Annotated in this window: 101 protein-coding genes and 2 pseudogenes (1 of these 103 cut by a window edge); 41 read left to right on the top strand and 62 right to left on the bottom strand. The window is 64.4% G+C overall.

Going from position 1 to position 113,533, the window contains the following annotated elements:
* From HNP49_RS12205 to HNP49_RS12195, 3 genes are all read left to right on the top strand, one after another.
* Positions 1–461, top strand: partial view of an oxaloacetate decarboxylase gene (locus tag HNP49_RS12205; protein WP_184683605.1) — the 3' portion only. 403 nt of this gene lie to the left of the window's left edge; the window shows 461 of its 864 coding nt (coding positions 404–864); its start codon lies off the left edge, out of view; its stop codon occupies positions 459–461.
* Between the two features lie 43 nt (positions 462–504).
* Complete coding sequence (locus tag HNP49_RS12200; protein ID WP_184683603.1) at positions 505–771, top strand: DksA/TraR family C4-type zinc finger protein; 267 nt, start codon at positions 505–507, stop codon at positions 769–771.
* Between the two features lie 102 nt (positions 772–873).
* The gene (locus HNP49_RS12195; RefSeq protein ID WP_184683601.1) at positions 874–1,734 is read left to right on the top strand and encodes a DMT family transporter; all 861 of its coding nucleotides are present in this window, start codon (positions 874–876) and stop codon (positions 1,732–1,734) included.
* Positions 1,735–1,777: 43 nt separating this feature from the next.
* Here HNP49_RS12195 and ureC read toward each other — a convergent pair whose 3' ends face one another.
* From ureC to urtA, 10 genes are all read right to left on the bottom strand, one after another.
* Entirely contained in the window at positions 1,778–3,478 is a 1,701-nt protein-coding gene (ureC, locus tag HNP49_RS12190; RefSeq protein ID WP_184683599.1) for an urease subunit alpha, read from the bottom strand.
* Entirely contained in the window at positions 3,478–3,783 is a 306-nt protein-coding gene (locus tag HNP49_RS12185) for an urease subunit beta (protein WP_095940207.1), read from the bottom strand. The genes ureC and HNP49_RS12185 overlap by 1 nt, the downstream gene beginning before the upstream one ends.
* 5 nt (positions 3,784–3,788) lie before the next feature.
* Positions 3,789–4,283: a GNAT family N-acetyltransferase gene (locus HNP49_RS12180; RefSeq protein WP_409372546.1), complete on the bottom strand. Its 495-nt coding sequence runs from the start codon at positions 4,281–4,283 to the stop codon at positions 3,789–3,791.
* Between the two features lie 2 nt (positions 4,284–4,285).
* On the bottom strand, positions 4,286–4,588 hold the full coding sequence (gene ureA / locus HNP49_RS12175) for an urease subunit gamma (protein WP_095940205.1): 303 nt from the start codon (positions 4,586–4,588) through the stop codon (positions 4,286–4,288).
* On the bottom strand, positions 4,588–5,439 hold the full coding sequence (locus HNP49_RS12170; RefSeq protein WP_184683597.1) for an urease accessory protein UreD: 852 nt from the start codon (positions 5,437–5,439) through the stop codon (positions 4,588–4,590). The genes ureA and HNP49_RS12170 overlap by 1 nt, the downstream gene beginning before the upstream one ends.
* Positions 5,440–5,452: 13 nt before the next feature.
* Positions 5,453–6,151, bottom strand: coding sequence for an urea ABC transporter ATP-binding subunit UrtE (urtE, locus tag HNP49_RS12165; RefSeq protein ID WP_184683595.1), 699 nt, complete (start codon positions 6,149–6,151; stop codon positions 5,453–5,455).
* A 3-nt stretch (positions 6,152–6,154) separates the two neighbouring features.
* Complete coding sequence (gene urtD, locus HNP49_RS12160) at positions 6,155–7,003, bottom strand: urea ABC transporter ATP-binding protein UrtD (protein WP_184683593.1); 849 nt, start codon at positions 7,001–7,003, stop codon at positions 6,155–6,157.
* On the bottom strand, positions 7,000–8,079 hold the full coding sequence (gene urtC, locus HNP49_RS12155; RefSeq protein ID WP_095940201.1) for an urea ABC transporter permease subunit UrtC: 1,080 nt from the start codon (positions 8,077–8,079) through the stop codon (positions 7,000–7,002). The genes urtD and urtC overlap by 4 nt, the downstream gene beginning before the upstream one ends.
* Positions 8,079–9,623 (bottom strand): urea ABC transporter permease subunit UrtB, encoded by a 1,545-nt coding sequence (urtB, locus tag HNP49_RS12150; RefSeq protein WP_409372549.1) that lies wholly within the window; start codon positions 9,621–9,623, stop codon positions 8,079–8,081. The genes urtC and urtB overlap by 1 nt, the downstream gene beginning before the upstream one ends.
* Positions 9,624–9,818: 195 nt before the next feature.
* Positions 9,819–11,087 (bottom strand): urea ABC transporter substrate-binding protein, encoded by a 1,269-nt coding sequence (gene urtA / locus HNP49_RS12145; RefSeq protein ID WP_184683589.1) that lies wholly within the window; start codon positions 11,085–11,087, stop codon positions 9,819–9,821.
* Between the two features lie 290 nt (positions 11,088–11,377).
* Here urtA and HNP49_RS12140 point away from each other — a divergent pair, with 290 nt between their 5' ends.
* From HNP49_RS12140 to HNP49_RS12130, 3 genes are all read left to right on the top strand, one after another.
* A complete protein-coding gene (locus tag HNP49_RS12140; protein WP_184683587.1) occupies positions 11,378–12,457 on the top strand; it encodes a ferredoxin reductase in 1,080 nt (359 codons plus the stop codon).
* Positions 12,458–12,470: 13 nt separating this feature from the next.
* Positions 12,471–13,541 (top strand): fatty acid desaturase, encoded by a 1,071-nt coding sequence (locus HNP49_RS12135; protein ID WP_184683585.1) that lies wholly within the window; start codon positions 12,471–12,473, stop codon positions 13,539–13,541.
* Between the two features lie 131 nt (positions 13,542–13,672).
* On the top strand, positions 13,673–16,567 hold the full coding sequence (locus tag HNP49_RS12130; protein WP_184683583.1) for a hybrid sensor histidine kinase/response regulator: 2,895 nt from the start codon (positions 13,673–13,675) through the stop codon (positions 16,565–16,567).
* A 6-nt stretch (positions 16,568–16,573) separates the two neighbouring features.
* On the opposite strand, the gene HNP49_RS12125 is transcribed toward HNP49_RS12130, so the two are convergent.
* On the bottom strand, positions 16,574–17,338 hold the full coding sequence (locus tag HNP49_RS12125; RefSeq protein ID WP_184683580.1) for a glutathione S-transferase family protein: 765 nt from the start codon (positions 17,336–17,338) through the stop codon (positions 16,574–16,576).
* Positions 17,339–17,446: 108 nt separating this feature from the next.
* Here HNP49_RS12125 and HNP49_RS12120 point away from each other — a divergent pair, with 108 nt between their 5' ends.
* Both HNP49_RS12120 and HNP49_RS12115 read left to right on the top strand, forming a co-directional pair.
* Entirely contained in the window at positions 17,447–18,445 is a 999-nt protein-coding gene (locus HNP49_RS12120; protein WP_184683578.1) for a GlxA family transcriptional regulator, read from the top strand.
* Between the two features lie 18 nt (positions 18,446–18,463).
* Complete coding sequence (locus tag HNP49_RS12115) at positions 18,464–19,411, top strand: alpha/beta fold hydrolase (protein ID WP_184683577.1); 948 nt, start codon at positions 18,464–18,466, stop codon at positions 19,409–19,411.
* Positions 19,412–19,478: 67 nt separating this feature from the next.
* On the opposite strand, the gene HNP49_RS12110 is transcribed toward HNP49_RS12115, so the two are convergent.
* From HNP49_RS12110 to HNP49_RS12020, 19 genes and pseudogenes are all read right to left on the bottom strand, one after another.
* Complete coding sequence (locus HNP49_RS12110) at positions 19,479–19,814, bottom strand: hypothetical protein (protein ID WP_184683575.1); 336 nt, start codon at positions 19,812–19,814, stop codon at positions 19,479–19,481.
* 106 nt (positions 19,815–19,920) lie between these two features.
* Positions 19,921–20,130: a hypothetical protein gene (locus HNP49_RS12105; protein WP_260407157.1), complete on the bottom strand. Its 210-nt coding sequence runs from the start codon at positions 20,128–20,130 to the stop codon at positions 19,921–19,923.
* 67 nt (positions 20,131–20,197) lie between these two features.
* The gene (locus tag HNP49_RS12100) at positions 20,198–21,463 is read right to left on the bottom strand and encodes an Hsp70 family protein (RefSeq protein ID WP_184683573.1); all 1,266 of its coding nucleotides are present in this window, start codon (positions 21,461–21,463) and stop codon (positions 20,198–20,200) included.
* Positions 21,464–21,553: 90 nt separating this feature from the next.
* Complete coding sequence (locus HNP49_RS12095; protein WP_184683572.1) at positions 21,554–22,105, bottom strand: putative natural product biosynthesis protein; 552 nt, start codon at positions 22,103–22,105, stop codon at positions 21,554–21,556.
* Between the two features lie 114 nt (positions 22,106–22,219).
* A complete protein-coding gene (locus HNP49_RS12090; RefSeq protein ID WP_184683570.1) occupies positions 22,220–22,627 on the bottom strand; it encodes a DUF2946 family protein in 408 nt (135 codons plus the stop codon).
* 93 nt (positions 22,628–22,720) lie between these two features.
* Positions 22,721–23,317, bottom strand: a complete 597-nt coding sequence (locus HNP49_RS12085; protein ID WP_184683568.1) for a MarC family protein — start codon at positions 23,315–23,317, stop codon at positions 22,721–22,723.
* Between the two features lie 43 nt (positions 23,318–23,360).
* Entirely contained in the window at positions 23,361–26,150 is a 2,790-nt protein-coding gene (locus tag HNP49_RS12080; RefSeq protein ID WP_184683566.1) for a hybrid sensor histidine kinase/response regulator, read from the bottom strand.
* Between the two features lie 114 nt (positions 26,151–26,264).
* The gene (gene purD, locus HNP49_RS12075; protein WP_184683565.1) at positions 26,265–27,554 is read right to left on the bottom strand and encodes a phosphoribosylamine--glycine ligase; all 1,290 of its coding nucleotides are present in this window, start codon (positions 27,552–27,554) and stop codon (positions 26,265–26,267) included.
* A gap of 219 nt (positions 27,555–27,773) precedes the next feature.
* Entirely contained in the window at positions 27,774–29,381 is a 1,608-nt protein-coding gene (purH, locus tag HNP49_RS12070) for a bifunctional phosphoribosylaminoimidazolecarboxamide formyltransferase/IMP cyclohydrolase (protein ID WP_184683563.1), read from the bottom strand.
* Positions 29,382–29,459: 78 nt separating this feature from the next.
* A complete protein-coding gene (gene fis, locus HNP49_RS12065; RefSeq protein WP_095940185.1) occupies positions 29,460–29,780 on the bottom strand; it encodes a DNA-binding transcriptional regulator Fis in 321 nt (106 codons plus the stop codon).
* Complete coding sequence (dusB, locus tag HNP49_RS12060; RefSeq protein ID WP_184683561.1) at positions 29,777–30,775, bottom strand: tRNA dihydrouridine synthase DusB; 999 nt, start codon at positions 30,773–30,775, stop codon at positions 29,777–29,779. The genes fis and dusB overlap by 4 nt, the downstream gene beginning before the upstream one ends.
* 177 nt (positions 30,776–30,952) lie before the next feature.
* Positions 30,953–32,374 carry a DUF3426 domain-containing protein gene (locus tag HNP49_RS12055; protein ID WP_184683560.1) on the bottom strand — a complete coding sequence of 474 codons (1,422 nt, stop codon included), beginning with the start codon at positions 32,372–32,374 and terminating at the stop codon, positions 30,953–30,955.
* A 45-nt stretch (positions 32,375–32,419) separates the two neighbouring features.
* A complete protein-coding gene (gene prmA, locus HNP49_RS12050) occupies positions 32,420–33,298 on the bottom strand; it encodes a 50S ribosomal protein L11 methyltransferase (RefSeq protein ID WP_184683559.1) in 879 nt (292 codons plus the stop codon).
* Between the two features lie 126 nt (positions 33,299–33,424).
* The gene (gene accC / locus HNP49_RS12045; protein WP_184683558.1) at positions 33,425–34,774 is read right to left on the bottom strand and encodes an acetyl-CoA carboxylase biotin carboxylase subunit; all 1,350 of its coding nucleotides are present in this window, start codon (positions 34,772–34,774) and stop codon (positions 33,425–33,427) included.
* A 16-nt stretch (positions 34,775–34,790) separates the two neighbouring features.
* Positions 34,791–35,252 (bottom strand): acetyl-CoA carboxylase biotin carboxyl carrier protein, encoded by a 462-nt coding sequence (gene accB, locus HNP49_RS12040; RefSeq protein WP_184683557.1) that lies wholly within the window; start codon positions 35,250–35,252, stop codon positions 34,791–34,793.
* 20 nt (positions 35,253–35,272) lie between these two features.
* Positions 35,273–35,716, bottom strand: coding sequence for a type II 3-dehydroquinate dehydratase (gene aroQ, locus HNP49_RS12035; RefSeq protein ID WP_184683556.1), 444 nt, complete (start codon positions 35,714–35,716; stop codon positions 35,273–35,275).
* Positions 35,717–35,861: 145 nt separating this feature from the next.
* A complete protein-coding gene (gene dsbD, locus HNP49_RS12030; protein ID WP_184683555.1) occupies positions 35,862–37,664 on the bottom strand; it encodes a protein-disulfide reductase DsbD in 1,803 nt (600 codons plus the stop codon).
* Between the two features lie 96 nt (positions 37,665–37,760).
* Positions 37,761–38,276 (bottom strand): annotated as a pseudogene (locus HNP49_RS18995) (methyl-accepting chemotaxis protein); the annotation flags it as partial.
* A 1,498-nt stretch (positions 38,277–39,774) separates the two neighbouring features.
* Complete coding sequence (locus tag HNP49_RS12020; protein WP_184683553.1) at positions 39,775–41,406, bottom strand: PleD family two-component system response regulator; 1,632 nt, start codon at positions 41,404–41,406, stop codon at positions 39,775–39,777.
* Positions 41,407–41,630: 224 nt separating this feature from the next.
* On the opposite strand from HNP49_RS12020, the gene HNP49_RS12015 reads away from it, so the two are divergent.
* Together HNP49_RS12015 and HNP49_RS12010 are read left to right on the top strand one after the other, a co-directional pair.
* Entirely contained in the window at positions 41,631–42,701 is a 1,071-nt protein-coding gene (locus HNP49_RS12015) for a DUF2333 family protein (protein ID WP_184683551.1), read from the top strand.
* Positions 42,701–43,246 (top strand): NUDIX hydrolase, encoded by a 546-nt coding sequence (locus HNP49_RS12010; RefSeq protein ID WP_184683550.1) that lies wholly within the window; start codon positions 42,701–42,703, stop codon positions 43,244–43,246. The genes HNP49_RS12015 and HNP49_RS12010 overlap by 1 nt, the downstream gene beginning before the upstream one ends.
* Positions 43,247–43,261: 15 nt before the next feature.
* On the opposite strand, the gene HNP49_RS12005 is transcribed toward HNP49_RS12010, so the two are convergent.
* Positions 43,262–43,867 carry a GNAT family N-acetyltransferase gene (locus HNP49_RS12005; protein WP_184683548.1) on the bottom strand — a complete coding sequence of 202 codons (606 nt, stop codon included), beginning with the start codon at positions 43,865–43,867 and terminating at the stop codon, positions 43,262–43,264.
* Between the two features lie 68 nt (positions 43,868–43,935).
* Complete coding sequence (locus HNP49_RS12000; protein ID WP_184683547.1) at positions 43,936–45,177, bottom strand: TIGR03862 family flavoprotein; 1,242 nt, start codon at positions 45,175–45,177, stop codon at positions 43,936–43,938.
* 131 nt (positions 45,178–45,308) lie between these two features.
* Here HNP49_RS12000 and HNP49_RS11995 point away from each other — a divergent pair, with 131 nt between their 5' ends.
* Positions 45,309–46,496 carry a diguanylate cyclase gene (locus HNP49_RS11995; protein WP_184683545.1) on the top strand — a complete coding sequence of 396 codons (1,188 nt, stop codon included), beginning with the start codon at positions 45,309–45,311 and terminating at the stop codon, positions 46,494–46,496.
* A 7-nt stretch (positions 46,497–46,503) separates the two neighbouring features.
* On the opposite strand, the gene HNP49_RS11990 is transcribed toward HNP49_RS11995, so the two are convergent.
* Complete coding sequence (locus HNP49_RS11990; protein ID WP_184683544.1) at positions 46,504–47,418, bottom strand: histone deacetylase; 915 nt, start codon at positions 47,416–47,418, stop codon at positions 46,504–46,506.
* A 60-nt stretch (positions 47,419–47,478) separates the two neighbouring features.
* Between HNP49_RS11990 and HNP49_RS11985 the strand changes: the two genes are divergently transcribed.
* Genes HNP49_RS11985 through HNP49_RS11970 form a run of 4 tightly spaced genes read left to right on the top strand, consistent with a single transcriptional unit; the run spans position 47,479 to position 51,120 of the window.
* Entirely contained in the window at positions 47,479–48,039 is a 561-nt protein-coding gene (locus HNP49_RS11985; protein ID WP_409372545.1) for a GNAT family N-acetyltransferase, read from the top strand.
* Positions 48,032–49,633: a nitroreductase family protein gene (locus HNP49_RS11980; protein ID WP_184683540.1), complete on the top strand. Its 1,602-nt coding sequence runs from the start codon at positions 48,032–48,034 to the stop codon at positions 49,631–49,633. Before HNP49_RS11985 ends, HNP49_RS11980 begins: the two co-directional genes overlap by 8 nt.
* A 24-nt stretch (positions 49,634–49,657) precedes the next feature.
* Complete coding sequence (tesB, locus tag HNP49_RS11975) at positions 49,658–50,527, top strand: acyl-CoA thioesterase II (protein ID WP_184683538.1); 870 nt, start codon at positions 49,658–49,660, stop codon at positions 50,525–50,527.
* A complete protein-coding gene (locus HNP49_RS11970; protein WP_184683536.1) occupies positions 50,524–51,120 on the top strand; it encodes an HAD family hydrolase in 597 nt (198 codons plus the stop codon). Before tesB ends, HNP49_RS11970 begins: the two co-directional genes overlap by 4 nt.
* On the opposite strand, the gene HNP49_RS11965 is transcribed toward HNP49_RS11970, so the two are convergent.
* From HNP49_RS11965 to HNP49_RS11955, 3 genes are all read right to left on the bottom strand, one after another.
* Positions 51,121–51,981 carry a neutral zinc metallopeptidase gene (locus HNP49_RS11965; RefSeq protein WP_184683534.1) on the bottom strand — a complete coding sequence of 287 codons (861 nt, stop codon included), beginning with the start codon at positions 51,979–51,981 and terminating at the stop codon, positions 51,121–51,123. It lies immediately after the preceding gene.
* Between the two features lie 72 nt (positions 51,982–52,053).
* The gene (locus HNP49_RS11960; protein ID WP_184683532.1) at positions 52,054–52,479 is read right to left on the bottom strand and encodes a DUF411 domain-containing protein; all 426 of its coding nucleotides are present in this window, start codon (positions 52,477–52,479) and stop codon (positions 52,054–52,056) included.
* A gap of 82 nt (positions 52,480–52,561) precedes the next feature.
* Positions 52,562–53,419 carry a PhzF family phenazine biosynthesis protein gene (locus tag HNP49_RS11955; RefSeq protein ID WP_184683530.1) on the bottom strand — a complete coding sequence of 286 codons (858 nt, stop codon included), beginning with the start codon at positions 53,417–53,419 and terminating at the stop codon, positions 52,562–52,564.
* Between the two features lie 105 nt (positions 53,420–53,524).
* Here HNP49_RS11955 and HNP49_RS11950 point away from each other — a divergent pair, with 105 nt between their 5' ends.
* Positions 53,525–53,920: a DUF4345 family protein gene (locus tag HNP49_RS11950; protein ID WP_184683528.1), complete on the top strand. Its 396-nt coding sequence runs from the start codon at positions 53,525–53,527 to the stop codon at positions 53,918–53,920.
* Between the two features lie 17 nt (positions 53,921–53,937).
* Here HNP49_RS11950 and HNP49_RS11945 read toward each other — a convergent pair whose 3' ends face one another.
* Both HNP49_RS11945 and HNP49_RS11940 read right to left on the bottom strand, forming a co-directional pair.
* On the bottom strand, positions 53,938–54,438 hold the full coding sequence (locus tag HNP49_RS11945) for a DUF4136 domain-containing protein (RefSeq protein WP_221445216.1): 501 nt from the start codon (positions 54,436–54,438) through the stop codon (positions 53,938–53,940).
* A 403-nt stretch (positions 54,439–54,841) separates the two neighbouring features.
* Positions 54,842–56,197 carry a 3-oxoacyl-ACP reductase gene (locus HNP49_RS11940; protein WP_184683526.1) on the bottom strand — a complete coding sequence of 452 codons (1,356 nt, stop codon included), beginning with the start codon at positions 56,195–56,197 and terminating at the stop codon, positions 54,842–54,844.
* A 170-nt stretch (positions 56,198–56,367) separates the two neighbouring features.
* Here HNP49_RS11940 and HNP49_RS11935 point away from each other — a divergent pair, with 170 nt between their 5' ends.
* The gene (locus HNP49_RS11935; RefSeq protein WP_184683524.1) at positions 56,368–57,645 is read left to right on the top strand and encodes an acetyl-CoA C-acetyltransferase; all 1,278 of its coding nucleotides are present in this window, start codon (positions 56,368–56,370) and stop codon (positions 57,643–57,645) included.
* A gap of 122 nt (positions 57,646–57,767) precedes the next feature.
* Here the strand turns inward: HNP49_RS11935 and HNP49_RS11930 are convergent, their stop codons facing one another.
* Positions 57,768–58,802 carry an AraC family transcriptional regulator gene (locus tag HNP49_RS11930; RefSeq protein ID WP_184683523.1) on the bottom strand — a complete coding sequence of 345 codons (1,035 nt, stop codon included), beginning with the start codon at positions 58,800–58,802 and terminating at the stop codon, positions 57,768–57,770.
* Positions 58,803–58,809: 7 nt separating this feature from the next.
* Positions 58,810–59,724 (bottom strand): GGDEF domain-containing protein, encoded by a 915-nt coding sequence (locus tag HNP49_RS11925; RefSeq protein ID WP_184683522.1) that lies wholly within the window; start codon positions 59,722–59,724, stop codon positions 58,810–58,812.
* 343 nt (positions 59,725–60,067) lie between these two features.
* Between HNP49_RS11925 and HNP49_RS11920 the strand changes: the two genes are divergently transcribed.
* The 7 genes from HNP49_RS11920 (at position 60,068) to HNP49_RS11890 (ending at position 69,852) form a co-directional block, all read left to right on the top strand.
* Positions 60,068–62,614, top strand: a complete 2,547-nt coding sequence (locus HNP49_RS11920; RefSeq protein ID WP_184683521.1) for a TonB-dependent receptor — start codon at positions 60,068–60,070, stop codon at positions 62,612–62,614.
* 124 nt (positions 62,615–62,738) lie between these two features.
* Entirely contained in the window at positions 62,739–64,676 is a 1,938-nt protein-coding gene (locus HNP49_RS11915; protein WP_184683520.1) for a phytase, read from the top strand.
* A gap of 110 nt (positions 64,677–64,786) precedes the next feature.
* Entirely contained in the window at positions 64,787–65,494 is a 708-nt protein-coding gene (gene tolQ, locus HNP49_RS11910; RefSeq protein ID WP_184683519.1) for a protein TolQ, read from the top strand.
* A gap of 10 nt (positions 65,495–65,504) precedes the next feature.
* Complete coding sequence (tolR, locus tag HNP49_RS11905; protein ID WP_184683518.1) at positions 65,505–65,948, top strand: protein TolR; 444 nt, start codon at positions 65,505–65,507, stop codon at positions 65,946–65,948.
* Complete coding sequence (locus tag HNP49_RS11900) at positions 65,945–66,736, top strand: energy transducer TonB (RefSeq protein ID WP_184683517.1); 792 nt, start codon at positions 65,945–65,947, stop codon at positions 66,734–66,736. Before tolR ends, HNP49_RS11900 begins: the two co-directional genes overlap by 4 nt.
* A 144-nt stretch (positions 66,737–66,880) precedes the next feature.
* Positions 66,881–68,836, top strand: coding sequence for a PhoX family phosphatase (locus tag HNP49_RS11895; RefSeq protein WP_184683516.1), 1,956 nt, complete (start codon positions 66,881–66,883; stop codon positions 68,834–68,836).
* Positions 68,837–69,039: 203 nt separating this feature from the next.
* Positions 69,040–69,852, top strand: coding sequence for an ABC transporter substrate-binding protein (locus tag HNP49_RS11890; protein WP_184683514.1), 813 nt, complete (start codon positions 69,040–69,042; stop codon positions 69,850–69,852).
* 12 nt (positions 69,853–69,864) lie between these two features.
* On the opposite strand, the gene HNP49_RS11885 is transcribed toward HNP49_RS11890, so the two are convergent.
* The 5 genes from HNP49_RS11885 to HNP49_RS11865 all read right to left on the bottom strand — a co-directional run bounded on the left by HNP49_RS11885 (position 69,865) and on the right by HNP49_RS11865 (position 74,243).
* Positions 69,865–71,241, bottom strand: a complete 1,377-nt coding sequence (locus tag HNP49_RS11885) for an L-serine ammonia-lyase (RefSeq protein WP_184683512.1) — start codon at positions 71,239–71,241, stop codon at positions 69,865–69,867.
* Between the two features lie 63 nt (positions 71,242–71,304).
* Positions 71,305–71,736, bottom strand: coding sequence for a PaaI family thioesterase (locus HNP49_RS11880; protein ID WP_184683510.1), 432 nt, complete (start codon positions 71,734–71,736; stop codon positions 71,305–71,307).
* A gap of 35 nt (positions 71,737–71,771) precedes the next feature.
* Positions 71,772–72,656: an alpha/beta fold hydrolase gene (locus HNP49_RS11875; protein WP_184683509.1), complete on the bottom strand. Its 885-nt coding sequence runs from the start codon at positions 72,654–72,656 to the stop codon at positions 71,772–71,774.
* On the bottom strand, positions 72,646–73,245 hold the full coding sequence (locus tag HNP49_RS11870) for a TetR/AcrR family transcriptional regulator (protein WP_184683508.1): 600 nt from the start codon (positions 73,243–73,245) through the stop codon (positions 72,646–72,648). Before HNP49_RS11870 ends, HNP49_RS11875 begins: the two co-directional genes overlap by 11 nt.
* 104 nt (positions 73,246–73,349) lie before the next feature.
* Entirely contained in the window at positions 73,350–74,243 is an 894-nt protein-coding gene (locus HNP49_RS11865) for a LysR family transcriptional regulator (protein ID WP_184683506.1), read from the bottom strand.
* Positions 74,244–74,384: 141 nt separating this feature from the next.
* Here HNP49_RS11865 and HNP49_RS11860 point away from each other — a divergent pair, with 141 nt between their 5' ends.
* Together HNP49_RS11860 and speB are read left to right on the top strand one after the other, a co-directional pair.
* The gene (locus HNP49_RS11860) at positions 74,385–75,458 is read left to right on the top strand and encodes a polyamine ABC transporter substrate-binding protein (RefSeq protein WP_184683505.1); all 1,074 of its coding nucleotides are present in this window, start codon (positions 74,385–74,387) and stop codon (positions 75,456–75,458) included.
* A gap of 58 nt (positions 75,459–75,516) precedes the next feature.
* A complete protein-coding gene (speB, locus tag HNP49_RS11855) occupies positions 75,517–76,470 on the top strand; it encodes an agmatinase (protein WP_184683503.1) in 954 nt (317 codons plus the stop codon).
* A gap of 150 nt (positions 76,471–76,620) precedes the next feature.
* Here the strand turns inward: speB and HNP49_RS11850 are convergent, their stop codons facing one another.
* The 3 genes from HNP49_RS11850 to HNP49_RS11840 all read right to left on the bottom strand — a co-directional run bounded on the left by HNP49_RS11850 (position 76,621) and on the right by HNP49_RS11840 (position 78,606).
* Positions 76,621–77,550 (bottom strand): methylated-DNA--[protein]-cysteine S-methyltransferase, encoded by a 930-nt coding sequence (locus HNP49_RS11850; RefSeq protein WP_184683502.1) that lies wholly within the window; start codon positions 77,548–77,550, stop codon positions 76,621–76,623.
* 72 nt (positions 77,551–77,622) lie between these two features.
* Entirely contained in the window at positions 77,623–77,919 is a 297-nt protein-coding gene (locus HNP49_RS11845) for a DUF2218 domain-containing protein (RefSeq protein ID WP_184683500.1), read from the bottom strand.
* 45 nt (positions 77,920–77,964) lie between these two features.
* Positions 77,965–78,606 (bottom strand): NAD(P)-dependent oxidoreductase, encoded by a 642-nt coding sequence (locus HNP49_RS11840; protein ID WP_184683499.1) that lies wholly within the window; start codon positions 78,604–78,606, stop codon positions 77,965–77,967.
* Between the two features lie 102 nt (positions 78,607–78,708).
* On the opposite strand from HNP49_RS11840, the gene HNP49_RS11835 reads away from it, so the two are divergent.
* Both HNP49_RS11835 and HNP49_RS11830 read left to right on the top strand, forming a co-directional pair.
* A complete protein-coding gene (locus HNP49_RS11835) occupies positions 78,709–79,596 on the top strand; it encodes a LysR family transcriptional regulator (protein ID WP_184683497.1) in 888 nt (295 codons plus the stop codon).
* Positions 79,597–79,674: 78 nt separating this feature from the next.
* Positions 79,675–80,565, top strand: a complete 891-nt coding sequence (locus HNP49_RS11830; RefSeq protein ID WP_184683496.1) for a PA4780 family RIO1-like protein kinase — start codon at positions 79,675–79,677, stop codon at positions 80,563–80,565.
* A 7-nt stretch (positions 80,566–80,572) separates the two neighbouring features.
* Here the strand turns inward: HNP49_RS11830 and HNP49_RS11825 are convergent, their stop codons facing one another.
* From HNP49_RS11825 to HNP49_RS11805, 5 genes are all read right to left on the bottom strand, one after another.
* On the bottom strand, positions 80,573–81,337 hold the full coding sequence (locus HNP49_RS11825; protein WP_184683494.1) for a YoaK family protein: 765 nt from the start codon (positions 81,335–81,337) through the stop codon (positions 80,573–80,575).
* The gene (locus tag HNP49_RS11820) at positions 81,337–81,567 is read right to left on the bottom strand and encodes a hypothetical protein (protein ID WP_184683492.1); all 231 of its coding nucleotides are present in this window, start codon (positions 81,565–81,567) and stop codon (positions 81,337–81,339) included. The genes HNP49_RS11825 and HNP49_RS11820 overlap by 1 nt, the downstream gene beginning before the upstream one ends.
* Positions 81,568–81,636: 69 nt before the next feature.
* Entirely contained in the window at positions 81,637–82,038 is a 402-nt protein-coding gene (cueR, locus tag HNP49_RS11815; protein ID WP_184683491.1) for a Cu(I)-responsive transcriptional regulator, read from the bottom strand.
* A complete protein-coding gene (locus HNP49_RS11810) occupies positions 82,035–84,449 on the bottom strand; it encodes a heavy metal translocating P-type ATPase (protein WP_184683489.1) in 2,415 nt (804 codons plus the stop codon). The genes cueR and HNP49_RS11810 overlap by 4 nt, the downstream gene beginning before the upstream one ends.
* A gap of 135 nt (positions 84,450–84,584) precedes the next feature.
* Positions 84,585–84,965, bottom strand: a complete 381-nt coding sequence (locus HNP49_RS11805) for a hypothetical protein (protein ID WP_260407156.1) — start codon at positions 84,963–84,965, stop codon at positions 84,585–84,587.
* Between the two features lie 115 nt (positions 84,966–85,080).
* Between HNP49_RS11805 and HNP49_RS11800 the strand changes: the two genes are divergently transcribed.
* The 4 genes from HNP49_RS11800 to HNP49_RS11785 all read left to right on the top strand — a co-directional run bounded on the left by HNP49_RS11800 (position 85,081) and on the right by HNP49_RS11785 (position 90,950).
* Positions 85,081–85,281 (top strand): heavy-metal-associated domain-containing protein, encoded by a 201-nt coding sequence (locus tag HNP49_RS11800; protein WP_184683488.1) that lies wholly within the window; start codon positions 85,081–85,083, stop codon positions 85,279–85,281.
* 114 nt (positions 85,282–85,395) lie between these two features.
* Entirely contained in the window at positions 85,396–86,544 is a 1,149-nt protein-coding gene (locus HNP49_RS11795) for an efflux RND transporter periplasmic adaptor subunit (RefSeq protein WP_184683487.1), read from the top strand.
* 12 nt (positions 86,545–86,556) lie between these two features.
* Positions 86,557–89,700 carry an efflux RND transporter permease subunit gene (locus tag HNP49_RS11790; protein WP_311772110.1) on the top strand — a complete coding sequence of 1,048 codons (3,144 nt, stop codon included), beginning with the start codon at positions 86,557–86,559 and terminating at the stop codon, positions 89,698–89,700.
* A gap of 65 nt (positions 89,701–89,765) precedes the next feature.
* Positions 89,766–90,950, top strand: a complete 1,185-nt coding sequence (locus tag HNP49_RS11785) for a multidrug effflux MFS transporter (protein ID WP_184683486.1) — start codon at positions 89,766–89,768, stop codon at positions 90,948–90,950.
* On the opposite strand, the gene HNP49_RS11780 is transcribed toward HNP49_RS11785, so the two are convergent.
* The 9 genes from HNP49_RS11780 to HNP49_RS11740 form a co-directional block, all read right to left on the bottom strand.
* Positions 90,951–91,136, bottom strand: a complete 186-nt coding sequence (locus HNP49_RS11780) for a hypothetical protein (RefSeq protein ID WP_184683484.1) — start codon at positions 91,134–91,136, stop codon at positions 90,951–90,953.
* 66 nt (positions 91,137–91,202) lie between these two features.
* Complete coding sequence (locus HNP49_RS11775; RefSeq protein ID WP_184683482.1) at positions 91,203–93,818, bottom strand: PAS domain S-box protein; 2,616 nt, start codon at positions 93,816–93,818, stop codon at positions 91,203–91,205.
* 52 nt (positions 93,819–93,870) lie between these two features.
* A complete protein-coding gene (locus tag HNP49_RS11770; RefSeq protein ID WP_184683480.1) occupies positions 93,871–95,370 on the bottom strand; it encodes a TAXI family TRAP transporter solute-binding subunit in 1,500 nt (499 codons plus the stop codon).
* A 2-nt stretch (positions 95,371–95,372) separates the two neighbouring features.
* Positions 95,373–96,566, bottom strand: a complete 1,194-nt coding sequence (gene gltS / locus HNP49_RS11765; RefSeq protein ID WP_184683478.1) for a sodium/glutamate symporter — start codon at positions 96,564–96,566, stop codon at positions 95,373–95,375.
* A 51-nt stretch (positions 96,567–96,617) separates the two neighbouring features.
* Positions 96,618–97,631, bottom strand: a complete 1,014-nt coding sequence (locus HNP49_RS11760) for a zinc-binding alcohol dehydrogenase family protein (protein ID WP_184683476.1) — start codon at positions 97,629–97,631, stop codon at positions 96,618–96,620.
* A 68-nt stretch (positions 97,632–97,699) separates the two neighbouring features.
* Positions 97,700–98,287 carry a YigZ family protein gene (locus HNP49_RS11755; RefSeq protein WP_184683474.1) on the bottom strand — a complete coding sequence of 196 codons (588 nt, stop codon included), beginning with the start codon at positions 98,285–98,287 and terminating at the stop codon, positions 97,700–97,702.
* Complete coding sequence (locus HNP49_RS11750) at positions 98,284–98,943, bottom strand: TetR/AcrR family transcriptional regulator (protein ID WP_184683472.1); 660 nt, start codon at positions 98,941–98,943, stop codon at positions 98,284–98,286. The genes HNP49_RS11755 and HNP49_RS11750 overlap by 4 nt, the downstream gene beginning before the upstream one ends.
* Positions 98,944–99,175: 232 nt before the next feature.
* Positions 99,176–100,378 (bottom strand): alkane 1-monooxygenase, encoded by a 1,203-nt coding sequence (locus HNP49_RS11745; protein WP_184683471.1) that lies wholly within the window; start codon positions 100,376–100,378, stop codon positions 99,176–99,178.
* Between the two features lie 46 nt (positions 100,379–100,424).
* Positions 100,425–101,459: a 2Fe-2S iron-sulfur cluster binding domain-containing protein gene (locus tag HNP49_RS11740; RefSeq protein ID WP_184683469.1), complete on the bottom strand. Its 1,035-nt coding sequence runs from the start codon at positions 101,457–101,459 to the stop codon at positions 100,425–100,427.
* Between the two features lie 107 nt (positions 101,460–101,566).
* On the opposite strand from HNP49_RS11740, the gene HNP49_RS11735 reads away from it, so the two are divergent.
* The 9 genes and pseudogenes from HNP49_RS11735 to HNP49_RS11695 all read left to right on the top strand — a co-directional run bounded on the left by HNP49_RS11735 (position 101,567) and on the right by HNP49_RS11695 (position 113,111).
* Positions 101,567–102,622: an AraC family transcriptional regulator gene (locus tag HNP49_RS11735; RefSeq protein WP_260407155.1), complete on the top strand. Its 1,056-nt coding sequence runs from the start codon at positions 101,567–101,569 to the stop codon at positions 102,620–102,622.
* Positions 102,623–103,373: 751 nt separating this feature from the next.
* Positions 103,374–105,026 (top strand): DUF6531 domain-containing protein, encoded by a 1,653-nt coding sequence (locus HNP49_RS11730; RefSeq protein WP_184683467.1) that lies wholly within the window; start codon positions 103,374–103,376, stop codon positions 105,024–105,026.
* 17 nt (positions 105,027–105,043) lie between these two features.
* On the top strand, positions 105,044–107,803 hold the full coding sequence (locus tag HNP49_RS11725) for an RHS repeat-associated core domain-containing protein (RefSeq protein WP_184683466.1): 2,760 nt from the start codon (positions 105,044–105,046) through the stop codon (positions 107,801–107,803).
* Positions 107,784–108,224: a hypothetical protein gene (locus HNP49_RS11720; protein ID WP_184683464.1), complete on the top strand. Its 441-nt coding sequence runs from the start codon at positions 107,784–107,786 to the stop codon at positions 108,222–108,224. Before HNP49_RS11725 ends, HNP49_RS11720 begins: the two co-directional genes overlap by 20 nt.
* 319 nt (positions 108,225–108,543) lie before the next feature.
* Positions 108,544–109,032: a hypothetical protein gene (locus tag HNP49_RS11715; protein WP_184683462.1), complete on the top strand. Its 489-nt coding sequence runs from the start codon at positions 108,544–108,546 to the stop codon at positions 109,030–109,032.
* Positions 109,033–109,138: 106 nt separating this feature from the next.
* A complete protein-coding gene (locus HNP49_RS11710; RefSeq protein WP_260407179.1) occupies positions 109,139–109,981 on the top strand; it encodes a tyrosine-type recombinase/integrase in 843 nt (280 codons plus the stop codon).
* A gap of 264 nt (positions 109,982–110,245) precedes the next feature.
* Positions 110,246–111,778, top strand: a complete 1,533-nt coding sequence (locus HNP49_RS11705; protein WP_184683458.1) for a Fic family protein — start codon at positions 110,246–110,248, stop codon at positions 111,776–111,778.
* 59 nt (positions 111,779–111,837) lie between these two features.
* A pseudogene (locus HNP49_RS11700) lies at positions 111,838–112,425 on the top strand (RHS repeat-associated core domain-containing protein); the annotation flags it as partial.
* Positions 112,422–113,111 (top strand): hypothetical protein, encoded by a 690-nt coding sequence (locus tag HNP49_RS11695; RefSeq protein WP_184683456.1) that lies wholly within the window; start codon positions 112,422–112,424, stop codon positions 113,109–113,111. The pseudogene HNP49_RS11700 and the gene HNP49_RS11695, both read left to right, overlap by 4 nt.
* Positions 113,112–113,533 lie beyond the last annotated feature (422 nt).

Raw genomic sequence — 113,533 nt, 5'->3', positions numbered from 1 at the left:
TCAACGAGGGTGTCGGCAAGCTCCGCGCGGCGCTGGAGGCCCGGGTCGATACGGCGCTGGCCATCATCGCCCGTACCCATGCCGGCGTGCTCAGCGTGGAGGAGGTGATCGAGCGCACCGTCGCCTATCAGGAAGCCGGTGCCGATGGCATCTGTCTGGTCGGGGTGCGCGACTTTGCCCATCTGGAACAGATCTCCAGCCATCTGCAGGTACCGCTGATGCTGGTCAGCTATGGCAACCCGGCGCTGCGCGACGATGCCCGTCTGGCCGGTCTCGGCGTGCGCATCGTGGTTGACGGTCATGCGGCCTACTTTGCCGCGATCAAGGCCACCTACGACTGTCTGCGCGAGCAGCGTGGCGTGGCGACCTGCGACCTGAATGCCACCGAGTTGACGCACAGGTACACCCAGCCGGAGGATTACATCGTCTGGGCGCGTGACTACATGAACGTGCAGGAATAGGGCGAGCGCTCAACACCGCTTGCCCGCAGCGGAGGACAGCAGCATGGCCGGAGGCTGGAGCACTGACGGCGCCGTACAGGAGCAGATCGACGACAGCATTGAGGACGCCATTGCCCGGGTGCGCAGCCAGCTGCCGCAGGGCGACAGCCTTCTTGAGTGCGAAGAGTGTGCGCAGCCGATCCCCGAGGCGCGGCGCCAGGCGCTGCCTGGTGTGCGGTTGTGCGTGACCTGCCAGCGCGAGCACGACAAGCAGCAGGCGCAGTTTGCCGGCTACAACCGGCGCGGCAGCAAGGACAGTCAGCTGCGCTGAGAGGCCTTGGCCTTTGGTCGTAACCTGACCGATTGGACTGGATCGTCTGGTAGCAAATCATTAGCATGCTTAGCCTGCTAATTATGTGTCGGATAATCTTCTGTGCCGCATCGTCCCCATCCCGGACTGGGCATCGCCCTGATCCTCGCATCCGGCCTGCTCCTCTCCAGCCAGGATGCGCTGTCGAAGACCCTGACGGCGGTGTACCCGGTGCTCCTGGTGATGTGGCTGCGCTACCTGTCGCAGAACCTGCTGATGCTGGCGCTGTTTGCCCCGCGCATGGGCTGGAACCTGGTGCGCACCCAGCGTCCCTGGCTGCAGTTGGCGCGCGGTCTCAGTCTGGTGGCCATTACTCTGCTGTTCTACAGCGCGCTGCGTTATATCCCGTTGGGTGAAGCAACGGCGGTGATCTTCCTGGCGCCGTTGGTGGTCATCGTGCTGTCGGCCACCGTGCTCAAGGAGCACATCAGCCGAGGCCTGTGGCTGTCGGTGGGCTGTGGCCTGCTGGGTGTGCTGCTGATCGTGCGGCCGGGCGGGGCGCTGTTCACGCCGGCCATTCTGCTGCCGCTGGGGGCGGCCTTCTGTTTCGGCCTGTACCAGCTGCTGACCCGCAGGCTCAATGGCACCGACCATCCGGCCACCAGCAACTTTCTCTCGGCGCTGGTCGGCACCCTCTGCATGAGCGTGCTGTTGCCCTGGACCTGGCAGACACCGCCATTGACCGACGCGCTGCTGATGGCGCTGCTGGGCGCCACCGCGATGTCCGGGCACATGCTGCTGACCCACGCCTACCGCTTCGGCAGCGCCGCCAGCCTGGCGCCCTTCACCTACATGCAGATCGTGATTGCCACCCTGCTGGGCATGCTCTTCTTCGACCATGTGCCGGACGTCTGGTCGATGCTCGGCATGGCGGTGATCATCCTCAGCGGTGCGGCGCTGGCCTGGGGCCAGCGCGCCCGGTAGGTTGGGCTGAGCCGCATAGCGGCGAAGCCCAACGACTGCGGCGTCAGAACAGAAAGTACCGCTGCGCCAGCGGCAGTACTTCGGCCGGCTCGCACCAGAGCAGCTGGCCGTCGGCCCTGACCTGGTAGTTCTGCGGGTCGACTTCGATGCTGGGCAGGTAGTCGTTGTGGATCAGGTCGGCCTTGGTCACCGAGCGGCAGCCTTTGACCACGCCGATCTGCTTCTGCAGACCGAGTTGTTCTGGCACTCCTGCGTCGAACGCCGCCTGGCTGATGAAGGTCAGGCTGGTGGCGTGCAGCATGCCGGCATAGCTGCCGAACATGGGGCGGTAGTGCACCGGTTGCGGGGTCGGGATCGAGGCGTTGGCGTCGCCCATCAGACTGGCGGCAATCGCCCCGCCCTTGAGAATCAGCGTCGGTTTCACGCCGAAGAAGGCCGGGCGCCAGAGCACCAGATCGGCGAACTTGCCCACTTCGATGGAGCCGACTTCGTGGCTGATGCCGTGGGTGATGGCCGGGTTGATGGTGTATTTGGCGATGTAGCGTTTGACGCGGAAGTTGTCGTTGCCGGGGGTATCTTCGGGCAGCGGGCCGCGTTGCTGCTTCATCTTGTCGGCGGTCTGCCAGGTGCGGGTGATCACCTCGCCGACGCGGCCCATGGCCTGGCTGTCGGAGCTGATCATGCTGAACGCGCCGAGGTCATGCAGTATGTCTTCCGCCGCAATCGTTTCGCGGCGGATGCGGCTCTCGGCGAAGGCCACGTCCTCGGCAATGCTCGGGTCGAGGTGGTGGCAGACCATCAGCATGTCCAGGTGTTCGTCGATGGTGTTGCGGGTGAACGGCCGGGTCGGGTTGGTCGAGCTGGGCAGCACGTTGGGGAAGCCACAGGCCTTGATGATGTCCGGCGCATGGCCGCCGCCGGCGCCTTCGGTGTGGTAGGTGTGGATGGTGCGGCCCTTGAACGCGCCGAGGGTTGTCTCGACGAAACCAGACTCGTTGAGGGTGTCGGTGTGGATCGCTACCTGGATATCGTACTGGTCGGCCACGCTCAGGCAGTTGTCGATGGCCGCCGGGGTGGTGCCCCAGTCTTCATGCAGCTTCAGGCCAATGGCACCGGCCCTGACCTGCTCAATCAGTGGCTCGGGCAGTGAGACGTTGCCCTTGCCGGTAAAACCGATGTTCATCGGGAAGGCATCGGCCGCCTTGAGCATCATCGCCATGTGCCACGGCCCCGGGGTCACGGTGGTGGCGTAGGTGCCGGTGGCCGGGCCGGTGCCGCCACCGATCATGGTGGTGGTGCCGCTCATCAGGGCTTCTTCGATCTGCTGCGGGCAGATGAAGTGGATATGGGTGTCGACGCCGCCGGCGGTGAGGATCATGCCTTCACCGGCGATGACTTCGGTGGCGCCGCCCACGGCGATGGTCACGTTCGGCTGGATATCCGGGTTGCCGGCCTTGCCGATGGCGGCGATGCGCCCGCCCTTGAGGCCGACGTCGGCCTTGACGATGCCCCAGTGGTCGATGATCAGCGCGTTGGTGATCACCGTGTCGACTACATCTTTAGCGCAGAGCTGGCTCTGGCCCATGCCGTCGCGGATGACCTTGCCGCCGCCGAACTTCACTTCATCGCCGTAGGTGGTGAAATCCTTTTCCACCTCGATCCACAGGTTGGTGTCGGCCAGGCGCACCTTGTCGCCGACGGTGGGGCCGAACATGTCGGCATAGGCTTGGCGGGAAATCTTCATCACAGCGCTCCCATGATGCGGCCGGCAAAACCGTAGACGCGGCGGTCACCCGCCAGCTCGACCAGCTCGACCTCACGCGACTGGCCCGGCTCGAAGCGCACGGCGGTGCCGGCGGCGATATTCAGGCGCATGCCGCGTGTGGGTTCACGGTCAAAGGTCAGGGCGTCGTTGGTTTCGAAGAAGTGGAAGTGCGAGCCGACCTGGATCGGCCGGTCGCCGCTGTTGGCGACGGTCACGCGCAGGGTGCGGCGCCCGGCGTTGAGTTCGATCTCGCCGTCCTGGATCAGGTATTCACCGGGGATCATGGGCGTTACTCCAGAATCAGTTGCATGAAAGTGAGGTCCAGCCAGCGGCCGAACTTGCGGCCGACCTGGGGCATCTGCCCGGTCACGACAAAGCCGCTGCGCTGGTGCAGGGCGATGGAGGCCAGGTTGCCGCTTTCGATAGCGGCGACCATCACGTGCAGGCCCTGGGTCTTGGCGCGGGTGATCAGCGCCTGCAGCAGGCGGGTGCCCAGCCCCTGTCCGTGGCAGTTCGGGCGTACATAGACCGAGTGTTCGACGGTGTGGCGAAAGCCTTCGATGGCCCGCCAGGGGCCGTAGCTGGCGTAGCCGACGACCTCGCCCGCGTCATTGCGGGCGACCAGCACCGGGAAGCCGGCGCACTGGCGCTCGCTCAGCCAGGCCTGGCGGTTGGCCAGATCGACCCGGGTTTCATTCCAGATGGCGGTGGTGTGCTCGACCGCATCGTTGTAGATGGCCAGGATGCCGGGCAGGTCGGCGCTGGTGGCGTCTTGAATGGTCATGGTCAGGCAATCGGCTGGTGCACGGTGACCAGCTTGGTGCCATCCGGGAAGGTGGCTTCAATCTGGATTTCCGGAATCATTTCCGGCACGCCTTCCATCACCTGCTCACGGCTCAGCAGGGTGGTGCCGAAGTGCATCAGCTCGGCCACGGTCTGGCCATCGCGGGCGCCTTCGAGCAGGGCCGCGCTGATGTAGGCCATGGCCTCCGGGTAGTTCAGCTTCAGCCCACGGGCCAGGCGCCGCTCGGCGACCAGACCGGCAGTGAAGATCAGCAGTTTGTCCTTCTCTCTTGGCGACAGGTCCATCAGGTACTCCAGATTCGTGGGGGCACGGCGTCGCGCCCGAGTAGTGCGGGGCGCAGCAGGCGCCAGCGTTCGATCAGCCAGGCGCGCGCCTGCAGGGCCTCGCCGGCCAGGCAGCGGGCGACGATCAGGCCCGGCAGTTGAGTCAGGTCGCCGCGCAGCATCTGGCCCACGGGGCAGGGCAGCTCGCGGCAGCGTTCCAGCAGTTCGGCGGAGAGTTCGCCGGTCATCAGCAGGGTGGCAAACACCGGGTGTCCGGCCAGGCCAATGGGCGAGTCGAGCAGGCCGTCGCCACCGACCACGCGCTGGCGCTCATGCCAGAGCAGGCGGCCGTCGCGGCGGATATCCAGATGGGACTGGAAGTAACCCGTGTCAAAGCGTTCGTCCGCCGCCGGACGGCCCAGTGCGACCATGTCCCAGTAGCACAGCCGGGCATCGCCTTCGAGGTCGATGCGCGTGGTCAGTTCGGCCTGCGCGCCGGCATAGACGATGGTTTCCTGTGGCAGCCATTCCAGCGTCGCGCCGGGCCCCACGCGCAGGTTGACCTGCTGGCTCGCGGCGCTGCGCGCGCGGTACCACTTGGCGGCACCAGGGCTGGTCAGTTGCGCCCAGGCGCTTTCGTCCACGCGGGCATCGATCTGCAGGCGATCGCCGCCGGCAATGCCGGCGGGCGGGTGGACGATGATGTGCTGGCACACCTCGGGGCCTTCGGCATACAGGTGTTTCTGCACGCGAAGCGGGCCTTTATGGCGGCGCAGCACCGGGCGGGTGGTATCCCCCTGGCGCGCGTAGCCGAGGTCCAGCTCGGCGTGCCAGCTGGGGGTGAACAGGACGGGAGGAAGGGCGGCGTTCATGGGCTGTCTTGTATCAGATTGCCACCAGCCCACGCACGCCATCGGCTTCCATGGTGTCGCCGCGGCCCTGCTGGATGATCTCGCCGCGGCTCATCACCAGGTACTGGTCGGCCAGCTCGGCGGCGAAATCGTAGAACTGCTCGACCAGCAGGATGGCCATATCCCCGCGCTCGGCGAGTTTTCTGATGACCACGCCGATCTCCTTGATCACCGAGGGCTGGATGCCTTCGGTGGGCTCATCGAGGATCAGCAGGCGCGGCTGGCTGGCCAGCGCGCGGCCGATAGCCAGCTGCTGCTGTTGTCCGCCGGAGAGGTCGCCGCCGCGGCGCTGCTTCATCTCGCGCAGCACGGGGAACAGCTCGTAGATGAACTCGGGGACAGTCTTGGCTTCGCTGGCGCCAAAACGGGACAGGCCCATCAGCAGATTCTCTTCCACGGTCAGACGCGGGAAAATTTCCCGGCCCTGGGGCACATAGGCAACTCCGGCGTGCACCCGCTGGTGTGGCTTGAAGCCGTTGATGCGCTGGCCTTCCCACTCGACCTTGCCGTCCTTGGCCGGAATCAGCCCCATCAGGCATTTGAGCAGGGTGGTCTTGCCCACGCCGTTGCGACCGAGCAGGCAGGTGACTTCGCCGACCTTGGCCTCGAAGGAGAGGCCGCGCAGGATATGGCTGCCGCCGTAGTATTGGTGCAGTTGTTCGACTTTCAGCATGCTTCAGCGCCCCAGATAGACTTCGATCACCCGCTCGTTGCTTTGCACCTGCTCCAGCGAGCCTTCGGCCAGCACGCTGCCCTGATGCAGCACGGTGACGTGGTCGGCGATGGTGCCGACAAAGCCCATGTCGTGCTCCACCACCATCAGCGAGTGCTTGCGTGCCAGCGACTTGAACAGCTCGGCGGTGAACTCGGTTTCGGCGTCGGTCATGCCCGCTACCGGTTCGTCGAGCAGCAGCAATTGCGGTTCCTGCACCAGCAGCATGCCGATTTCCAGAAACTGCTTCTGGCCGTGGGAGAGCAGGCCGGCCGGGCGATGGCGCGAGCCGTCCAGGCGAATGGTGTGCAGCACTTCATCGATGCGGTCCTTCTGCGCACCGGAGAGTCTGGCGCGCAGGCTGGCCCACACCGACTTGTCGGTTTTCAGTGCCAGCTCCAGGTTCTCGAACACCGACAGGGCTTCGAACACCGTGGGTTTCTGGAACTTGCGGCCGATGCCGGCCTGGGCGATTTCGACTTCGCTCAGGCGCGTCAGGTCGAGGGTTTCACCGAAGAAGGCGCTGCCACTGGTGGGGCGGGTCTTGCCGGTGATCACGTCCATCATGGTGGTCTTGCCGGCACCGTTGGGGCCGATGATGCAGCGCAGCTCGCCGACCCCGATGTAGAGGGTCAGGTTGGTCAGCGCCTTGAAACCGTCGAAGCTGACGTTGATGTCTTCCAGGGTCAGGATGGTGCCGTGGCGCACATCCAGGCCCTTGCCGGCGGAGCTGCCAAGGCCGACTGCCTCACGGCTGCCGCCCGGGTCGCGGTTGGGGTCGAGCAGGGCTTCCGGGATGGGGGCGGCTCTCATTGCTCTTTCTCCTTGCGCAGAAGTCCGATGACGCCTTTGGGCAGGTACAGGGTGACGACAATAAAAAGTGCGCCGAGGGCGAACAGCCAGTATTCCGGGAAGGCCACGGTGAACCAGCTCTTCATGCCGTTGACCAGCCCGGCACCCAGCAGCGGGCCGATCAGGGTGCCGCGACCGCCCAAGGCGACCCACACGGCGGCCTCGATGGAGTTGGTCGGTGACATTTCGCTGGGGTTGATGATGCCCACCTGCGGCACGTACAGCGCGCCGGCCAGGCCGCACAGCACTGCACTCAGGACCCAGATGAACAGCTTGTAGCCGCGCGGGTCGTAGCCGCAGAACATCAGGCGGTTTTCCGCATCGCGCAGGGCCGTCAGTACCCGGCCGAACTTGCTGCGCGCCAGGCGGAAGCCCAGGTACAGGCTGCCGGTGAGCAGGGCCACGGTGCACAGGAAGAGCACGGCGCGGGTGCCCTGGGCGGTGATGTCGAAGCCCAGAATCGTGCGGAAATTGGTGAAGCCGTTATTGCCGCCAAAGCCGGTTTCGTTGCGGAAGAACAGCAGCATGCCGGCGAAGGTCAGGGCCTGGGTGATGATCGAGAAGTACACACCCTTGATCCGCGAGCGGAAGGCGAAATAGCCGAACACCAGCGCCAGCAGCCCGGGTACCAGCACCACCAGGCACATGGCCCAGAGGAAACTGCTGGTTCCGTACCAGTACCAGGGCAGCTCATTCCAGGCGAGGAAGCTCATGAAGGCCGGTAGCCCGTCTCCCGCGCTCTGGCGCATCAGGTACATGCCCATGGCGTAACCGCCGAGGGCAAAGAACAGGCCGTGGCCGAGGGACAGCAGGCCGGCATAGCCCCATACCAGATCGAGCGCGAGGGCGACGATGGCGTAGCAGAGGATCTTGCCCACCAGAGTCAGGGTGTACGCCGACACATGCAGGGCACTGTCGGCAGGTAGCAGGTGCAGCAGTGGCAGGGCCAGCAGGATGGCAAGCACCAGCCCGCCAACGGCCAGGCTGAGGCGTGGGCCGGCTTTCTGGGCCAGGGTAATGGTCATGGGCTGGTTCATCAGTCGATCACCCGTCCTTTCAATGCGAACAGCCCCTGCGGACGCTTCTGGATGAACAGAATGATCAGCGCAAGGATGAGGATCTTGCCGAGTACGGCACCGATCTGCGGCTCCAGCAGCTTGTTGGCAATCCCCAGACCGAAGGCGGCCAGCACGCTGCCGGCCAGTTGGCCGACACCGCCGAGCACCACCACCAGGAACGAGTCGATGATGTAGCTCTGGCCGAGATCCGGGCCGACGTTGCCGATCTGCGACAGGGCTACGCCGCCGAGACCGGCGATACCGGAGCCGAGGCCGAAGGCGAGCATGTCCACGCGGCCGGTAGGCACGCCGCAGCAGGCAGCCATATTGCGGTTTTGCGTAACTGCCCTGACGTTCAGGCCCAGGCGGGTCTTGTTCAGCAGTAGCCAGGTCAGGGCGACGACAAACAGGGCAAAGCCGATGATGATGATGCGGCTGTAAGGCAGCACCAGATTCGGCAGGACCTGCAGGCCACCGGACAGCCATTCCGGGTTGGCGACTTCGACGTTCTGTGCGCCGAAGATCACCCGCACCAGCTGGATCAGGATCAGGCTGATACCCCAGGTGGCCAGCAGGGTTTCCAGCGGGCGGCCGTAGAGGTGGCGGATCACCGTGCGTTCCAGCGCCATGCCGATGGCGGCGGTGACGAAGAAGGCCACCGGCAGGGCGGCCAGCGGATAAAGCGCGAGGTATTCTGGGGCGAGGCGCTGGAAGCCCAGCTGCACCATATAGGTGGTGTAGGCGCCCAGCATCAGCATCTCGCCGTGGGCCATGTTGATCACGCCCAGGAGGCCGAAGGTGATGGCCAGACCGAGGGCGGCCAGCAGGAGGATGCTGCCCAGGCTCAGACCACTGAAGGCCTGGCCCAGCAGTTCGCCAACCAGCAGACGGCGCTTGACCTGGGCCAGGCTGGTTTCGGCGGCGGTACGCACGCCGGCGTCGGTTTCGCTGTCGCCGTCGAGCAGGGCCTCCAGGCGGGTGCGGGCCAGGGGTTCGCCGGTCTCGCCCAGCAGGCGGACGGCCTGCAGGCGCACGGCCGGGTCGGGATCGACCAGTTGCAGGTTGGCCAGGGCCAGCGCCAGGGCATCGCGCACGGCGGCATCCTGTTCGCTGGCAACGCGGGCATTGAGTAGCTCAAGTTGCGCCGGCTTGGCGCTCTTCTGCAGTTGCTGGGCTGCGGCCAGACGTACGCTGGCTTCGCTGGCGAGCAACTGGTGGCTGGCCTGGGCGGTCTGCAGCAGGCCGCGCAGGCGGTTGTTCAGGCGCAGCTTCTTCGGCGGGCTGGCCGGTTCGGCCTCGCCCTCGGCGGCGCTGAAATTGCCGGCTTCTTCGATAAAGGCGGTCTTGCTGCTGTCCGCGGCGACCCGGCCCTGTTGCAGGGCATCGAGCAGCGGCTGACGGGCCGGATCGGGTTGCGCGGCCCAGCTTTCCAGCAGCTTGGCCTGCTTGGCGGGATTGGCGGCAACGAAGTCATTGGCATCACCGGCCTGGCTGGCCAGCGGCCACAGCAGGGCCAGGGCCATGAGTATTCTGGGAAGGGAGGCGGGCATCACGGAGTCCTTCTGTGTGAGCCGACAAAACACCCGGTCCGGCGTTCGTGGTCACCGGACCGGGTCAGTGTGCCCGGCATGAAACCGGGCGGTACGCGTGTTACCCCTGTTCGGGGCTGCCGGTTCGGGCCCTCTCGGGCGCCGGCACGGCAGACCGCTTGCAGGTTGTTAGTTGGACTTCACGGCGTAGTCCGGCTTCTTGTCGTTGCCGGGAATGAAGGGGCTCCACGGCTGGGCGCGCAGCGGGCCTTCGGTCTGCCAGACGATGGAGAACTGACCGTCGTCCTGAACTTCGCCGATCATCACCGGCTTGTGCAGGTGGTGGTTGGTCTTGTCCATGGTCAGGGTGTAGCCGCTGGGCGCGGCAAAGGTCTGGCCGGCGAGGGCGTCACGTACCTTGTCGACGTCGGTGGTACCGGCCTTGGTGACGGCCTGCGCCCACATGTTGATGCCGACGTAGGTGGCCTCCATCGGGTCGTTGGTCACCGCAGTCTGGTAGTTCGGCAGGTTCTTGGCCTTGGCGTAGGCCTTCCACTTGGTGACGAACTCGGTGTTGACCGGGTTTTCCACCGACTGGAAGTAGTTCCAGGCGGCCAGTTGGCCAACCAGCGGCTTGGTGTCGATGCCGCGCAGTTCTTCTTCACCCACGGAGAAGGCCACCACCGGGATATCGGTGGCTTCCAGGCCCTGGCTGCCCAGCTCCTTGTAGAACGGTACGTTGGAGTCGCCGTTGACGGTGGAGATCACAGCCGTCTTGCCGCCGGCCGAGAACTTTTTGATGTTGGCGACGATGGTCTGGTAATCGCTGTGGCCGAACGGGGTGTAGACCTCTTCGATGTCCTTGTCGGCGACGCCTTTGCTGTGCAGGAAAGCACGCAGGATCTTGTTGGTGGTGCGCGGGTAGACGTAGTCGGTGCCCAGCAGGAAGAAGCGCTTGGCGCTGCCACCGTCTTCGCTCATCAGGTATTCCACCGCCGGAATGGCCTGCTGGTTAGGCGCCGCGCCGGTGTAGAAGACGTTGGGCGACATCTCTTCGCCTTCGTACTGCACCGGGTAGAACAGCAGGCCGTTCAGCTCTTCGAAGACCGGCAGCACGGATTTGCGCGAGACCGAAGTCCAGCAGCCAAACACCACGTCCACCTTGTCCTGGGTCAGCAGCTGGCGGCTCTTCTCGGCGAACAGCGGCCAGTTGGAAGCCGGATCGACCACCACCGGTTCGAGCTTCTTGCCCAGCAGACCGCCCTTGGCATTGATCTCGTCGATGGTCATCAGCGCCATGTCTTTCAGCGAAGTCTCGGAAATGGCCATGGTGCCGGACAGCGAATGCAGGATGCCGACCTTGATGGTCTCGGCGGCCTGCGCGGTATAGGGAAACAGGCCGGTCAGCAGCAGAGCACTGGCGGCGAGGGTAGATTGCAGAAAGGGACGGCGTTTCATGTAGAGCCTCCTTGGCTGTCCATGCGCGATTGTGGGAAGGACCAACAGGGTCGTCAGCTCTTTCGCAGCAATCGTGCCAAGGCGGTAATTCCATCAATAACAACAGGTTGCGCATTTTGTTCGCGGGCGTGACGGATTTTTTGCACCGCGGCAGGGCTGCATTTCGCGGCCGAACCCCGTCTGCACCAAAGCGACGCACGGGCGACCTTTCGTCTGGCTCAGTGAACATATGTTGACTGAGTAAGGTTGCTCGGGCAATTTAGTGAACAAATGTTCACTGAGAGGCGATCATGCCGCTGATTCCCCTGCGCCTGACGATTCCCCTGCGCCCCTGGCTGGCCCCACTGCGCTGGCTGACGGCACACCACTGGCTGCGTGCGGCCGATGTCGATGCCTGCCTGCGCTTCCTGCAGCCGGCCTGGGCGCTCACGCGCATTCATGCACGGGTCGAGGCGCGGCGCTGGGTCGCCGAGGACATGCTGGCCATCCGTCTGCGCCCCAATTGCAACTGGCCCGGTGCGCAGGCCGGGCAGCATGTGCAGCTGTTCATCGAGCGTGATGGCGTGCGCCTGTCGCGCAGCTACAGCCTCACGGCCCAGGCCGATGGCTGTATCGAGATCGCCGTGCGCCGCCAGCCCGAAGGGCGGGTGTCGGCCTGGCTGTGCGAACACCTGAGCATCGGTGATTGTGTCGAGCTGGGGGCGCCCTATGGCGAACTGCGCTGGCCGCAGGAAGGCGCCGTGCTGCTGGCGGCGGCGGGCAGCGGCATCACGCCCTTGCTCGGGCTGCTGCGCGATGCGCTGGGTCGGGGATTCAGCGCGCCAGTGCGGCTTTTGCATTTCGTTCGCGAGCAGGGCCAGCGTGCCTTTGTCGAGGAACTCCAGCAGTTGCAGGCGCGCTACCCCAATCTGGCCGTCGAGTGGGCGGTCACGGCGGGGGCTGCTGGCCAGCGCCTGAATGCAGAGCAATTGCACGCGTGGCGCGAGGCCCATGTGCTGAGCTGCGGCCCGGCCGGCTTTGTCGAGCAGCTGCGCGAGCTGGTCGACGGCCAGGCGGCCAGCCTGCAGGTGGAAAGCTTCACCCCGCCGCAGTGGCGTGCCGAGGGCGAGCGCCGGCCGGTACGCCTGCAGTTTTTCCGCAGCCAGCGCGAAGCCGTCGGCGATAACCAGGTCAGCCTGCTGGAGCAGGCCGAGGCGGCCGGGCTGAAACCCGAGCATGGCTGTCGCCAGGGCATCTGCACCCAGTGCACCTGTCAGTTGCTGGAAGGGGCGGTGCGCGATCTGCGCAGTGGCGAGATCAGCCACGAGCCGGGCCAGTCCATTCGAATCTGTGTCAGCGCGCCGCTCGGCGACGTGCGCGTCGATCTGTAAGGAGAGTTGCAGCATGCGTGAAGACCGCGAACTGAGCCGCGAGGAGATCGACGCCTTCGGCGCCGAACTGGATGCCCTGCGCGAGCGCACCCTGGCTGATCTGGGCGAGGCCGATGCCCGTTATATCCGCCGGGTGCGGGCTGTGGTGCGGGCCTGTTGCTGGAGTGGTCGCCTGCTTCTGCTGGCCGGCTGGTTCCCACCGACCTGGCTGCTGGGCACGCTGCTGCTGGGGCTGGGCAAGATCATCGAGAACATGGAGCTGGGGCATAACGTGATGCACGGCCAGTACGACTGGATGAACGATCCGGAACTGGCTGGGCGCACGTATGAGTGGGATATCGCCGGCCCCTCGGATTTCTGGCGGCACACCCACAACCATATTCATCACACCTACACCAACGTGCTGGGCATGGATGACGACATCGGCTACGGCGTGGTGCGCCTGTTCCCCGAGCAGCGCTGGAAGCCGTTCTATCGCTGGCAGCCGCTGTGGGTGACGCTGCAGGCGCTGCTGTTCCAGTACGCCGTGGCCATCCAGCACCTGCGTCTGGACAAGGTATTCAAGGGCCGCATCAGTCGCGAGGAGGTGCGCCCGCTGCTGCGCCAGTTCAATGCCAAGGTGGGCCGTCAGTGGGTCAAGGACTACCTGGTGTTTCCTCTGCTGGCCCTGGCGCTGGGCTGCAATGCCCTGGCCGTACTGACCGGCAATATCGTGGCCAATCTGATCCGCAACCTGTGGACCTTCACCGTGATCTTCTGCGGCCACTTCACCGAGAAGGCGGCCGTTTTCGCGCCCAGCACGCTGGAGCATGAAACCCGCGGCCACTGGTACCTGCGTCAGCTCAAGGGTTCGAGCAACCTGCAGGGCAGTCGCCTGCTGCACTTCATGACCGGCAACCTCAGCCACCAGATCGAGCATCACCTCTACCCTGATGTTCCGGCGCGTCGCTATGCGGCCATGGCCCGTGAGGTGCGAGAAATTGCCGCGCGCTATGGGCAGACCTACAACACCGGAACCATGAGCGGGCAGTTCGCCACCGTGTTGCAGCGTATCTGGCGCTATCGCCTGCCCCAGGCTGTCTAGCGTTAAGGCGCTGACGCCAGGCCGACCAATGGCGCCCATGCCCCCCTGTTGTGCGTGTCTATAGTTAAGCCAGTAGCGGGCAGAGCAGGGGACTGTGCATGGCTGAGCATCTGAGAGGCTGGATGCGGTGCTTGCCGTTGCTGCTCAGCCTGCTGTTCGGTGCCTGGCAAGCGGGGCATGCCGTCGAGCTGGATATCGCCACCGAGCCCAGTGTGGCGCAGGCCGGCCACTGGCTGGAGTATCTGGTCGATGTCGACGGGCAGATGACGGCCGAGCAGGTGGCCCGCAGCAGCGCCAGAAACTGGCAGCCGGCGCCCGGCGCCAGTCCCAACTTCGGCTTCACCACCCGGGTCTACTGGTTCCGTCTGCAGTTGGTAAATAGCAGCGCCCAGGCGCAGACACGCCTGATGGGCATCGAGTACCCGGTGCTGGACCGGATCGACCTGTATCTGCAGGAAGATCGCGCGCTGCGTCATCTCGGTCAGTTGGGTGACAGCCTGGCCGCGTCGCAGCGCGCCCTGCGCCATCCCTGGCTGGTGCACGAGCTGGAGCTGCCGGCGCAGAGCCGGCAGACCCTGTATTTCCGGGTGCAGACCACTGGCGCCATGCAGTTCCCCTTGGGCGTGTGGACGCCGCAGAACTTCATCCGCGCCGAGCAGGAGTTCCTCCTTGGGCAGGGGCTGTATATCGGCGTGGTGCTGGTCATGCTGCTGTACAACCTGTGCATCTACACCCTGGTGCGCGACCAGAGCTATCTGGTCTATGTCCTGTCGATGCTCTGCTATGGCCTGCTGCAGGCCACCCTGCACGGTTTCACGCCGCTGTACCTGTGGCCGCAATGGCCGCAGCTGAACAATGCCATTCCGTTGCTGATCTTCCTGTTTACCGCCACCGATGCCTGGTTCGGCGTGCTGTTCATGCGCCTGGCGCAGGAGGCACCACGCTACGCTCGCTGGCTGGGCGGCTATGCCGTGCTGATGGCGGTGTGCGGTCTGCTCAGCCTGTGGCTGCCGTATAACCAGGCGGTCAGCGCCAGCACGCTGCTGGTGATCCCCGGCGTGGTGCTGGCGGTGTATGTCGGCATTCGCATGCTGCTGCGCGGGCAGAAGTCGGCGCGTTATTTCGTCGTGGCCTGGATGGCCTTTCTCACGGCCTCGATGGTGCTGGCGCTGAACAAGATGGGCATCCTGCCCTACAGCATGGCCATCGAGTACGCGCCGCAGATTGCCCATGTGCTGATCTGCGTGCTGCTCTCCTTCGCTCTGGCCGACCGCATCAACAGCGAGCGGCGGGCACGCTTCAGTGCCCAGGCCAAGCTGCTCGATGCCGAGCGTCAGGCGCGGGTTGAGCACGAGCGCATCACCACCCTGCAGTTGCGTGCCCAGGCCGAGGAGCTGGCGGCCAAGCGCAAGGCCATCGAAGCCAAGGCCGAGAGCCGCGCCAAGAGCGAGTTCCTCGCCACCATGAGCCACGAGATCCGCACGCCGATGAACGGGGTGCTGGGCATGACCGAGCTGCTGCGTGACACCGAGCTGGGGCCGCAGCAGCGCCAGTATGTCGAGGTGATCGAGCGCTCCGGGCGCACCCTGCTCAATATCATCAACGACATCCTCGACTACTCGAAGATCGAGGCCGGCAAGCTGACCCTGGAAGCGCTGGACTTCGACCTCGACGAACTGTGCCTGGAATGCGCCTCGATGTTCACCAACATGGCCGAGCGCAAGGGGCTGGAGCTGATCTGCTCGGTGGAGCCGGGCACACCGACGCTGATCAAGAGCGATCCGACGCGCCTGCGGCAGATTCTTCTCAACCTCCTGGGCAATGCCTTCAAGTTCACCAACGAAGGGCACATCAGCCTGCGCGTGCGCCGCTGCCAGGAAACGTCACTGGCGCCCGGCGAGCATTGCCTGCTGTTCGAAGTCAGCGATACCGGCGTGGGTATTTCCGCCGAGGGTCAGGCGCAGTTGTTCCAGGCCTTCAGTCAGGCCGAGCAGGGCACCACGCGCAAGTACGGTGGCACTGGCCTGGGCCTGTCGATCTGCAAGCGCCTGGCCGAACTGATGGGTGGCAGCGTGGGGGTGGAGAGTGAGCCCGGCAAGGGCGCGCGTTTCTGGTTCCGAATCGTCTGCCGCGATGCCGATGCCGCCTTCATCAGCAGCCAGGTGCTGCCGTTCTACGACCTCAAGGGCGTGCGCGTGCTGTTGGTCGATGATTCGCCGGAGTTTCTGCAGATGCTGCTGGAGCAGGTGCAGGCCTGGGGCATGCAGGCGCAGACCGCCTTCTATGGCGAGCGTGCCCTGCAGATGCTGCGCGAGGCGGCGGCCCAGGGCGAGCCGTATCGCATCGCCTGCCTGGACTACAACATGCCGGGCCTCAGCGGGCTGGAGGTGGCGGCCGCGATCAAGGCCGATCCGGCCCTGCGCGAGGTGCGCTGCCTGTTGCTCAGTGCGGCCCGCTGCATTCCGCCGCGCGAGCAGCTGGAGGCGGTCGGTATTGGTCTCGCGGTGCAAAAGCCGGCCTCGGCGGCGGTGCTCAAGGGCGCCTTCCGTCAGCTGCTCTCCGGCCTGGATGAGCCGGCGCAGCGCAGCGCGGCGGTCGCCACCAGCGCCAGTGGCAGCGAGGTGCGTGTGCTGGTGGCCGAGGACAACCCGGTCAATCAGATGGTGGTGCGCGGCCTGCTGGGCAAGCTCGGCATCGCCTGCGAGCTGGTCGGCAATGGCCGCGAGGCGGTCAACCGGGTGATGCAGGCCGGCGGCCAGTTCGCCCTGGTGCTGATGGACTGCGAGATGCCGGAGATGGATGGCTACCAGGCTACCCAGGCTATCCGTGAGCTGGAGCAGGCGCAGCAGCGCCCGGCGCTGCCGGTGCTGGCGCTGACTGCCCATGCCCTGCAGGAACATGTCGAACGTTGCCGCCAGGCCGGCATGAACGGCCACTTGGCCAAGCCCCTGAGCCTGGAAAGCCTGCGCGAGGCGCTGCAGCCCTACCTGCCGGCCGGCCCGAGCAACGCGCAGAACCGGGCGTAGCGCGGCTTAATCAGTCAGCCCTGTGTACCGCTGCTGGCGGTACAGCTCGCGCACCCAGGCCATGCCCGGACGTGCCTGCCAGGGTGCGAGGGTGGCGGCCATGCCGGCCTGGTAGGCCGCGTCGCCATACACCGGGTGTTCGGCCGGGCAGGCGATTGGTGCCAGCAAGGACGCGGCGGTGATATCGGCCAGGCTCAATTGGTCGCCGACCAGATAGCGGCGGCCATCGGCCAGCTGCGCCTCCAGCCAGTCCAGTTGCGCACCGATGCGCTCGCCGGCGCGGGTGGCACTGGCCGCGTTGATGTTCAGCTTCTGACGAAAGCCCAGGCAGATCAGCGGGTAGGCTAGGCGGATGAACAAGGCCTGCAGCGGGTTGGCGTGGGCCGTCCACAACTGGCGGATATGCGCGTCGGCCACGCCGAAGCTGCCGGCATACAGCAGGCGGGCGACATCCTTGCCGATGCTGTCGAAGCGCTGCTCGATCTGGCGAATGTCCTCGCGCTGCGCCTCCGGCAGAATGCTCAGCGTGCCCTGGCGGGTCTCCAGCCAGTCGACGATGCGCGGGCTGTCCTGCACGGCAACGCTACCCTGCTGCACTATCGGCAGGGTGGTCTGGCCGCGCCGGCCCAGGCGCAGGGCGGTGGGCATGTGGAACACCGGGGTCAGGCAGCGCTCCTGATAAGGCAGCTGGCAGGCATCCAGGGTCCAGCGGATCTTCTCGCTGTAGTGAGACATGGCGAAGGTGTAGAGGGTGAGCGGGGCGCTGGTCATGGCCGTTTCCAGTGAGCAATGGGGGCGGTGGCACATTGTCGACGTCTGTGTGCGTGGCTAGAATCGCCCGGAATGCCATCTTTGCAGCTGATCTGGACAAGCAAGCCCATGCCCAAGCCTGTGCCCCATCGCGTCGCCGTCCTGCTCTGTCCGCAGCACAGCCTGGCCAGTCTCGGGCTGGTGCTGGATGTCTTTCGCATGGCCAATCATCTGCCCGGCGCGCCGTATTTCGAGCTGCTGCGCGTCAGCGAAACCGGCCAGGCGGTGGCGCATGAGGATGGCCTGCTCAGCGTGGACGGTGGCCCCGAATGCCTGGCACAGATGGACCTGGTGGTGATTCCCTCACTGTGGATGGCCGGGCCGGCTGCTGTGGCGGGGAGTCCGCGGCTCATTCAGGCGCTGCGCGAGCTGCCGGAGCGGGTGCTGGTGGCCAGCCTGTGCAGCGGGGTGTATCTGCTGGCCGCCAGTGGCCGGCTGGATCAGCGACCAGCCACGACTCACTGGATGCTGGCCGACGGCCTGCAGGCCCGCTACCCGAGGGTGCAGGTGCAGGCGGCGTGCAACCTGACGCAGTCGGGCAACCTGATCTGCTCCGGCGGTTCGCTGGCGGGGGTGGATGCCTGCCTGCAGGCGGTCGAGCGTCTGTGCGGTCGGGAGATTGCCGAAGGCCTGGCGCGCCTGCTGGTCACCGACCTGCGCCACGGGCCGCAATCGGCCTACATGCCGTCACCGGGCTGGCGGCGGCATGCCGATGGCGAGATTCAGGCGACTCAGGCTTATCTGGCCGAGCACTTTGCCGAGACACTGAGTCTGGAGGCGCTGGCGGCGCAGATTCATGTCAGTGTGCGCACCCTGCAGCGGCGTTTTCTCGCGGCCTGCGGAATGACCCCGATGCAGTACCAGCAGGCGCTGCGCATCGAGCGCAGCAAGGATCTGCTGGAAAACAGTCGCCTGCCGGTGGAGGCAATCGCCGAGCAGGTGGGCTATCAGGACCGGGTGGCCTTCGGACGCCTGTTCAAGCGCCTGACCGGCCTGACCCCGGCGGCTTACCGGCAGCGCCAGGGCTGGCGGCATCAGCCCGGTACTGATCGCGACAGCACGGCATAAAACAACAAGGAGAACAGAATGCGGCGGGTCATACGGGTACTGCTGGGAGTGTTGCTGGTGCTGGGCCTCAGCGTGGCGGGGTTCATCGGGCTGAACTGGGCGCCGGATCGACCGGTCGAGGAACTCAAGGCGCGCTGGGCGCCGGCGCCGTCACAGTTCATCGAGCTGATGGGCATGCAGGTGCACCTGCGCGACGAGGGCCCGCGCGATGATGCCGAGCCGCTGCTGTTGCTGCATGGCACCTCGGCCAGCCTGCATACCTGGGAAGGTTGGGTGACCGACCTCAAGCGCACGCGACGGGTGATCAGCGTCGACCTGCCGGGTTTCGGTCTGACCGGGCCGTTCCCCGATGGTGATTACCGCATCGCCCACTACACGGCGTTTCTTGATGCGCTGCTCGACCGCTTGCAAGTGCCGCCGGTGGTGGTGGCCGGCAACAGTTTCGGCGGGCAACTGGCCTGGGAGCTTGCCGTGGCCAGGCCTGCGCGCGTCAGCCGGCTGATTCTGGTGGATGCCGCCGGCTATCCACGGCAGTCTAGCTCGGTGCCGATCGGCTTTCGTCTGGCTCAGGTGCCCGCACTGGCGCCGTTGATGGCCAGGTTGCTGCCGCGCCGGATGATCGAAAGCAGTGTGCGGAACGTCTACGGCGATCCGACACGGGTCACCGACGAGCTGGTCGAGCGCTATTACCAGCTGACCCTCCGGGCCGGTAATCGTCAGGCCTTGGTAGCGCGTTTCCAGCAGGCGCCGGCGGGGGCCAGTCAGGAGCTGATCCGTCAGGTGCGGCAGCCGACGCTGATTCTCTGGGGTGGGCGCGATGGCCTGATTGCGCCGGCCAATGCCGAGCGCTTCAAGGCCGATATCGCGGGCAGCCGCCTGGTCATCTTCGAACAGCTGGGGCATGTGCCGCAGGAGGAAGATCCGGCGCTGACCCTGCCGGTGGTGCAGGGTTTTCTCGCCGAATAGAACGGCCTCACCCGCTGGCAGGAGCATCCGTCCAGCGGGTGAGGCTACGGCGTATTGAGTGGTCGAGTCAGGCCAGCCGGCGCACCAGCAGGCGATCGGCACCGCCTTCGGCCACTCGCGGCTTGCCAACACGCTCGGCCCCATCGGCGGCGATGCGTTGGCCACCGACGCGGTCTGCTCCGTCAGCGGCAATGCGCTGGCGACCTACACGGTCGGCGCCATCCGCCGCGATGCGCTTGGCGGACACCCGATCAGCACCATCGGCGGCAATCGGCATCACCGGCTGGGCGTGTGCCGGTTGCACCTTTTCCCCGAGCAGCGGCTGGTTGTGTTCGGCCGGTACGGCCAGGGCGTTGAGGGAGAAGCTGGCCAGGATCAGGCTGGCGAGGGCAACGTTTTTCATCGTGGGCTCCTTGTGGGGGCTGGGTGAGTACGCTGCCTATTCTGATCAGTTTAATGGTTTATAAAAGCGCAAATACCTGGATAAAAACATCTGATTATTTGATGCTTTATTGCTCGCTGGCCGGCAGCTGTTCCTGCAGTCGGGCCGTGTTCTTGGCATTGGCCGCCTCGACCTGCTGCTTGAGCTGTTCCATCTGCTGTTGCGCTTGTTTGGCCTGCTCAGCCTGCAGGCTGGCGGTGGTGGCGGTTCCCCCGGCATCACAGCCACTGAGGGCGAGGAGCAGGGTGATTGGCAGGATCAGGGGGCGCAGTGGCATGGCGATACGCTCGGAAGGTGATGGGAGGTCCACAGCCTAGCCGAGCGTACGTGGTCTGTCTGCCGGCTCAGCCGTAGCGGCGCCAGGCTTCGATGGCCAGACCGCTGCCGATGCTGCCGAAGGCATTGCCTTCGACGGCGCGGGCATTGGGCAGCAGGGCGGCGACACTGTGGCGCAGGGCCGGCACGCCGCTGGAACCGCCGGTGAAGAACAGCGTATCGACCTGATCGGCGCGTACACCGGCGCTGTTCAGCAGGTCACCAATGCTCTGGTGGATGCGCTGCAGCAGCGGTTCGATGGCATCCTCGAACAGGCGGCGGCTGAGCTCGGCCTGCAGTCCGGGTTCGATCCGCGACAGATCGATGTGCCGGCAATCTTCCTCGCTCAGGGCGATCTTGCTGTCTTCCACCTGCATGGCCAGCCAGTGTCCGCCGCGCTGTTCGATCAGCTTGAGCAGACGGTCGATGCCCAGCGGCTCGACGCAGTCGTAGCGCATGCTCTGCAGCGAGCGTTGCGCGGCTGCGGCATATACGGCGTTGATGGTGTGCCAGGTGGCCAGGTTGAGGTGATGGCTGGTCGGCATCAGCGCGTCGCTTTTCATCCGGCTGCCGTAGCCAAACAGCGGCATGATGCCGGCCAGCGACAGCTGTTTGTCGAAGTCGGTTCCGCCGATATGCACGCCGCCGGTGGCCAGGATGTCGTCCTGGCGCTGGCTGAGCTGGCGCCGCTCCGGCGCCAGGCGGACCAAGGAGAAGTCCGAGGTGCCACCGCCGATGTCGACGATCAGCACCAGCTCTTCGCGGGTGAGGCTCGATTCGTAGTCGAACGCTGCGGCGATCGGCTCGAACTGGAACGATACGTCCTTGAAACCGAGCTTGTGCGCCACCGCGCGAAGGGTGTCCTCGGCTTCCTGATCGGCACTCACGTCATCGTCGACGAAGAACACCGGGCGCCCCAGCACCACCTGTTCGAACTCGCGACCAGCCTGGCTTTCGGCGCGCTTTTTCAGCTCGCCGATAAAGAAACCGAGCAGGTCGCGAAAAGGCAGGGCGCTGCCGAGCACGGTGGTTTCGCTTTTCAACAGCTTGGAGCCCAGCAGGCTCTTGAGCGAGCGCATCAGCCGCCCTTCGTAGCCTTCCAGGTATTCGCCGAGGGCCTGACGCCCGTAGACCGGGCGGCGTTCCTCCAGGTTGAAGAACACCACCGAGGGCAGGGTGATCTTGCCGTCTTCCAGTGGCAGCAGGCTGTCCTGCTCCGGGCGCAACCAGCCGACGGTGGAGTTGGAGGTGCCGAAGTCGATACCCAGGGCACGGGCGGGGGCGTTGAGCTGCATGGGACGGGGTCCGGGAAAAACGGCCGCGCATTCTAGGGTAGTTACTGGTGAAAGCGTAGCGCCCGCCGTCTGGCGGGCGCTCGTTGAGGTTTACACGGGCAGTGCCTGCCAGTTGGGTTGAATGGGCAGTTCGCCGTCCTCCAGCAGGGCCCAGGCGAAGTCGGCGGTGGGCAGCTCGACCTGGCTCGGGTCCAGGCTTTCCAGCTGGCGGCCACGGCTGCCGCGCTTGCGCGCCAGGCTCAGCTGCTCGCCGCCGCGGCGATAGAGCAGGATGGCCTGGGCCGGCCCCTGATCGAGGTCGCTCCAGCGCAGGGCCGAAGCATCCAGAAGAATATCCAACTGCTCGTCGCTGACCCGGTGCCGATAGGGCGAGAGCAGCAGCCAGCGGCTGACGTCCAGGTAGAACTGCCAGTTCGGCAGGGCCGGGCGACGCGCCGCCCAGTACAGGTAGCTGTACAGCAGGCTGCGGCCTTCCGGGGCATCCAGCTTTAACAGGCTCGGGCAGATGTCGAACAGCTGGTGCCAGTACGGGCGCAGGCTGGGACCGACGGGCAGGTTGTCTTTCAGGGCCTGTTCGAGAATGGCCAGGTTGGGCAGTACGCGTTTGGGCAGGCGAATGCCGCCTGAGGTGAGGTTGGACATGGTGCTGACTCCGGTTGCCGGGCCCTATGGCGGCCGGCAAAACAATGACAACGCCATCGCCTTGGCGATGGACAGGAGAGGCCAATAGGCCTGGTCCGGCAGGGCCGGCGGAGGTCAGCTGAGCGGCGAGGCGCGGGGTGTGGCGCTGAGCAGGTAACGCGGAGTCTGGGCTTGCTGGGTGAATGCCGGCAGCGGTGGAGCCTGGGCAGGCGGCTGCCCGTACTGGCCGGCGCTGCTGCTGATGGCTGCGCCAAAGCTGGCGCCGGCGCAGCAGCAGGTATGGCCATGGTCGCTGTGTTCGCCGCTATCAGGGGTGACGAGCAGATCCAGTTGTGCCGCTAGGTCGGCCAGGGCGCTTGGATCGCTATCGCTGCTGGAGCAGAAGCCGGCCATCAGCCAGCTGGCTTCGCCGTTGCCCATGTTTGCCTGACTCAGCGGCGCGCCGAGCAGGTTGAGCAGTACCGCCAGGCAGGCGATCCAGGCAACCCAGGGGCGGTTGAGTGAGGAGTGGCGGGTGTTCACGGTGGCGGCAGCAGTCTGGATATTTAGGCTTACAGATTTAGCCGCATGGCGGGCGACTTGTAAAAATATCGGCTGCGACGGATCGCCGCAGCATCAGGTCAGCAGGTAGTTCTTCACCCCGGTGAAGATGATCTGCGCGGCCAGTGCGCAGACGAAGAGCCCCATCAGTCGGCTGACGATCTGCAGGCCCTGGTCGCCGAGCAGGCGCTCGAAGCCGTCGGACAGATAGAGCACCACGCCGACGGTGACGCTGGCCGCGGCGATGCCGATCACCGCCAGCAGACGGTCGTCCCAGCCGGGGTGGCTGGCGCCCATCACCAGCATGGCACCGATGGTGCCGGGGCCGACGGTGATGGGAATGGTCAGCGGCACGATGGTCACGTCCTGCTGCAGGTTGTCCTGCTGCACCGCCGGTTTGCCCTGGGCCATGCCGAGGGCGGAGATAAACAGCACCGAGCCTGCGCCGATGCGGAAGGCATCCACGGTGATGCCGAACAGGACGAAGATATGTTCGCCAAACAGGTACAGCGAGACGCTGGCGATCAGCGTGCCGAGGGCGACCTTCCAGGCCAGGCGCTTGCGCTCCTTGACCGTGTAGCCGCGGGTCAGGCTGATGAAGCACGACAGCACGAAGAACGGGCTGTAGAGCACCAGCATTTTCAGATACAGACTGGACAGCTCGGCAAACATGGCGGCACTCGGCTCAGACGTCAGGGCAGTGTAGCGCGGCGGCTCAGTTGGCTGGCAGTGGCGGGCTGTTCTGCTGGCGGCGGCGTTCGCGTTCGATCACCCAGTGCTGGATCAGTTCGCGCAGTTGCGACAGTTCCACCGGCTTGGCCATGTGACCGTCCATGCCGACCGCACGGGCCCGCTCCTTGTGCTCGCTGAGGATGTGCGCTGTCAGGGCGACGATGGGGGTGCGCGGGCGACCCTCCTCGCTTTCCCACTGGCGCAGCTGTTCGGTGGCCGAGAAGCCATCGAGAACGGGCATCTCGCAGTCCATCAGCACCAGGTCGTAGGGCGTCTTCTGCATCGCGCGCAGGGCTTCTTCACCGTTGCTGGCCGTATCCGGTTGCAGGTCGAGCTTGCTCAGCATGCCGCGGATCACCTTGGTCGAGATGCTGTTGTCCTCGGCCACCAGAATGCGGAAGTCACGGGGCACCTGCAGCGGCTCGATGGCCTGGGTCACGGCCTGCGGTTGCGGCTGGTCGCTGCCGCGGTGGCTGAGTTCGTCGGCCAGGGTGGCCTTGAGCGTGTAGCCGGCCACCGGCTTGGCCAGGATGCGGCGGATGCCGGCATTGCGCGCGATGATCTTGCTCGGGGCATTGCTGATGCCGGTGAGCATGATCAGCAGGATGTCGTGATTGAGCGTCGGGTCTTCCTTGATCTTGGCGGCCAGTTGCATGCCGGTCATGCCCGGCATGTCCTGATCGAGCAGGACCAGATCGAAGTATTCGCGCAGGTGCGCCTTGGTGCGCAGCAGGGCCAGGGCTTCCTTGCCGGAGGGCACCGCACTGACCTGCAGGCCCCAGGCGCTGCATTGCTGGGTGAGTACCTTGCGGCAGGTTTCGTTGTCGTCGACGACCAGAATACGCGCGCCCTGTAGCGGGCCGTCGAGGTCGCTGGTCGGGTGCTCCAGGGTTTCTCTGGACAGCGGCAGGTTGAGCCAGAGGGTATTGCCCTGTTCGCCGCCGGACTGAATGCCGAACTCGCCACCCATCAGGCGGATCAGCTGGCGGGCGATGATCAGGCCGAGGCGACCGCCGAGACGGGTGGCCGCAAGGAAGTCACTGCTGTGCAGTTCGGCGTGCATCAGCACGTTGCGCTCGCTGCTGTCGAGGGCATCGCCGCTGTCCTGTACGGCGATGCGCAGGCGTGGCTGTTCGCCACTGTTGTCGAGCGCAGCGACCAGCAGAATCTCGCCTTCAGCGGTCTGCTTGAAGGCATTCTCCAGCAGGCTGAGCAGGGCCTGGCGCAGGCGCGTCGGGTCGCCGCTGATGACCCGCGGCACCTGTGGCTGGATGAAGCTGATCAGCTCCACACGCTGCTGTTCGGCCTTGGCTCGGAAGATATCCAGGCAGTCTTCGATCAGCGCGCTGAGATCGAACTGCACTTCGTCCAGTTCGATCTGCCCGGACTCCAGGTGCGAGATGTCGAGGATCTCGTTGATCAGGGTGAGCAGCTCGTTGCCGGCGCTGTGGATGGTCTGCACATAGTCACGTTGCTTGGCCGACAGCGGGGTGCCCAGCAGCAATTCGGTCATGCCCAGCACGCCGTTCATGGGCGTGCGGATTTCATGGCTGATCTTGGCCAGGAACTCGGCCTTGGCTTTCAGTTCGGCCGAGGTGGCCGCTACCTTGCGGCTGGTGCTGAACTGCTCGAAGAGGATGCGCGTCTGGCGCTCGGTGAGCGCCATGCTGAGCAGGAAACCGCTGACAACACAGGTGCCGAACAACAGCAGAAGCATGTCCTGCGGGGCCAGCAGGGGAACGCCAAACAGCACTGGCAGGCAGAGTAGAAACACCAGGGTAAATAGCAGGGTGCCGACGAAGAACATGCGCGCCGGACGATAGCCGTGGTGCCAGTGGTAGGCGGAAATCAGCAGCACGCTGAGGCCCGCCAGCAGCACCAGCAGGTAGCTCAACTGGTTGAGGTAGATTTCCAGATTGAACAGCGGCAGCAGGGCGAGCAGGGCTATCAGCAGCATTTCCCCGCGCAACAGGCGCAGGGCCAGGGGGCTGTTGCACACGCGGTTGAAGAAGCCGGCGGTAAAGCCGAGGGCGCAGAATACCCCGACGAGCATGGACAGGGTCAGCATCTGGCCTTGGAGGAATTGCTGCTGGCCGAGCCAGGGAGCGAGCAGGCCCAGAACGCTGACCAGGGCACTGCCGACCGCCAGGTGCAGGCCGGCTAGCCACAGGGTGTTGCTGCTGCGGTAATAGGCAAAGCGCACCAGATTGTACAGCACCAGCAACAGCAGACAGCCAAGGATGGCACCTTGCAGCAGGTTGCGACTGTTGTCGCTGGCCAGGGCCTGGGGGCTTTCCAGGCTGATGATCGGGCGCAGTGACTGGCTGGCGGACAGGCGCAGATACAGGTCGAGTGGCGTATCGGCCTCGGGCAGCGGCAGCAGCAGGTCGTGGCTGGGCAGTGGGCGGCTACTGAAGGGCAGCTGGTTGCCGGTGCGGGTATGTCGTAGCAGGCGCTCGCCCTGCATCACGTACAGATCGAGGTAGGAGAGATAGGGAGCGAGCACCCGGATCAACCGCTGCTGGCTGTCGGCGGGTAGCTGGTAGTGCAGCCACAGGACCTTCTGGCCGCCAGGTAGGTAAAACTGGTCTGCATCCTGGGCGATGAATCGCTCCTGCAGCGCCGGGCTGCGGACCTCGTCGAGTTGCAGGCTGGCTTCGGCGTCCAGCAGCACTTGCCAGCGAGGCTCATCGGCATGACCGACACTACTCAGGCCGAGCAGGCTCAGCAGCAGGCTGATAGCGAGTCCTTTGGCAATCCAGAGCCGGAGCACGGGCGAGATCCCTTCGTAGTAAGTGGTCGGATTATAGACAGCTGTCAGTCCGCCAGCATATGACAAAGGCGGCCATTGGCCGCCTTTGTCATAACCTTTACTTCTAGCTTACGTTCAGCCTTCGCCACGCTCGCGGGCGATGGCGCGGTAGCCGATGTCCTTGCGGTAGAAGCAACCGTTCCAGCGGATTTGCTCGGCCAGGCGGTAGGCCTGTTGCTGGGCTTCGGATACGGTGCGGCCGATGGCGGTGGCGCAGAGTACGCGGCCGCCGGCAGTCACGATCTGGCCGTCCTTCAGCGCGGTACCGGCATGGAACACTTTGCCGTCGAGTTTGGCGGCGGCGTCCAGACCTTCGATGATGTCCCCCTTGGCATAGTCGGCCGGGTAGCCACCAGCGGCCAGCACCACACCCACGGTCGGACGCGGGTCCCAGGTCGCTTCGACCTTGTCCAGCGCCTTGGCCAGGGCGGCCTCGACCAGCAGGACCAGGGAGCTTTCCAGACGAACCATGATCGGCTGGGTTTCCGGGTCGCCGAAGCGGCAGTTGAACTCGATGACCTTGGGCTTGCCGGCCTTGTCGATCATCAGACCGGCATAGAGGAAACCGGTGTAGACGTTGCCTTCGGCCGCCATGCCTCGCACGGTCGGGTAGATCACTTCGTCCATCACGCGCTGGTGCACGTCGGCAGTGACCACCGGAGCGGGCGAGTAGGCGCCCATGCCGCCGGTGTTCGGGCCGGTGTCGGCGTCGCCAACACGCTTGTGGTCCTGGCTGGTGGCCATCGGCAGCACGTTCTCGCCGTCGACCATGACGATGAAGCTGGCTTCTTCGCCGTCGAGGAACTCTTCGATCACCACGCGGGCGCCGGCATCGCCGAAGGCATTGCCCGACAGCATGTCACGCACGGCCTCTTCGGCCTCTTCCAGAGTCATGGCGACGATCACGCCCTTGCCGGCGGCCAGGCCGTCGGCCTTGACCACGATCGGGGCGCCTTTCTCACGCAGGTAGGCCAGGGCCGGCTCGACTTCGGTGAAGTTCTGATAGTCGGCGGTGGGGATCTTGTGCCGGGCCAGGAAGTCCTTGGTGAAGGCCTTGGAGCCTTCCAGCTGGGCGGCAGCGGCGGTGGGGCCGAAGATGTCCAGGCCGCGCGAACGGAACAGGTCGACCACGCCCTTCACCAGCGGCGCCTCAGGGCCGACGATGGTCAGCTGGACGTTCTTCTCGGCGAAGTCGGCCAGCTGCTCGATGGCCAGCACGTCAATGGCCACGTTCTCGCACTTGGCTTCGGTGGCGGTGCCGGCGTTGCCCGGGGCGACGAAGACTTTCTCGACGCGCTTGTCCTGCGCCACTTTCCAGGCCAGGGCGTGCTCGCGGCCGCCGCTGCCGATGATCAGTACGTTCATGTCTCTCTCCTCATGGAGGCGGGCCAGTGGCCCCTGCGGTGGACAGCTTCGACTGTCCACCCTACGAAAATCTTGCTTCTAGCGATCTATCGGGCCGCGATGGAGCTGGTGGATGCTAGGCACGGAGGGCTTCGATAAGCGCAGTTGCCGACTGGCAATGAGCATTAGCGAAGTCGTCCGCAACAACGCAGACGCCTGCTTCAGCGTGGCCCCCGCACATTAGTGGCGGAAGTGACGCATTCCCGTGAACACCATGGCGATCCCGGCTTCATCAGCCGCATCGATCACTTCCTGGTCGCGCATCGAACCACCCGGCTGGATCACCGCGGTGATGCCGACCTTGGCGGCATTGTCGATGCCGTCGCGGAAGGGGAAGAAGGCGTCCGAGGCCATCACCGCGCCAGCAACCTTCAGGCCAGCGTGTTCGGCCTTGATGGCGGCGATGCGCGCAGAGTTGACCCGCGACATCTGACCGGCGCCGACACCGATGGTCTGACGGCCCTTGGCATAGACGATGGCGTTGGATTTGACGAACTTGGCCACTTTCCAGGCGAACACCAGATCGTGGATTTCCTGTTCGGTCGGTGCGCGCTTGGTCACTACCTTCAGGTCGGCGGCGGTGATCATGCCGATATCACGGCTTTGCACCAGCAGGCCACCGTTGACGCGCTTGAAGTCCCAGCCGGCGGCACGTTCGGCCGGCCACTCGCCGCATTCCAGCAGGCGCACGTTGGCTTTGGCGGCGACCACGTCGCGGGCGGCCTGGGAGACTTTCGGCGCGATGATGACTTCGACGAACTGACGCTCGACGATGGCCTTGGCGGTTTCACCGTCCAGCTCGCGGTTGAAAGCGATGATGCCGCCGAAGGCGGATTCGGTATCGGTGGCGTAGGCCAGGTCGTAGGCCTTGCGGATGCCGCCTTCTTCATCGGTGGCCACGGCCACGCCGCACGGGTTGGCGTGCTTGACGATGACGCAGGCCGGCTTGACGAAGCTCTTCACGCACTCCAGTGCGGCATCGGTGTCGGCCACGTTGTTGAACGACAGTTCCTTGCCCTGCAGCTGCACGGCGGTGGACACGCTGGCTTCCCCGCGCTGGGCCTCGACGTAGAACGCCGCGCTCTGATGCGGGTTCTCGCCGTAGCGCATTTCCTGAGCCTTGATGAACTGGCTGTTGAAGGTGCGCGGGAAGGCGCCGCGGTCTTCGGTGGACAGGGTGTCGCGACTCTGGTCGATGGTGCCCAGGTAGTTGGCGATCATGCCGTCGTAGGCGGCAGTGTGCTCGAAGGCCTTCAGCGCCAGGTCAAAGCGCTGGGCGTAGCTCAGGCCGCCGGCTTTCAGGCTTTCCACGATACCGGCATAGTCGCTAGCGTTGACCACGATGGCCACATCTTTGTGGTTCTTCGCGGCGGAGCGGACCATGGTCGGGCCGCCGATGTCGATGTTCTCGATGGCGTCGGCCAGGTCACAGCCAGGCTTGGCCACGGTGGCGGCGAACGGGTAGAGGTTGACCGCGACCAGGTCGATCGGCTTGATGCCGTGCTCTTCCATCACCGCGCCGTCGAGGGCGCGACGGCCAAGGATGCCGCCGTGGATCTTCGGGTGCAGGGTCTTTACGCGACCGTCCATCATCTCCGGGAAGCCGGTGTAGTCGGCCACTTCCACGGCGGCCACGCCGTTGTCCTTGAGCAGCTTGTAGGTGCCGCCGGTGGAGAGGATCTCGACGCCCAGGGCGACGAGTTCGCGGGCGAACTCGAGGATGCCGGTCTTGTCGGAGACGCTGATCAGGGCGCGGCGAACGGGGAGGCGGGTGGTCTGGTCGGTCATGTCACTGTCCATCAGGCGGTAAAGATCAAAAACATAAAGGGCGACCTCGGTCGAGATCGCCCTTTATGCAGGATTGGGTCAGAGCAGGTCGTACTGCTTGAGCTTCTTGCGCAGGGTGCCGCGATTCAGGCCGAGCATTTCCGAGGCCTTGGTCTGGTTGCCCTTGACGTAATTCATCACGCTTTCCAGCAGCGGAGCTTCTACTTCGGAGAGCACCAGGTTGTACACGTCGGTGACCGACGCACCTTCCAGATGGGCGAAGTAGTTGCGCAGCGCTTTTTCCACGCTGCCGCGCAGCGTCTGACCTTCAGCGCTCGGCGCGTTGAGGTGCTGCTTCAGGTTGAGCTCATCATTCACAACTGTGGTCCCACTCGAAAAAGTCTCGTTCAACAACGTCATGCCGCCACCTCTTCTCCGTTGTTATGCCGTTCGGCAAAAAACTGCCTCACGTTGGCGCATTGCTCGTCCATGCTCTCCAGTCGATTGAACTGGCCGCGGAAATCCCGCGCGCCAGGCAAACTGGCGAGGTACCAGCCGACATGCTTGCGGGCAATACGAATGCCCATGTGCTCGCCATAGAAGGCATGCAGTGCCGACAGGTGTTCCAGCAGAATCTGCTCCACTTCCCCCAGTTGCGGGGCCGGCAGTGGTTCGCCGGTTTCCAGGAAATGCACGATTTCGCGGAAGATCCAGGGACGCCCCTGAGCGGCGCGGCCGATCAGCAGAGCGTCGGCGCCGGTGTGCGCGAGCACGTCACGGGCCTTGCGGGGTGAATCGATATCGCCATTGGCGAAGACCGGAATCGACACTGCCTGCTTGATCGCGGCAATGGTGTCGTACTCGGCCTCGCCGGTGTACAGGTCGGCGCGGGTCCGGCCGTGTACGGCCAGCGCCTGGATTCCTGCATCCTCGGCGATCCTGGCCACCGTCACGCCATTCTTGTTCTGTCGGTCCCAGCCGGTGCGAATCTTCAGGGTCACCGGGACATCCACCGCGCTCACCACGCTGTGGAGAATCTCCGCCACCAGTGCCTCGTCCTTCATCAGCGCTGAACCGGCCGCCTTGTTGCACACCTTCTTCGCCGGGCAACCCATGTTGATGTCGATGATCTGCGCGCCGAGCTGGACATTGGCGCGGGCCGCTTCGGCCAGCATCTGCGGATCGCCGCCGGCAATCTGCACCGAGCGGGGTTCCGGGTCACCTTCGTGGATCATGCGCAGGCTCGACTTGCGGCTGTTCCACAGGCGCACATCGCTGGTCAGCATCTCGGCCACCACCAAGCCTGCACCCAGGCGCCGGCATAGCTGGCGAAAGGGCCGATCGGTGACCCCGGCCATGGGCGCGAGGATCAGCTGATTGGGCAGCGTGTAAGGACCGATGCGTACCGCCGACATGTTCTTCCCTGCCTCTTGGGCCTGTTCTGCTTCAGTCGGGACTGCGAAAAAGGGTGGGCATGATACCCGCTCCGGATGAAGGGGTGAAGGCCGTTTTGAACAAATTCTGAACAATCACTGGCTTATCGCCAGTAGCATTAAAACCGGCGCCAGGCGGCGCCGATTGCCGGCTGCGGCTTATTCCGGGGAGAAGAAGCTGAGGCTGTAGTTCACGGCCTTGGCGCCTGGATCGAGGATGTCCAGGGAGATGTGGATGGGGGTCTGCGGCGGCATTTCCGCCTGGCCGGCCAGTTCGCCGCCGAGGTATTCGCCGGGCTTGAAGCGACGGCTGGCGAGCAGTTGGCCGTTCATGTCGGCGAAGCGCAGTTCCAGCAGCGGGAAGGGCTGGGAGAACAGGGCGCGGTTGTAGAGGATGGCGTCAACCACCAGGGCACCATTGAACTCGGGATGGCTGCGCACCACCAAGTTGCTGCTCTTGATCTGCGCTACATCGACCTTGGAGGGCAGCTTGCAGCCGATCTCCGGGCACAGTTGTTCGAACCAGGGTCGGTACTGATCCTGGCGGGCCAGTTCGTCGAAGTGGTAGCTGACGTACTGGCCGGCCAGGGCGCTGGCACCGATCAGGTTTAGCAGGCTCCAGCCGATCCAGCGGCCCCAGGGTTTCTTCGCCTGTTGCCAGTCGAGCTGCAGCGGCTCCTCGCTCAGGTTGAGCAGGCTCTCGTTGCGCAGGGCCGGCTCGCTGCGCAGGGGCGCGCTGGCCGTCAGTTCGATTTCCTCGATCCGCGTACGCGGCGGCAGCGCGCTGAGGGTGGGTTCGTGCTCGTCTTCTTCGGGCTCGTGAGCACTATCAATATCCGCGCTCAGGCGCAGCGAGCTGTCACCCTCATGCTGGCGGAAGTCCGGGTGCAGGCCGTCGTCATCTTCGTCGTCGGCCTGAGTCTGGCTGGTCAGCGGGGCAATGGCCGGCTCGATGCGGGTTTCGACCGCGGCAGGCGGCGTGACAACCGGTTCGCGGGGGACGATGCGCGGCGCCTCAGGGGGAGCCGGACTGGCTTTGGGTTCTGCCAGCAGTTGCTCGGCCCAGCTTTCATCATGGGGATCGCGACGGGCGCTGAGTTGGCCAAGCAGCTGCTGCTCGGGCTTGGGCGCGCGTTCGACGGCGAGGAAATCGCGTGATAGCTGCTGCTCTTCCTCCTCCAGGCGCGCCAGTTCCTCATCGAGGTTCAGTGCGTCAAGGTCGAGGTCGTCGTGAATCCACAGGGTTTCGTCTGTGATCTTCTTGGCCGGTGCCGGTGCCGGTGCTGCAGCTGGCTGCGTGGCACTCGGGGCAGGCGTCGGTACGGGAGCGCTGGCAGACGCGGAGGCCGCGGCGCTGGGTTTGACGGGGGGCGGGGTTGGCGCCGGAGCCGGAGCCGGAGCTGCAGGTCGTGTCACTGCGGCTGCTGCTGCCGTCGGCTCGCCCAGCAGATGCTGGGCGGCATTGAACACCTGCATGCAGGCGCCACAGCGCACCGCTCCATGGGCGGCGCCAAGCTGGGCGCGGCTCACGCGGAAACTGGTGCGGCAGTGTGGGCACTGGGTGACAAAGCTGTCGGTCATGCGGCTGTCCCTATCAAGCTGGGCGCTAGTCTAACCAAAAGCCGCTCAGCGGCGCACGCCGCTGATGCGGACCCAGCCGTCCTGTACGGCGGTCGGGTCCAGCTCGAACAGGTCCGAGTAGGCGGCACGCACCTCGTCGGCCTGTTCGGCGAGGATGCCGGACAGAGCCAGGCGGCCGCCTGGGCGGACATGGGCACTGATGGTCGGTGCCAGCTGCACCAACGGGCCGGCGAGGATGTTGGCCACCACCACGTCGTAGGTGCCGGCCGGCATGTCGCCTGGCAGATAGAGCGGGAAGCGCTCGGCGGCGATGCCGTTGCGTCCGGCATTGTCACGCGAGGCTTCCAGGGCCTGCGGGTCGATATCGGTACCGACGGCGCGCTCGGCGCCCAGCAGCAGGGCGGCGATGGCCAGGATGCCCGAGCCGCAGCCGAAATCCAGCACGGTGCAGCCTTCCAGCGCCTGGCCGTCGAGCCACTGCAGGCACAGCGAGGTGGTCGGGTGGGTGCCGGTGCCGAAGGCCAGGCCCGGATCGAGCAGCAGGTTGACCGCCTCCGGTTCCGGTGCCTCGTGCCAGCTGGGCACAATCCACAGGCGCTGACCGAAGCGCATTGGCTGGAAATTGTCCATCCAGCTGCGTTCCCAGTCCTGATCCTCTATCTGCTCGATCTGGTGCTGCGGCAGTTCACCGCCGGTCAGCAGTTGCAGGTGGGCGACCAGGTTGTCCGGGTCGGTGTCGGCCTCGAACAGGGCGAGCAGGTGCGTGTGCGACCACAGCGGGGTAGTGCCCAGGTCAGGCTCGAAAATGGGCTGGTCTTCGGCGTCCATGAAGGTCACCGATACGGCGCCGACTTCCAGCAGGGCGTCTTCGTAGGTTTCTGCCTGTTCCGGAGTAATGGCAAGACGGACTTGTAACCAGGGCATGGCAGACCTCGAAGACGCAGGGAAATGGGGCTTGGGCGAAAAGTGGGCAAGCTTACTTGAGGGGCGCAGCGGGCACAAACGACAAGGGCTGCCGGTTGGCAGCCCTTGTTGGTGGATGGAGCAGGCTCAGTGCTTGTCCATGCCGAGTTTCTTTTCCAGATAGTGGATGTTGATGCCACCCTTGCAGAAACCCTTGTCGCGAACCAGGTCGCGATGCAGCGGGATGTTGGTCTTGATGCCGTCGACCACGATCTCGTCGAGGGCATTGCGCATGCGCGCCATTGCTTCGTCACGATCCTTGCCGTAGGCAATCAGCTTGCCGATCAGCGAGTCATAGTTCGGCGGCACCACATAGTCACTGTACACGTGCGAGTCGACGCGGATGCCGTTGCCGCCCGGGGCGTGATAGTGCTTGATCTTGCCGGGGCTGGGCATGAAGTTGTCCGGGTCCTCGGCGTTGATCCGGCATTCCAGGGCATGGCCGCGGATCACCACATCTTCCTGCTTGATCGACAGCTTGGCGCCACCGGCGATGCGCAGCATCTCCTTGACGATGTCGATGCCGGTGACCATTTCGGTGACCGGATGCTCGACCTGCACGCGGGTGTTCATCTCGATGAAGTAGAAACGGCCGTTCTCATAGAGGAACTCGAAGGTGCCGGCGCCGCGGTAGCCGATCTCGACGCAGGCATCGACGCAGCGTTTGAGTACTTCGGCACGGGCCTTTTCATCGATGCCCGGGGCTGGGGCTTCTTCCAGGACCTTCTGGTGACGGCGCTGCAGCGAGCAGTCGCGATCACCCAGGTGGATGGCGTTGCCCTGGCCGTCGGAGAGTACCTGCACTTCAACGTGGCGCGGGTTGGTCAGAAATTTTTCTAGGTAGACCATCTCGTTGCCAAACGCGGCACCGGCTTCGGTGCGGGTCAGACGCGCCGACTTGATCAGGTCTTCTTCGTGGTGCACGACGCGCATGCCGCGACCACCGCCGCCGCCGGCGGCCTTGATGATCACCGGATAACCCACTTCGCGGGCAATGCGCAGCGCTTCTTCCTCATCTTCCGGCAACGGGCCGTCGGAGCCCGGCACTACCGGCACACCCGACTTGATCATGGCTTCCTTGGCCGACACCTTGTCGCCCATCAGGCGAATGGTGTCGGCTTTCGGGCCGATAAAGGCGAAGCCGGAGTTCTCCACCTGCTCGGCAAAGTCGGCGTTTTCGGCGAGAAAGCCGTAGCCTGGGTGAATGGCGGTGGCGCCAGTGACCTCGGCGGCGGCAATGATCGCCGGGATGTTCAGGTAGGACTTGGCCGCCGGGGCCGGGCCAATGCACACCGACTCATCGGCCAGCGACAGGTGCATCAGCTCGCGGTCGGCGGTGGAGTGCACGGCTACCGTCTTGATGCCCAGCTCTTTGCAGGCGCGCAGAATGCGCAGGGCGATCTCGCCACGGTTGGCAATCAGGACTTTTTCCAGCATCGCAGGCTCCCGCGAATCAGACGATGGTGAACAGCGGCTGGTCGTATTCCACCGGCTGGCCGTTGTCGACCAGGATGGACTCGATCACGCCACTGCTCTCTGCCTCGATGTGGTTCATCATCTTCATGGCTTCGACGATGCAGAGGATGTCGCCTTTCTTCACGCTCTGGCCTACTTCGGCGAAGTTGGCCGAGGTTGGCGAGGCGGCGCGGTAGAAGGTGCCGACCATCGGAGAGCGCACCACGCTGCCGTTCAGCTTGGCGGCGGCAGGCGCGGCGTCAGCTGCGGCTACTACCGGAGCCGGGGCTGCCGGAGCAGCAACCGGGGCCGGCGCGGCGGCATACATCGGCTGTTGCACGAAGGCCTGCTTGCTGTGGCGGCTGATGCGCACGGACTCTTCGCCTTCGCGAATCTCCAGCTCGTCGATGCCGGATTCTTCCAGCAGTTCGATCAGTTTCTTGACTTTGCGAATATCCATAAAGGTCACTCCCGGTGAGGTCAGGGGCGTTGAAGTTGTTCGATTGCGGCTTCCAGGGCGAGGCGGTAGCCAGTGGCCCCGAGCCCGCAGATCACTCCCACGGCAACGTCCGAGAAGTAGGAGTGATGACGGAAAGGTTCGCGTTTGTGCACGTTCGACAGGTGCACTTCGATGAATGGGATGCTCACTGCGAGCAATGCGTCACGTAGGGCGACGCTGGTGTGGGTAAAAGCCGCCGGATTGATCAGGATGAAGTCCACACCTTCGCCGCGCGCGGCGTGGATGCGCTCGATCAATTCGTATTCGGCATTGCTTTGGAGATAAAGCAGGTGATGGCCGGCTTCACGGGCGCGCCGCTCCAGATCGAGGTTGATCTGCTCCAGGGTGGTGGAGCCGTACTTGTCGGGCTCGCGGGTGCCCAGCAGGTTCAGATTGGGGCCGTGCAGCACCAGAAAGGTGGCCATGTGTCGTTGTCCTTCTTATTGGCAGCCAGCCTGGCAGCGTTGGCCAGTCCGTCATGGAATGGCGCGACTATGCCGAAAGACGCCTAAGTTGTCAGCAGTTGTCGACACGATGCCTGCCGATTACGGCAATTGCATGACGCTTTGCTCAGCGTTTGCCGGCCGCAGCCTGCAGGCGCCGGGCGAATTCCGGCGCATCGACTTCACCTACGACACGCAAATCCCGCCATTCGTCACCGTTGGGCGCGAAAAACAGGATGGCGGGTGGGCCGAACAGCTGATAACCATCGAGCAGGGCGCGTTGCTCGGCGTTGCTGGCGCTCATGTCGAAACGGATCAGGCGGTAATCGCCCAGTTGCGCGGTGACTTCGGGGGCGTTCAGTACTTCGCGTTCGATCACCTTGCAGCTGATGCACCAGTCGGCGTACCAGTCCAGCAGCAGTGGCTGGTTGGCCGCCTTGGCGGCCGCCAGCGCGGTACTCAGCTCGGCAGGTGTGGTGATGGTTTGCCAGTGTTCGGTTTTGGCCGCAGGGCTGTTGATAGCGGTTTGACCGAGCGTGCCCAGTGGGCGCAGCGGATCGGTTTCACCGCGCAGAGCGCCGACCCATGCCGCCAGGGCGTAAACCAGCAGCATCAGGCCGAGCAGTTGGGCCAGCTTCTGTCGATGGGTTTTCAGGGTGAATTCCAGGGCGCCCAGCCACAGCGCCACGCCACCGGCCAGCACACCCCACAGGGCCAGACTCAGAGAGGCCGGCAACACGCGTTCCAGCAACCACAGGGCCACCGCCAGCAACAGCACGCCAAAGGTATTGCGCACGGCCACCATCCAGGCACCGGACTTTGGCAGCAGGGTGCCGCCGCCGGTGGCGAACAACACCAGCGGCGCGCCCATACCCAGCCCCAGAAGGAACAGTTTGAGGCTGCCGCCGAAGGCATCGCCGCTCGCGCTGATGTAGAGCAGGGCGCCGGCCAGTGGGGCTGACACGCAGGGGCTGACCAGCAGGCTGGAGAGCACGCCCAGCAGGGCCGCGCCCCACAGCGAGCCGCCACGGGTATTGCCGGCCAGGCGATCGAGCGGAGCACTGAGGAAATGCGGCAGACGCAGTTCGTACAGGCCGAACATGGCCAGGGCGAACGCGGCAAAGAAGGCGGCGAAGGGAATCAGCACCCACGGCGACTGCAGACGGGCCTGCAGGTTGAGCTCGGCACCGAACAGACCCATGAGCGCGCCCAGCACGGCAAAGCTGGCGGCCATGGCGATCACATAGCTCAGCGACAGGCTGAAGCCGCGCAGGCCGCCGATCTGTCCGCGCAGTACCACGCCTGAAAGGATCGGCAGCATCGGCAGTACGCAGGGCGTGAAGGTCAGACCAAGTCCGGCGAGGAAGAACAGCAGTAACTCATGCCAGCTGAGTGCTGTGGGATAGGTGCTGCTGCCGACGGGGGCGCTGTCAGGCGTGGCGGTTGTGGTCGCCGGGCTGCTTCCGGCAGCAGCCGGAATGGCCAGGCGTGCGGTTTCCGGTGGATAGCACAGGCCCTTGTCAGCGCAGCCCTGGTAGGTCAGCAGCAGGGTAAAGGCCTGATCGTTTCCAGGCGGCAGCGGTACTTCCAGGTCGAGCACGCCGTAGTAGACCTCGACATCACCGAAGTACTCATCCTGCTTGTGCTTTCCGGCCGGCAGCTGCAGTTCGCCGAGGGCAATGCCGGTTGGCTCGCTCTTGACGCTGAAGCGGTGACGGTAGAGGTAGTAGCCTTCGGCATTGACGAAGCGCAGCTTGACGGAGCTGGCTGTGCGCTCAACTAGGCTCGGCACGAAGGCTTCGGCCACCGGCAGGAAATCGCGGCTGTTGTTCAGGGCGGCGCCCAGCTCGGCAGAGGGGCGCGGATCGAACAGGCCGGCACTGGCGGGCAGGCACAGCAACAGGAGCAGGAACGGCAGCAGGCGGCGCATGGACAGTCTCGGAACTGCAGAAAGTGGCCATGATAACGGAGCCGCTCGCCGCCTGCAGGTTCCGCCTGCAAGCGGTTGTTTCGCTGGTCTGGGTGGTCAGACCTGAAAGGCCTGCACGGCGGTGCGCAGCTCGCCGCTGAGATCTTGCAGTTGCGCGCCTTGCTGGCGGCTGGCGCTGATGTGTTTCAGGTTGTCGCCACCCAGCTGGTGGATGCGCTGGCTGTGCCCGCGGATCTCGCTGGCGGCGCCGCCCTGCTGGGCGGTGGCTTCGGCAATGCGCGAGGCATTGTCGGCGATGGTGCGGATGGCCTTGACCACTGCATCCAGCGCGCCGTCGGCACTGGCCGCCTGTTGGGCGGTGCTGCTGGCCTGTTCGACTTGGATGCGCATGGCGTCCACCGACTGGCGGGCGGCTTGCTGCAGGCGGTCGATCAACTGCTGGATCTCGCTGGTCGCCAGGGTGGTGCGCTGAGCCAGCGAGCGGACCTCCTCGGCGACCACGGCAAAACCGCGGCCCATCTCGCCGGCGCGGGCGGCCTCGATGGCGGCATTGAGGGCCAGCAGGTTGGTCTGTTCGGCCACGCCGCGAATCACGGTGAGCACCTGTTCGATGGCGGCGGTTTCGCCGGCCAGTTGTTCGATGGACTGGGCATTGCCCTGCACCTGCTCGACCAGTTGGTACAGGCCGGCCAGGCTCTGGCTGATCACCTGCTGGCTGTGCAGGGCGGCGCGGTCGGCCTCCTGGCTGGCCTGTGCGGTCTGGCTGGCATCGCTGGCAACCTGCTGGATGGTTTGTTCCAGCTCTCCGAGGGCATCGCGGATCTGTGCTGTGTCAGCCACCTGGCGCTCGGCGCCCTGGTGCAGACCGTCGCTCAGGTGCGCCAGGCTGTGGCTGCTGCCAGCGACCTGCTCGGCATGCAGGCGAATGCTGCCGACCAGTCCGACCAGATAGTCGCGCAGCTGGTTGAGGGAGTCCTCAATGGCGCGCATTTCGGTGGTCTGCGCCTGCAGGCCGACGTTCTGGCCGAAATGCCCGGCGGCCCAGCTCGACAGCTGGGGTACCAGACGCTCCAGTACGCGGGTCAGGCGGCGCTGCAGGGTGTCGATGCTAATGGCAATGAGCAATAGCAGGGCGATCACGCAGCCTTGTAGCAGGCGGACTTCACCCTGAATGCGCTGGTGTTCGTCACGTACGGCGGGCTCCAGCGCCGCCAGGGCCTGCTGCAGGCTGTCGATCTGCTGACGGCTGGCGTCGGCCAGATCATGGCGCGCCGTAATCAGCTGGCGGGTACGTTCGAGTTCGCCGGGATAACGCTGAATCAGGGCCGCCAGCTCGTGTTTGAGCCCGATGCCCTGGTCGCTGGCGGTCTGTTCCTGCTCGTCGGCCAGACCGAGCATGGCGGCGAAGTTGTTGCCGCCGGACTCTTCCAGCACGCCGAGCAGTGGCAGCGCTTCGAGGTCGCGACTCAGCTGTTCGAGCAACTTGAGTGAGCGCTGCACCTCCGCCAATTGCGGGCCCTGGCCTTGCTCGACATAGAGTTCGCGCTGGTGGGCCAGTTGCAGTAACAGCAGGCCGCCTCGTTGCAGTGGTTCGGTGTAGCGTGCGGCTTCTGCGCTGGTGCTGCTGGTGACATAGCGGCCCAGCTGACTGAGGCTGCCGGCCATCTCCCGTTCGGCCTGCAGGAGCAGGCCCTGAGCATTGCCAGAGAGCTTGCCGGCCGCCAGCAGTTCATTGGCGCTGAACTGCTGGAGTTGCTCAAGCTGATTGCGCACGCCACCTTGCAGGTCGGCTGGCAGGGCATCCAGGTCGCTGCCCAGTTGCTCGATGGCGCGGGTAGCGGCCTGGTGGCGCAGGGCGTCGCCGCTGCGCAGGTAGGCCTGGATGTTGTCGGCGACTTCCTGCTGGAAGCGCTGCGACAGGTTGAGGTAGCGACTCATCAGCTGATAGGGCTGCTGCAGTGCCTGCTGCGACCACCAGAGGGTGGCGCCAAGGGCCGCGCAGGCTGTAATCAACAAAACCGTGGTGAGGTTGGTCAGGGTTTTGAGGCGCATGGCGTGGTACCGCGGTTGTGAATTTCTTCACGTAATTTATGGCGGTACGGTTGCGCTTTTATGACAGGGTCGGCTCGCCCTGGAAGATCGACACGCGGTTACGCCCGCCGTGCTTGCTGACGTACAGCGCTTCGTCGGCGCGCTTGGACAGTGCCCGGGAATCGAGGCCGCTTTCCAGCTCGGCGATACCGCTACTGAAGGTGCAGTGCAGTTCCTGCTTGCCGGTGGGGAAGTGGATTTCGGCGAAACGCTGACGAATCTCGTCGAGCAGGCGCCAGGCGGTGTGCTGGTCGGTATCGGGCAGCACCACGGCGAATTCTTCACCGCCGTAGCGGCCTATGTGGTCGGTCTTGCGCAGGCGCTGCTTGAGGAACAGCGCCAGGCTCTTGATCACCCGGTCGCCCATGGGGTGGCCGTGGGTGTCGTTGACCTTCTTGAAGTGGTCGATGTCGAGCATGGCAAAGCTGACCGGCATGCCGCTGCGCTGGCCGCGGCGACAAGCGTCTTCCAGCAGTTGCAGGGTATGCGTGTGGTTGTACAGACCCGTCAGGCTATCGCGCACCATGCGTGCCTTGAGGCTGCGTGCGCGGGCGGCGCGGGTGCGCACGGTGGCGATCAGGTGGCGCGGCTTGATCGGTTTGGTGAGGAAGTCGTCACCGCCTTCGCTCATGGCATCGAGCTGCTTGTCCAGGTCTTCCTCGGCGGAGAGGAAGATGATCGGCACGCTGACATGGCGCTCATGCTGGCGAATCACCTTGGCCAGCTCGGGACCCTGGCAGTCGGGCATGTACATGTCGAGGATGATCAGGTCCGGCTGGAATTCGGCCAGCGCGTCGAGGGTCTCGATCGGGTTGTTCAGCGTGCGGGTGATGATGCCGGCGCTGTTGAGGACCATCTCGGCATGGGTCGACTGGGCGCGGGAGTCGTCCACCACCAGCACGCGGAAGGGGTCGTCATGGGTGCTGTGGGTTAGCTGTTCGATGCGTTCGAGCAGGCTGGAGGCGTCGACGCTGCCACAGAAAAAGTCTTCACCGCCCACGCGGATGGCGGCCAGGCGTGTCGGAGTGTCGGCTTCGACATCGCTGCAGAACAGCACCGGCAGGCGATTTTCCTGATCCTTCTGCAACTCCTGAACGATGGCCAGACCCTGCTGGGCACCACTGAAATCGAGATCGATGAGCAGGGCGGCCGGGCGGCGTTCCTCGCAGGCGGCCAGCAGGGCGGCGCGGGTCGAGCAGCCGATCGCGTTGAGGCCAAAGGAATGCAGTTGCTGAACCAGTCGCTCGCAGCGCTCCAGGTCCTGCAGGGCCAGGTACACCGGTTTGCGCAGGGCTGGCAAGGCGATCTGTTCGAGCTGGTCGCCATGGCGCAGGCCGGTGCGCGACAGGCGCTGCATGAGTTGGCTGAGTTCGCCGATCAGATCGCTGGAAAGACGGCCGCGGTTGGCGCGCACACCTTCCACGCATTGCTGGATGGCATGCGCCAGCTGGCTGTGGCCCACCTGCTCGAAACGTTCGGCATAGCGCAGCAGGCGCAGGCTGGCGTCATCCAGCTCGGCCAGGGTGGCCGCATTCCATTCCGTGCGTTGCAGGCGCTGCCAGACTTCCAGCACCTGACGCGCCTGATTGGTCACTCGCTGGGCGAAGTGATGCTTGAGGCGGTCGCGGGACGGATCGTCTTGTTCGGACATGGGGCGCATGCGGGCGCTCGAATGGCGATGATGGCAGCATGCTAGCACTTGTTTGACGCCAATAAACTACCGCCCGTCATGGGCGGCAGCCCTTCTATCCCAGGCCCACGCCGGCCCTAAGTTTGTCCGCCAACGCTGCCGCCAGCGCCGTGCATCCCTTATAGTGAGGGAACGTCGCCACAAGCGACCCACTCTTTTCATGCAAGTGATTGAAGGAATTGCTCATGCTGGACTGGAAGAAACGCAGCGAAGAGGTTCGCGGACGGGTGGATGATTCGGTCGAGGACGTGCAGAGCTACCTGGGCGGCCTGTGGGTCAGCCGGGCACTCGGCACCCTCCTGGCCATTTACCTGCTGGCGGCCCTGGTCGTCGGCTGGTATTGGAGCCAGGAGCCTGAGTTGTTCCCGGTGCAGCAGAATGCCCAGGTCGCGGCGGAAAAGGCCCAGCGCGAGCTGGTGCGCGGCTACACCACGGTGGAAACCCTGAAGACCGTGGCAAGCACCCTGCTGGACAAGCCGGGTGGCTACCTGTCCAACGACCTGGCCCCGCCGGGCATCTGGTTGGACAACATGCCCAGCTGGGAATACGGCGTGCTGGTGCAGGTGCGCGACATGTCCCGTGCCCTGCGCAAGGACTTCGCCCGCTCGCAGTCGCAGTCCACCGAAGACCCGAACCTGGGCAAGGCCGAGCCGCGCTTCCATTTCGACAACAAGAGCTGGGCACTGCCGGCCTCTGAGGCCGAGTACCGCCTGGGCATCGTCTCGCTGGATCGCTACCTGGCCCAGCTGGTCGATCCGACCCAGGGCAATGCACAGTTCTATGCCCGTGCCGACAACCTCAACAACTGGCTGGGCGATGTGGCTACCCGCCTTGGTTCGCTGTCCCAGCGCCTGTCGGCCAGTGTCGGTCGCGTGCGTCTGAATACCGACCTGTCGGACGATCAGCTGGCCACCCAGGCCAACACCGGTCAGGTGCGCGAGGAAATGATCGAGACGCCCTGGCTGCAGATCGACAACGTGTTCTACGAGGCCCGTGGCCAGGCCTGGGCACTGTCGCACCTGCTGCGCGCCGTGGAAGTCGATTTCGGCGACGTACTGGCGAAGAAGAACGCCACCGTCAGCCTGCGCCAGATCATCCGTGAGCTGGAGGCTACCCAGGAGCCGATGTGGAGCCCGATGATCCTCAATGGCGACGGTTTTGGCGTGCTGGCCAACCACTCCCTGGTGATGGCCAACTACATCTCCCGCGCCAATGCGGCGATTCTTGACCTGCGCACCCTGCTGAGCCAGGGCTGATGGGCGACTGGTCGCCGGCCGAGGCAGCGCACCGCGCCGCCTCGGATGCCGAGCTGATTGCCTGGGTCGATGAGCAGGACGGCCTGCTCGGTGCCTTGCCGCGTGCCGAGCTGCGCCTGCGCGGATTGATCGGGCGGGGCACCTTCATCCTGCTGTTCAATGCGGCCGGGGAGCTGTGCGTGCACCGGCGGGCATTGAGCAAGGCGATCTATCCGGGCTACTGGGATGTCGCGGCTGGCGGCATGGTTCAGGCCGACGAGGACTACGCCCTGTCGGCTGCCCGCGAGCTGGAGGAAGAGTTGGGCGTGGCGGGCGTGCCGCTGCGCGAGCATGGCCGCTTTTTCTTCGATCAGCCGGACAACCGCCTGTGGTGTTCGGTGTTTTCCGCCGTGTGGGACGGTCCGCTGCGTCTTCAGCCCGAAGAGGTGCTGGAGGCCTGCTTCCTGGCGCCCTCGCAGGTGCTGAGCTGGGCTGGCGAGCGGCCGGTGTGCCCCGACTCGCTCGTGGCGCTTGAGCACTATCTGCGTTGTTCAACAGCCAGCTAGCGCTCTAAATCTGATTCAGAGCACTTTGGCCAGGTAGCGGTGATCGGCGACCCCGGCGATGGTCGATCTTCGCTCCTTCTCCAGTCGGTAGCCCAGTCGTTCATACAGGGCCTGGGCGCGCGGATTGCTGACTGCCACATCCAGCGCTGCCCGCTCAAACCCTGCTGCGCGTCCCTGCTGTTCCAGATGCTCGATCAGCTGCTGGCCGAGGCCCTGGCCGCGGGCCTGTGTGGCCACGCCCAAGTGCGCCAGATACCAGGTATTACGGGGTGGCGGTGGTATCAGGCGCTCCATCGCCAGGCCTCGGCCCAGTACCCCTAGTGCCGCGCCCAGACCGTAGCTGGCGATGATCTGTCGAGCCGAGCGCAGGCCATAGGCCAGGGTGTCGCGACCGCTGTAGGCGGTGCCGGTGGCCAGGATCTGGCCGTTCTCCTCGATCACCCAGTGTTGTTGGCAGCCGAACTGGCCGAGGCCGGAGCAGAAGGCCGGGCGCAGAAAATCCTGGGCGCTCAGTTGGCCACTGGCGAAGACGCGCTCGAACGCTGCCGGGCCGGAGCTATAGATCAGCGGCACGCAGGCGTCGGCATCGGCGGGTGTGGCGCGGCGAATCATCAGGCTCATCGAGGTAGCTCCGGTGGAAACGGCGATATGGTACTTTCGTTCCATATTGCCGTTTTGGCGAGTGCCTATCAATCCGCCTGTTGTTGCAGCCAGCTGGCCAGCCCCCGAGCCGCCGCGCGGCCGCTGGCAAAACAGGCGGTCAGCAGGTAGCCGCCGGTGGGGGCTTCCCAGTCGAGCATCTCGCCGGCGCAGAACACACCCGGCAGCTGGCGCAGCATCAGCCGTTCATCCAGCGCCTCGAAGGCCACGCCACCGGCGCTGCTGATCGCCTCATCCAGCGGTTGCGTGCGCAGCAACACCAAGGGCAGGCGCTTGAGCTGGTTGGCCAAGGCGAGCGGGTCGTCGAACTGCCGGGCATCGCCCAGCTCGCGCAGCAGAGCGGCGCGCACGCCTTCCAGGCCAAGCTGGCTGCGCAGGTGGTTGCTCAGCGACTTGCGCCCGCGCGGCTTGCTCAGCAGGCTGGTGACTTTCTCCACGCTGCGCCCGGGCAGCAGATCGAGCCAGACCCTGGCCTGCCCGTTGCGATTGATCTGCTCTCGGATGGCCGCGGAGAGCGCATACACCAGGCTGCCTTCGACGCCTTGTGCGGTAATCACGAATTCGCCCTGGCGCGGCGCATCGTCGTTCAGACTCAGCGCCACCGGCTTAACCGGCGCACCGGCAAAGCGCTCGCCGAACAGCTCGCTCCAGGGCTGGCTGACAAAGCCGCAGTTGCTGGGTTGTAGCGGTGCAACCTGCACGCCGCGCTCGGCCAGCCAGGGCAGCCAGGCACCGTCCGAGCCCAGTCGCCGCCAGCTGCCGCCGCCCAGGGCGAGCAGGGTGGCGCGGGCGGCAACCGTATATTCCCCCCGTGGTCCGGCAAAGCGCAGGGCGCCGTCGTCGGCCCAGCCCAGCCAGCGCTGACGGGTATGGATGACCACGCCCAGCTCGCGCAAACGGCGCAGCCAGGCGCGCAGCAGAGGCGCGGCTTTCATGTCCGAGGGAAATACCCGCCCGGAGCTGCCGACAAAGGTGTCGATGCCCAGGCCATGGATCCACTGGCGCAGCTGGTCCGGCGAAAAGTCCTGCAGCAGTTGGCCGATCTGCTGGCGGCGTTCGCCGTAGCGATTGATGAACTCGGGAAGCGCTTCGGCATGGGTGATGTTCATGCCGCCAACCCCGGCCAACAGGAACTTGCGCCCGACCGAGGGCATGGCGTCATACAGCGCCACCGGCAGGCCCTGTTCGGCCAGGACTTCGGCCGCCATCAGACCGACCGGCCCGCCGCCGACAATCACCACGGGCAGCGGGGCAGAAGAGGTTGAAGTCATGCGGGTCTCCAGGCAGGGAGGCCGAATTCTAACCTACTCGGTACTGGCACAAGGCTGGCTTTCCGGTGCCGGCGGCACTACCTTTAAGGTGTAAGCGGGCCTAGAACACCTATAAAGAGTGGCGCCGACCGATGTTGTCCAGTTTTGAAGAACTGTTTCGCGGAACCCCGGGTAACCCTTATCTGCAGCAACTGCTCAAGGGCTTTGCCTGGCTGCGCTTCGAACCGCAACTGGAACGTGAATACGATCAATACCTGGGCGCGGCGGCGATTCGCCAGCGGCGCATTGCCATTGTTCTGGCCCTGCTGATCTGGTGTGGTTTCGTCGCGGTCGACCTGCATCGCCTGCAGCCGTTTGCCGAGGGCGTGCCGCTCAGCGAAACGGCTGGGTGGCTGCTGCACCTGCGCTGGGCGGTGCTCGGTTTGTTGCTGGTGGCGCAGTTGGTACTGTTGGTCAAACGCCTGGAGTTTCTCACCCTGCCGCTGACCCCCTGGGTCATCGCGCTGACCGGAGTGGCCACGGCGTTGATCAACATGCTCTACAGTCGCTTGGGCATGCAGGCCTCCTATGACGGTGTGATCCTGCTCACCATTGCCGCGTTTTTCCCGCTGGGCATGACCTTCTACACCAGCCTGATGGTGGGCCTGGTGATCTCCGTCGGCAGTTTCCTGCTGGCCCAGTGGCTGCTGATCGGCGATTACCTGCGGGCCTTCAACCTGACGGCGGTGTACCTGTTTCTCGGCGTGCTGGTCAGTGCTGGTGGTGGCTACCTGCGCGATCACAACCAGCGCGAGCAGTTCCTGTCCCGTCACCTGCTCAACTGGCTGGCCGAACGCGACAGCCTGACCGGGCTGTACAACCGGCGCAGCCTGGAGCAGAAGCTGGCGTTGCTGTTCCTCCAGGCGCGCCGGCAGAAGTGCCGCATCGGCCTGGTACTGGTCGATCTGGACCACTTCAAGGCCTACAACGACAGCTATGGCCACCGTGCAGGTGACCTGGCCCTGCAGCGGGTGGCGCGGGTGCTGCACGATTTTGCCCGCCGTCCGTTGGACATGGCCGTGCGCCTGGGTGGCGAGGAGTTTGCCCTGCTGTTGTTTGACTGCGACGAGCCGGCGCTGCACAGCCTGGCCGAAGAAGTGCGTCTGGCCATCGAGCAACTGGCCATCGAACACCGCAGTTCGGCCACTCTGCCGGTAATGACTGCGAGCCTGGGCCTGGCCCTGTCCGGTCCGGAGGAGTCATCCGGTGCACTCTATCAGCGTGCCGACGAAGCGCTGTACCGGGCCAAGCATGCCGGCCGTAACCAGGTACTGCTCTAACCGCTAATCAGCGCCAGACCTGCCACAACTCGGCCGCACTGCGGTGTAGTAGCGCGTGGCGGGCGGCGACCCTGGCCGGGTCGGGGTCATAACCACCGCCGAGCAGGCCGGTCACCGGAATGTCGCGCTCCAGGCAGCGTTCCAGCGCCAGGCGATCACGCGCGGCAATTCCGGCATCGCTGAGTTGCAGGTAGCCGAGGGCATCCTCGGCATGCACATCCACTCCGGCGATATACAGCACCAGATCGGGTTGCAGGCGCGGTAGCAGCACGTCCAGGGCATCGCCCAGAATTCGCAGGTATTGGTCATCCCCCAGGCCGTTTGGCAGCTCAATGTCCCAGTCGCTCTGCGCCTTGCGTGCGGGAAAGTTCTTCGCGCAGTGCAGCGACAGGGTGAACGCCTGAGGGGTATCCGCCAGCAGACGGGCCGTACCGTCGCCCTGATGCACGTCGCAGTCGACGATCAGTACCTGGGCTACTCGCCCGCTGTTCAGCAGGAAACGGCTGATGATGGCGACGTCATTGAACACGCAGAAGCCTGAGGGAAAATCGTAGTGGGCATGGTGCGTGCCTCCGGCCAGATGGCAAGCCAGGCCATGCTCCAGCGCCTGCTCGGCGGCCAGCAGTGAGCCGCCCACGGCACGCACGGTGCGCCGCGCCAGGGCTTCGCTCCAGGGCAGGCCAAGGCGCCGCTGCTCCTCGCGGCTGAGGGTACCGCTCATGAAACGTTCGATGTAGGCCGGGCAGTGGGCCAGCGCGAGAATCTCCGGCGGGCAGATGGCCGGGCGCAGCAGCTGTTCCTCGCGTGTGATGCCGCTGGCCAGCAACTGCTCCTTGAGCAGGCGGAACTTGGCCATGGGGAAACGGTGCCCGGCCGGGAAGGGCGGGCTGTAATCCTCGTGGTAGATCAGCGGCAGCGGCATGGCGGGGCTCGGAAACGGGCTTGAGGCAGTATGCTGTGTGGATTCAGCGAGGCGCAAACCGTGATCGAACTGCAAACCCCCCGGCTGCTGCTGCGGCAGTGGCGTGACGAAGACCTGGCGGATTTTGCCGCGCTCAATGGCGATGCCGAGGTGATGCGCCATTTCCCGGTCTGCCTCGACCGGGCGCAAAGCGATGCCCTGGCTGAGCGTATTCGTGCGCACTTCGCGCAATACGGTTACGGCCTGTGGGCCGTGGAACGACGTGACGGCGGCGCCTTCATCGGTTTTACCGGGTTGCTGCAGCTGAGTTTTACCGCGCCTTTTGCCCCAGCGGTGGAGATCGGCTGGCGCCTGGCCCGCGCGCACTGGGGGCAGGGGCTGGCGCTTGAGGCGGCCCGCGCGGCGCGCGATTGTGCCTTTGCAGAGCTGGGTCTGGCGCAACTGGTGTCCTTTACCGTGCCGGCCAATCTGCGCTCGCGAGCGCTGATGCAGCGCCTTGGTCTGCGCCGCGACGAACAGGGCGATTTTGCCCACCCGCGTCTGCCGGCCGATCACCCGCTATCGGCCCATGTGCTGTACCGTCTCAGCCGGCAACAGTGGCAGGAACTCCAACATGACTGATCTGCGTGGTGTCTACGCCTACCATGCGCTGAGCAAGCACCAGCCGCAGCACTATGCGCCGGGACCGGGCTATCTGGACTGGGCGAGCCAGCCCGCGCCGTTCCGCCGCTATGTCGGTGCGCTGCTGATTGAGCTGACACATCGCCCACTGGAGCAGTCGCCTGCCTACGAGGCGGTGTTTGCCGCGCCTTTGGGTGACCCCGCGCCGCTGAATCTGGCCAGCCTCGGCCAGTTGCTCTATGACAGCCTCGGGTTGTCGGCGTGGAAGGAGGCTGGTGGCAACCGCTGGGCCCTGCGGGTCAACCCCTCCTCGGGAAACCTGCACCCGACCGAGGCCTACCTGCTGTTGCCACCCGCTGTGGCCGGCGAGTCGGGTCTGCTGGCCCATTACGTGCCGGATGAGCATGCCCTGGAGATCCGCAGTGAGCTGCCACCGGCGCTCGGTGCGACGCTAGCCGGGGAACTGCCGGTCGGCGGTTTTCTGCTCGCGCTGTCCAGCATCGTCTGGCGAGAGGCGTGGAAGTATGGCGAGCGGGCCTACCGCTATTGCCAGCACGACCTGGGTCACGCCCAGGCGGCGCTGGCCATCGCCGCCAGTGCGTTGGGCTGGCAGGTGCGTCTGCTGCATGGGCTGGCCGAGGCGCGGCTGGATGCGGTGCTGGGGCTGGATCAGGCCGAGTTCGCCGAGGCTGAACAGGCCGACTGCCTGCTCTGGATCGGGCCGCCGCAATACGCCGAGCCGCGTCTGTCCGAGGCGCTGCTGGCGGGGCTTTCAACGCTGCCACGGCTGGGGCTGCCCAATCAGCTGTCGGCCGAGCAGCGGCACTGGCCGGAACTGGAACGTGTGCAGGCGCTGTGCCGGGCACCGCAGTTGCCGCCACGGTCGTGGACGGTGACGGCAGGGCAGGCGCCGGTCGAGGAGCCGGAGCTGTTGTTGCGCCCCTTGTTGCATCGGCGCCGCAGTGCGCAAAGCATGGACGGGCGCAGCGGTATCCGCCGCGAGCTGCTCGACTGCTGGCTGGCGCGCCTGCTGCCGGGTCACTCGCCGGTTCCGCTGGCGCTGACCGGCGATACGCCACGCGTCGACCTGCTGCTGTTTGTGCACCGCGTCGAGGGCCTGACGCCCGGCCTGTACTGGCTGGACCGGACCGGCAGCGGGCCTCAGGCCTTGCGCGCGGATTTCCTTTGGCAGCCGGTCAGCACGGAGGTGCCGCTGTACCGACTGCTGGAAGGCGATGCCCGCGGGGTGGCGCAGTTCCTCAGCTGCGGTCAGGACATTGCCGCCGATGGCTGCCTGGCGGTGGCCATGCTGGCGCACTTCGATGACGCGCTGGCCAATGGCAGCTGGGCCTATCCGCGCTTGTATTGGGAATGCGGCCAGATCGGCCAGTTGCTCTATCTGGAGGCCGAGGCGGCAGGTTTTTCCGGGACCGGCATCGGTTGTTACTTCGATGATGCCGTGCATGAACTGCTCGGGATTGCCGACAGCTGCCTGCAAAGCCTTTACCATTTCACCCTTGGTCGCGCCGTCTGGGATCTGCGCCTGAGCAGCCAGCCGGCCTACCCCACCTTGCGTCGACCCGGGCAAGTCTAAGCCCGGGCATTAATAGGAGAACCCATGACCCACGTGCTGGATAACCTGGTGGCCCTGCTCAGCCTTGAGCAGATCGAGGAAGACCTGTTTCGCGGTCTCAGCCAGGACCTCGGCTTTCGCCAGCTGTTCGGTGGCCAGGTGCTTGGCCAGTGCGTCTCGGCGGCCAGTCAGACGGTGGAGGAGGCGCGCCATGTGCACTCGATGCACGGCTACTTCCTGCGTCCCGGCGACGCCACCATCCCGGTGGTCTATCAGGTCGAGCGCATCCGCGACGGCGGCAGCTTCAGCACCCGTCGGGTGACGGCGATCCAGAAGGGCAAGCCGATCTTCAGCTGCGCCGCCTCGTTTCAGTACGACGAGGAAGGTTTCAACCACCAGCCGACCATGCCCGAGGTGCCGGGGCCGGACGAGTTGAAGTCGGAAACCGAACTGGCGCGCATGGTCGCGCCGATGATTCCGGAGCGCATGCGCGAGCGTGCCACCAGCGAAAAGCCGATCGAGATTCGCCCGGTCACGCTGATCAATCCCTTCGCGCCCAAGCCCTGCGAGCCGGTCAAGCATGTCTGGTTCCGTGCCGCCGGTAACCTGCCCGACGAGCCGCAGCTGCACAAGTTCCTGCTGGCCTACGCCAGCGACTTCAACCTGCTGACCACCTCGATGCAGCCCCACGGCGTGTCGGTGTTCCAGAAGTTCATGCAGGTGGCCAGCCTCGACCATTCCCTGTGGTTCCACGCCAACCTGCGCATGGACGACTGGCTGCTGTACAGCATGGACAGCCCCTGGTCGGGCAATGCCCGCGGTTTCTCCCGTGGCAGCATCTATAACCGCGCCGGCCAACTGGTGGCCTCGGTGGCTCAGGAAGGCCTGACTCGCCTGCGCGAAGACTGGAAATGACCCCTGCCGCGCTGCGTGACCGTCAGCACTGGGTGTTCGACATGGACGGAACCCTGACCCTGGCGATTCACGACTTTCCGGCGATCAAGCGTGCTTTGGACATCCCCCAGGAGCACGACATCCTGGCGCACCTGGCGCAGCTGCCGGAGGATGAGGCGGCGGCCAAGCATGCCTGGCTCCTGGCCCATGAGCGCGAACTGGCCCTGGCCGCGCAGCCGGCGCCGGGCGCCCGTGAACTGGTGCAGACCCTGTATCGGCGGGGTTGCCAGCTGGGCATCCTGACCCGCAATGCCCTGCCGCTGGCCGAGCTGACGCTGGAGGTGATTGGTCTGCGCGAGTGCTTTGCCGAAGCGGCCATCCTCGGCCGTGACGAAGCGCCGCCCAAGCCTGATCCGGGTGGCCTGCTGCACCTGGCGGCCCACTGGCAGGTGCCCAGCAGCCGTCTGGTGATGGTCGGTGACTACCGCTATGACCTGGAGTGCGCGCGCCAGGCCGGAGCCTGCGCAGTGCTGGTCAACCTGCCGGAGAACCCCTGGCCGCAGCTGACCGACCTGCATGCCGGCAGCTGCGCCGAGTTGCTGGCGCTGCTCTGATCAGGGCCGGATAAAGGGGTCGCAGGACTTCGGGTCACCCGACGTGAAGCCCAGTTTGAGCGCATATTCACGCTGGCTTGAGGTGCCGTGGCTGATGGGTTCCGGCCACTGGCTGGTGCTGTCCTGCTGCAGGCGGCTCTGGGTCACCACATTCGCGGCGATCAATGCGGGGCCCAACTGTCGTTCCTCCAGCCAATCCAGGCGTTTGCGGGCATAGCCGGCCCACACCCCGGTGAAGCAGTCCTTGAGCAGGTTGAAGCGCAGCTTGAGTTCGTCACTGTCCTTGCCCTTGCCGGCAATCTGCTGGGCTATTTTGAAGTGAGCATAGAGCCCCGTCTGAGCGCTGGCGTGCTGACTCACGGATCGCATGATCAGGTAGGCCTGGGCGACGGCGCCTTCTGCCGGGTAATCCGCCTGCAGTTGCTGCAACTGACCGAGGTCGATGTACAGGGTCTTGTTCTTGCTGCAGTAGAAAGTGCCGCTCGCCTTGGTTGGGGCGGTACAGGGGTTGCTGACGCTACCTTCGAACAGTTGGCTCTGCGGTTTCTTGTAGACCTGATCGGCACGCGCCATCAGCTCTCCCAGCACATTTTCGCTGCTGAGCAGCACGGCCTGTACCAGTTGGCGGCTGTCGCTGGGTGGGACAATCGGCTTGGGCTTTTCGACGGGCGCCTGCGCGGTGCTGGGTGCCGGGATGGCTGGCGTGGTCTGGAGCATGGCGAACAGTTCTGGGCGCAGCTTGAACAGTAACGCCGCACCGATCAGCAGCAATATCACCAGGCCCAGCAGCAGTTTGAGGAGGATTCCGCCCTGCTGGCGCGGGGCGGAAGGGCAGCCATGCAGGCTGGGCGAGACGGGCATACGGCAAACCTTGTGCAGAGGGTTATCGCTGCAGTGTTGCCTTTCGTCGGACGCCCGGCAAGTGGGTATGTATCAGGGGTAGCTCTGCACCACGCTTTCCTGGCCCTGACGGTCGAGACCGATCACCTCGTAGCGGTCCTGACGGCCGGTTTCCATGCCGGGCGAGCCGTGTGGCATGCCCGGTACGGCCAGACCTGCCAGCTCGGGCCGCTGCTTGAGCCCGAGAATATCGCGGGCCGGCACATGGCCTTCGACGAACTGGCCATTGATCACCCCGGTGTGACAGGAAGCCAGACGTGGCGGCACGCCGAGGCGGGCCTTGACGGCGCCCATGTCGGCTTCCACGTGATCGTTGACCTTGAAGCCGTTGTTCTCAAGGTGTTCGATCCAGGCCTTGCAGCAACCACAGTTGGCGTCGCGGTGGACATCAATCACCGGGGTTTCGCCGGCCTGGACAGTGGCGCTGAGCAGCAGCGTGGCAAGCAGTAGTGATCTCATGGTGAGCCTCCAGCAAAAGCAACAGGCTACGTGGCCTTCGCGTTCAGTTGAAGACAAGGACTGTTGCAGGATATGGCCTTGCTCAGGGCAGCTGTCCGGCGCTCAGCAGCAATTCACCGCGGGCCAGCAACTGAACCTGCCCGCCGACCCTGACCTGTCCGTCAGCGCTGACCTGAACGTCGAGCTGGCTCGGGCGTCGCAGAAAGCGTCCCTGATGGAGGCTGAACGGTTCGCCGCTCTGGTTGAGCCCGCGAGCCACCCGCCAGGCGGCGACGGGGCCAGCGGCACTGCCGGTGGCGATGTCCTCGATGACGCCCTCGGGGTCCCAGGTCCGGCCTTCGGCGGCGTCCACATCCATCAGAAAGACGAAGGCGGCGCCCAGCTCATCGAGCAGCGGTTGCATGTTTTCCCGCTGTCTGGCGTTGGCCAGCCCGGTGCTGCTGACTGGCAGCAGCACATAGGGCAGGCCGGTGCTGACCACCTGAGCCGGGTGACGACTGTCATGCTCACTGCCAAAGGCTTCCGCCAGCCAGCGGGCCTGCTGAGAGCTCAGCACCGCGCCGAATTCGGCATTGCCCTGATTCATTTCGGTGTAGAAGCCTGATCCGCGCCGCTGACTGCTCAGGGGGACCGTCTTTTCGCGAAGCTCCAGCTGCCAGTGGCTTTCGTGCTGTTCACCTGCATGCAGATGATGCAGCAGCGCCGCCGCCCCGAGCAGCGGGTGGCCGGCGAAGGGAAGTTCCTCCTCGGCGGTGAAAATATGCGCGCGGAAACAGTCCGCACTGGCGGTCGGCAGGAGAAAGATCGACTCGAACTGGCGCAGTTCAATCGTCAGTGCCTGCATGGCGCTGGCGGAAAGCCCGCGGGCATCGGCGAAGGCAGCCAGGCCATTGCCGGCCAGCGGCCGCTCGGCAAATACATCCAGTTGCCAGTACTGCATGGGTCAGCGCTCCGTAAAGAAAAGTGGCTACTGTAGCTCAGGGCGGTGGTAGGCGTTTGGCGGATTTGCCCCTATGCTCGCCGGAGACTTTCAGGGGGATTGCCGATGCTGTGGACACGTGTGTTTCTCGGGGTTCAGGCCCTGACGCTGGCCGGTTTCGGTCTGGCCTATTTCACCCAGCCCGAGGCCATGGCCAACCTCAGTGGCATGCTGCTGATGCAGAGCGCGGCGGTCACCGATGTGCGGGCTTATTACGGTGGTCTGCAGTTGGGCCTGGCGGCCTGGCTGGGGCTGGCGCTGCTGCGTCCGAATCTGCAGGAGGCCACCTGGATGCTGCTGGTGCTGCTGTATGGCGCCCTGGCGCTGGCGCGTGTCGGCGGTTTGTGGCTGGATGGCGGCGCGCAGCAGACCTTCAACCTGGCCGCGTTGCTGTTTGAAGCTGTGTCGGCGGCACTGGCGTTTCTCTGCCTGCGCCAGGCCGAGGCCCGCGCGCAGGTCTGAGCGCCTGAACCAGGCGTTTAGCGGCGGGCGGGGAAGTCGGCGAGGATCTTGGCGACGCCGCGGTCGAAGTTTTCCTGGGACATATCGGGGTTGTGCAGCTGGCGGCTGATATTGGCTTCGTAGAGCACGGCCTTACTGTGGGCATCGAGGATGCGCAGGACCAGGCGGGCGCGCTCTTCCTCGGTGGTCAGCGTCTGGGTGTAGGTGGCGCCCCCCACCTGCACCGGCTTGAGTTCGACGCCACTTTCCTTGCTCAGGCCCAGGGCATAGATCACCTTTAAATCACCCTGGTCCAGCCGCTGATAACCTTTGGTTTCCAGGGCACGGACAACGGCCGTGGTGAAGCGTTGTTCCAGGTCCAGCCGGTGTCCCGGCGCACGGATGGGCGCCACACTGAAACTCTGGTACTGCGCGGCACTGGCCTGCGGTGCGACCTGAATGGCTTCGTTGGCGGGCGTGCTGCAGCCGGCGAGGGCCAGCAATACAAGGGCGGGAGCAAACAGGCGGGCGATCAGCATGGGCGGATTCCTGGCAGAGAGTCCGCTCATGTTAGCGACTGACGGCATGCCATGGCGCCGAACTTGCGAAGGGCGCACGGCAGAGGCCGGTAACACCGCCGGGGACGCAGGGCCCCGGGCGGTGACAATGCCTAGGGTCTGTTGCCGTTTCGGCACAGCCGCGACGGAGCCGCTTTTTGCGCACGGCAAGGCGCGAGATGCGAAGTTTAGCCAGCTAAATGAGCCATCGAGCAACACCGCGGTGCGCAAAAAGCGGCCCGTCCCTTCGGGTTGCGCGGCAAATTGCGCCAGGCGTCGTTGCAGGACTTGGCAAGGGAATGACCATTGCCGGCGTCCTACGCCTAGCTTGGCGCCATTTGGCGCGGCAACGCGGTTTGCGCCGAAATGGCAACAGCCCCTAGCCTCAGGCGCCGAGCAGGCTCTGCCCGCACACGCGCATGACCTGCGCGTTGAGGGCGCCGGAACTCGGTTGGGCGAACCAGGCCACGGCCTCGGCCACGTCCTGCGGCTGGCCACCCTGGTTCATCGAGTTCATGCGCCGGCCGGCTTCGCGAATGGTGAAGGGGATGGCCGCCGTCATCTGGGTTTCGATAAAGCCCGGCGCCACGGCGTTGATGGTGATGCCGCGCTTGGCCAAGGTCGGCGCCCAGGCCTGGGCCAGACCGATGACGCCGGCCTTGCTCACCGCGTAGTTGCTCTGGCCGAGGTTGCCAGCAATGCCGGAGATCGAGGCGATCAGCACGATGCGGCCGTTGTCATTGATCTTGCCGGCATCCAGCATGGCCTGGGTCAGCACCTGCGGAGCCTTGAGGTTGACGTTGATCACCGAGTCCCAGAAGGCATCGCTCATCTTGGCGATGGTCTTGTCGCGGGTGATACCGGCGTTGTGCACGACGATATCGACCCCCTCGGGCAGCGCTTCCAGCAGTTGCGCCGGGGCATCCTCGGCGCAGATGTCCAGCGCCACCGCCTGGCCACCCAGGCGGGCGGCCAGGCCCTGCAGCGCTTCCTTGGCCGGCGGCACGTCGAGCAGGATCACCTCGGCACCGTCACGCGCCAGCACTTCGGCGATGGCCGCGCCGATACCGCGCGAGGCACCAGTGACCAGGGCCTTCTTGCCAGCCAGCGGGCGGGTCCAGTCCTTGACCTGTTCACTGGCCGGGGTCAGGCGCAGCACCTGGGCGGAGACATAGGCGCTCTTGGGCGAGAGGAAGAAGCGCAGGGCGCCTTCCAGCTGGTTTTCCGCGCCCTTGGCCACATACAGCAGCTGCACGTTGCCGCCGCGGCGGATTTCCTTGCCCAGCGAGCGGGTGAAACCTTCCAGCGAACGCTGCACGCTGGCGGCGACCGGGTCCTTAAGCGATTCCGGGGCGCGGCCCAGCACCACCACGCGCGGGCACTTGCCCAGGCCCTTCATGGCCGGCTGGAAGAAATTGCGCAGCTCGATCAGTTGCTCGAATTTGGTCAGGCCGCTGGCATCGAACACCAGAGCCTTGAGTTTCGGGCCGTGCTCGGCGGTCCAGCGCTTAAGGCCGAAACGGCCTTCGACATCGGCGTAGCTCTCGTCGGTCAGCTTGTTCAGCACGCCGCTGGCGGCTTCGGCCAGGCTGCCGTCGCCGCCGAGCAGCAGGGCGCCATCCACCGGGCGTGCCCGGCCGGCCATCCAGCGCTCCAGGCGTACCGGTGCCGGCAGGCCGAGGGAGCCGGCCAGGCGGCGGCCGAAATTGGAGTTGACGAAGGCAAGGTAACGATCGGACATGGACTGGCTCCCGTGGTGCAGGGTTCGAAAAGTGTCGCCACTCTACGCATGCCGGGCGATGACGCAATTGACCGCGCTGCCTGGCGCCCTGGCAAGGCGGCCAATGCGGCGATTCGGCCAGACGCTAGCCTGTGCGCCACTGGCAACAGCCTCAACTTCAGGAGCACTCCATGGCCCAGCTGCGTCGGGTCGCCATCGTCGGCGGCAACCGTATTCCCTTCGCCCGTTCCAATACCGTGTACGCCACGGCGTGCAACCAGGACATGCTGACCAGCGCCCTGGATGGTCTGGTCGAGCGCTTCAACCTGCACGGCCAGCGCATGGGCGAATTCGTCGCCGGGGCGGTGCTCAAGCACTCCCGTGACTTCAACCTCGCCCGCGAATGCGTGCTGGGTTCGCGCCTGTCGGCCGAGACCCCGGCCTACGACCTGCAGCAGGCTTGTGGTACCGGCCTGGAAGCGGCACTGCTGGTGGCCAACAAGATTGCCCTGGGGCAGATCGAATGCGGCATCGCAGGCGGCGTGGACACCACCTCCGATGCGCCCATCGGTGTGCACGAAGAGCTGCGCCAGATTCTGCTCGAAGCCAACCGTGGCAAGACCACCAGCGACAAGCTCAAGACCCTGCTCAAGGTACGCCCGCGCCACCTGGCCCCGGCTATCCCGCGCAACGGCGAGCCGCGCACCGGCCTGTCCATGGGCGAGTCCTGCGAACTGATGGCGCAGCGCTGGGAAATCCCGCGTGACGAGCAGGACGTACTGGCCGTGACCAGCCACCAGAAGCTCGCCGCGTCCTATGCAGAAGGCTGGCACAGTGACCTGATCACCCCGTTCCGTGGCCTGACCCGCGACCAGAACCTGCGTCCGGACATCAGCCTGGAAAAGCTCAAGACCCTCAAGCCCTGCTTCGAGCGCAGCGCGCGCGGCACCATGACCGCGGCCAACTCCACGCCGCTGACCGATGGCGCCTCGGTGGTGCTGCTGGCCAGCGAAGAGTGGGCCAAGGCCCGTGGCCTGCCGATCCTCGCCTACTTCAAGGATGGCGAAGCGGCCGCCGTGGACTTCGTCAAAGGTGACGAGGGCCTGCTGATGGCGCCGGCCTATGCCGTACCGCGCCTGCTGGCGCGCAACAAGCTGACCCTGCAGGACTTCGACTACTACGAGATCCACGAAGCCTTCGCCGCCCAGGTGCTCTGCACCCTCAAGGCCTGGGAAGACGCCGACTACTGCAAGACCCGCCTGGGCCTGGACAAGCCGCTGGGCGCCATCGACCGCAGCAAGATGAACGTCAAGGGCAGCTCCCTGGCCGCCGGCCACCCGTTTGCCGCGACCGGCGGGCGCATCGTCGCCAACCTGGCCAAGCTGCTCTCGGTGGCCGGTGAAGGCCGTGGCCTGATCTCCATCTGCGCCGCCGGCGGCCAGGGTGTGACCGCGATCCTGGAGAAGTAATCCAAGGTTCACTGGGCCGCCATGTTGTGTCGGTAGGCGGCCGAGTTCGACAGAGTGTCAACTCCGTGATTGAGGCGGCACTGCGCAAGCAGTGCCGCCTTCTTTTTGCCTGCACGTTTGGGTCAGTTACCAAGCAGCTGGCGCAGGGCGCTTGGAGCCAGGCCGGTCCAGCGTTTGAACGAACGCCTGAAATTGGTGGCGTCGTGGAAGCGCAGATGGCTGGCCACTTCGTCGTTGCTGTAACCCTTTAACTGGTAGAGGTACAGCGCCACCAGCAGACGGATCTGGTCGTGCTGTTCCTGATAACTGGTGCCGTGTTTGTGCAGCTTGCGCTTGAGCGTGGCGGGGCTCATGGCCAGGGCCGCTGCGGCGTGTTCCAGGTTGGGCGCCTGGCGCACATGGCGCAGCAGCCAGCGCTGCAGGGTATCCAGCAGGCTGGCCTGCACACCCAGGGCCTGCAGCTGTTGGCGGGCCTGCTGACAGGCGACCTGGGCTGTGCTCTGTACCGTTTGCGGCCAGGGCCTCGTGAGGCATTCGCGAGGCAGGCGCAGGAGGTCGTAAGGGCGGTTGAAGTGCAGGTCTTCCCCCAGATGCACCCAGTACTGTTCGATCTGCCGCGGCGCGGCCTGGCGGAAGTGAAACTGCCAGGGCAGGTGTTCGCCGCCCAGGCGCCGGCTCATGGCCACCACCGCAGTCATGTTGGCCTCCAGCAGGAACCGGCGTTGCTCGCCCAGCCCGCAGCTGTCCAGCCAGTACAGATAAGCGTGCTGTTCATCCAGCAGCAGGCGAGGGCTGAGCAGTGGCGAGAGCAGGGCGCGCAGCTCGCCCAGCAGCTCCAGCGCCTGTTGCAGGTTGTTGGCCAGGGCCAGTGCCTGGCTGGCGGCGCCGTGATGCCCCGGCAGCAGACGTTGGCCGAACAGGAAGCTGGAGTCGTCGGCCGCCAGCAGGCGTTGGGCGTTGTCGATCAGGACAAGGAACTGACTCGGGCTGATCTGCGTGGTGGCTTGCGCCACATCTTCGAGGAACAGGCTGGTACCACGCAGCAGGCGATGGCTGTCGATGCCGCGCGAGAGGCACAGCTCGATCAGGCTGGCCGGCTGTTGGTGCACGGCAATGCAGCGGGTATCGCACTCATACCAGTGACAGGGCAGGGTCATGTTGGTCTCAGGCGCTCAGGGCCAGTGGTTGCTTGGCCTTGGCCAGGGCCAGGTTGAGGCGCTGGAGGAGGTTCTCGGGGCTTTCCTGCAAGGCCATCACGGTGGCGGTGGTCGCACTCAGGAAAAGCCGTTCACCGTGTTGGCGCGATTTGTGGGCGAGATGGGCAATCGATTGGGCTAGCTCGGTGGCCAGGGTTCTGGCCAGGGTTTCGCCGGTATTGCTCAGGAGCACCACGAAGCGATCGCCGGCCAGGCGGCAGAGCAGGTCCTGATGGCGCAGGTTGAGCAACATTTGCTGAGTCACGGCCTGCAGCACCCGGTCCCCTTCGGCATGGCCGTAGCGCTGGTTGATGCTGTCGAAGTCATCGATATCGATCACCACCAGCGACAGCGGTTGCTGTTCACGGGAACTCTGCGCCAGGCTCAGCTCCAGCTGGCGGCGCAGATAGTCGGCGCCTCCCAGCGGGGTGAGCTTGTCGAACAGGCGGTGCTCGCGGAACAGTCGCTCGCGCTTCTCCATCTGTGCGCTGATGGCCAGTTGTTCGTGGTGCCAGTGGTACAGGCCATAGGTGAGCAGCAGCAGGCCGAGCGGCATCGGCGCCGACTCCAGCCAGTGGTCCCAGGTGATGGCATCGGGTATCTGGATGAACTCGTCGAGCAGGTCCACCCACCAGGAAAAGAACACGCAGCCAAGGCCGATGGCCAGCAGGTTGGTCACCCGTCCGGCTGGCCGGCTCTTGAGGATCAGCCCCAGCCAGGCCAGCGCCAGCAGGGCGGAACCGCCTTCGCCGATCAGATCCAGCCAGACCCATTCGGCCATGGCCTTGAGATCGCCGGCAGCCAGGTGCAGGAGCAGGCCGAGGTTGGCAGCCAGCAGCAGAGCGGTGAGTTTCAGGCGGTGGTGACGCAGCAGATTGGGCATGCCTGCGGGGCTCCTTGATCAGTCTTGGCGCCCAGCTGAACAGAGCCATGTGACGGGCAGGTTGCAGGCGGGGAGGTCAAATCGGCTCAGCCCTTTGCGTGGATTTTTTTGTGTTGCCGCGCATACAGCGCGCCGCTGCTGGGTTGTGGTCCTTGGTCAGGCCGCAGACGTCACTGGCGAGCGGGTCATATCAGCCCATTTGTCCGCCTTGGCCTGGCAAAAGCCCCGGTTTTGCTGGTTTTCACGACATGGCTGTCACAGAAGCGTCATGCCGCCTGCCTAGCGTGCCCTCCCACTTGCCGGGCGATTGCCTGGTCCTGTGACCACTGGGGAGATTCTGCTGATGTTGAAGCGCCACCTGTTGAACCGCCACCTCTTGAAGCCGCGCACACCGGCCCGCCGTGCCGGGCATGCCCTGAGCGCCCTGGCGCTGGCCATTGCCACCAGCGCGGCGTGGGCCGCCGAACAGCCGCAGGCGGCCGGCACCGAGCACGTTGATGTAGTCGGTCAGGCCGTGAGCATGGACAAGGCCATCAAGGAGCAGCGCCGCTCCGACAGCGTGAAGAGCGTGGTCAGCGCCGACGGTGTGGCGCAGTTGCCGGACGAGAACGTGGCCGAAGCGACCCAGCGCCTGCCCGGCGTCAGCGTCGAGCGCGACCAGGGTGAAGGCCGCTTTGTCAGCGTGCGTGGCCTGGGCCCGGACCTCAACAGCGTGACCATCAACGGCACGCTGATTCCGTCGCCCAATAGCGGCACCCGTGCGGTGGCCCTGGATGTGCTGCCGTCCGAGCTGGTGCAGTCGCTGTCGGTGGTCAAGACCCTGACGCCGGACATGGATGCCAACTCCCTGGGCGGTACCATCGAAGTGGAAAGCCTGTCGGCCTTCGATCACCCGGGCCTGTTCTATACCGGCAGTGCCGAGGGCAGCCACGATGACAATACCGGCGAGAACAGCCCGAAATTCTCCGGCGCCGCCAGTGACCGCTTCAGCCTGGGCAGCGGTACCGACAACTTCGGCGTGGCTGCGGCCGCCAGCTGGGGCGAGCGCGACTTCGGCTCGGACAACGTGGAAACCGGCGGCGCCTGGGATTTCGAGGACGGCGCCAAGCTGGAGGAGTTCGAGCAGCGCGATTACGAAATCACCCGCGAGCGCAGCGGTCTGGGCCTGAACTTCGACTACCAGGCCGACGACCTCAACAGCTACTACCTGCGCACCCTGTACAGCCGCTACAAGGACACCGAGACGCGCAATGCCGCCGGCGTCGAGTTTGATGACGCGCAGGCGGCCGGCGAGCTGGGCGACAGCGAAGGCTGGCGTGAGCTGAAGGACCGTGAGGAAACCCAGGAAATCCAGTCCTATGTGCTGGGCAGCGAGCACCTGCGCGGTGCCTGGACCATCAACGCCCAGGCCGGCTGGAGCGAGTCCAGCGAGGACAGCCCGGAGCATATCGCCGGTGCCACCTTCGAGGGTGAAGACGACTTTGCCGACAGCGGCTTCAACGACACGGAAAAACCGCGTCTGAGCATAGGCGAGGCCTTCTACGATCCGGCCAACTTCAGTCTGGACAAGGTCGAGTGGGAAGAGCAGAACACCACCGATACGGAGAAGAACATCAAGCTCGACCTGGCTCGCGACTATGAACTGTCGGGACATGCGGCGCAGGTCAAGTTCGGTGGCAAGCTCAGCCGCCGTGACAAGGACAACGACACCAACGCCTGGGTCTATGAAGACTTCGACAACTACGGCATCAGCGACGATGAACTGCTGCTGAGCAACTTCAGCAAGGGCTCGGTGGATTACGGTCTCGGCCGTTTCGGCAACGGCATCAGCGCCAATGCGGTGGAAGGGCTGATCGGCCGGCTTGATCGCAACGAGTTCTACGACGAGGAACAGTCGCGGGTGAATGACTTCGACATGAGCGAAGACATCAACGCCGCTTACCTGATGCACACCCTGGACGTGAACGACTGGCGTTTCATCGCCGGCATGCGTTACGAGGGCACCGACTTCAAGGCCAAGGGCACCGGTATCGAAGATGGCGATTTTGTCGCCAGCGATGCCAGCAATGACTACGACCACTGGCTGCCTGGCCTGCATGCGCGCTACCAGCTGGACAAGAACACTCAGGTGCGGGCGGCCTGGACCAACAGCGTGGTGCGTCCGACCTTCGAACAGCTGGCACCGGGTTTCGTTATCGACGGCGACGAGGCTGAGTTCGGCAATCCGGGGCTGGACCCGCTGGAGTCGAGCAACCTCGACCTGGGTATCGAGCACTACCTGAACCGGGACGGCGTGGTTTCGGCGTTCGTGTTCTACAAGGACATCGAAAACTTCGTCTACAACACCGACCTGGCCGGCAGCGGGCGCTGGGCCACCTTCGATGAGGCCAAGACTTTCGCCAATGGCGACAGCGCCGACCTGTACGGCCTGGAGCTGGCCTGGCAGCAGAAGTTCAGCAGCCTGCCGGCCCCGTGGAACGGACTGTTGATGGGGGCCAACGCCACGTTCAGTAGCTCCGACGCCAGCATCGCCGATAAGGGCGGCGAGCGGGATATCGACCTGCCGTTCCAGTCCGACAGCGTCGGCAACCTGATGCTGGGCTGGGAGAACGACAAGCTCAGCCTGCGCCTGTCGGCCAACTACAAGTCTGACTACCTCTACGAAGTGGCTGCCGTGGATGACGAAGCCCACGACCTGCACGTGGACGACCAGACCTTCGTCGACTTCACCGCGCGCTACTTCCTGACCAAGGACCTGCAGCTGTCGTTCGAGGCCCAGAACCTCACCGACGAAAGCTATTACGTCTACACCGGCAGCAGTGCCTACAACGCCCAGTACGAGGAATACGGTCCGACCTACAAGCTTGGCCTGACCTTCACCCACTTCTGATGTTGTGCCCCCTCTCCCCGCCGGGGAGAGGGCCGGGGTGAGGGTGCTTGGCTCCCACCCTGTCGACCGTTTTCAGCCTGTGCGCGCGTTGCTCGCCGGGCGCTCGACAAGGATTACCTTTGCAATGAAATTGCTGTTTACCCATACCCTGCTGCTCGCCAGCCTGGCCCTGGCCGGTTGCGACCAGCTGCCGCCGCTGGCTTCCGCCGCCAGCCCGAGCCTGGCCTTGAGCCCCTGGGGCGCCTCGGTCAAGGTCAAGGCCGAAGACCTGCGCTTCGTTCCCGCCGAACTGAGTGGCGGCGCCGACCTGCGCATTGCCGCCAGCGAGCGCAATGGCCTGCTCCTGCTCGATGCTGAAGGCGCCGAGCTGGCGCGTCTTCCCGGCTCCTATAGCGGCCTGGACAGCCGCAGCGCCGGCCAGCAGCTGATCGTCGCCAGCCTGGACAACAGCACCCAGCAGGCCGCCCTGGCCAGCCTGGATGCCACCGGCCGGCAGTGGAGCCGTCCGCAGCTGCTGCCGGTGCGCGACTACGCCATCAGCGGCCTGTGCCTGTACCGCGACGATGTAGCCAACCTCTACCTGTTCCTGATCGGCGAAGACGGCCAGGGCGAGCAGTGGCTGGTCGGCGCCGGCAACCAGCTCAATGCCGAGCCGCAGCGCGTACGTGGCCTGCCGCTGCCGCCCCAGGCCGAGTACTGCCAGGCTGACGATGCCGGCAACCTGCTGTTCGTCAACGAGGAGAACGTCGGCCTGTGGGCCTACCCGGCCCACCCGGAAGCCGATGCCAGCCGTGCACCGGTGGATATCCGCGCGCCGTTCGGCAACCTCAAGGACAGCGCCGGGGCCATGGTCAGCGTGCCCGGCGGGCTGCTGGCGCTGGACCCAGGCGCCGCCGAGCTGCACCTCTACCAGCAGCAGGCCGAGGCCTGGCAACAGGTCGCCAGCCTGCCGCTGGGTGGTCTGGAAGAACCCGAGCGCCTGGCTGTGCGCCTTACCGAAAAGGGCCTTGACCTACTGGTGCAGGATGATGGCGCCGGGCGCATCTATCAGGGCCAGCTGAACTGGCAGCCGGCCGCCGTTGAGCTGCCGCCGGTGTTGCCGAGTATCCCGGCACTGCGCCAGAGCGAGCCGGTCGGCCGCCACGGCGATGCGGCCGACGATCCGGCGATCTGGGTGCATCCACAGCAGCCGGCTCTTTCACGCGTGCTCGGTACCAACAAGAAGCAGGGCCTGCTGGCCTATGACCTGGACGGCAAACTGCTGCAGGAGCTGCCGGTCGGCCGCCTGAACAATGTCGACGTACGCGCCGGCTTCGACCTCGGCGGCACCTCGGTGGATCTGGCCGTGGCCAGCAACCGTGACCACGACAGCATTCACCTGTTCGCCATCGACCGGGTCAGCGGTGAGCTGCGCGAGGCCGGCGAGATCCGCACGCCGATCAAGGAAATCTACGGCATCTGCCTGTTCCAGCCGGCGTCCGGCGAGCTGTATGCCTTCGCCAACGGCAAGGATGGCAGCTTCCTGCAGTACCGCCTGGACGGCGCCAGTGGCGAGGTGAAAGGCGAGCTGGTGCGCCGCTTTGCGGTGAACAGTCAGCCCGAGGGGTGCGTCGCCGATGACCAGCGTCAGCGCCTGTTTCTCGGCGAGGAAGATGCCGGCGTGTGGGCGGTGGATGCCCGCGCCGATGGTCCGACCGAGCTGACCTCGGTGATGCGCGTGGGCGAGGTGCTCAAGGCCGACGTCGAAGGGATCGGTCTCTATCAGGGGGCCGCGCAGGACTACCTGGTGATCTCCAGCCAGGGCAACGACAGCTACGTGGTGCTGGATGCCGAACCGCCCTATGCGCTCAAGGGTGCCTTCCGTGTGGGGCTCAACGGCGCGCTGGGCATCGATGGCGCCTCCGAGACCGACGGCCTGGAAGTCAGCGCGGCCAACCTCGGCGGGCCCTGGGCCGACGGCATGCTGGTGGTGCAGGACGGCCGCAAGCGCATGCCCGAGCAGACGCAGAACTTCAAGCTGGTGCCCTGGAGCGAAGTCGCCCGGGCGCTCGGCCTGGACTGACTGTCATCAGCCGGTAACCGCGACGTAATCGAATAGCACCCATTCACCCTCTCCCCTGGGAGAGGGCCGGGGTGAGGGCGACCCACCCCGCCATGCACAGGAGAACCATCATGCACCCCTCCCTCGAACAGATGACCGTCTGGAGCCTGATCGGCGACGCCAGCCTGCTGGTCAAACTGGTCATGCTCATCCTGCTCGGCGCTTCGCTGGCCAGCTGGTACCTGATCGTCCAGCGCAGCCTGCTGCTGGGTCGCAGCGAGCGCCTGCTGAAGGATTTCCAGAGGCGCTTTCGCCAGCAGAGCGACCTCGCCGTGCTGTACCGCGAAGGCGGCGAAAGCACCGACCGCGATGCCGCGCTGGAGCAGATATTCCGTGCCGGCTACCACGAGTTCGCCCATCTCCGGCGTGAGCCCGGCATCGGCGCCGAGGCGGTCAGCGACGGCGTCGAACGCAGCCTGCTGGTGGCCATCGCCGAGCAGGAAGAACGCCTGGAAAAGGGCCTGCCGTTCCTCGCCACGGTCGGCTCGGTCAGCCCCTATATCGGCCTGTTCGGCACCGTGTGGGGGATCATGAACTCCTTTATCGGTCTGTCCCAGGTACAGCAGGCAACGCTCAGCACCGTGGCGCCGGGTATCGCCGAGGCGCTGATCGCCACCGCCATCGGCCTGTTCGCGGCGATTCCCGCAGTGATTGCCTACAACCGCTTCGCCGCCCGCGTGGCCACCCTCAGCACGCGCTTCTATGCCTTCGGCAACGAGCTGCAGGCGCGCCTGCACCGCAAGCTGCAGTCCGCGCCGGGCATGGCCCAGGCCGCCTGAGGAGAGCCCCATGCGCAAGCCGCAGAACAAGCACGGCCCCAAGGCCGAGATGAACGTGGTGCCCTATATCGACGTGATGCTGGTGCTGCTGGTGATCTTCATGGTCACCGCACCGATGCTCACCCAGGGTGTGAAGATCGAGCTGCCCAAGGTTGCTGCCGAGGCGCTGCCGACCGATAGCCAGCAGCGGGTGCTGACCCTCTCGGTGAAACAGGATGGCAGCTACTACTGGAACCTCGGCAGCGAACTGGACATCCAGAACCAGACCGACAGCGCGGTGAACCTGGACGAGATGCGCGCCAAGGTCGGCGCGCTGATCGCCGCTCATGGCGACACCCAGGTGTATATCCGCGCCGACGGTGGCGCCGACTACGCCACGGTGGTGGCCGGCATGGCCGCGCTGCAGCAGGGTGGGGTGAGCAACCTCGGCCTGATCACCGAGGCGCCGCAATGAGCAGCGCGCTGATGCCCGCGCCCAGCCTGGCCCTGCCGCCACTGCCCAGCGCCGCCTGGCTGCGCAATGTCGGCTCGGCCGCAGTGGCCGTCGGCCTGCATGCGCTGGTGCTGGGTCTGCTGCTCAGCCAATGGCCGAGCGACACGCCCGAGCCGCCCCAGGTGCGTACCCTGACTACCCGGCTGATCAGCCTGGCGCCTCCGGCACCAGCGCCGCCCGAGGTCGTGGTGCCGCCCGCCCCAGCCGTGCCGCTGGAGCCGGTCAAGCCGCTGGAAGCGCCCAAGCCCGATCCGCGCATCCAGCAGCAGAAGCTGGAGCAGGCCGCTTTGGCGCGCAAGCGGGTCGAGGAGCGCAAGCGCGATGAGCAGCGCCAGGTGCAGCAGCGTATTGAGCAGCAACGGGTCGAACAGCAGCGCCGCGAAGCCGAGGCGCGTGAGCAGCAGGAGCAACTACGCCAGGCCGAGCAGCAGGCCCAGGCCGCCGAGCGGGCTCGTCAGGCCGAAGCCGCTGCGGCTGCCAGTCGCCAGTACCTGCCGATCGCCAAGGATGCGCCGGACTACCCCGATCGTGCACTCGACAAGGGTATCGAAGGCGACTGCACGGTGAGCTACCGGGTCAACCCGCAAGGCCGGGTGGAAAACCCGCAGGTCGTTGGCGACTGCCACCCTCTGTTCGTCCGCCCGTCGCTGACAGCGGCCCGCACCTTCCGCTACCAGCCGCGCATCGTCGATGGCCGGGCGGTGGCCGTGGAAGGGGTGAAGAACACCTTCCACTACCGCATCGAATAACCCCGTTCTGTTTTTGGAACCGCCAGCCCACCTCGACCACCCCCTCTCCCTCCGGGAGAGGGCCGGGGTGAGGGCGGCGGGCAATACCGATCCGTAGCCCGGATGCAATCCGGGAATTCACTGCACCTCTATCGAGACCCCGTGATGAGCCAAGAGCACAGCCACTTCCACGAGCGCCTGGAAGCCCACGACGACATCGCCATCAACCCCAGCAGCAACCCGCCATTGGCCGACCTGATCAACCCGGCTAGGCGCAATGTGCTCAAGGGCGGTCTGACCCTGGCCGCGCTGGGCTTCTTCGGCGGCGGCATCAGTGCCTGCAGCAAGGCCGGCGCCAGCCCGCTGCTGGGCTTCAAGGGCGTGCCGGTGCAGCTCGACCCGCAGTTCGACCGCGTGCTGGTGGCCGAGGGTTATCGCGCCGTGCCGTTCTTCTCCTGGGGCGACCCGGTGGAAGCCGGCGCGCCGGCCTGGAACCCTGACGCCAGCGACGACTGGCAGGCCCAGCTCAAGCAGGCCGGCGACAACCACGACGGCATGAACTTCTTCCCCTTCGCGGGCGAGACGGATCGTGGCCTGCTGGTGATGAACCACGAGTACGTCAACCCGCCGCTGCACCCGTCCGGCAAGATCGACCAGAGCAAGCCGCGCCCGCTGGCCGAGGTGCGCAAGGAGCAGGCTGCTCACGGCGTGTCGGTGATCGAGGTGAAGCAGGGCGCCGATGGCCAGTGGCAACGGGTGATGGACTCGCCCTACAACCGCCGCATCAGCATGCTCACGCCGATGCGCATCGCAGGTCCCCTGGCCGGCCACGCGGTGATGAAGACCGCCAGCGACCCGGCGGGGCTGGAGGTGCTCGGCACCCTCAACAACTGCGCCACCGGCGTCACCCCCTGGGGCACCTTCCTCACCTGCGAGGAGAACTGGCCCAACTACTTCATCAACCGCGACAAGGCCGACTTCGAGGCACGCGTTTCGCACAAGCGCTACGGCCTGGCCAAGGAAGGCACCAGCAAGAACTACGCGTGGGAGACTGCCGATCCGCGCTTCGACGCCACGCCCTACGCCGACCAGCCCCACGGCGGCCACGTCAACGAGCCGCACCGCTTCGGCTGGGTGGTCGAGATCGACCCGTTCGACCCGCAGGCGCAGCCGATCAAGCGCACCGCCTTCGGCCGCTTCAGCCGTGAGTGCGCGGCGCTGAGCCTGGGCAAGGACGGGCGCATGGCGTTCTACTCCGGCGACGATGCCAAGGGCGAGTACATCTACAAGTTCGTTCCCGCCGGCCGCTTCGAGGCCGCCAACTCCAAGGCGGCGCGCAACCTGCTGGATGAAGGCACGCTATACGTCGCGCGGCTCGATAAGGATGGCTCCGGCCAGTGGCTGGCGCTGGTGCACGGGCAGAACGGCCTGACCGCCGAGAACGGCTTCGCCAGCCAGGAAGAGGTACTGCTCAACGCCCGCGCCGCCGCCGACCGGGCCGGCGCCACGCCGATGGACCGCCCCGAGTGGGCCGCCGTGCACCCCGCGACCGGCGAGGTCTACGTGACCCTGACCAACAATGACGGGCGCGGCGACAAGCAGGCGCTTGATGCGGCCAACCCGCGCCCGCGCAACCTGCACGGGCAGATCCTGCGCTTCAACGAGCAGGGCGCCGACCCGACCGCCACCACCTTCGCCTGGGAGCTGTTCCTGCTCGCCGGCGAGGCGCGCGGCGCCAAGGACAAGGACGGCAAGGCGGTGCCGGCCAACCTGACCGGCACCATCAATGGCGACCTGTTCTCTTCACCGGACGGCCTGGCCTTCGATGCTGCCGGGCGCCTGTGGATCCAGACCGACTACGACGACATCGAGCCGGCCATGCACAACATGGGCTGCAACCAGCTGCTCTGCGCCGACCCCGCCACCCGCGAGGTACGCCGCTTCCTGGTCGGCCCGCGCGGCTGCGAGATCACCGGCCTGGCCTGGAGCCCGGACGGCAAGGCCATGTGGGCCAATATCCAGCACCCGGCTATCAGCTTCCCGGCCAGCGACGGCAAGACCCGCCCGCGCTCGACCACGCTGCTGATCACCCGACTGGATGGCGGGGTGATCGGCAGCTGAGGCGCTGCTGCCTGCTCAGCACTCGATGATGTTCACAGGCAGACGGTCATGCGGGGCCATGCGTGGAGCGTTGATAATTTCCATTGCAGGCCCCGCATCTGTCATTTGGCAATTGGGTAGTGTCCCGGGGGACCTTTCTCAAGAGGGATATCCGTAGTGCTACGCTTCCTGCACCGAGCTTGCATCTCGTGTGAGGAGGTCGTATGTCTGTCCAGCGCATGCTTGGCGTGGTGCTGCTTCAACTGTTGTTGGGGGTTGCACAGGCTGAATGCACCCGCGACATCCTGGTGCCCTTCAGTGACGTGGGCGTCGATCTGCGGCTGGTCGACGGCAAGCGCGGGGGAATCTCAGTCGATTACCTCGATGAAGTCAGTCGTCGCACCGGCTGCCGCTTTGTCTACATCGATGTGCCGCGCGCGCGGGCCTGGTGGATGCTGGCGCATGCTCAGGCCGATGTCGTTCCTGGCGCCATTCAGGCTGACTGGCGCGATGAGTCGGGTGTGTTTTACGACCAGTTTGTGATGGAAGGTGTCTCCCTGCTCAGTCTCAGGTCGGCCCCTCTGAAACTGGACTCCTCCAAGTCCATTCTTGCTTCCGGCCTGCGTTTTGCCTTTGTCCGCGGGCATGACTATGGGCCGCTGACAGCCGGGCTGGTTCATGTTCTGGAGGCACGCGGGCAACTGGCGCTGGTCAAGGATCCCGGCACCATGCTGCGGATGCTGCAGGCCGGGCGAGTTGATGGCGCCATTGTGATGGCTTCCATTGTCACCACCGAGGCGGAGCAGCTGGGGCTGAACGAAGGCCTGTCCGGACAGGGCATCAATGATCTTGAGTGGGGCACTACCGGCATCTATCTGAGCAAGATCAGCCTGCCAGCGGCTGACCGCGAGCTGCTGGAGCGCACGTTCCGCGAACTTAACGAGGAAGGCTTCTATGTGCGGGGCTACCAGCAGTTGCAGGCTGGCATGCCTGTCTGGGTCGGTGCCGGATTTCGTTATGGGCGCGAGCCGCGCTGAGTCGGCGGCTCTTCAGCACTCGATAATGTTCACCGCCAGCCCGCCGCGGGCGGTTTCCTTGTACTTGCTCTTCATGTCCGCGCCGGTCTGGCGCATGGTGCGGATGACCCGGTCGAGGCTGATGTAGTGCTGGCCGTCGCCGCGCAGGGCCATGCGGGCGGCGTTGATGGCCTTCACTGCCCCCATGGCGTTGCGCTCGATGCAGGGCACCTGCACCAGGCCATCGACCGGGTCGCAGGTCAGCCCGAGGTTGTGTTCCATGCCGATTTCGGCGGCGTTCTCGACCTGCTGCGGGGTGCCGCCGAGCACTTCGCAGAGGGCGCCGGCGCCCATGGAACAGGCCACGCCGACTTCGCCCTGGCAGCCCACTTCGGCGCCGGAGATGGAGGCGTTTTCCTTGTACAGCATGGCGATGGCGCCGGCGGTCAGCAGAAAGCGCAGCACGCCTTCGTCACTGCTGCCGGGGCTGAAGCGCCGGTAGTAGTGCAGCAGGGCCGGGATGATGCCGGCGGCGCCATTGGTGGGTGCGGTTACCACCCGGCCGCCGCTGGCGTTTTCCTCGTTGACCGCCAGGGCATACAGGTTGACCCAGTCCAGTACGGTCAGCGGGTCGCGCAGGCTGATTTCGGGCTGGGCGCAGAGCTGACGATGCAGGTCGGCGGCGCGCCGGCGTACCTTGAGCCCGCCGGGCATGATGCCTTCATGGCGGCAGCCGGCGGCGACGCAGTCCTGCATCACCTGCCAGATGCCCAATAGCGCGGCGCGGGTTTCGGCCTCCGGGCGCCAGGCGGCTTCGTTGGCCAGCACCAGGGCGCTGATCGACAGCCCGGTGTTCTGGCAGTGGGCGAGCAGTTCACGGGCGCTGTGGAAGGGATAGGGCAGGGTGGTCTGGTCCGCGACGATGCGGTCGGCACCCGCCGCTGCCTCATCAACCACGAAGCCGCCTCCCACCGAGTAGTACTCACGGGCGCGCAGCTGCAGGCCGGCGCTGTCGAAGGCGCGGAAGATCAGGCCATTGGGGTGATAGGGCAGCGCCTTGCGGATCAGCGCCAGATGTTCCCTGTCGACGAAGCGGATGCGCTGCAGGCCTGCCAGCAGCAGGCTGCCGCTGGCGTGGATCGCCGCCAGGCGCGCGTCGATATGCCGGGTGTCGATACTGTCCGGCTGTTCACCTTCTAACCCCAGCAGCACGGCCTTGTCGCTGCCATGGCCGCGCCCGGTGGCGCCCAGTGAACCGTAGAGTTCGACCCGCACCTGAGCGGTGTCAGTCAGCAGGCCGTCGCGGCGCAGACCCTCGGCAAAGCGTGCCGCCGCGCGCATGGGACCAACGGTGTGGGAACTGGACGGGCCGATACCGATCTTGAACAGGTCGAGCACACTGAGGGCCATGACAGACTCCGCGGCGCAGGCTATGCCTTGAGCGTAGCTGCTGGCCTCGGCCTGACCGTGGGCTCAGCGCAGGATCATGCAGGTGGCGGTGCCGTAGGCGTAGAGGGTGCCGTCTTCGTCGCGGATGCTGCCTTCGGAGATGACCAGGCGCGAGCTGACGTTGATCACCTTGCCTTCGGCGCGCAGGGTGCGGTTGAAGGGGATGGCCTTGCTCATCTTCACGTTCAGTTCGATGGTGCCGTAGCTCTCGCCAGCGGCCAGTGCGGTGTGGGTGGCGCAGCCGGTCACCGAGTCCAGCACGGTGGCGGCAAAGCCGCCGTGTACGCCGCCCAGCGGGTTGGTGTGGCGCTCGTCGGCGGTCACCGCGAAGACCACGCGGTTGGTTTCCACCGTTTCGATTTCCATGGGCATGGTCTTGGCAATGCCGGGCTTGGGGAAGTGCCCGGCGGCAAAGGCCTGCATGATCTGCAGGCCGCTCATCTGTTGCGGGTTCATCCGTTTTCTCCTTAGTTCTGCTTTAGGCGGCCTGCTCAGGCGGCGCGACGGTTGCTGTGCAGTTGTTCGAACCAGTTCAGTGCCTCGTCCCACAGGGGCTGGCTGCTGGAGCGGAAGTAGCCCATATGGCCGACGTTGCCCAAGCCTTCTGCCGGCGAGTCGATGGTGCGGGCCTGGTAGGGCGCATTGCGGTAGTGGGCCATGAAGGCATCGCGCGATGCAGGTGGCGCCCACAGGTCGTCGAGGGTGTTGGCGGCGACAATCGGCGTGCGCACGGCGGCAAAGCGTTCGGCCATACCCGGCATGGCCGGGTCTTCGAAGAAGTAGCGGGGGAAGCGGCACCAGTGTTTCCATTGCTGGTACACGCCCAGCGGCAGGTCCTCACCCATGCCCAGCTTGCTCCAGGCCAGGTAGCCCTTGCGCCGCACGATCAGCGGGCCGACCAGATTCCACATCAGCTGCACGCGCAGGCGCTCGCCGCGCGGCATCCAGCCGTGCCAGCCGGCACCGGTGCCGAAGGTGTAGAAACCGGCCACTCGCTCATGACCTGGCAGCAGGCCAAAGGCATGACCGCCAAACGAGTGGCCGACCATGTAGGTGGGCAGGTCATCGCCGTGCAGGTGATCGAGGCCGGCCGCGAGGTCGTGCCAGGCCCAGTCCAGGTACTGCATATCAAAACCGCGCAGGCTGCCCTGTTTGGACTGGCCGATGCCACGGTAATCCACGCTCAGGGTGGTGAAGCCGCGTTGCGCCGCGTACTCGGCAAAGCGCCGGTAGAAGCCCTGTGGCACGCCGGTGGCGCCGCCGATCAGCAGGCGGGCGCGGGGCTGTGGTGCGTGATAGAGGGTGGCCACCAGCGGGTAGCCATCGGCGGCGGTGAGGTCCAGGCGTTCCTGGCGGATGGCGGCTTCAGGCTTCATGGCGCATCTCCCGGGGGTAGTGTTGGAGCAGCTCGAACAGGGCATTGGCGGCATCGAGCAGCGGTTGGCCATCGGCGGCCACGCGGGCTTGCAGCAGACCGCCTTCATAGAGAGCAACGAACAAGCTGGCGAACTGGTTGGCACTGGCCGGCGGGTAGCCCATGGAGGCGATCTGCCGGCCAAGGGCCTGACGCAGCCGCACGAAGCAGTTGGCCAGGGCGGCACGGATTTCCACGTCTTCCGGGCCGCTCTCCAGGGCCACCGTGGCCAGCGGGCAGCCCCGGCTGAAACGGCTGGCTTCCAGTTGTTGCAGGCCGCCGTCGAGCCAGCGGCGCAGGGCCTGCAGCGGTTCGGGATGTTCACTGAACAGGCGCTCGACAAAGGCATCGATACGGGTGCCGAGGTACTCGATCGCCGCCACCGCCAGCTCTGTCTTGCCGCCGGGGAAGTGGTGATAGAGGCTGCCCTTGGGCGCTTGCGCCTGGCTCAGCAATTCATTCAGACCAACGCCATGCAGGCCTTTGCGCTGCAGCGCATCGGCCATGGCGGCGATCAGTTTGTCGCGGGTACTGAGGGTGTGTGTGTTCATGGGTGTATATGTAGACCGGTCGGTCTAGAGAATAAAGCGTCATAACCGCCGACAAAGATGGCAAATCGGTCAGGCGCTGGGGCGGCTTGTAGCGGTAACAGCCCTCAGGCAAAGGCGCTAAGCAGATCCTCGACCAGGGCCCGCTGGGCTTCACTGGGCTGGCGGGCGCGGTGCTGGGCGAGGCGGAATTCGACGCTGAATCCCTGGTGCGCAGGCAGTAGCACCTGCAACTGACCCCGTGCCACCCAGGGCGCGGCGATGTGCTCGGGCAGGTAACCGATGTGGGCGCCAGAGATGATGAAGGCCAGCGTGCCTTCCACCTGCTCGCTGCGCGCGCTGCTGGCGCCGGCCTGCCAGGGTTCGTCGGCGGCGATGAAACGGTAGGGGTGCAGCACGCCGTCGCAGCGGTCCAGATCCTCCGCGTGGAGGTCCGTGCGGCCGAACAGGGGATGCCCGCGGCCGCAGTACAGCTGCTGTTGCTCACTGAACAGCGGCCGGTAATCCAGCGTGGTCTGCGCGCCGGAAAAATAGCCGATGGCCAGTTGCAGCTGGCCCTGCAGCAGGCGCCGCTCCAGCTCGGCCGGCATCGCGCTGAGCAGTTCGATCTGCACCGCCTGGTTGCGCTGGCGGAAACGGCGGATGGCGTCGGCGACCCGCTCCAGTACCTCGTCGGCCAGCGCCTCGGACAAGCCGATATGCAGCTCGCCCAGCAGTTTTTCGGCCATGCCCTGGGCCTCGCCCTTGAAGGTTTCGATGGCGCTGAACAGCTTGCGTGTGGCGGCCAGCACCTGCTCGCCCTTGGGCGTCAGGCGGAAACCGGCCTTGCCGCGCTCGCACAGGCGAAAGCCCAGGCGCGTCTCCAGCTTGGCCATCTGCGTGCTGATGGTGGACTGGCCGATGCCCAGCTCGCCCTGAGCCGCACTGAAGCCGCCGCTTTCCACCACGGTGACGAACAGGCGCAGGAGCTGCAGGTCGAGGTCGCGCAGTTGGCTGAGCATGCAGGCTCCAAACATTGATTTCTATAGATGCCAGAGTAGATCACTTCGTATTTATTCGAAGCAATGCCCAGCGCAGGATGCAGGCATCCCCAGCCTCCGCCAGAGAGGCACGGTTAACCTCAACTGCCCGAGGAATTTCTCATGCGTCTTGCTGCAAGCCTCATCCTGTGTGCCCTTAGCTTGTCGTCACTGGCGGCCGAGCCGTCACTCAACCTCTACAACTGGGCCGACTATGTGCCACAGGAGGCGCTCAAGCGCTTCCAGCGCGACACCGGCATTCAGGTCAGATACGACACTTTCGACAGCTCCGAGGTGCTGGAGAGCAAGCTGCTTACCGGTGGCAGCGGCTATGACATCGTTTTCCCGTCTTCCAGCGTTCTGGCTCGCGCCATCAGTGCCAAGGCCGTGCAGCCGCTAGGGGCGCTGAGCAACAGCGGCAATCTTGATCCGGAACTGCTGGCCAAGCTGGCCAGTAGTGATCCCGGCAATGTCCATGGCGTGCCCTATACCTGGGGCACCATTGGCCTGGGGTTGAACAGACAGGCCGTGGAGAAACGTCTGCCCGGCGTGGAGCTGGACAGTCTCGACCTGCTGTTCAAGCCCGAGTACGCGAGCAAGCTCAAGGATTGCGGTATCGCCGTGCTCGACTCGCCGCAGGAGGTGGTGGCCATCGCCCTCAATTATCTTGGGCGTCCGCCCTATGCCGGGACGGCGGAGGACCTCCAGGCGGTGCAGCAGCTGCTCGCCGAGCTGCAGCCCAATCTGCGCTACATCGGCCAGAGCCGGCAGATCGATGATCTGGCCAAGGGCGAGATCTGCCTGGCGCTAACCTACACCGGCGATGCCAGCATGGCCGCTGCACGTGCCATTGAGAGCAAGCAGCCGTTCTCGGTTGTCTATCGGATTCCCCGTGAGGGCACGCTGATCTGGTTTGACACCATGGCCATCCCGGTGGATGCGCCGCACCCCGAGGCGGCGCGGGCTTTCATCGACTACATGCTCAAGCCCGAGTCCATCGCCGAGCTGACCAATGCGCTGTATTTCGCCAACGCCAACCGCGCGGCCACGCCCTTGCTGGATGTGGCGGTGAGTGGCGATCCGAATATCTACCCCGATGCCGAAGTGCGCTCCAGGCTGTTCGCCGAACAGACCCTGCCGCTGCGCGAGATGCGCCAGCGCACCCGGTTGTGGACGGCGTTCCGCACCCAGTATTGAAAAGCCGTCTGGCTGCTCCGGCACTGAGCGGCCTGTACCCCCTTATCGAGTAATGACCATGGACCAAGCCTTCGACAACGATCAGGCCATCACCCGTGACAGCCTGTACGGCACCGCCGCTGAACCGACCTACGCCGGCATCACCAGCTTTATGCGCCGCCGCTATACCCGCGACCTGAACGGAGTGGACCTGGTGGTCAGCGGCGTGCCCTTCGACACCGCCACCAGCAACAGACCGGGCAGCCGCTTCGGGCCGCGCGCCATCCGCGAGGCTTCGATCCAGTCAGCCTGGGCCCGGCACTATCCGTGGGAGTTCGATCCGTTCGATCTGCTGGCCTGCATCGATTACGGCGACTGCCATTTCGACCACGGCACCCCGCAGGACACCCCGGCCGTCATCGAGGCCCATGCCGACCGGATTCTGGCCGCCGGCTGCGCCATGCTTACGCTGGGCGGCGATCACTTCATCAGCTACCCGCTGCTCAAGGCCCACGCGAAGAAACACGGCACGCTGTCGTTGATCCACTTCGACGCGCACAGCGACACCTGGCCGGACGAAGAGGTGAAACGCATCGACCACGGCACCATGTTCTACCACGCGGCCCGCGAGGGACTGGTCGATCCGGCGCGCTCGGTGCAGATCGGCCTGCGTACCACCAACGATGATGTGATGGGCTTTCAGGTACTGGATGCTCGGCAGGTCAACCGCAGCACGCCGGAGCAGATCGCCGAACTGATCCGCGCCCGGGTCGGTGACAACCCGGTGTACCTGACCTTCGACATCGACTGTCTCGACCCGGCCTTCGCCCCCGGTACGGGCACCCCGGTGTGCGGCGGTCTTTCCAGTCATCAGGCTCTGGAAATCCTGCGTGGCCTGCGCGGCATCAACCTGGTGGGCATGGACGTGGTCGAGGTGGCGCCGCCCTACGACCACGCGGAAGTCACCGCCCTGGCCGGCGCCACCCTGGCGATGGAGATGATCTGTCTTTACGCCGCCCGGCATAAGCTCTAGCAGGTCGTTGAAAAACTACCTGCGTTGCCATCGCGGTGTTAAAAACAGGCTCAAAATGCTCATTTACCACTCGTAAACTGCGCTTTTTCGCCTGTTTTTGCCTTGCGCTGGCTGCCTCGCCAACGTTTTCAACGGCCTGTCAGCGCAGGTCTAGGAGAGGGTTGGCGCGGCTTCTTGCTCCTGGCGCAATAGCTCGGCCTTGCGTGCCAGGCCCCAGCGGTAGCCGCTGAGGCTGCCGTCCGCGCCCACCACGCGGTGGCAGGGCACCAGCAGGCCCAGTGGATTGCTGGCGCAGGCGCGGGCAACCGCCCGGGGGTGGCTGGCCAGCGTTTGTGCCAGTTCGCTGTAGCTGCGGGTCTGCCCGCTGGGAATCTGCTGCAGGGCTTGCCAGACGCGCTGCTGGAAGGCGGTGCCACGGATGTCCAGCGGCAGATGCGCGGCGCGGCTTGGTTCCTGCAACTGAGCGAGCACGGCCTGCAGGGCCGGTTTGAGGCTGGCGTCGTCCTCTTGCAGATTGGCTCCGGCAAAACGCTCGCGCAGTTCGGCCAGCACGGCATCGGGCGTGTCGCCAAACAGCAGGGCTCGCAGGCCGTGGGCGCTGGCCGCCAGCAGCAGCCAGCCCAGCGGGCAACTGGCCAGGCTGTAGCTCAGGGTTTCCCCGCGGGTTTTCGAACGTGGTGGATCGTTCGCCACCTGGGCGTGACGCCAGCCCCGGGGCGTCAGTCCGGTGCGGCTTTTGAAGGCGCGGACCAGATGCGAGGGCGACAGACCGATGCGCGCGGCCAGTGCGACCAGCGGCAGATCCTCACTGCGCAGCAGTTCGCAGGCTGCCAGCACCAGACCGTCGAGGTGCTCGGCAGGGCTCGGGCCATGGGGCGAGCAGCGCTGGCACGGGCGAAAGCCGGCGGCGCTGGCGCTGGGGGCATCGGGATAAAACGCCACGTTGCGGCGTAGCGGCCGCCGTGCCGGGCAACTGGGGCGACAGAAGATGCCGGTGCTGCGCACAGCGAAGACGAATTGACCGTCCTGCGCGGCATCACGTTCGCACACAGCCTGCCAGCAGCGTTCGGGGTCCAGCATCGGGTGGCACTCCAGTGGGGATGTGGCGATTGTCGGGGCTGGTGCCCGCGCTGCCAATCCCGCGACTGACTTTCAAACTGCCGGCGCGCGCCACTCCAGTTGCAGCGACTCCTGCCAGGCAAAACGCTCGAAATGGCTGGCCACAATCTCCTGCAGTTTGCTCAGGTCGCCGGCATCGCGGCTTGAAACCGTCAGGGTCAACCCCTGTTCGTCGGCCTTCAGCCGTGCCTGGCCGCAGTTGAAGTCGAGATGGCCCTGCTGATCATTGAAGTTGACCGGGATCTTGTGCGCGAAGTGCTGGCACAGGCGGCGGATGTATCGTGCCGGAGTGCTGGTGGCGACAAAGGCACTGCTGCTGAACTGGGTCATGCGTGAACCTCAATAAAAGGCCCCTCGTCAGGAGGGGCGTGATGATCAGTAGGCCAGGGTGAAGCGCTGGCGGATGTGCTGCGGGCGCTCGGTTTCATCGAGCAGTGCCACTGCCAGGTCGGCCACCGAGATGCGGCCAGGGTTCTCGCCATCCATCAGCAACTGCTCGCCGCCCAGGCGGAAGATGCCGGTGCGTGGGCCTGGCTCCAGCAGTGCGGCCGGGGAGAGAAAGCTCCAGTCGAGATCATGTTCACTGCGCAGCAGGTTCAGTGCCTGACGGGCACCTTCGGCCCCTTCCTTGTACTCGGCAGGGAAGCCTTCCGTGTCGATCAGCTGCAGGCCGGGTGCTACGTAAAGACTGCCGGCGCCGCCGACCACCAGCAGTCGCCTGACTCCACTCGCTTTGGTGGCGGCAATGATGGCCTGGGAGCCGGCAATGAATTGCTCGCGGATATCCGGATTGCCCCAGCCGGGGTTGAAGGCGCTGATCACGGCGTCATGACCGCGCAGCTGTTCGGTCAGGCGGGCGACATCATGGACATCGGCCTGCTGTGCACTGAGGTTTGGCAGGGACGGCAGCTTGTGCGGCTGGCGGACCAGGGCTGTGACCTGGTGTCCGCGGTTGAGGGCTTCTTCCAGCAGGGCCGCGCCGACATAGCCAGTGGCGCCGATCAGGGCGATTTTCATGGGGTATTCCTTGGGGTGGGTTAGGGTGTGAGCATAATCTCAGCTGGATAAAGTGCAGAAAAAGCCGCTTAATTCGCTTTAATAATTAAGCTGGGCTTAATAATGGATCAGCTCAAACGCATGGCGGTTTTTGCCTCGGTAGTGGACAAAGGGTCCATGGTTGGTGCCGCCGAAGCGCTGGGTATGACGGCATCGGCAGTCAGCCAGCAGATTCGCAAACTGGAGCAGAGCACCCAGGTCAGCCTGCTGCACCGCACCACGCGCCGGCTGACCCTGACTGAGGCGGGGGCTCAGCTCTACCAGAGCTGCCGGCAGATCGTCGATCTGGCCGAACAGGCTGAACAGCGCCTGGCCGAGCTACGTGATGCGCCGGTGGGCGAGCTGCGTATTGCCGCGCCGGTCGGCCTGCCAGGACGCATTCTCAGTGGCGCGCTGGCGCCCCTGCTGCGCGCCCATCCTGGCCTGAGCCTGCGCCTGTTCTTCCATGACGAGGTCATTGATATGGTCGAGCAGCGCATCGATCTGGCCATTCGTGTCGGCCGACAGGAGGATTCGAGTCTGGTCGCTCGCCATGTGGTCGACTGGCGCATGTTGCTCTGTGCGGCACCGGCCTACCTGGCGCGCAGTGGCTGGATCGAGACGCCGGCGCAGCTGCAAACCGTGGACTGGATCGGCCTGAATACCGAGCGCGCGCAGTATCTGCAGCTGCTGGGGCCGGATGGGGCGCAGGAGCGCTTGCGTCTGGAAAGCCGCATCGCCTGCAACAACATTCTCTCGGTGCGCCAGTTCACCCTGGCCGGCATGGGCGTTTCCCTGCAGCCGGAACCGGAGATTCGCGAGCTGCTGGCCAGTGGCGAGTTGCTGGCGGTGCTGCCGGATTGGCAGCCAGAAACCATCGGTCTGCATCTCGTGACGGCCCGGCGCGATGCCCAGCCGGCCAAGGTGCGTTATGCCATCGAGGCGCTGCGCCGTGCCTTGCAGGGGAGTTAGTCTGTGCGCCAGCGCAGGATTGCCGTATAACGGCAGCCTAAGCAGCAAACCCAACAGACAGGACCCTAAGCCCGCGCAATGAAGACCCCGAAACGCCTGGAACCCCTGCTCGAAGATGGCTTGATTGACGAGGTGGTGCGCCCGCTGATGAGCGGCAAGGAAGCCTCGGTGTATGTGGTGCGCTGCGGCAAGGAGCTGCGCTGCGCCAAGGTCTACAAGGAGGCCAATAAGCGTGGTTTCCGCCAGGCCGCCGAATATCAGGAAGGCCGCAAGACCCGCAACAGCCGCGACGCGCGGGCCATGGCCAAAGGCAGCAAATACGGGCGCAAGGAACAGGAAGAGGCCTGGCAGAACGCCGAGGTGTCGGCGCTGTTCCGTCTGGCCAATGCCGGCGTGCGCGTGCCCAAGCCTTACGATTACCAGGACGGCGTGCTGCTCATGGAAATGGTCGACGACGGCTACGGCGATGCCGCGCCGCGCCTCAACGATGTCGACCTGTTGCCCGAGGATGCCCGCGAGTTCCACGCCTTCATGATCCGCGAGATCGTCAAGATGCTTTGCGCCGGCCTGGTCCATGGCGACCTGTCGGAGTTCAACGTACTGCTCGATCCCCACGGGCCGGTGATTATCGATCTGCCGCAAGCGGTGGATGCGGCGGCCAACAATCACGCCTTCAGCATGCTGGAGCGCGATGTGCGGAACATGGCCGAGTACTTCGGCCAGTTCGCCCCGGAACTGCTCAAGACCCGCTACGCCAAGGAAATGTGGGCGCTGTTCGAGGAAGGCAAGCTGACCCCGGACAGCGAGCTGACCGGCGAATTCGAGGAGCCAGAGGAAGAGGCCGACGTCGATGCAGTGATGCGCGAGATCCGCGCCGCGCTTGCCGAGCAGGCGCGCCGCGAGGCCGCACTGAATGCCGAGGATGCGCCGAGCGACGAGCCGCCACCGCCGCCGTGGCTGCAGCAGTAATCAGTGGCTAACGCCGGCGCAGCAGCCGGCGGCCCAGCCGCGACAGATCATCCAGTGCCGGCACCGCCGCCAGCAGCACCAGCAGCAGCGCCAGCGGCAGGGTGGCGAGGTAGCCGAGGTACTTGAACCCCAGCGCGCCGAGCACCCCACCGCCGAAGAAATTCAGCGCCAGCAGACCGAGCACCCGCAGGCGCTGGCGGTTGACCCGCACCGGGTGCTGTTGCGGCGACTGATCGACATTCCAGTACAGCAGCTTGCCCAGTTCGATGCCGATGTCGGTGACGATGCCGGTGATGTGCGTCGTGCGGATTTCGGCGTGGGACAGCTTGGTGATCAGGGCGTTCTGCAGGCCCATGATGAGGCACAGCAGCATCACCGTGACCGGCACGAACAGGCCGTGGATACCCGACAGGCGGGCGCCCAGCACGCCGAAACCGAGCAGCAGCAGAGCCTCGAACAGCAGGGGCAGGGCAAACTCGCTGTGCAGCTGATGGCGCCGCGAATAATTGACCATGATGGCCGAGCAGGCCGCGCCCAGCAGGAATGACAGTAGGCCGCCCAGGCCGCCGAGTACCAGGTCGTAGGCGCCGAGCACCAGGTTGTCGGCCATCGACGAAACGATGCCGGTCATGTGCGAGGTGTATTGCTGCACGGCGAGGAATCCGCCGGCATTGGTAGCCCCGGCGACGAAGGCCAGTACCAGACCCAGGTGCCGGTTGGCATCGGCACTGCGGCGACGGCCGGTGAGGCGGCGGGCGTACTTGATCGGCATCAGCAGTGCACTTCGACGCGCTTGATGCCCAGTTGTTTCAGCTCATTGATCAGGTCGTCCAGGCGGGCGAAGGATTCCACCTCCTCGCTGGCGTCGATCAGGAAGAAGCTGCGGCCTTCGCCCTTCTTGAAGAACACGATCCATTCCTGAAGATTGCTCGGGTTGGCGATGGCATGGGTATCGAATACCACGCCTTCGGCGTGCTTGGCCTGTACGTCTTCGCGTTTCATCGGTGCTCCTGCGGGTGGCGTGCCTGTGGTGCGCGGGGCGCATTGTAAACCCCGGTCGGTGAGCTGGGATCAGGGGCAGTAGCAGCCCGTTTCCAGTTCCTTGAGGATCGGGCAGTCCGGGCGCTCGTCGCCCTGGCAGCTGCCGGCCAGCTCGCTGAGGGTGTCGCGCAGGCTGGTCAGTTCGGCGATCTTGCGGTTGAGCTGGTCAATATGCGTCAGCGCCAGGGCCTTGACCTCGGCGCTGGCGCGCTGGCGGTCCTGCCACAGGCCGAGCAGCTTGCCGATTTCCTCCAGGGAAAACCCCAGGTCGCGGGCGCGCTTGATAAAGCCCAGGCGGTGCAGGTCGTGCTCGCCATAGCGGCGATAGCCGCTGTCCGAGCGCCCGGCCGCCGGCAGCAGGCCGATGGCCTCGTAGTAACGGATCATCTTGGCACTCAGACCGGTGTGGCGAGCGGCTTGGCCGATATTCACGGTTGCTTCTCCTTGTGTGGATGCCAGCGGTTGAGCAGCAGGGCATTGCTCACCACGCTGACGCTGGACAGCGCCATGGCGGCGCCGGCCAGCACCGGATTGAGCAGGCCGAACGCCGCCAGCGGGAGGCCCACCAGGTTGTAGATGAAGGCCCAGAACAGATTTTGCTGGATCTTGCGGTAGGTACGCCGGCTGATTGCCAGGGCGGCCGGCACCAGGCGCGGGTCGCCGTGCATCAGGGTGATACCGGCCGCGTGCATGGCCACATCGGTGCCGCTGCCCATGGCAATGCCGACATCGGCGGCGGCCAGTGCCGGAGCGTCATTCAGGCCGTCTCCGACCATCGCCACCACGTGGCCGGCCTGTTTCAGCTCGGCCACCCGAGCGGCCTTGTCACCAGGCAGGACCTCGCTCTGCACACTGTCGATGCCCAGCTGAGCGGCCACGGCACCGGCGCTGCCACGGTTGTCGCCGCTGATCAGGTGGCAGCGGATGCCCAGCGCCTGCAGTTCGTGCACGGCCGCTGCGGCGCCGGGCTTGAGCGAGTCGCCAAAGGCCAGCAGACCGAGCACCTGGCGGTGCGGCGCCAGCTGCAGCAGCCAGGACAGGGTGCGGCCCTCGGCCTGCCAGGCATTGGCCGCGGCGCTCAGCGCGCCCTGGGCAAAGCCCAGTTCGTCGAGCAGGCGCTGGTTGCCCAGGGCCAGTTCCAGTCCGTCGACACTACCGCGGGTGCCGCGACCGGGCAGGCTGCTGCTGGCGCTCAGCGTCGCCAGTGGCAGCTGGCGCTCGGCGCAGGCGGCAAGCACGGCATGGGCCAGTGGGTGTTCACTGCCCTGCTGCAGGGTGCCGGCCAGCGCCAGCAGGCGCTCGTCGTCCGTTTCGCCGCTTTGCCAGTGCAGCAGGCGCGGCTGGCCGGAGGTGAGGGTGCCGGTCTTGTCGAAGGCCACGTCACTGACCTTGTGCGCCAGCTCCAGGGCTTCGGCGTCCTTGATCAGGATGCCGTGGCGAGCGGCCACGCCAGTGCCGGCCATGATCGCCGCCGGTGTGGCCAGGCCGAGGGCGCAGGGGCAGGCGATCACCAGCACGGCCACGGCGTTGATCAGTGCCTGCTCCAGGCCGGCGCCGGCGAGCAACCAGCCGCCGAGGGTGGCCAGCGCGATCAGCAGCACCAGCGGCACGAACACCGCGCTGACCCGGTCGACCAGTTTCTGAATGGGTGCCTTGGCGGCCTGGGCGTTTTCCACCAGGTGGATGATCCGCGCCAGCACGCTTTCCGCGCCGAGCGCAGTGGCACGGACCAGCAATAGTCCCTCGCCATTGATCGCTCCGCCGGTCACGCGATCGCCGGGAGCCTTGCTCACCGGCAGGCTCTCGCCGGTAATCAACGCCTCGTCGGCCTGGCTCTGGCCCTCGACCACCTCGCCGTCGGCGGGGAAGCGCTCGCCGGGGCGCACGCGCAGCAGATCACCCGTGCGCAGCTGCTCGATGGCGATGTCTTCCTCGCCGTTGGCTGTGACCCGTACGGCCCGTTGCGGACGCAGTGCCTGCAGGGCGCGGATGGCCGCGCCGGTCTGGCGCTTGCCACGGCTTTCCAGGTATTTGCCGAGCAGGACCAGGCTGATCACCACCGCCGCCGATTCGAAGTACAGGTGCGGCTCGTGCCCGGCATGGGCCTGCCACCACAGGTAGAGGCTGAGGCCGAAGGCGGCGCTGGTGCCGATGGCGACCAGCAGGTCCATGTTGCCGCTGCCGGCCCGCACGGCATGCCAACCGGCGCGGTAGAAGCGGGCGCCGCAGTAGAACTGCACCGGTGTAGCCAGGGCGAACTGCAGCCAGGCCGGCAGCATCCAGTGGCCGCCGAACCATTTCACCAGCAGCGGCTCCAGCAGCATCGGCAGGGCCAGGGGCAGGCTGAGCAGCAGGGCCAGCAGCAGGTGCCACCGTTCGCGGCGCAGGCTGGCGGCCTGGCTGTCGGTGCCGCCCTGGGCGGCGACCGGGCTGGCCTGGTAGCCGGCGGCCTGCACGGCGGCGATCAGCGACGCCGGCTCGGTGCCGACGAGGATCTGCAGGCTGGCGCGTTCGCTGGCCAGGTTGACGCTGACCGTGACGACGCCTGGCTGTTTGCCCAGCGCGCGCTCGATGCGCCCGGCGCAGCTGGCGCAGGTCATGCCGCCCAGTTGCAGCTCCAGCTGTTGCTGCGGCACCTGATAGCCGGCGGCCGTGATCGCCTGGATCAGGCTGTCGAGGCTGCCCGCCGGGGCGCTGACGCTGGCGCGTTCGCTGGCCAGGTTGACGCTGACTTGGCTGACGCCGGGCTGCCGGCTGAGGGCGCGTTCGATGCGTCCGGCACAGCTGGCGCAGGTCATGCCGGCGATGGGCAGGTCATAGGTTACGCATAGGGGTGAATTCATGGGCAGGTCTCCTGGCCATCTGGTTTTCCAGTCTGCCCGACAGGATCAACCCTGACCTTATGGCAAGGTCAAGCGCGTTGCACGCAGATTTTTACGGACTGGCTTCGCGGCTGGGCTGCGTGACGGCTGCAGGACTCAGGGATCGACTGCGCGCAGGCCCAGGCCGCTCTCCAGCAGCATCACCCGGTACTTGTGGATGGCGCCAGCGCGGATCTGCACGCGGTCGCTGCGAATCTGCTCGAAGCTGGGCTGGCAACCGCTATCGCCCATGATGCCCAGGCGCACCGAGACCTCACCCGGCGGCAGGTTGTAGGAAGACGACTGGCCCTGGAACAGGCGGCTGACCAACTGATCCTGCAGGTACACGCCGATGTCGCAGGCAGTGGCGATTTCCAGGCGCTCGCGGGAAATGATCAGCACGCCATAGTCGGGCGTGCCGCTGGTCAGCTCTACGGCGCCGAGCCAGGAACTGAACAGGCTGGCACCACACAGGGCAAGGGCGGGAAGCAGGCGCATGGAGGACTCCGCGAAGGCTGGTTGGCTCAATTATCGGCCTGGCCGGCGATTGCTTGACCTTGCCACGGTGGCAAGCCGCAGGCTAGAACCTCCAATCGATAACAGGAGATGCACCATGCAGGTATTCCAGGTTCAGGGCATGAGCTGCGCGCACTGTGTGCGGGCCATCACCCAGGCGTTGCAGGCGGCGGATGCTGCGGCGGTAGTCGAAGTCGATCTGGCCGCAGCTGAGGTGCGGGTTACAGGTACGCTCAGTAACGAGCAGATTGCCGCGCTGATTGCTGCCGAAGGCTACGAGGTCAGTGCCCGGAACTGAGCAGCTACGGTGGCGGTGCGGAGGTGTTTGCAGCTACAGTGCCAGCAGGAAATAAATTGAAAATAATCGGTGCCGGCATCCGCGGGTGCCGATTGCTGGCAGGAGACCTCTTGTATGCCGCTGGATCGTGGTTTGCCCTTCGCCCTGGCCGTTCTGGCCACCTTCACCTGTTCTTTCGCCCTGGCCAGTCCCGACGCCGCCACTCCGCCACCGGCGCAAGTGCTGGTCGAGCAGACCAAGCTGGAAGACCTGGCGTTCTACCTGGAGTATCCGGGCCGCACCGCCGGCTATCGCGAGGTGCAGGTGCGCGCCCAGGTCAGTGGCATTCTGCAGCAGCGCAGTTATCAGGAAGGCTCCCAGGTGAAACAGGGGCAGGTGCTGTTCAGCATTGATCCGCGCACCTATCAGGCCGCCCTGGCCCGCGCCAAGGGCGCTCTGGCCCAGGAGCAGGCACGCTACCGCCAGACCGAACGCGACCTGCGGCGTATTCGCGAACTCCAGGCAAAGGGCTTTGCCAGCGAAAGCGAGCTGGATAACGCCATCTCCAACTTCGAGCAGAGCAAGGCCAATATCGAGGCGGCCAAGGCCGAGGTACAGTCCAAGCAGATCGACCTCGATTACACCACGGTAGAGGCGCCGATTTCCGGCATCACCAGCAAGGAAGCGGTCTCCGAAGGCAGCTTGATCGTCGCCAATGATCCCAACTCCAGCCTGCTGACCCAGATCACCCAGCTCGACCCGATCTACGTCAACTATGCCTATGCCGACCGCGAGGCCGCGCGTCTGCGCGAGGCCGTGCAGAACGGCGTGGTTCGTCTGCCGGAAGGTAATCAGCTGACTGCCGAGATCATTTTTGGCGATGGCAGCGTGTATGCGCAGAAGGGCAAGGTCGACTTCACCGACAGCCTGGTGGACAAGGGCACCGGCACCGTCAGTGCCCGCGCCATCGTGCCCAACGCCGAGCAGGCCCTGCTGCCTGGCCAGTTCGTGCGCATCCGCATCTCTGGCATCGTTCGGCCGAACTCCATCACCGTGCCGGAAAAGGCCCTGGCTCAGGGGCCGGCCGGCAACTTCGTGTATGTGGTCGATGAGCAGGGCCTGGCCCAGCCGCGTCCGGTGGACACCGACATCATGAATAACGGCCGCTGGGTGATCCGCTCCGGCCTCAAGGATGGCGAGCGGGTCATCGTCGATGGCCTGATTCGCGTGCGGCCCAAGCAGCCGGTGCAGGTCGTGGATGCGCTGCCGACTCAGCAGCCGTAAGGGAGCCTTGCCGTGATCTCACGTTTCTTTATCGATCGGCCGATCTTCGCGGCGGTGGTCTCCATCGTCATCACCCTGGCCGGCCTGGCGGCCATGAAAAGCCTGCCGGTGGCGCAATACCCGCAGATCCTGCCGCCGCAGGTACAGGTCACCACCAGCTACCCAGGTGCCAGTGCCCAGGTGATTGCCGAGACGGTCGCCGCGCCGCTGGAGCAGCAGATCAACGGCGTCGAGGGCATGATCTACCAGCTGTCGACCTCGGCCGGCAGCGGCAGCATGAACCTCTCGGTGTACTTCCAGGTCGGTCGCGACCCGGATCAGGCCACCATCGACGTCAACAACCGGGTGCAGGCCGCACTGTCCAAGCTGCCGGAGGAAGTGCGCCGGCAGGGTGTGACGGTGATGAAGAAGTCGTCGGACATCCTGCAGATGGTGACGATGTTCTCCCCGGATAATTCGAAGACGCCGCTGGAGATCAGCAACTACGCGCTGATCAACGTCATCGACGAAATCAAGCGCCTGCCCGGCGTGGGTGACGTCACCCAGTTCGGCGCCAAGGACTACTCCATGCGTGTCTGGCTGCGCCCGGACAAGCTGGCCGAGTACGGCCTCACGCCGACCGACGTGGTCAACGCCATCCGCGAGCAGAACTCGCAGTTTGCCGCCGGCAGCTTCGGCCAGGAGCCACTCAACGAGCCGCAGGCATTCACCTACACGGTGACCACCCAAGGCCGTCTGGTCGATGCCAAACAATTCGAGCAGATCATTCTTCGCAGCGACGACAGCGGCGCCAGCCTGACCCTCGGCGATGTTGCCCGGGTCGAGCTGGGTGCCCAGGACTACTCGCTAGTGACCTCACTCAACGGCCAGCGCAATGCCTCCTTCGGCATCTACCCGCAGCCGGGTGCCAACGCCCTGGATACTGCTCAGGCCGTGCGTGACACCATGGCGCGGCTGTCCGAGCGTTTCCCGGATGGCATCGAATACAAGATTCCCTACGACACCACGGTGTTTGTCGAGGTGTCCATCGAGGAGGTGATCCATACCTTCTTCGAGGCCCTGGCCCTGGTGGTGCTGGTGGTCTTCATCTTCCTGCAGAACTGGCGCGCCACGCTGATCCCGGTGCTGGCCATCCCGGTGTCGCTGGTCGGCACCTTTGCCGGCATGTACCTGCTGGGCTTTTCGATCAACCTGCTGACCCTGTTCGGCCTGGTGCTGGCCATCGGTATCGTGGTGGACGACGCCATCGTGGTGATCGAGAACGTCGAGCGGGTGATGCGTACCGAGAAGATCAGTGCGCGCGAGGCGGCGATCAAGGCCATGGAGGAGGTTACCGGGCCGATCATCGCCATCGTTCTGGTGCTGTGTGCCGTGTTCGTCCCGGTGGGCTTCCTCGGCGGACTCAGCGGCGAGATGTACAAGCAGTTCGCGATCACCATTGCGGTGTCGGTGGTGATCTCCGGTATCGTCGCTCTGACCCTGTCGCCTGCGCTTTGCGCGCTGCTGCTGAAGGACGAGCACAAGGAGCCGATTGCGCCGTTCCGCGCGTTCAACCGCGCCTTCGACAGGATGACCGAGGCCTATGGCGCCGGGGTCACCTTCTTCCTCAAGCGCTCGCTGGTCGGTCTGTTGCTGTTCGGCGGCATGATCGCCCTGACCGTCGGTCTGTTCTCCCGCGTGCCGACCTCGCTGGTGCCGGACGAAGACCAGGGCTACGTGCTCAATGCCTACTTCCTGCCGCCGGCGGCCTCGTTGTCGCGTACCGATGCGCTCACCAGCGATTTCGACAAGAAGCTGATGGCGCACCCGGCAACCCGCGACGTGGTGACCTTTGCCGGCATGGACATCCTTTCCAACAGTAACCGCACCAACGCCGCGGTAACCTTCGTGCCGCTCAAGGACTGGAAGGAGCGCACCACGCCGGAGCTGGATGCACGCAACCTGACCCGGACTTTCATAGCCATGGGCATGCAGGAGAAGGACGGCATGATGGCCTCCTTCAACCCGCCGCCCATTACCGGCATGAGCACCACCGGCGGTTTCGAGGCCTTCATCCAGAACCGCAGCGGCGCCACGGCCCAGCAGATGGCAGCCAAGGTTCAGGAGTTTCTCGCCGCCGCGGCCAAGCGTCCTGAGCTGGCCGGCATGCAGACCACCTTTGCCGCCAACGTGCCGCAGTACTTCGTCGACCTCGACCGCACCAAGACCCGCGCCCTGGGCGTGGCGGTCAACGATGTGTACACGGCCATGCAATCGACGTTCGGCAGCTACTACGTCAACGACTTCAACCTGTTCGGCCGTACCTGGAAGGTCAGCCTGCAGTCCGAGGCCGAGTTCCGCCGCAAGCCGCAGGACTTGTCGCAGGTCTATGTGCGCTCCAACAGCGGCGACCTGATTCCACTGTCCTCGCTGATCAAGGTCGAGCGCATCCTCGGCCCGGAAACCTTCACCCGCTTCAACGTCTACCCGGCGGCGAAGATTCTCGGTGGGCCGGCGCCGGGCTACAGTTCCGGCCAGGCGATCGCGGCGATCCAGGAAGTGGCTGCCGAGGTTCTGGGCAGTGACTACACCGTGGGCTGGATCGGCTCGGCCTATCAGGAACTGGCCAGCCAGGGCTCGGGCAGTATTGCCTTCGTCTTCGGCCTGATCATGGTGTTCCTCATCCTCGCCGCCCAGTACGAGCGCTGGAGCCTGCCGTTGGCGGTGGTCACCGCGGTGCCGTTCGCGGTGTTCGGCGCGATCCTGGCCGTGTGGCTGCGCGGGATTCAGAACGACCTGTACTTCCAGGTCGGCCTGATCACCCTGATCGGCCTGGCGGCGAAGAACGCCATCCTGATCATCGAGTTTGCCGTGATGCTGCGCGAGGAAGGCAAGGGCATCTTCGAGTCGGCGCTGGAAGCCGCCAAGCTGCGCTTCCGCCCGATCGTGATGACCTCACTGGCCTTCATCCTCGGCTGCGTGCCGCTGGCCATCAGCAGTGGCGCAGGCTCCGCCAGCCGCCACTCGATCGGCACCGGGGTGATCGGCGGCATGCTGGCGGCGACCCTGCTGGCGATCTTTATGATTCCGATGTTCTACCTGTGGGTCGAAAGCTTCAGCGCCAAGCTGGATAAACTGGGCAAGAAACCGGTGGCGACCGGCGACAGCCCGCACTGAGTCGATAACGACTTGCCAACAACGCCACCCTCGGGTGGCGTTGTTGTCTGACGAGAGCGCATGACGTGAATTTGCCGATTCTGCTGATCCTGGGGGCGCTGAGTGCTTTTGGTCCGCTGGCTATCGATTTCTACCTGCCGAGCTTCCCGACCCTGGCGCGTGAGTTTGCCAGCGATGTCGATCATGTGCAGTTGAGCCTGTCGGCCTACTTCGTGGGGGTCGCCCTTGGCCAATTGGTCTACGGGCCGCTGGCCGACCGTTTCGGCCGGCGTCTGCCGCTGTTGGGCGGGATTGCCCTGTTCACCCTGGCGTCGCTGGCCTGCGCCATGGCCGGCAGCCTCGATCAACTGATTGCCGCGCGGTTTGTTCAGGCCCTGGGCGGCTGCGCCGGCATGGTCATCGCCCGTGCAGTGGTGCGCGACCTGTGCGATCCGCTGGCCTCGGCCAAGGTGTTCTCGCAACTGATGCTGGTCATGGGCCTGGCGCCGATCCTCGCGCCGCTGGCCGGTGGCTGGCTGCTGGAACATGCCAGCTGGCGCTGGATCTTCATCAGCCTGACCCTGTTCAGCGGCCTGTCGGCGCTGGCGGTGACGCTCTGGCTGCCGGAAACCCACCGGCCGCAGGCGCCTCATATTCCGCTCCGGCATGCTGGCCGGCAGTACGCGCGGCTGCTGGGCAACCGTCTGTTCGTCAGCTATGCCCTCAGCGGCGGTCTGGTGATGGCCGGTATGTTCGCCTATATCGCCGGTTCACCCTATGTGTTCATCGAACTCTACGGGATTCCGGCGGATCGCTTTGGCTGGGTCTTCGGGGCCAATGCCGCCGGCTTCATCCTGGCGGCACAGGTCAATGCGTGGTTGATGCGCTATGCCGGCCCGGAGGTGTGGCTAAGTCGCATCATGATCCTGCACCTGGCCGCCAGCCTGGTGCTGCTGGCGGTGTCTGCCTGGCAGCCGCAGCATCTGTGGCCTTTGCTGTTGCCGCTGTTCATCGGCATTGCCAGCCTGGGGTGCCTGCTGCCCAACGCCTCGGCCTGCGCCATGTCCGGGCAGGCAGCGCATGCCGGTAGCGCCTCGGCGTTGCTGGGCTTTATCCAGTTTGCGATTGCCGGGGTCAGTTCAGCCCTGGTGGGCGTGCTGCATGATGGCAGTGCCTGGCCGATGGCGCTGGTGATCAGTAGTTGCGCGGCTCTGGCCCTGCTCAGCAGCCTGCTGGCGCGGCACTGGCAGGCGGGTCGGCCGCTGCGCTGATCAGCTGGCCATGCGCTGTTGCCGCGACTCGCGCGGCAACACGTGCGGGGCGTGCAGGCGGGCTTCCAGGGTGGCGACAAAGGCGCGGGCTTCGGCCTCGCTGCGGAAGGTCACGCTGTGCTGGTCGAGGCAGACCTGCCAGGCGCGGCCTTGCGGTTTGCTCAGGGCGTTCAGCTCAATTTTCATGACGGTTCCTCCTGATGGCTGGGACAATCAGTCTAGGCCGACAAGGTTCATTGAGGATGATCTGGGTCAACTCCCGGACCGGTGGTGGCTGCCAGCGGTCGTGGTGTTTTGTCGCGGGTTGAGGTCATTGAACAGCAGGATGTACTGCGTCTCATCGAGCGGGCTGTCCCGAGTGTCGGCGCGGCTGGCGCTGAGCCACAGCTGATGCGGCTGGTTGCCGAACTGGGCCTGCAGCTCGCCGCTCCAGTGGCCGTGTTCCTGCAGCTGCTGCCACAGCTGGCGCAGTTGCGCTCGCCCGGAGCTGTGGCGATCCGGTGGTGGCAGGCGCCGGCCAAGCAGTTGCTCAAGGGACAGGCCGGTGAGGCGGGTAAAGGCCGGGTTGGCGGTAATGACCCGGCGCTGGACGTCGACCAGCACCATGGCCTCGTGGCTGTTGTGGAAGACCGTGGCGGCCAGTTGCAGCTCGCGCTCCTGCTGTTTGCGCCAGCCGATGTCCTGCACGCTGGATATGTAGAACTGCGGTTGGCCCTGGGCATTGCGGTGCAGGGCCACGTCCAGTCGTCCCCAGAGCAGGCTGCCATCCTTGCGCCGGTAACGCTTGTCCAGGCTGTAGCCGGTGATCTCGCCATCGCGCAGGCGTCTGGCTTGCTGCAGATCATTGTCGATATCGTCCGGGTGGGTGACATCCTGGAACGTCATGTGCAGTAGCTCGGCCTCGCTGTAGCCGAGCAGTTCGCAGATATGCCGGTTGACCCGCAGGAAGCGCCCCTGGGTACTGACCAGGGCCAGACCGCTGGCGGCCTGCTCGAAGGTGGCGCGAAAGCGCTGCTCGCTGTCTTCGCGGTCGTCCTCGCGGCGCGATTGCTCGATGGCCAGCACGATCAGGCGGGTGAAGTCGGCGACCAGGCGGATATCACTGGCGCTGGGCTGGGTAGGCTCCTCGTAGTACACGCCGAAGGTGCCGAGGACTTCACCGCGCTCGTTCTTGAACGGCAGAGACCAGCAGGCGCGCAGGCCGAAGCTGGCGACCAGTTGGCGGTAGTTGGCCCAGTTGGGGTGCTGCTGCAGGTCGGCGGCAATGGTCAGCTCGCCCGTGGCGGCGGCATGGCCGCAGGAGCCGACGCCGGGTAGGGCCTCGATCCCCTCGATGGCCTGCAGATAGGCCTCCGGCAAGGTTGGTGCAGCGGCCGTGTGCAGGCGGTTCTCGGCATCCTTGAGCATGATGGAGGTGCGCATGCGCGGGTTGATCTGCTGCAGGCGCTGGGTGATGTCGAGCAGGATTTCTTTCAGCGGGCGATGGCCGAGCAGGGCGTCCAGGGTGGCATTGCGTGCCTCCTGCAGCAGGCGGTTATGGTGCTGCAACTGGGTGTCGGTGAGGCTGCCGCGCAGGCCGCCGTCGAGGGCGTCGCGGGCAATTTCCAGGCGCGCCCAGCGGGTCTGCCGGGTATCGCTACGCAGGCGCAGCTCGCGACTCCAGTGCTGCTCCTGACCATTGAGGATGGCGGCGGCGCGTTCGCGTACCAGGGCGGCGTCCTCCGGGTCAAAGAACAGCCACAGTGGTTGGCCCAGGCTGTCGCTCTCGCTGCATTTGTGCAGGCTGAGCCAGGCCGGGTTGACGAAACGCAGATGCAGCTGGGCATCGCAGAGGAAGATGGCCTCGCCGAGCTGCTCGACCAACTGGCGGAAGCGCAGTTCGCTGTTGTGCAGGGCCATGCTGGTCTGCTTGAGCTCGCTGAGGTCGATGTCCAGGCAGTACATCTCTGGCTGGTTTTGCCGGTTGCGCAGCAGCAGGTGTGAGGAGTACACCCAGACCAGGCTGCCGTCCTTGCGGCGCAGGGCCAGCTCGCTGGGTGGCAGCGGCGGGCCGCCATTCATCCAGCGCTGGATGTCGCTGATGACCCTGTCCTGCATCGGCTCGGGAATGATCAGCTCTTCCAGGCGCCGGCCCAGTGCTTCGGTCAGGCTGTAGCCGTAAAGGCGCTCGCTGGAGGCGTTCCAGAAAATTACCCGGCGCTCGCGGTCATAGGCCTGCACGGCAATGCGCGGCGTCTGTTCGAGCAGGCGGCGGAAGCGCTGCTCGCTCTCGCGCAGGGCCTCCTGATCCAGGCGCTGACCGGTGACATCACGCAGGGTGCCGTGTAGATGACCATCCGTTGTGCTGCGCTGGGCGCAGATCTGCAGCCACTGGCTGGCGTGAGGGGTGGGCGCGCGGTTGAGTTGCAGGTGCAGGTTGAAGCCGTCCTGCTGCTCGTCCAGGCAGGCGATCAGGGATCGCTGCAGGCCGCCGCGATCTGCCGGGCAGATCAGGATCAGCAGCTCCTCCAATGAGCAGTCGGGCGCACTGCCAAGCAGTTTGGCAGCCTGGCATGACCAGTGGAACTGGCCGTCATAGCGCCAGCTGCCGAGGTTGCCCTGCTCTTCGACTTCGGCGAGTTCGTTGGTGCGCTGTTGCAGCAAGGTTGCGGTGCGTTCCAGGCGCTCACCAAGGAACAGCGCCAGGGCGCCGATGGCGATGCTGCTGAGTACGACAAACAGCAGGCCCTTGCTGGTCTGCAGCAAGGCGATCTGCTCGGCATTGCTGAACAGGAAGCTCAGCAGGCTGTCGCTGAGGAAAATCCACAGGGTGCTGAACAGCAGATAGGCTGCGGCCAGTTTGCCGGCCAAGGCCAGGTATGAACGCATGGATAACCTCTGTCAGCCGGGGACTGCGCCCCTGTCTGACAGAAGTCTAGATTCAATCCGCCGCTTTGCCGCTGTCCTGCGTCAATGCCTGCAGGGCCTGTATGGCCCCTTCGTGCAGCGGCACGCCGAGTCCACGGCGGGCATTGGCCAGCGATAGCTGGGCACCTTGCACGCTGCCGGCAGCCAGCCATTGGGGATTGCCGGCAAACAGGGCAGTCACCAGCTGTTTCGCTTCGTTGACACTCAGGCTGGCATCACACAACAGCAAGCTGCTCACCGCCAGGGTGGCCAGGGGTTGCTGCTGACGCGGATAGGTGCCGCTGGGCAGTTGCAGGGCAAAGGTACCGGGGAGTTGTTCCAGCACCTGGCGGACGGCATCGGCCTGCAGAGGCAGCAGGCGCAGGTCGAGGTCTTCACTGGCGGCGCGGATGGCATCGGCAGGGGCGCCGATGACCTGCACGATGGCATCCAGCTCGCCGTCGCGCAGGGCCTTGAGCGCTTCCGGAAGATCCAGTTCGCGGGCGGCGGCGAGCTGTTCACGGAGAATGCCGTGGGCGGCCAGCACGGCCAGGGCGGTGCCCTGACTGGCCGAGCCGCGCGGCCCGATATTGACCCGCTTGCCGGCCAGTTCGCTGACGGCCTTGGGCCCGCCCTTGAGCACCAGCACATGCAGCGGCTCCGGGTATAGGCTGGCCAGGGCGCGCAGCTGGGTGAACGGCGTGTCGCCGCTGAACGGGCCGCTGCCGGCCAGAGCCTGATGGCTGAGGTCGCTCTGCGACAGCGCCAGGGTGGTCTCGCCGTTACGCAGCAGTTCCAGGTTGTCCAGACCGCCCTCGGTGGTCAGCGGCGTCATGTTCAGACCCTGCTCGCGCAACTGCATGCTGAAGGCTTTGGCGAAGCGGCTGTACTGACCGCTGGTGCTGCCGCTGGCGATGCCGAAGCCGTTTTCCTGGCGACTGATGCGCCCCTGAATACTGGCCAGGGTACGGGCCATTTCCTCGCGAATGATTTCGATCTGCCGCGGATTGCTGCCCTGCGGTGCCAGGTTGAGGGCCGTACTGATGGCGCTGACCAGCATCTCGCGGCGCTGCTGCGGGCTGTCCTCGCCCAGTTCCGGCGCCTTGCTCGGGCTGAAGCCCTGGGGCAGCAGGACTTCCCAGTTATCGCCAACGCGCCGGTAGATCAGGCTGCCATGCACGCTGAGCTGATCACCAAGGTCATTGCCCTGGCTGTTGACGCCCTTGATGCCGCGCGGGCCTGCACCGGTGGCGCTGATCAGGGTGGCGATGCCGGGCGAGTCCCAGGAGCTGAAGTCACGGGCACTGGCCAGTTTGAGCTGGGCATCGAAGTAGACGATGCGCTGAGTGCTGCCGCTGTCGGCATGGGCATCGCTGGCCGAGCCGCGGCGTTGCAGCTGGCTGATGCTCACGCTGCCGGTGCCGAACACCTGGTCCAGGCGTTCCTGCAGGTCGCGTTGAAGGCGTTCGCCGTCGGGACCCTGGGAGCAGGCCGACAGCAGCAGGCAGAGACTCAGTAACAGATAACGCAGCATGGTCAGCTCCCCATCCCTGGCAGCGAAAGGAACCCGGTGAGCACCAGGGCATTGAGCAGGTCGATGAGGAAGGCGCCGACCAGCGGCACCACCACAAAGGCCTGGGGCGAGGGGCCATAGCGCTGGGTGATGGCCTGCATGTTGGCGATCGCCGTGGCGGTGGCGCCCATGGCGAAGCCGCAGAAGGCGGCGGACATCACCGCGCTTTCATAGTCGCGGCCGGTCCAGCGATAGGTCACCAGGGCGCCGTAGATCAGCACCAGCAGCAACTGGCCGAGCAGGATCAGCATGAGCGGGCCGGCCAGGCTGAACACGCTGGCCAGGCTCAGGGCCATCATGGTAATGGCGAGGAACAGTGACAGGTTGACCGAGGACACCAGCTCGATGGCATCGTCGTTCAGTCGCAGACCGACAAAGTGGCCGAGGTTGCGGATCAGCACGCCATACAGCAGGCACCATAGGAAGCTGGGCAGGGTGATGGTGCCTTCGCCGATCCATTCGGCGGTGGCCTGGCCGGCCAGTACGGCCAGCAGGGTGGCGGCCAGTACCGGGACGAAGTTGCCGGCGCGTACCGAGTCGGCATCGCCGTCGCTGCTGTGGCTGATCTCCGCGGCCTTGCCATCGGCGCCAGCGAGCTGGTGGCGCTTGATCAGCCACTGCGCCAGCGGTCCGCCGGCAATGCCGCCAAGCACCAGCCCGAGGGTGGCCGCGGTCATCGCCAGTTCCATGATCGACTGGATGTTGTGCACTTCGGCAAAACGCTCGGCATAGGCCGCGCCGGTGCCGTGACCGCCGACCAGGGTGATGCTGCCGCCGACCAGTCCCATCAGCGGGTGCAGGTCCAGCCCCCAGGCCAGCAGCACGCCGAGCGTGTTCTGCAGAAAGAGGAAGGGGATCAGCACCAGTACGAACAGCAGCAGGCGCTTGCCGCCCTGGCGCAGCAGGCCGAGGTTGGCCGACAGGCCGACGGCGGCAAAGAAAGTCAGCAGCAGTACCGGCTTGAGGGTTACGTCGAAGCTGATCTGCCAGCCCAGGCTGGCGCCCAGTACGGCCATCACGCAGGCGAACAGCAGGCCGCCGGTGATCGGCTCGGGGATGTTGTAGCGCGCCAGGAGCGGCACCAGACGGTTGACGCCGCGTCCCAGGAGCAGGACCAGCAGGGCGGCGAGCAGGGTTTCCACGGGTTGTAGGGTCACGCTTCACTCCTTGAATGGGGCGGCTGATGCACGCCGGCCGTGTGCAAAAGTTTAGTCAAAGCCTTCCAGGACGATCTTGCCGCGTGCCTGACCGTTTTCCAGCAAGGCGTGTGCGCGGCGCAGGTTGGCGGCGTTGATGACGCCGAAGTGTTCACCCAGGGTCGTGCGCAGGGTGCCGGCATCCACCAGCTGGCTGACCCGCTCGAGAATGTGGTGCTGTTCGAGCATGTCCGGCGTCTCGAACAGAGAGCGGGTGTACATGAACTCCCAGTGCAGCGACAGGCTCTTGCGCTTGAGCCTGACCACATCCAGCTGCGCCGGGTCGTCTATCAGGGCCAGTTGGCCTTGGGGCGCAAGCGCTTCGATGATCTGCTCGTAGTGCTGGTCGGTGTGGGTCAGGCTGGCGACCCGTTCGACCTGGGCAATGCCCAGCCGCTGCAGCTCGGCGTGCAGTGGCTGGCGGTGGTCGATGACTTCGTGGGCACCCAGTTCACGAACCCACTGCTGGGTTTCCGCCCGCGAGGCTGTGCCGATTACGGTCAGTCCGGTGAGCTGGCGGGCGAGCTGGGTGAGGATCGAGCCGACACCGCCGGCCGCGCCAACGATCAGCAAATGGCCCTTGGCCGAAGCCCTCTGCGGGACCTTCAGTCGATCGAACAGCAGCTCCCAGGCGGTCAACGCCGTCAGCGGCAGCGCGGCGGCCTCGGCGAAACTCAGGGAGCGGGGCTTGTGGCCGACCAAGCGCTCATCGACCAGATGCCGCTCGCTGTTGCCGCCCGGGCGCTGCAGGGCGCCTGCGTAGAAGACTTCGTCGCCGACTTTGAACAGGCTGACGGCGCTGCCGACCGCGCGCACCACGCCGGCCACGTCCCAGCCCAGCACCTTGGTCTGACCGGCCTCCGGGGCGACATTGCGGCGAATCTTGGTGTCCACCGGATTGACGGCGATGGCACGCACCTCCACCAGTAGGTCATGAGGGCCGGGTGTCGGCTCGCAGAGCTGAACATCCTGTAGGGACAACGGGTCGCTGATCGGCAGGCTGTGGGTGTAGGCAACGGCTTTCATGGCAGGGTCCAAGGCTGGCGGCGGGAGAGAGCCAGCATCCCCGATTGCGGCAGTGCCCGGCAAGCCTGCTAGTCGTGGCGTTGCAGCAGGCTGCGGCCGCGGCTGATATCGCTGAGCAGACGCTGCAGGGCGTCCAGCTGCGCAGGCGCGACGGCCAGCTCCAGGCGGGCACCCTGGGCGTCGTAGGCTTCATTCAGGAGCAGGGTGGCGCAGCTGTCCAGGCGTGCCTTGAACAGCGCCAGTTCGCTGAAGTTGAGCTGGCAGCTGACGTTCAGGCGCGGGACATGGGCAATGCGCTCGGCCTGTTGCAGGCACTGGTTGGCACAGCCACCGTAAGCCCGCGCCAGGCCGCCGGTGCCCAGTTGGATGCCGCCGTACCAGCGGGTGACTACGACAATCAACTGGTCCATCTCCTGCGCTTCAATGGCGCCGAGAATCGGCCGGCCAGCCGTGCCGCCGGGCTCGCCATCGTCGCTGAAGCGGTACTGCGTACCGAACTTCCAGGCCCAGCAGTTGTGCGAGGCACCGGCATCGCGCAGCTCGGCCAGCAGCTGGCTGGCCTGGCTGGCGTCGTTCAGGGGGTGGGCCTGAGCGAGGAAGCGGCTCTTGCGGACCTCCTCGCTGAACTGGGCGGGGCCGCCCAGCAGGGAACTCATGCCGCCGGCGGGGTCAGGCCAAGGCCCTTGAGGATGATGTGCACCAGTACGTCGCCGGCCTGATCGAAGTCGGCCTTGAGCAGGCGCGAGCGTTCGGTCAGGTTGCACACCTGCCAGGCGAAGTCGGCGTAGTGCTGGGTGCTGCCCCAGAGCAGGAAGATCAGGTGCGCCGGATCGATAGGGTCGATCTTGCCGGCGTCCATCCAGGCCTGGAACACCGCAGCGCGGCCGCGGAACCAGTCGCGGTAGTCCTGGTTGAAGTGGCTGGTCAGGCAGTCGCCACCGCGGATGACTTCCATGGCGAAGATCCTTGAGGCCAGCGGGTTCTTGCGCGAGAACTCCAGCTTGCTGCGGATGTAGGCGGCCAGTGCGGTGGCCGGATCGTCGTCCACGCTCAGGTGATTGAAGGTGTCTTCCCACAGATCGAGGATGTTATCCAGCACCGCCACGTACAGGCCCTGCTTGTTACCGAAGTAGTAGTGCAGGTTGGCTTTGGGCAGCCCCACGCGCTGGGCGATGGTGTTCATGCTGGTGCCCTTGAACCCGTGCAGGGCGAATTCTTCCTCGGCCGCGGCGAGGATGGCGACGACGTTCTTCTGGCGGACGCGGCCGGCGGGCTTGGCCTGTTGTTCGGGTGCGGGAGCGAGCTTTTTCATAGGCCTCGGCGGGGTGTGACGGGCAATGCGTGAATGCGTGTGCACTGATACCCGAATGAGCCGCGCGATACAACCCTGAAAGACACTGACAGCGTGCCGGTTCACAGGCGACTGGCAGAAAAAAGACCGGCCATTGCTGGCCGGGGCTTGCGCAAGGTGGGCTAGGGAGGCCGGCCCACAGGGAAGTCTGCCTGGCGCGTCGCTCAATGGCGCGCCAGGCGAGCTGCGACAATCAGGCGCGGGCCACCTGCGCAGTGCCGGGCTGGCGGCGCACATTGGCCTGCTGCAGGGCGCGAATGCCGCTTCTGGCGTTGGCCTGGATGGCCAGCAGGCGCTCCTCGTCGGTGGCATAGCGCTGGTCCCAGTCCAGTACCTTGGGGGTCATCAGCTTGTGCCACAGCGGCGGAATAAGCGCCACGATGATGGTGGTCAGGTAGCCGCCGACCATCATCGGCGCATCCGGGAATGGCTTGAGGTCTTGGTAGGGCACTTCGCCCTGGGCATGGTGGTGCGAGTGGCGGGTCAGGTTGAACATGGTCCAGGAGCTGATGCGCTTGTTGGTATTCCACGAGTGACGCGGCTGCACCGGGGTGGCCGGGTTGCGCACCATGCCGTAGTGCTCCATGTAGTTGACGATCTCCAGCAGGGCCTTGCCCCACAGCGCGCAGGCGGTGAAGAACAGCGCGGTCTGCCAGCCGCCGATGACATAGGCGGCCACCACCAGCAGCACGCTCATCAGATGGCCGCGCAGCACCGCATTGTGCCAGCCGAATAGGCTATGGCCTTTGCGCTTGAGGCGCTTCTGCTCGATTTTCCAGGCGCTGACGTTGCCCTTGAGGGTTGAGGCCAGGATGTGAAAGTAGACATTGCGGCCGCGCGGCGCTGTGGCCGGATCTTCCGTGGTCGATACGTAGCGGTGGTGACCGTAGACATGCTCGATGGCAAAGATGGTGTCGAAGCTGAAGGCCAGCAGCCAGCGTCCGACCAGCATGGAGATCGGGTCCCAGGTGCGGTGGGTCAGCTCGTGGGCCGGGATGGTGCCGACCATGCCGATCATCAGGCCGGTGATCAGCACGGTGGAAACGTAATGCCCGGCGAAGGTGGCATCGCGCGCGGCGACCAGGTCATAGCCGGTCAGTTGAGTCAGTGCCGCACCAAAGCCGAGGAAGTCGCCGTTGCTGAAACTCCACAGCGCGGAGAAAACGATGAACGCCAGCAGTGGCAGAGCCAGCCACAGCTGAACGGTGAGGATGCCGGGATGCTTGAACTGCGGTGTGCTGGTGTCGTCGCCGCAGATGGCGTCACCAACCAGATAGATCACCAGCACCGCGATCAGACCGAAGGTGATCCAGGCGCCGCCGGCGAGAATGGCGACCGCTGCGATCAGGCCGACACCGTGGAAGAGGAAATACTTCAAATAGTGCAGAAGGCTCATGGTGGTCTCTCTTGTTATGGGCAGGTGGAAGCGGGTTGATGGGGGCTCAGGCCGACGCAGCGAGGGCGTCCTGCCGGGTGGTGAAGCGGTCGGCGTGGATGTGTTCGCGTGGCACGCCGTGGTCGCGCAGAAGGGCTGCCGCGCTGTCGATCATGGCGGGCGGGCCGCACAGGTAGGCGTGTGCACCGGGTTCGATCAGCGCGGGAAGCTGGCTGGTGACCAGGCCGCGCGCGCCGCTCCAGGTGGCATCGGCGCTGGCGTTGGAGAGCACCGGCACGAAGCGGAACGGTGCGCGCCACTGCGCGGCGATCGCACTGATGCTGTCCAGGGCATACAGGTCGCGCTCCTCGCGGGCGCCGAACAACAGGCTGACCGGGCGCTGTATTCCATGGGCGAGGGCGTCCTCAAGCAGGGCGATGATCGGTGCCAGACCGCTGCCGCCGGCAATCAGCAGCAGTGGCGCATCAGCTGGGCGCAGGTAGAAATCGCCCAGCGGCCCCTGTACCTGAATGCCCTGGCCGAGCAGATCGCGCTGTTGCACGAACGAGGAGAACAGGCCGCCGGGCACGTGGCGGATGAAGAAACTGACCTTGGCGTCGGCCTGTACGGCGCTGGCAAAGGAGTAGCTGCGCTGGATATCGGGCAGCGCATCCAGGCACAGCTCGGCGAACTGCCCGGCCTTGTACGGCAGGCTCTGTTCCAGTTGCACGACCAGACGGGTGATGTCGTGGGTGAGTTTTTCCTGGCCGACGATGCGCCCTTTCACCGTGCGGCGCGCTTGCTGCTGGCTGAGGTCGACGCTGACGCGGATATCACTTTTCGGCACGCTCTGGCAGGCGAGGATGTAACCCTGGTCGAGTTCCTCGTCGGTGAGCAGGTAGCCGGTTTCGGTCAGTTCCCTGACCTGACCGGCGACCAGCTGGCATTTGCAGGCGGCACAACCGCCCACTCGGCAGCTGTGAGGGAAGTCGATGCCAGCGCGCAGGGCCGCCTGCAACAGGGTTTCCTTGGGTTCGACGGGGATCGCCTGACCATTGATGGTGGCCGTGGTCGGGCCCTTCTTGGCAAATAGTGAAAACATGCGTCCTCCGGTTGTACTTGTTCGCGGGAGAGGCTTGGGACGGTGACAGGCTAAGTCCCGGACGCCCGGCGCTGGAGGTTCGCGATTGACATTCTATGGGTCATTTATTGACAATTTTGCCGAAGCTGACTTCCCCTCCCGAGGCCCGTGCCGTGCAGGACTTCACCCTTCCCGTGCAATACCTGCGGCAGGTTGCCGAGCAACTGACCGCCATGGACGCCGATGTTCCGGCCTGGCTGGCACGCAGCCGGTTGAGCGAGGCGCAGCTCAACGACGCGGGTTTTCAGCCGGACTTCGGCAGCTTCTGCCAGCTGATTCAGGATGCGCTGGACAGCACCGGCGAAGGTGCTTTCGGCCTGCTGGTGGGCGAGCGTCTGGTGGTCAATACCCACGGCATCCTCGGCTATGCCGCGATGCAGAGCGGCTCGGTGCGCCAGGCCCTGCAGCTGGTGGAACGCTACCTGGGCCTGCGCACCAGCCTGGTGTCCGTCAGCCTGCGTCAGGATGAAACATCGGCGCACATCCTCTTCACCCCCAGCTATGCGCTGGGCGATATTCAGCGACCGGTGCTGGAAGCCATCGTGCTGGCGATCAAGAACGTGTTCGATGCCATCACTCTGGGCAGTTATGCGCTCACCCGGGTCAGCTTCCCGTTTGCCCGCCCGGCCTATGCCGAGCTGGCTGAGGAGATGTTCCGCTGCGAGGTGGCTTACGACGCGGAGTGGGCCGGCTTTACCCTGCCGCTTGCGCTGCTTGATCTTCCGCTGAAAATGGCCGACCCCACTTCGTTCCGCGAGGCCGAACTGATCTGCCAGCGCGAGCTGGACAAGCTGCAGCAGGCTGTGTCGATGAGTGCGCGGGTGCGGCGGGTGATGCTGGAGAAGCAGAACGGCTTTCCCAGTCTGAACGTCACTGCGCGCCTGTTCCACCTGACGCCGCGCACCCTGCACCGGCGTCTGCTGGAGGAGGGCACCTCGTTCAAGGCGATTCTCGAAGAAGTGCGCCACACCCTGGCGGTCGCCCATCTGCAGGCCGGGCACCTGAGCATCGAGGAGATCGCCTACACCCTCGGCTATACCGATATCGCCAACTTCCGCCGGGCGTTCAAACGCTGGGAGGGCATGCCGCCGGCACAGTTCCGCGAGCACCACGGCCGCCGCTGAGCCCTTTGGCCATCACCATTGCAGGGTGGCGGTGACCTGATTGCCAGTGCCAGAAAATTGCAGGTCGGCGCATAGCTGACGCAGCAGATACAGACTCCGGCCGTGAAACTGCTCGTTGTCCAGATTGGCCTGTTAGGCCTCGAAGTCGAATCCTGCTCCGCTGTAGGTGACGCTTGCCGATAGCGGCTGCTTGCCCTACGTGCAGACCTGCTGGATCTCCACGTTCAAATCACCCAGCGCGAGTATTTGAAGAACCACATGACTCACCTGCAGGCAGCGCTCGAAACCATCCGACATGCGCTTGATGCTCGAGTCAAACTGTAGCAGGCCTGGCTCCGCTTCACGCCCAGATAAGTACTGTCGCCAGATATATAGAACAGGTCTATGGCGTAACCGAGAACTTGTCATGCCTTGAGAATGGTCCACCGGGCGGAATACCTACTCCGTTGCGTGGGGGGATTCAAGTGCGAGCCAATACCAGCAGCTCGGCGAAGCACCTGATGGTGAGGTCGATTTAAAGCGTGGGTATTTCGGAAGTGTGGAGTTGGTGAATCCGAAAATCTTTCAGTGAGATTGAAAGTATCTGCACCTGTCTTTTGGGGCAGTTGACGCTGTGGATTGAGTTCTAGATAACGGGGCGTGCCATCAGCAGTTGTCTTGAATCTGCGAATGGCCCCTTACTTGATTGCTGCTGTAGGCAAAATACCTCGCCTACGCTGTTGCCACCTTTCTTCACGGCAGGATCTCGGACATGGATCGTTCCTCTCGCGGGCTCAGTCTCGCTCTCACGTTGCTTGCCAGCGCTGTTTACCACCAATCCAGCCTTGCAGCGGTAAACTGCACGACGGGCAGCGGTGTTAGCTACTTTGGCGTTGAGTCGTATGCCAGTTCTTTAACGCCAAATGGCAGTGGGCAGTATTTCTACTTGATTGCCGGGCTGCAGTGTTCTGGTGGCAAGGTGATCAAATGGAATGAAGGCAGTGGTTGGTATTACCCAGAGGACATGCTGGCCTATCTGAGAAACGCCAATGCCAATATGAAGCGTGTTTTCCCAAATACCTGCAAAACGCATGCGGTGCTCTATCACGACAACTTCACCGGGTCGGTGGACGGCGTTGTTGCGACGCAATATGCCGTTGGCAAACAGACCCATTACGACAAATTTGCCGGCCCGGTTTTCTATGACCGACCAACCAATCGGCTGACGTGCCCAGAAACTTCAGGTCTGGGCAATCCTGATCAGCCGGGGGTGTGTCCTGCCCAGTCTGCCGCCTCTGCGCTGAAAAGCGAAGGTGCACCTGGTATGGGCGCCGCGGATCCGGTCAACGTCTCAAACGGCAACAGCTATCAGGTTGAGGTGGATTACCCTGGTCAGGCTGGTACGCAGATGCACTTTGCTCGCTACTACAACAGCATGACGGCCAACTGGACGCACACCTACTCGGCAAAGCTCAGGATCTCCACGACACAGATCATGCTGGTCAATACGGATGGTCGTGAGAGCCTTTTCACTGTCGCCAATGGCATTGCGACGCCTTCTCCCAGAGAGCTTGGGCACCTGGAACAGGTCGGCTCCGGTTGGCGCTATGACAACAGTTACAACGAGCATCTGTATTTTGATGCAACAGGGCAGCTGACTCGCATCGATCGCGCCAACGGCACTTATGAGGTGCTGACCTACGCGACCAACAGCATTGTGGTTACCGATTCTCTTGGTCGCACAATGACGCTCACTTTCAACACCGCCAAGCGCCTGACGAATCTGGCTGCAGGCACACTGCAGGTCGTTTACACCTATAGCACGGCAGGGCGACTGACCAAGGCCACACGTACTCAGGGTGGTCAGAGCAAGGCACGTACTTATCACTACGAGAGCACAACCGAGGGTGGCTGGCTGACTGGTATTACGGATGAGCGCAACGTTCGTTACGTGACCTGGGCCTATGACACCAAAGGTCGAGTCATCCGTAACGAGCTGAACGGCGTGCAGAACAAGTACCTGTTCACCTATAACGCCAACGGTTCGACCACTGTCACTAATCCGCTGGGCAAGCAGGCCACCTATACCTTCCAGGCTGTCGCGGGTGCCAAGCGTATTACTGCTCTGGCAGGAGCTGTTTCCGCGAACTGTCCGGCGAGCAACTCGACCTTCACCTATAACGCCAAAGGGCTGATCGCTACGCGCACGGATAACAAGGGTTACGTCACCACCTACAGCTACGACAGCCGAGGCTTGGAGACTTCGCGGACAGAGGCATCTGGCACTCCGCAGGCGCGCACGATTACGACTGAGTGGCATCCCGCGTTGTACAAGCCGGTGACCATCACCGAGCCGAATCGTGTGATGAATTTCGAGTATGACACTCAAGGGAATCTGCTCAGCCAGACCATTACCGCGCTTTGATCAGAAGGAACTGACAGATGAACATCATGCATCGCGCAAGCCTGCTCAGCCTGGCACTGGCAGCGGCTTTTGGGCTGCCGGAGGCTCAGGCCACCGAGCGCAACTGGAGTTACACCTACAACAGCCAGGGCCTGATCGAGACGGCCAACGGGCCGCGTACTGACGTCAACGACGTCATTACCTACGCCTACGATGCCCAGGGCCGCCTGATCCTGGTCACCAACGCCCTCGGCCACATCACCCAGCTATCGAACTTCGATGCCTACGGCAATCCGCAGGCCGTGGTTGATGCCAACAATATCACCAGCACCCTGACGTATACCCCGCAGGGCTGGTTGGCTTCCGTGACAACGGCCGGCAGTACCACCAGCTTTGAGTACGATGCCATTGGCCAAATCACTAAAGTTATCCGTGGCGACGGCAGTTGGCTGCAGTACACGTGGAGTGGGGCGCGGCGGCTGACCACTATCACCAACAATCTGGGTGAGAAGGTCGAGTACGACTACGACCTCATGGGCAACCGCACCGCCCAGCGCCTGAAGGATGCCTCCAGCAGTCTGGCTCAGCAGCAGACCTGGGTGTATGACGAGCTGGGTCGCTTACTCAAATCGGTAGGAGCGCAGAGCCAGACCCAGCAGTATGGCTACGACCTTAACGATAACCCCACACTGAGCCGTACACCCAAGCAGCACAGCACTACCAAGAGCTACGACGCACTCAATCGCCTGGTATCCAGCACTGACCCGCGTAATGGTGTCACTGCTCTGGCTTATGACGGTCAGGACAACCTGACCCAGGTCACCGACCCGCGTGGAGTGGTCACTCAGTACCAGTACGATGGCCTGGGCAACCTGACCCAGCTCATCAGCAAGGACAGCGGCACCACCACATTCGGTCACGATGCAGCCGGTAATGTCATCCGCAAGACCGATGCCCGTGGCCTGGTGACCAGCTTCACCTACGACGCCCTGAATCGTCTGACCGGCAAGCAATACCCTGCCAATCCGAGCCTGAACATTCAGTACCACTACGACATGACCGGCGACGGCAATGTCGGCATCGGTCGCCTGACTGCGGTGCAAGATGCAAGTGGGGTATTGGGTTACCGCTACGATGCACACGGCAATCTGATCGAACAGATCCGTTCGGTGAGCGTGGCCGGCAGTGATGTTTACGACAGCCTCAACTATGCCTATGACAACGCCAACCAACTGACCCGTGTTGGCTACCCTGGTGGCGTTGCTGTGCAGTACAACCGCAACAGTGCAGGGCAGGTCGCGTCTGTTGAGCTGGTGCAGAATGGGCAAAGCCCTGCTGTGTTCGCTAGTAGCCTCAGCTACCTGCCGTTCGGCCCACTTAAGAGCTTGACCTGGGCCAATGGCCTGAGTCTGTCGCGCAGCTACGACCAGGATTACCGCCTGACCCAGCAAAGTGTCGGCCCCTGGCAGGCTCTCTATGGCTATGACGCCAACAGCAACATTGAAACACTGCGGAGCGGCCTGTTCGGTAATCTCCAGTATCAGTACGACGAGTTGGACCGCTTGACTCAAGAAGAGCAAGCCACTGTGCGCCAGCAATACGGCTACGATGCCGTAGGCAACCGGACCAGCAAGACCGTCACTACCCTGAGTAACGGCGGAGCTCAAGGCAGTACTACTCAGACCCTCAGCTACGCCAGTGATAGCAACCGCCTGACCCAGATCGATGACCACGCAGTGACGAGCGATGCGGCTGGTAACCTGACTCAGGACCGCGCCAACCGCGAGTTGGAATACGACGCCCAGGGTCGCCTGAGCAAGGTCAAAATCAGTGACAGCGTGGTCGCTGAGTTCCGCTACAACGCACTAGGCCAGCGCACCCACAAGATAGCCAACGGGCAGACCACCACGTTCCTCTACGGTCCTGACGGGCAACTGCTGGGCGAGACCTATTACGACAATGCTGGCAACAAACTCAGCAGCCAGTTCTACCTATGGTTGGACAGCATGCCGATTGGCGGTCTGGCTCAGAGCTTCGCTGCCAATGGCAGTGTCACCAGCAGTACAGCCTTCTACCTACATGCCGACCACCTGAATACGCCACGTCTGGCTACCAACCAAGCCGGCCAAGAGGTTTGGCGCTGGAAGTCGGACGCTTTTGGTAACGGCGATGCGGTACTGGTCGCTGGTGGAGATGTGCAGGCCATCAACCTGCGTTTCCCTGGACAGTACTTCGATGCAGAGAGCGGGCTGAACTACAACTACTTCCGCGATTACGACCCGCAGACTGGGCGCTACGTCGGAAGTGATCCGATTGGGCTTAAGGGCGGGCTCAATACCTTTGGGTATGTAAAAGGTAACCCCATTAGCTTTGTAGATATGTATGGCTTAGAAACGTGCGTAATTGTTACGAGAGGTGCGTCCGGGGTTGCGGATCATGCTGCATTGTATGGATCTAGCGGAGAATCTGGCCCGTGGATATATGACCCAGCGGGTGGGTACGCCACAGATCATCGTGCCGGCTCAGGAGAGTTACTTACTGGTAATGATGCGTCTAAAGACGCATACAGAAAGTACCACGAGAAAAATGGAGACAAAGTTGAGGAGTCGTGCAAGCAAACGACTGCCGCTGAAGAAAAAGAATTTGAAGAAATAGCTTTAGATCGTGGCGGCGCCCCTATAGGCGGGACTTGCGCAGTAATGGTTTCAGGCGTTATCGGTGGGTCTCAAGCATTTCCACATGTTGCAGCAGGAACTTGGCTTCCGGGGAATTTGATTGATGATGCAAATAAAAAATAAACGATTACACATCACCCCTTGGGAGGGTGTTCTCTATATTTGCCTTTCTGTGGTTTCTTTCTATTGGGCGGAAGAGATAATTGTGCGGTATGATTTCTGGTATTACTTCGTTGCCAGTCAAATTCTCTGCTTGATGGCGCACTGTACTTTTGGAGAAAGAGAGGGGTGGATTTTTCTTTTAGCAAGGTTTTCTGTAATCCTCATTGCAAGCGTGGCTTCTAATTTTATGTTGGAGTCTATTTTTGTTTCAGGATTCTGGGAAACGCAGCTCCGCTGGCTAGAAGAGAACTTGGTTTTGTATGGAAAGGGGCTTCTTTTCTCTGGTCTAATTTTTGGTGGCTGGCTACCCGCGACTGGTCTGGCAATCACCAAGATGCTTAAGGCGCTAATTACAGGGCAGGTCTATCCCACAGCTAATTAGTGTCTACATCCGGAGATGCCCTCAAGGCCCAGCAATCTGCTAGGCCAATTTTTCGCCATGGAGCCTTGTAGGGTGGAGCATTTGATCCACGGGAAACGGAGCGCTATGGCTTACCTCCCAGCCGTAGCGCGCCATCCCAAACTTCCAGCCCTCTCAGGTCTTCATTCCTGACTGGCGAAAACCTTTCCTGCAGAGTGTTCTGCATCGAGGAATCCGACCACTCCTGAAAGCCCCTTCCAGCTGCACCAATTTCCCCAGCAGGGTGTGCAGGCCTTTTCGGTTCAAGGTGTCAGGTTAGGCCAGCAGGGTGTTCAAGTTGATGCAGCGCCTACAGTTGTATGGGCGTCGGATCACGCCCAAGCTCACCGCACACTCGGCCTATCATGTGCACTGGCACCTCGACCACAAAGGCTTCTTCAATCAGAAGGCACTGTTCGAATTCTCCGAGTTGATTCTCTGCAAAAGCCCCGTGGAAGCGCTGACCTGGTGGTGTCAGGGATATACCAACGTCGCGGCCATCATGGGTTTTTCAGGCTTTAGCGAAGAGCACCTGAGCATCCTGCGTAGCAGCCTGGTCAGGCTGATCTACTTCGCCTTCGGTACTTCCCGGCCTGAGCTGGATGAGGTGTATCGGATTGCCCACCTGCTTGCTGACAGTAGCATCGAGGTGCGCTTGGTCTTGTTTCCTCAGGGCTTGGATGGGAACCGTTTTGCCTCGACGGTTAGCGATCCTGATAAGGCTCTCTCGCGGGTGCTCAAGGATGCGTTGATGTTGCCTGAGCGCACGGGAGGTAATCATGACTGCTGAGACTTATCCGACCAGCCTGTCAGCATGCGTGCCTTTCTACATCGAGGATTGCCTTGCGCGGGGATAAAGTGATGCGACAGCCAACACCAAGGCAGCGTTGCTGCAGATGTTCTTGCATTGGAGTGAGCAGCAAGGCATCAGCGAGGTGACGCAGGTCGATCTGGCTCTTCTGGAGTGCTACCGAAAATACCTGCACCGGTACCGCAAGCATCTGGATCATTCTCCGTTAGAGCTCTCGACGCAGCGCATGCGACTGATGGCAGTGACCGGCCTGCTCAAGCGGCTACATGCCTATGGCATTGTGCTGTCGGACGACTACACCAAATTCCCGTTGCCCAAGGTTCATCGCCGGATACCCAAGCAGATTCCTGACGAAGACGAGATAGACCCGATCTTGCATCAGACGCTTATGAAAGGTCGTATGGGATTGCGGGATCGCGCCATCCTGGAGGTTTGCTACGCCACAGGAATGCGCCGCGCCGAGCTGGCCGGGCTGGATTTCCGGGACGTGGATTTCAAACACCAGATGGTCACTGTGCGCAAAGGGAAAGGTGGCGATGATCGACGGGTTCCCATTGCGCCGCGAGCACTCGACTGGGTTGAGAAGTATCTGAACGAACTCCGTGGCCGTTTGGCAACGGTGGCCAGCGGCGAGGCTCTCTTCCTCAGCGAGACGGGGAAGCGCATCCAGAAGAGTAAATTGACCACGATGGTTGGCGGCTATATTCAGCGCTCCGGCATTGGCAAAGGTGGCTCCTGCCACGCGCTCCGCCACGCGACGGCAACGCACATGATGCGCCATGGTGCTGACATTCGTTATGTGCAGGAGATGCTGGGTCATCAGTGCATCGAGAGCACCCAGATCTACACCCATGTGACGGTCACGAATCTGCAGGGCGTGTACATCAGGACACACCCGGCAGCGCAAGTCCCTGGCCGCTTGAGGTGATTCAGAAGGGTGTGCTGGTCGGGCAGAAAAACTACCCCCTTGGTGCGCAGTGCGTGACGAGTCCCGCCCGAGGCGTGGGGGTTATTCTTGATGGCAAGGCCAATGGCGACGGGGTGTAGTCAGCCTTGTTGAGGCAGTGCCGGCGGGCTGACTCATCTCCTTCGCCAACTCGATCATTCTCATAGCTCGGGCAATTAACTATAAGTTTTTCTCAGAAAGCCGTATAAATTATAATTTTCTCGCGCTTCCTATAGGAAATTCGCCATGCGGCAACCCATTGAGCGAGCCGGATACAGCTGGCTGATCAACGCCCTCGATCTTCGCTGCGTGCCGCTTGGCCATGAGTGTGTCATAGGCTCGCGCCCAGCGCTCTCTCAGTCCGCTGGTGGCGTGAAAGTAGAGGTCTTCACCAAGGGGTACGCCAGAGAGCATCGCCCCATCGACCAGATGCTGTTTGCGCTCTCGTACGAAGGGGTAAATCTGGGTGTCCTGGAGCGCGCTTTCCAGATTTCCTCTGTCCGGGATGACCTGGCGGCGGCAATCGCTGAGAAGCCAGCCAGCGGCTATCTGCGCCGACTCTGGTACATCTGCGAGAGCATTGCAGGCCACCAGTTGCCTCTGCCCGATGCAGCCCAGAACATTCCCTATGAGCACCTGCTTGCGCCGGAGAAGTATTTCACCGGCCCAGAGGAGTTGTCGCGCAGACATCGCGTGCGGATGAATCTCCTGGGAACGCCTAAGCTTTCAGCGCTTATTAGCCGCCAGGGCTGGGCCGACGACAGTCTTTTGAATGCGCAAATAGTCGAGCGCATGCATGACCAAATGGTCGATTTCTCAGTCACCGAGATTGCTAGAGCGGCGCAATACCTGCTGACGACCGAGACCCGCAGCTCCTACGAGATCGAGCACGAGCGCCCAGCTCCCGATCGAATTTTGCGTTTTGTACGAGTTCTGGAACAGGCGGGCCAGCGCCCACTAGACGAAGAATTTTTGTTCGAGATTCATCGGATAGCCCTCGGTACGGGGCGTCCCGATCCGTCCATTGGAGCATACAGGTATCTGCAGAACTGGCTCGGCCGCGGCGATCTGATCCATCTGATCCCGCCGGCACCGGAAACAGTGCCTGAGATGATGGAGAAATGGTTTGTCATGCGTGAACGCGTCATGCGCAGTGATGCCCCAGCGCTAGTGAAGCTAAACGCGATCGCGCATAGCTTTATCTACATCCATCCTTTCATGGACGGAAACGGCAGGTTGTCCCGCTTCATCATGCAGGACATTCTGGCCAACGAAGGTCTCAAACTGCAGGGCATCATCCTGCCTATCTCTGCTGGCCTTCTGGTCAATCTGGAGAGTTACATCGGCACTCTCGACGCACTGTCACGGCGGCTACTTAGCGCTACGCAGTACCACCGGAGGGACTTGGCCAGCGACCCGGAACTGGATGAGGCGCATGCCCATCTGTTCGCCCACCTGGACTTCACTGATCTGCAGGGCGAGGTCAATAAAAGCGCTGCACGAGTTCTGGATGGGCTTATGCGCGATGAGGTCAATCATCTCGTCCGCCGTGATAGATTCAAAGAGCAAATGAATCGCGAGTTGGATCTGTCAAACCGAGATCTTGAGCTGCTTATTGCAGTGATTTACGAGAACAGCGGGCGTGTTTCCAAGCGTAAGCGGACGAGCTTATTCCAGCACCTGACGGATGAAGATATTGCGCTAGCAGAGAGCATCTATGCCGATCTGCATGCGCCGGAAGAACCGGAATCGGAGGTGACGTTGGGTCGCCCGCAGTAGGCTTCTCTTGGGATTGAGTGGCTGATAGGTAGCCAAAAGGCCAGGGGTGGTACCGGAGATTAGTTTACAACTACTTCCGCGATTACGACCCGCAGACCGGGCGGTACGTCGAAAGTGATCCGATTGGCTTAGCCGGTGGACTGAATACCTACGGGTATGTGATGGGCAATCCTCTCTCATACCTTGATCTGCTAGGTTTGGCACCTGGTGATCTATTTGTATCCCCCGATGATGTCGCAGTTGATGCAGGCAACTACTCAAGGGCAAGGCAAGATCAAGCAATTGAGTACGGTGGCTGGGTATACAAGAAGGGGAACTGCTGGACGTATACCTTTCTTGCAGGCGAAGCGAGAAGGGTTCCAGGGGATGCTCTCCGTAAGACGCAGCCAACTAACGCAGACCTGATATGGCACACTCATCCCAGCGGAGGAAATCCGTATCATAAAGAGAACTTCTCAGATGGTGACTTCAATACAGCCGATGGGATTTCTGAAAGCGGGGCCGTTGGTAAAAAATATGGGGTTTACCTAAATACGCCCGGCGGGAACAATATGTTCTACGATGGAAGAACCAACGACCCATCGATGAAGCAAAGATATCTACCTTCCCACGGCAGCACCCCTAATAAATGCGGATGCCAACCATGAAGCTCTTACTGAAAGTATTTTTGGCTACTTCTTTAATTATTACCTATGAAGTGAGGGCTCAAGAATATTTGTCTCCTCACAGTTTAATGCTAGGAATGGCAGGGCAGTATTTCGAAAAGCTAAAAACTGTATTCAAGGATGCATACGCTAGTGATTCCACCGTGCAGGTCATGATCCGCAGTAGCTCACCGGAGAAGGTAATTTACATTAAAGATACTGCGCGCGGTCATATGTTGTTTTCCTCAACAGCATCGGTGCGGGTGTATGATGTGGATGTTAAGGAGAACTGGAAAGAAATTGAGCAGGCTCGTGGAATTAAAATCCAAGGAGTCGATGCGCTGCAGGCTTTAGGTGATGTACAGGATATAAGGCTGTCAACAAAAAGTCGCAACATCAGTCCAGAGCTGTACGCCAAGCTCAGGGAGCTATGGCAACAGGAACTGATGTCTGTAAGACGTAACGCAGGAGGCAAACCAAGTTTAACTCTTGATGGAGCAACTTACGACTACTCGCTGCGGCTCTCCCAGGTGGTGTTTATCAGTGGCACAGCAGCGGACGGAGCAAGTCAGCGGCTTGATAAACTAGCCTCGATTGCTTATGATCTTGAACTTTTAGTGGATGAAAAAAAGTCTGAAGGTGAGATTCTCAAGGAGATATCTGTCTTCAATCAGATGCCAGCCATATAGGCATGCATCTCTTAAATGCCATATAGCTAAACTCCAGATCGAGCACTAGACAGTTGAATAACTCATTAGCGCTCGATCTGTGCGCGTTTATCTGCAAGCTATATTCCCCACCGCTTGAGTGCCATCTGTAGCATTTTTGCCAGCAGCGTGTTCACACTTTTCCGGCACTGTGTGTCAGGTTGGGCCAGCAAGGTGTTCAAGTTGATGCAGTCCCAACAGTTGTAGGGGCCGGAAAATTTGATGTGCCCTGCTGGTCTAGGGTGATGCACGGTGCCGGAAAAATGTGAACGCCCCGCTGGTCGCTCTGCGTCAATCAAAGGTTGTAAACGGCCCAGGCTGTGTAAAAACGCTGGCATCGACCTTGCTGTGATTTGATGGATTCAAATCAGTGGGGAATGCCGATGAAGCGTTTTATCCAGGGA

The organism is Pseudomonas fluvialis (assembly GCF_014207935.1).
GTDB classification, from domain to species: domain Bacteria; phylum Pseudomonadota; class Gammaproteobacteria; order Pseudomonadales; family Pseudomonadaceae; genus Aquipseudomonas; species Aquipseudomonas fluvialis_A.
This window is presented reverse-complemented; position numbering and strand designations above follow the sequence as displayed.

Bases quoted from the DNA above. Each gene is read 5' to 3' on its own strand.
- urtB (WP_409372549.1), bottom strand. From the start codon at position 9,623: ATGGCCCTGGCCCTGCTGTGGCCGCTGGCCAGCCAGGCCGGTGATGCC.
- HNP49_RS12105 (WP_260407157.1), bottom strand. From the start codon at position 20,130: ATGCCACTGCGCCCCCTGATCCTGCCAATCACCCTGCTCCTCGCCCTC.
- HNP49_RS11875 (WP_184683509.1), bottom strand. From the start codon at position 72,656: ATGAAGCCTGAAGCCGCCATCCGCCAGGAACGCCTGGACCTCACCGCC.
- HNP49_RS11900 (WP_184683517.1), top strand. From the start codon at position 65,945: ATGAGCAGCGCGCTGATGCCCGCGCCCAGCCTGGCCCTGCCGCCACTG.
- HNP49_RS11925 (WP_184683522.1), bottom strand. From the start codon at position 59,724: ATGCCCAATCTGCTGCGTCACCACCGCCTGAAACTCACCGCTCTGCTG.
- purD (WP_184683565.1), bottom strand. From the start codon at position 27,554: ATGAACGTACTGATCATCGGCAGCGGCGGCCGCGAGCACGCCCTGGCC.
- HNP49_RS11965 (WP_184683534.1), bottom strand. From the start codon at position 51,981: ATGCCCGTCTCGCCCAGCCTGCATGGCTGCCCTTCCGCCCCGCGCCAG.
- HNP49_RS11990 (WP_184683544.1), bottom strand. From the start codon at position 47,418: ATGCCGCTGCCGCTGATCTACCACGAGGATTACAGCCCGCCCTTCCCG.
- HNP49_RS11970 (WP_184683536.1), top strand. From the start codon at position 50,524: ATGACCCCTGCCGCGCTGCGTGACCGTCAGCACTGGGTGTTCGACATG.
- HNP49_RS11995 (WP_184683545.1), top strand. From the start codon at position 45,309: ATGTTGTCCAGTTTTGAAGAACTGTTTCGCGGAACCCCGGGTAACCCT.
- HNP49_RS11745 (WP_184683471.1), bottom strand. From the start codon at position 100,378: ATGAGCCTTCTGCACTATTTGAAGTATTTCCTCTTCCACGGTGTCGGC.
- HNP49_RS11720 (WP_184683464.1), top strand. From the start codon at position 107,784: ATGATGCAAATAAAAAATAAACGATTACACATCACCCCTTGGGAGGGT.
- HNP49_RS12140 (WP_184683587.1), top strand. From the start codon at position 11,378: ATGCCGCTGATTCCCCTGCGCCTGACGATTCCCCTGCGCCCCTGGCTG.
- HNP49_RS11705 (WP_184683458.1), top strand. From the start codon at position 110,246: ATGCGGCAACCCATTGAGCGAGCCGGATACAGCTGGCTGATCAACGCC.
- HNP49_RS11830 (WP_184683496.1), top strand. From the start codon at position 79,675: ATGAAGACCCCGAAACGCCTGGAACCCCTGCTCGAAGATGGCTTGATT.
- purH (WP_184683563.1), bottom strand. From the start codon at position 29,381: ATGACCGACCAGACCACCCGCCTCCCCGTTCGCCGCGCCCTGATCAGC.
- accC (WP_184683558.1), bottom strand. From the start codon at position 34,774: ATGCTGGAAAAAGTCCTGATTGCCAACCGTGGCGAGATCGCCCTGCGC.
- HNP49_RS11835 (WP_184683497.1), top strand. From the start codon at position 78,709: ATGGATCAGCTCAAACGCATGGCGGTTTTTGCCTCGGTAGTGGACAAA.
- urtD (WP_184683593.1), bottom strand. From the start codon at position 7,003: ATGAGAGCCGCCCCCATCCCGGAAGCCCTGCTCGACCCCAACCGCGAC.
- HNP49_RS12055 (WP_184683560.1), bottom strand. From the start codon at position 32,374: ATGACCGACAGCTTTGTCACCCAGTGCCCACACTGCCGCACCAGTTTC.
- urtE (WP_184683595.1), bottom strand. From the start codon at position 6,151: ATGCTGAAAGTCGAACAACTGCACCAATACTACGGCGGCAGCCATATC.
- urtA (WP_184683589.1), bottom strand. From the start codon at position 11,087: ATGAAACGCCGTCCCTTTCTGCAATCTACCCTCGCCGCCAGTGCTCTG.
- HNP49_RS11850 (WP_184683502.1), bottom strand. From the start codon at position 77,550: ATGCTGGACCCCGAACGCTGCTGGCAGGCTGTGTGCGAACGTGATGCC.
- HNP49_RS11920 (WP_184683521.1), top strand. From the start codon at position 60,068: ATGTTGAAGCGCCACCTGTTGAACCGCCACCTCTTGAAGCCGCGCACA.
- HNP49_RS12180 (WP_409372546.1), bottom strand. From the start codon at position 4,283: ATGACCATTCAAGACGCCACCAGCGCCGACCTGCCCGGCATCCTGGCC.
- tolR (WP_184683518.1), top strand. From the start codon at position 65,505: ATGCGCAAGCCGCAGAACAAGCACGGCCCCAAGGCCGAGATGAACGTG.
- HNP49_RS11780 (WP_184683484.1), bottom strand. From the start codon at position 91,136: ATGAAAATTGAGCTGAACGCCCTGAGCAAACCGCAAGGCCGCGCCTGG.
- HNP49_RS11760 (WP_184683476.1), bottom strand. From the start codon at position 97,631: ATGAAAGCCGTTGCCTACACCCACAGCCTGCCGATCAGCGACCCGTTG.
- HNP49_RS12110 (WP_184683575.1), bottom strand. From the start codon at position 19,814: ATGAAAAACGTTGCCCTCGCCAGCCTGATCCTGGCCAGCTTCTCCCTC.
- HNP49_RS11860 (WP_184683505.1), top strand. From the start codon at position 74,385: ATGCGTCTTGCTGCAAGCCTCATCCTGTGTGCCCTTAGCTTGTCGTCA.
- HNP49_RS11960 (WP_184683532.1), bottom strand. From the start codon at position 52,479: ATGAGATCACTACTGCTTGCCACGCTGCTGCTCAGCGCCACTGTCCAG.
- dusB (WP_184683561.1), bottom strand. From the start codon at position 30,775: ATGTCGGCGGTACGCATCGGTCCTTACACGCTGCCCAATCAGCTGATC.
- urtC (WP_095940201.1), bottom strand. From the start codon at position 8,079: ATGAACCAGCCCATGACCATTACCCTGGCCCAGAAAGCCGGCCCACGC.
- HNP49_RS11950 (WP_184683528.1), top strand. From the start codon at position 53,525: ATGCTGTGGACACGTGTGTTTCTCGGGGTTCAGGCCCTGACGCTGGCC.
- HNP49_RS11800 (WP_184683488.1), top strand. From the start codon at position 85,081: ATGCAGGTATTCCAGGTTCAGGGCATGAGCTGCGCGCACTGTGTGCGG.
- HNP49_RS11805 (WP_260407156.1), bottom strand. From the start codon at position 84,965: ATGCGCCTGCTTCCCGCCCTTGCCCTGTGTGGTGCCAGCCTGTTCAGT.
- HNP49_RS11810 (WP_184683489.1), bottom strand. From the start codon at position 84,449: ATGAATTCACCCCTATGCGTAACCTATGACCTGCCCATCGCCGGCATG.
- HNP49_RS12115 (WP_184683577.1), top strand. From the start codon at position 18,464: ATGCGGCGGGTCATACGGGTACTGCTGGGAGTGTTGCTGGTGCTGGGC.
- HNP49_RS11755 (WP_184683474.1), bottom strand. From the start codon at position 98,287: ATGAGTTCCCTGCTGGGCGGCCCCGCCCAGTTCAGCGAGGAGGTCCGC.
- HNP49_RS11775 (WP_184683482.1), bottom strand. From the start codon at position 93,818: ATGCGTTCATACCTGGCCTTGGCCGGCAAACTGGCCGCAGCCTATCTG.
- HNP49_RS12100 (WP_184683573.1), bottom strand. From the start codon at position 21,463: ATGCAGCTCAACGCCCCCGCCCGTGCCCTGGGTATCGACTTCGGCACC.
- accB (WP_184683557.1), bottom strand. From the start codon at position 35,252: ATGGATATTCGCAAAGTCAAGAAACTGATCGAACTGCTGGAAGAATCC.
- aroQ (WP_184683556.1), bottom strand. From the start codon at position 35,716: ATGGCCACCTTTCTGGTGCTGCACGGCCCCAATCTGAACCTGCTGGGC.
- HNP49_RS12085 (WP_184683568.1), bottom strand. From the start codon at position 23,317: ATGTTTGCCGAGCTGTCCAGTCTGTATCTGAAAATGCTGGTGCTCTAC.
- HNP49_RS11695 (WP_184683456.1), top strand. From the start codon at position 112,422: ATGAAGCTCTTACTGAAAGTATTTTTGGCTACTTCTTTAATTATTACC.
- HNP49_RS11935 (WP_184683524.1), top strand. From the start codon at position 56,368: ATGGCCCAGCTGCGTCGGGTCGCCATCGTCGGCGGCAACCGTATTCCC.
- HNP49_RS11880 (WP_184683510.1), bottom strand. From the start codon at position 71,736: ATGAACCCGCAACAGATGAGCGGCCTGCAGATCATGCAGGCCTTTGCC.
- HNP49_RS11930 (WP_184683523.1), bottom strand. From the start codon at position 58,802: ATGACCCTGCCCTGTCACTGGTATGAGTGCGATACCCGCTGCATTGCC.
- HNP49_RS11865 (WP_184683506.1), bottom strand. From the start codon at position 74,243: ATGCTCAGCCAACTGCGCGACCTCGACCTGCAGCTCCTGCGCCTGTTC.
- HNP49_RS11740 (WP_184683469.1), bottom strand. From the start codon at position 101,459: ATGTTTTCACTATTTGCCAAGAAGGGCCCGACCACGGCCACCATCAAT.
- HNP49_RS11885 (WP_184683512.1), bottom strand. From the start codon at position 71,241: ATGGCCCTCAGTGTGCTCGACCTGTTCAAGATCGGTATCGGCCCGTCC.
- speB (WP_184683503.1), top strand. From the start codon at position 75,517: ATGGACCAAGCCTTCGACAACGATCAGGCCATCACCCGTGACAGCCTG.
- HNP49_RS11955 (WP_184683530.1), bottom strand. From the start codon at position 53,419: ATGCAGTACTGGCAACTGGATGTATTTGCCGAGCGGCCGCTGGCCGGC.
- dsbD (WP_184683555.1), bottom strand. From the start codon at position 37,664: ATGCGCCGCCTGCTGCCGTTCCTGCTCCTGTTGCTGTGCCTGCCCGCC.
- HNP49_RS12010 (WP_184683550.1), top strand. From the start codon at position 42,701: ATGGGCGACTGGTCGCCGGCCGAGGCAGCGCACCGCGCCGCCTCGGAT.
- ureC (WP_184683599.1), bottom strand. From the start codon at position 3,478: ATGAAGATTTCCCGCCAAGCCTATGCCGACATGTTCGGCCCCACCGTC.
- HNP49_RS12005 (WP_184683548.1), bottom strand. From the start codon at position 43,867: ATGAGCCTGATGATTCGCCGCGCCACACCCGCCGATGCCGACGCCTGC.
- HNP49_RS11845 (WP_184683500.1), bottom strand. From the start codon at position 77,919: ATGACCCAGTTCAGCAGCAGTGCCTTTGTCGCCACCAGCACTCCGGCA.
- HNP49_RS11710 (WP_260407179.1), top strand. From the start codon at position 109,139: ATGTTCTTGCATTGGAGTGAGCAGCAAGGCATCAGCGAGGTGACGCAG.
- HNP49_RS11770 (WP_184683480.1), bottom strand. From the start codon at position 95,370: ATGCTGCGTTATCTGTTACTGAGTCTCTGCCTGCTGCTGTCGGCCTGC.
- HNP49_RS11890 (WP_184683514.1), top strand. From the start codon at position 69,040: ATGTCTGTCCAGCGCATGCTTGGCGTGGTGCTGCTTCAACTGTTGTTG.
- tesB (WP_184683538.1), top strand. From the start codon at position 49,658: ATGACCCACGTGCTGGATAACCTGGTGGCCCTGCTCAGCCTTGAGCAG.
- HNP49_RS12200 (WP_184683603.1), top strand. From the start codon at position 505: ATGGCCGGAGGCTGGAGCACTGACGGCGCCGTACAGGAGCAGATCGAC.
- ureA (WP_095940205.1), bottom strand. From the start codon at position 4,588: ATGGACCTGTCGCCAAGAGAGAAGGACAAACTGCTGATCTTCACTGCC.
- HNP49_RS12185 (WP_095940207.1), bottom strand. From the start codon at position 3,783: ATGATCCCCGGTGAATACCTGATCCAGGACGGCGAGATCGAACTCAAC.
- HNP49_RS12095 (WP_184683572.1), bottom strand. From the start codon at position 22,105: ATGTCCAACCTCACCTCAGGCGGCATTCGCCTGCCCAAACGCGTACTG.
- HNP49_RS11825 (WP_184683494.1), bottom strand. From the start codon at position 81,337: ATGCCGATCAAGTACGCCCGCCGCCTCACCGGCCGTCGCCGCAGTGCC.
- HNP49_RS11725 (WP_184683466.1), top strand. From the start codon at position 105,044: ATGAACATCATGCATCGCGCAAGCCTGCTCAGCCTGGCACTGGCAGCG.
- fis (WP_095940185.1), bottom strand. From the start codon at position 29,780: ATGACGTTGTTGAACGAGACTTTTTCGAGTGGGACCACAGTTGTGAAT.
- tolQ (WP_184683519.1), top strand. From the start codon at position 64,787: ATGCACCCCTCCCTCGAACAGATGACCGTCTGGAGCCTGATCGGCGAC.
- HNP49_RS11820 (WP_184683492.1), bottom strand. From the start codon at position 81,567: ATGAAACGCGAAGACGTACAGGCCAAGCACGCCGAAGGCGTGGTATTC.
- HNP49_RS12135 (WP_184683585.1), top strand. From the start codon at position 12,471: ATGCGTGAAGACCGCGAACTGAGCCGCGAGGAGATCGACGCCTTCGGC.
- HNP49_RS11730 (WP_184683467.1), top strand. From the start codon at position 103,374: ATGGATCGTTCCTCTCGCGGGCTCAGTCTCGCTCTCACGTTGCTTGCC.
- HNP49_RS12015 (WP_184683551.1), top strand. From the start codon at position 41,631: ATGCTGGACTGGAAGAAACGCAGCGAAGAGGTTCGCGGACGGGTGGAT.
- HNP49_RS12125 (WP_184683580.1), bottom strand. From the start codon at position 17,338: ATGACCAGCGCCCCGCTCACCCTCTACACCTTCGCCATGTCTCACTAC.
- HNP49_RS11715 (WP_184683462.1), top strand. From the start codon at position 108,544: ATGCAGCGCCTACAGTTGTATGGGCGTCGGATCACGCCCAAGCTCACC.
- HNP49_RS11945 (WP_221445216.1), bottom strand. From the start codon at position 54,438: ATGCTGATCGCCCGCCTGTTTGCTCCCGCCCTTGTATTGCTGGCCCTC.
- HNP49_RS11870 (WP_184683508.1), bottom strand. From the start codon at position 73,245: ATGAACACACACACCCTCAGTACCCGCGACAAACTGATCGCCGCCATG.
- HNP49_RS12020 (WP_184683553.1), bottom strand. From the start codon at position 41,406: ATGTCCGAACAAGACGATCCGTCCCGCGACCGCCTCAAGCATCACTTC.
- HNP49_RS11940 (WP_184683526.1), bottom strand. From the start codon at position 56,197: ATGTCCGATCGTTACCTTGCCTTCGTCAACTCCAATTTCGGCCGCCGC.
- HNP49_RS11895 (WP_184683516.1), top strand. From the start codon at position 66,881: ATGAGCCAAGAGCACAGCCACTTCCACGAGCGCCTGGAAGCCCACGAC.
- HNP49_RS11980 (WP_184683540.1), top strand. From the start codon at position 48,032: ATGACTGATCTGCGTGGTGTCTACGCCTACCATGCGCTGAGCAAGCAC.
- HNP49_RS11795 (WP_184683487.1), top strand. From the start codon at position 85,396: ATGCCGCTGGATCGTGGTTTGCCCTTCGCCCTGGCCGTTCTGGCCACC.
- HNP49_RS11840 (WP_184683499.1), bottom strand. From the start codon at position 78,606: ATGAAAATCGCCCTGATCGGCGCCACTGGCTATGTCGGCGCGGCCCTG.
- HNP49_RS12170 (WP_184683597.1), bottom strand. From the start codon at position 5,439: ATGAACGCCGCCCTTCCTCCCGTCCTGTTCACCCCCAGCTGGCACGCC.
- HNP49_RS11915 (WP_184683520.1), top strand. From the start codon at position 62,739: ATGAAATTGCTGTTTACCCATACCCTGCTGCTCGCCAGCCTGGCCCTG.
- prmA (WP_184683559.1), bottom strand. From the start codon at position 33,298: ATGCCCTGGTTACAAGTCCGTCTTGCCATTACTCCGGAACAGGCAGAA.
- HNP49_RS11750 (WP_184683472.1), bottom strand. From the start codon at position 98,943: ATGAAAAAGCTCGCTCCCGCACCCGAACAACAGGCCAAGCCCGCCGGC.
- HNP49_RS12120 (WP_184683578.1), top strand. From the start codon at position 17,447: ATGCCCAAGCCTGTGCCCCATCGCGTCGCCGTCCTGCTCTGTCCGCAG.
- HNP49_RS12000 (WP_184683547.1), bottom strand. From the start codon at position 45,177: ATGACTTCAACCTCTTCTGCCCCGCTGCCCGTGGTGATTGTCGGCGGC.